This is a genomic window from Frateuria sp. Soil773 (assembly GCF_001428405.1).
Classification (GTDB): Bacteria; Pseudomonadota; Gammaproteobacteria; order Xanthomonadales; family Rhodanobacteraceae; genus LMSL01.
Genome location: NZ_LMSL01000039.1, coordinates 297,844 through 409,994, shown reverse-complemented (window position 1 = coordinate 409,994; position 112,151 = coordinate 297,844). Strand labels below are relative to the sequence as shown.

Genomic DNA, 112,151 nt, shown 5'->3' with positions numbered 1-112,151 from the left:
TCGTGCTCGGCGCCGGTTCGGCCGGGCTGACCGTGGCGCAGCGCGCGGCGCGGCACGGCGCCCGGGTGGCCCTGATCGACCCGGGCCTGATGGGCGGTACCTGCGTCAATCTCGGATGCGTGCCGAAGAAGGCGATGTGGTTCGCCGCGCAACTGGCGCAGGCCCAGGTGCTGGCGGTGGACTACGGCTTCGACCTGGCGCCGGGCCGGCTCGACTGGCAGCGGTTCCGGCAATTGCGCGATCGCTACATCGAAGGCATCCGGCAGCGCTACGACCGGCGCCTGCGGGAGGTCGGCGTGCAGGTGATCGGCGAGGCCGCGCGGTTCGTCGCCGCCGATACCGTGGAGACGGCACAGGGCACGTGCTGCCGCGCGCCGCAGGTGGTGATCGCCACGGGGGCCAGCCCGCGCCGGCTGGAACTGCCGGGCTTCGGGCTTGGCATGGTGTCCGACGACATGTTCTCGCTGGATGCGGCGCCGCGGCGGATCGCCATCGTCGGCGGCGGCTACATCGCCACCGAGTTCGCCTGCTTGCTGCGCTCGCTCGGCGCCGAGGTCGAGCTGCTGATCCGCGAGCGCCTGCTCGATACCTTCGACGCGGAGATGGCGCAGGCCCTGTGTGAGCGCATGCAGGCGCAGGGCATCCGCGTCGCGCGCGCCGACGTCCGCGGCGTGCGGGGCGCACCGGGGGCGCTCTTGCTGGACGACGCGACCGGCGCCGTGCACGGCCGCTACGACGCGCTGCTGTGGGCGGTGGGGCGCGTGCCGAATACCCGCAGCCTGGGGCTGGAGGAGATCGGTGTCGCGCTCGATCCGGGCGGGCACGTCCGGGTGGACGCATGGCAGAACACCACGGTACCGGGCATTGCCGCGCTCGGCGACGTGACCGCGCGCAAGGCGCTGACGCCGGTGGCGGTGGCCGCGGGCTACGCGCTGGCCGAGCGGCTGTTCGGTGGCAAGGCCGACGCGCGCTTCGACTACGAGCTGGTGCCCAGCGTGGTGTTCGCCGAGCCGCCGCTGGGCATGGTGGGCCTGGGCGAGGCCGAGGCGCGCGAGCGCCATGGCGATGCGGTGCGCGTCTACACCCGCCGCTTCACGCCGCTGCAGCTTGCCGTTGCCGGCCATGCGGCGCCCAGCCTGATGAAGCTGGTCTGCCATGGCGACGACGACCGCGTGCTGGGCATCCACGTGCTGGGGCCGGGAGCCGACGAGATGCTGCAGGGCTTCGCGGTGGCGTTGCGCAAGGGCCTGACCCGGCACGAACTGCGCGCGGCGGTGGCGATCCATCCCACCTCGGCGGAGGAACTGCTGTTGCCGCGTTGAGCATGGGCGGCGACACTTGGCGGATGGACGCCACCTATACCCTGGAGCAGGGCACCGCGCCGCTGCTGATCAGCCTGCCGCACGACGGCAGCCACATTCCTCCCGCCATCGCCGAGCGCATGCGGCCCGCCGCGCGGCGGTCGCCGGACACCGACTGGCACGTCGGGCGGCTGTACGCGCCGCTGGCGCAGGCGCTGGGCGCCAGCGTGCTGCGGCCGCTGGCCTCGCGCTACGTGGTCGATCTCAACCGCCCGGCGGACGGGCACGCGCTCTACCCGGGCCGGCGCGAGACCGGCCTGGTGTCCACCATCGGCTTCGACGGCGAACCGCTGTACCGCGATGCCGCCGCCGAGCCGGACGCGGACGAAATTCAACGGCGGGTAAACGCATTCTGGCGGCCTTACCACGAGGCGCTGCAGCAGGAACTTGCGAGGCTGCGCTCGTTGCACGGCCGGGTCGTGCTGTGGGAAGGCCATTCCATCCGCACCCGGGTGCCGATGCTGTTCGACGGCGAACTGCCGGAGTTCAACCTGGGCACCGCCGACGGCGCCAGTTGCGGCGCGGACCTGCAGCGAAAGCTGGCGTCGGTGCTGGAGTCGCAGCAGGGCTACAGTTTCGTGGTCAACGGCCGCTTCAAGGGCGGCTACATCACCCGCCACTACGGCCGGCCCGGCGAGGGCGTCGAGGCGATACAACTGGAGCTGGCGCAGCACAGCTACATGGACGAGGACAGTTTCGCCTATGCCCCGGACCGGGCGCCGGCGGTGCAGGCGGTGATCGAGCGGCTGCTGCGCGCCTGCCTGGGCTGAACGCAGGATATTGCGGAAATTTCCGGCGCGTCGATAAGTCAAGAGGCGGCGCCGCGGCGCGTACCGGGAAGGGCCGCGGCATTCAGTCGCCGTATCCGGGAACTGCCGCAATGTGCAGCCGCCGTGCCGCCCGCGTGGTCGGGTTCCGACCGGGTCCACGGCCCTACACATTCGAGGGCTTACCCATGCGTAAACTTGTGATCGCTTCACTGCTCGCGGCAGGCGTCGCCCTGTGCGGTTCCGTGATGGCCCAGGAGGCTGCCCCGCAGGCAGCGGCGACCAAGTCGACGACCGACCAGGCCGCCGCACCGAAGCCGGCCAAGCACCATCACCGCAAGCACCACAAGGCGGCCGCCAAGGCGGGCGACAGCATGGCGGCGCCGGCCGCCACGGGTTCGAGCGGCAAGTAACGAGCACGCCGCTGCATCCGGCTATACGGACCCCGGACGGCCTGGCCGCCGGGGTTTTTCATCTCACCCGCCGGCGGGCGGCAGCGCGGCCACGCACTTCAGCTCGATCGCGATGGGCGTGGGCAGGGCGGTGATGCCCAGCGTGGTGCGGCAGGCGTCCACGCCGGCGAAGCACTCGGCGTAGATGCGGTTGTAGGCGGCGAAATCGCGCGCCATGTCGGTGAGGAAGACGGTGACGTCGACCAGGTCTTCCCAGCGCGCGCCGCTGGCCTCCAGCACCGCCCGCACGTTGGCGAACACCTGGCGGCACTGCGCCTCGATGTCGTAGGCCACCAGCCTGCCGCCGGCGTCGTGCACGTTGCCGGGGATCGCGTTGCTGCCCGGCTGGCGCGGTCCCACGCCGGAGAGGAACAGCAGGTTGCCCACGCGCCGCGCGTGCGGGTAGGCGCCTACCGGCGCCGGCGCCGCGTCGGTGCGCACGATGTCGCTCACTGCGCTTTCCAGCGCTCGGCGAGGCTGGCCAGCACGTTTTCGTAGGTGGCGGGCAACTGCTCGTGGTTGCGCGCGTCCAGGCCGAGGTCGGTGATGAGGCCGTCCTCGAGGCCGTAGATCCACGCGTGCACGGCCAGCGGCTGGCCGCGCTCCCAGGCTTCGCGCACCACCGTGCTGTGGCACACGTTCATCGCCTGCTCGACCGCGTTGAGCTCGCACAGGCGCGCGTGGCGCACCGCGAATGCGACGGCCGGGTCGAGCTTGTCCGGATGCTTGAGCGCGACGTCGCCGATGTGGCGCAGCCAGTTGTCGATCAGGCCCAGCCGCGACTGGTTCAGCACCGCGCCGACGCCGCCGCAGCCGTAGTGGCCGACCACCAGGATGTGCTTCACCTTGAGCACGTCCACCGCGAACTGGATGGTGCTGAGCGCGTTGAGGTCGGTATGCACCACCACGTTGGCGACGTTGCGGTGGACGAAGATCTCGCCCGGCGGCAGGTCGACGATCTGGGTGGCCGGCACGCGCGAATCGGAGCAGCCGATCCACAGGTACTTCGGCGCCTGCTGCTGGGCGAGCTTTTCGAAGAAGTCCGGTTCCCTGGCGGTGACGTCGGCGGCCCAGCGCCGGTTGTTGGCCAGCAGGTCTTTCAGCGAGTTCATCGGAGTTCCTTCAGTAGCGGATGCAGACGTTTTTCGGTTCGGTGAAGAAGCGCAACGCCTCGGTGCCGCCCTCGCGGCCGACGCCTGACTGCTTCACGCCGCCGAACGGCGTGCGCAGGTCGCGCAGCATCCAGCAGTTGACCCACACGATGCCGAATTCCAGTTGCGCGGACAGCCGGTGCGCGCGTGCGAGATCGCGCGTCCACAGCGAGGCGGCCAGGCCGTAGCCGGTGCCGTTGGCGATGGCGAGCGCCTCGGCTTCGTCCTCGAACGGGATCAGGGTCACCACCGGGCCGAAGATTTCCTGCTGGTTGGTGGCCGCCTCGTTCGGCAGGCCCTCGATCACCGTGGGCGCCACGAACCAGCCGCCGGCGCAGCGGCCCGGCCCGGCGACGGCCTCGCCGCCGCACAGCACGAGGCCGCCTTCGGCGCGCGCCTGGGCGATGCAGGCCATCACCTTGTCGAAGTGCGGCTTCGAAACCAGCGCGCCGAGGTCGCTGGACGCGTCGCGCGGATCGCCCACGCGCAGCGCGCGCACGCGTTCCAGGTAGCGTGCGCGGAAGCTCTCGTAGATCGGTCGCTGCACCAGCAGCCGCGAGCCGCACAGGCAGATCTCGCCCTGGTTGGCGAAGCCCGAGCGCACGAGGGTGTCCATGTCGGCGTCGGAAAGGCCCGCATCGGCGAACACGATCGCCGGGTTCTTGCCGCCCAGTTCCAGCGACACCTTCTTGAAGTGCGGCGCGGCCGCCGCGGCGATCCGGGCGCCGGTGGCGGTACTGCCGGTGAAGGAGACCGCCTTTACCGCGGGATGCTCGACGATGGCCTGGCCCACGGCTGGCCCGCGGCCCTGCACGATGTTCAGCACGCCGGGCGGAAGGCCGGCCTCGATGCTCAGTTCGCCGAGCAGGGCGGCGGTGCAGGGCGTGACCTCGGAAGGCTTGGCTACCACCGCGTTGCCGGCCGCCAGCGCGGGCGCGATCTTCCAGGTGAACAGGTACAGCGGCAGGTTCCAGGGGCTGATGCAGCCGACCACGCCGAGCGGCTGGCGCAAGGTGTAGTTGATCGCGCCGCCGTCGGGCGCGCCGGTTTCGGTGGCGTGCGATTCGCTGCCCCAGGTCGTCGCCGCGGCGGCGAAATAGCGCAGGTTGCTGACCGCGCGGGGGATGTCCAGGCCGCGCGCAAGGGCGAGCGGCTTGCCGCTGTCGCGCGATTCCAGCTCGGCGAAGGCTTGCAGCCGCGCCTCGATCAGGTCGGCCAGCCGCTGCAGCAGCCGTGCGCGCTGCTCCGGCGGCGTATGGCCCCAGCCGGGCGCCGCGCGCCGGGCGGCCTCGACGGCGGCGGCGACGTCGGCGGCCTGGCTGTCGGGACAATGCGCGAAGACCTCGCCGGTGGCCGGCTCGTGGATCTCCAGCCAGTGGCCGTCGATCGGGGCCTGCAGGCGACCGTCGATCAGGTTGGCGAGACGCAGGCTTGTCATCCGCGCAAGCTTAAGGCCTGGGCCGGGCAAATGCACCGGACGCCGGCGTATGCGCCCGCCTGCGCGCTCAACTCAGGGCGCGCGTGCGGCCGCCGTCCACCGCGATGCTAACGCCGTTGACGTAGGCGGCGGCCGGGGTGCAGAGAAAGGCGATCACCGCCGCCACTTCCTCCGGCTGGCCGAAGCGCCGCGCCGGCACGCCGGCCAGCAGGCCCTGCGCGATGTCGTCGGCGCTGCGGCCGGTGTTTGCCGACTGCGCGGCCAGCAGACCGTCCAGCCGGCTGGTGCGGGTGTAGCCGGGCAGCACGTTGTTGACCGTGATGCCGTCGGTGGCCAGCTCGCTGGCCAGCGTCTTGGACCAGCCGGCGACCGCGGCGCGCACGGTGTTGGAGACGCCCAGGCCGGCGATCGGTTCCTTCACCGAGGTGGAGATCACGTTGACGATGCGTCCGTAGCCGCCGGCGCGCATGCCGGGCAGCAGTGCCTGCACCAGCGCCTGGCCGGCCAACAGGTGCTGGCGGAACGCGGCCTCGAAGGCGGTCGGCTCGGCGGTGTGGGCCGGGCCGCCGGGCGGGCCGCCGGTGTTGTTGATCAGGATCTGCGCCGGATGGGCGATCGCCAGGTCGGTGGCGACCGCCAGCAGCGCGCCGGTGTCGAGCATGTCCACCGCGTGCCAGCGGTGCTCCTGCTCCGCATGCGACCGCGGCAACTGCCCGGCGAGTTCGGCCAGTGCGTCGGCCGAACGGGCCAGCAGGGTGACGCTGGCGCCCAGTCCGGCCAGTTCGATCGCGGTGGCGCGACCGATGCCCTGGGAGGCGCCGCAGACCAGGGCGTGACGACCAGTCAGATCCAATTGCATCGCTTGCTCCCTCGACGGATGGAGTTCAGCGCGCGCGCCATTGCAGGAACAGCGCGGCGAACCAGCACAGCCAGGCCAGCCACAGGCCCACGCGCCAGACGCGGTACCAGCGCGTGATCGCCGCGTCCTGCAGCAGTTCGGGCAGGCGCGGCTGCGCCGTGCGCAGCACTTGTTGCAACCGCACCCAGGTGCGCAGGGCGCTGGCCTGCCCCTGCTCGGGCTCGGCGATGATCTTCCACTGCTGCGGGTGACGATCGCGCAACAGCCGGGCGATCCGGTACTGGGCCAGGTAATACAGCACGAAACAGGCGACGCCGCCGAGCAGCAGGGCCAGATACAGGGCTACAAGGGTCAACTTCCGCTCCCGCTCCAGTGGGTCGGCAGGGCGGTGCGCAGGGTATTGAGCACGCCGTCGCCTTGGGGGGCCTTGTCGCAGATGCCGTTGTCCACGGCCTTGGCGTAGGTCTTGTTCATCAACCCGACCCACACGTTGCCGTCGGGGCCGTGCGGGATGCGGAAGCTGCCGTTGGAGGCCATCTTCACCGGCGCCTCGGCGGAGAACGCGGCGGGGGACTGCTCCCAGTAGGTGTTGCCGGCCTGCTGGTCGGCCGAGCTGTAGACCACCAGGTAGCGCGCCTTGTCGGTGGTCACGCTGACGCTGCCGAACGCGCCGGTGCTCTCGCTGCTCCAGCCCATGTATTCGCACAGGCGCACGTCCTTGGACTCGATCGGCTGGAAAGCCTCGTCGAGCAGCACGGTGGTGGGCGCGAACAGGTAGCTCGAATGCAGCCAGCGGCCGTTCAACTCCGACTTCAGCGCCACGCGGTAGGGCAGCTTCACGTCCGACGGCAGCCGGAACGCGAGGAAGTAGCTGCGCACCCCGTTGAGGTTGGCCACCGCGCTGCCGCTGCCCAGCTCGAACTTCTTCGGGCGCCAGGGCAGCGGGGTGCTGTAGGAGAAGTCGGCGAAGCTGCCGCAGCAGGGCGTGGCCTCCTGCAGGTGCTGCCGGGCCAGGTCGAGCGAGTTGCCGGTCGCGGTCGGTGCCCTGAAGTTCGGCGGCACCAGCACCTTCACGCTATGGCACGCGCCGAGCAGCAGGGTCAGCGCGAGGGTTGTGGCGAGCGTTGGCAGATGGTGGCGCATGGTCGTCGGTCGGTCAGAATTCGGCCGTCCCCGCCGCACGCGGGTAGGGGATGGCATCGCGGATGTTGGACAGGCCGCACACGTACACCAGCAGGCGCTCGAAGCCCAGGCCGAAGCCGGCGTGCGGCACGGTGCCGTAGCGGCGCAGGTCACGATACCAGCCGTAGCTGGCCGGATCGAGGCCGAACTGCGCCATGCGGCGGTCGAGGTAGTCCAGCCGTTCCTCGCGCTGGCTGCCGCCGATGATCTCGCCGATGCCCGGCGCCAGCACGTCCATCGCCGCCACGGTCTTCTCGTCGTCGTTGAGGCGCATGTAGAACGCCTTGATCGCCTCGGGGTAGTTCATGACGACCACCGGGCGGCCGATATGTTTCTCGGCAAGGTAGCGCTCGTGCTCGGTCTGCAGGTCGATGCCCCAGGCCACCGGGTATTCGAACTTCTGCCCGGACTTCTGCAGGATCGACACCGCCTCGGTGTAGTCGATCCGCTCGAACGGCTGCGCGATGAAGGCCTCCAGCCGGCTGACCGCGTCCGGCTGCACGCGCTCGGCGAAGAACGCCATGTCGTCCGCGCGTTCCTCCAGCACCGCCTTGAAGATCGCCTTGAGGAAGCTCTCGGCGCAGTCGGCGTCGGCGGCCAGGTCGGCGAAGGCGATCTCCGGCTCCACCATCCAGAACTCGGCGAGGTGGCGCGGGGTGTTGGAGTTCTCCGCGCGGAAGGTCGGGCCGAAGGTGTAGACCTTGCTCATCGCGAGGCAGTAGGCCTCCACGTTGAGCTGGCCGGACACGGTGAGGAACGCCTCGCGGCCGAAGAAGTCCTTGCGGAAGTCGATCCTGCCCTCGGGCGTGCGCGGCAGGTTGGCCAGGTCCAGCGTGGACAGCCGGAACATGTCGCCGGCGCCCTCGGCGTCCGAGGTGGTGATGATCGGCGTGTTGATCCAGAAGAAGCCCTGCTCGGTGAGGTGGCGGTGGATCGCCGTCATCATCGTGTGGCGCACGCGGGTCACCGCGCCGAACAGGTTGGTGCGCGGGCGCAGGTGGGCGACCTCGCGCAGGAATTCCATCGAATGCTGCTTGGGCTGGATCGGATAGGTTTCCGGGTCGTCGACCAGGCCGGTGACGACCACCTCGTCCGCCTGCAGCTCGAAGCTCTGGCCCTTGCCCTGCGAAGCCACCAGGGTGCCGCTGACGATCACGCCGGCGCCGGCGGTGAGGTGCTTCACCTCGCTGTCGTAGTTGCCCAGCGTGGACGGCACCACCGCCTGGATCGGGTCGAAGCAGGAGCCGTCGGTGACGTTCACGAAGGACAGGCCGGCCTTGGAGTCGCGCCGGGTGCGCACCCAGCCACGCACGGTCACCCTGCTGCCGGCCTCGAGCCTGCCGGAAAGAGCCTGCTTCACGCTGTATACCGTCGGGCTGACCGCCGCCATGGGTTGAAACTCCTGCTGTTGCGCCGCATGTCGGGCGCCGGGGACAAACCGGCATGATAATGTAGTGTCCTTCGCGGCCGCGACCTTTTCCGCGATCCCCGGCCACCGGAACCCACCCTTCGTCGAATCCGCCATGACCATCACCATCACGCCCTCCGCCAGCCAGCGCATGCGCCAGTTCCTCGCGCAGACGCCGCAGGCCGCCGGCGTGCGTTTCGGCGTCAAGCGCACCGGCTGCTCCGGCTTCGCCTACGTGGTCGACCTGGCCGAGACGGTGGGCGAGGAGGACGAGGTGGTCGAACTCGACGGCGTGCCGGTGGTGGTCGACCGCAAGAGCCTGCCGCTGGTCGATGGCACGGTGATCGACTTCCGCCGCCAGGGCCTCAACGCCAGCTTCGTGTTCCATAACCCGAACGCCACCGGCGAGTGCGGCTGCGGGGAGAGCTTCACCGTCGGCTGAGCCGGGATGGCGCCGGCGTTGCCTCTGTCGCCGCCGTCCTGCCGTTGCCGTCGCCATTGCCGCCATCCCCCTGTTCGATCCGCCGTCATCCCAGCGAAAGCTGGGATCCAGCGACGTTGCTCCGGTGTGCATCCCAATGGCACTGGATCCCAGCTTTCGCTGGGATGACGTTCCTTGGGGTGATTCCTTGCGGTTTGCCGGGATATGAGCTCCTTCTGCCGGATGGCGGCCTTGCCAGGCCGCATCCGGCCGGAATGGCGGCGCCCCCGAACGCAGCCGCCCATTCCCGCCGCTTGCCCCAATTGCCTGAATTCCCTTACACTTCCGCTTCTGTCCGGCGCCCGAGGGCCCGGACGGAACCTTGCCTCACCGCACCGGGCGGGAGGCTGCGAGGCCGAATTGGCCGCATCCACAAGGAGTTAACCCACGATGACCCTGCGTCATTACGAAGTCGTGTTTCTGGTCCACCCTGACCAGAGCGAGCAGGTTCCGGCGATGATCGAGCGCTACAAGGCGTTGATCGAGGCCGACGGCGGCAAGATCCACCGCCTGGAAGACTGGGGTCGCCGCCAGTTGGCCTATCCGATCGTGAACCTGGCCAAGGCTCACTACGTGATGCTCAACATCGAGGTCGGCCAGAACGCGCTGGACGAACTGGAGTCGGGCTTCCGCTTCAACGACGCCGTGCTGCGCCACCTTGTGATCCGCCGCGACGCCGCCGACACCGAGCCGTCCTTCATCCTGAAGTCGAAGGAAAAGGATGATGCCAAGTCCTCGCGCCGCCGCGATGACGACAGCGACGACGGCGACGAGCGCCCGCGCCGCGACCGCGGTGACAGCGACAACAGCCGCGACAGCGACGACTGATCAGGAGCCCAGCCATGTCCAAGTTTTTCCGCCGCCGCAAGTTCTGCCGCTTCACTGCCGAGGGCGTGAAGGAGATCGACTACAAGGATCTCAACACCCTGCGCCAGTACGTCACCGAGAACGGCAAGATCGTGCCCAGCCGCATCACCGGCACCAAGGCGCGCTACCAGCGCCAGTTGGCCACCGCGATCAAGCGCGCGCGCTTCCTCGCCCTGCTGCCGTACACCGACAACCACGACGTCTGATGACGACGTCCGGGATTCGGGATTGGGGATTCGGGATTCGATAAAAGCCGCAGGCTCGACGCGCTGCGCTTTTCCGAATCCCCAATCCCGTCTCCCGAATCCCAGCCCTTCGGACAACCGTCCACGGCTGCGCCGGCCACCCCGGCGCTAACGAAAAGGAATGAAACCATGCAACTGATTCTTCTCGAGAAAGTCCGCAACCTCGGCAACCTGGGCGACAAGGTCAACGTGAAGCCGGGCTACGGCCGCAACTACCTGCTGCCGCAGGGCAAGGCCGTGCCGATCACCGCCGCCAACCTCGAAGCCTTCGAGAAGCGCCGCGCCGAGTACGAGGCCAAGGCCAACACCCTGCTTTCCGACGCCCAGGCCCGCCAGGCCAAGCTCGAGGGCGCCACGGTGACCATCGCCGCGCACGCCAGCCCGGAAGGCAAGCTGTACGGCTCGGTCGGCCCGCGCGAGATCGCCGAGGCGCTGGAAGCCGCCGGCCAGAAGGTCGGCAAGGGCGAAGTGATCCAGGGCGAAGGCCCGATCCGCAATACCGGCGAGTTCGACGTGACGATCAGCCTGCACGCCGACGTGCAGGCCCAGGTCAAGGTGATCGTGGTCAGCGACAAGTAAGCCGACCGGCACCCGCCACTGCTGTCCCAGACGGGCACCCTCGGGTGCCCGTTTGCTTTGGCGGGCCGCGCCGTTTCCGCACGTTGCTCCCGGTTCGCTGCTCCCGGGCCGCCGGGGCCGGCGTTCCGGACGCTTGGCGCCGGCGGGCTATCCACAGCAACGCACAGCTTATCCACAGGGTTGTTGTCTCGCGGTGCGAGATGCCCCCGCGTATCCTGATCCCGCGACATCGGCCGTTCGCGTCGTCGGCCATGCTCCCGTCCTTCTGCGAGGTAATGCCATGTCCTTTGTCCCCGAGCGCAAGAGCGGCAACGCCTCGGCCGTCGAGGCGCTGCGCGTGCCGCCGCATTCGATCGACGCCGAGCAGGCCGTGCTGGGCGGGCTGATGCTGGCGCCCGACGCGCTGGACAAGGTGGCCGACAAGCTCGGCGAGCAGGATTTCTACCGCAAGGACCACCGCCTGATCTGGCGCGCGATCAACGAGCTGGCGGTGAAGGGCATGCCGTGCGACGCGGTGACCCTGGGCGACTGGTTCGAGGCCAACGGCCTGGCCGAGATGGTCGGCGGCGCCAGCTATCTCATCGAGCTGGCCAACGCCACGCCGAGCGCGGCGAACATCGCCGCCTACGCCGACATCGTGCGCGAGAAATCCGTGCTGCGACAGCTCATCGACGCCGGCACCTCGATCACCGAGGACGGCTACCGGCCCGAGGGCAAGAGCGTGCAGGAGGTGCTGGAAAGCGCCGAGCAGCGCGTGTTCCACATCGCCGAGTCGGGCGCGCGCGGCAAGAAGGATTCGGTCTCCATGCGCGAGGCGGTGAAGGACGCCTTCCGCATGCTCACCGAGCGCTACGAGAACCGCGGCCAGCTCACTGGCATCTCCACCGGCTTCACCGACCTGGACGAGCTTACCTCCGGCCTGCAGCCGTCGGACCTGATCATCGTCGCGGCGCGCCCCTCGATGGGCAAGACCGCGTTCTCGGTGAACATCGCCGAGGCCGCCGCGCTGCGCGCGAAGAAGGCGGTGGTGATCTTTTCGATGGAAATGTCGGCCTCGCAGCTTGCCTTCCGCCTGATCTCCTCGATCGGCCGCATCCACGCGCAGCATCTGCGCAACGGCGACCTCAGCGAGGAGGACTGGCCGCGCGTCACCAACGCGATCGCGATCCTTTCCGAGGCCAAGATCTTCATCGACGATTCCCCCGGCCTGTCGCCGGTGGAGCTGCGCGCGCGCGCGCGCCGGCTGCACCGCGAGCACGGCGGGCTGGGCCTGATCGTGATCGACTACCTGCAGTTGATGCAGGTGCCAGGCAACAAGGAGAACCGCGCCACCGAGATCTCGGAGATCTCGCGCTCGCTCAAGGGCCTCGCCAAGGAGCTGAACGTGCCGGTGATCGCCCTGTCGCAGCTCAACCGCTCGCTGGAGCAGCGCGCCGACAAGCGGCCGATGATGTCCGACCTGCGCGAATCGGGCGCCATCGAGCAGGACGCGGACGTGATCATGTTCATCTACCGCGACGAGTACTACAACAAGGAATCGCCGGACAAGGGACTGGCCGAGATCATCATCGGCAAGCAGCGCAACGGCCCCACCGAGACGGTGAAGCTGGCCTTCCTGGGCCACTACACCAAGTTCGAGAACTACGCGCCGGATTCGTTCGTCGGCGCCTTCGAGTAGCGCGGCAGGGCATTCGCTCCGGCGGGCGTCGCGCTGATCGTCGGCGGGGTGGCGGCACCGCACGCGGCGTCGGCCCCGCCGCATGCGTTGCCCGCGGATTTCCCTGGCAAGGCCATGGCGGAACCCGAAGCGCGCGCCATGCTTCGGCATGGGCGGTGGCGGGCCGGGCTGATAAGCTTCCGCCGCCTCGCCGGCCGGCTTCCGTCCGGTCCTTCCTCGAATGACGCACTTGCCGGGATCGTGCATCGCGGCGATATCTTCAGCCATGAGCCGCACCACCGTCGCCACCATCCATCTCGGCGCCCTGCGCCACAACCTCGCCCGCATCAAGTCGCTGGCCGCGCCGGCCAGGGTGATGGCGGTGGTCAAGGCCGATGCCTACGGGCACGGACTGGAGCGAGTGGCGCGCGCGCTCGACCACGAGGCCGACGCGTTCGCGGTGGCGGCGCTGGGCGACGGCCTGCGCCTGCGCGCGGCGGGCCATCGCCAGCGCATCGTGGTGCTGTCCGGCCCGGACCAGCCCGGCGACATCGCCGAGATGCAGCGGCTGCGGCTGGACGCGGCGATCCACCACGAGGCACAACTGGCGTGGCTGGCCGAGGCGAGTGCGTCGCGCGGCCGCCTGCGCGCATGGCTGAAGGTGGACAGCGGGATGCACCGGCTCGGCTTCGCGCCCGAGCATGTCGCCGAAGTGCATGCGCGCCTCGCGGCGCTTCCCGGCATCGACCCGGAGATCGGCCTGCTTACCCACTTCGCCGAGTCGGAAGTGTTCGGTGGCGACGCGACGCAGGCGCAGATCGCCCGCTTCGCCGAGCACACCCGAGGGCTGGCGGGGCCGCGCTCGCTGTCCAATTCGGCCGCCGTGCTGGGCTGGCCCGAGGCGCGCGGCGACTGGGTGCGCAGCGGGGGCCTGCTCTACGGCCTGTCGGTGGTGGACGGCAAGACTGGCGCGGATTTCGGTTTCCGTCCCGCGATGACCCTGTCCACGCGGCTGATCGCGGTCAACCGCATCGGCAAGGGCGAGCGCATCGGCTACAACGGCACCTGGACCTGCCCGGAAGACATGCCGGTCGGCGTCGCGGCGGTCGGCTACGGCGACGGCTATCCGCGCAGCGCGGCCTCCGGCACGCCGGTGCTGGTGGGCGGGCGCAGCGTGCCCTTGGTCGGCCGCGTCTCGATGGACCTGGTCACGCTCGACCTGCGCGAGGCGCCGCAGGCGAAGGTGGGCGACCGCGTCACCCTGTGGGGGCCGGAACTGCCGGTCGAGCGGATCGCCGCGCGCGCGGGCACCATCGGCTACGACCTTACCTGCGGCATGACGCGGCGGGTGCTGTTCGTGGAAGACGAACACTGACGCCGGTCCGCGGCGCCGGCGTCTCGCGGTTTGCGATGGCGGCAGGCTAAGCTCGCCGGCAATCTCCACGCTTCGCCGGAAACCCCGCATGGCCAAAGCCAAGACCGCCTACGTCTGCACCGACTGCGGCGCCGAGCATTCGAAATGGCAGGGCCAGTGCGTGGAGTGCGGCGCCTGGAACACGCTGAGCGAGATCGTGCTGGCGCCGGCGTCCGCCGCGAAATCCTCGGTGGGCGCGCAGCGTTCCAGCTATGCGGGCAATGCGGCCGGCGCGGCCAAGGTGACGCCGCTGACGGCGGTGGCGCTGACCGGCGAGGCGCGCACCCATACCGGCATCGGCGAGCTGGACCGCGTGCTTGGCGGCGGCCTGGTGCAGGGCTCGGTGGTGCTGATCGGCGGCGACCCGGGCATCGGCAAGTCGACCCTGCTGCTGCAGATGCTGGGCGCGCTGGGCGCGCACCTGGCGAGCGTCTACGTCACCGGCGAGGAGTCGCTGTCGCAGGTGGCCGCCCGCGCGCAGCGCCTGGGCCTGCCGCTGGAGCCGTTGCAGGCGCTGGCCGAGACCTGCATCGAGCGCATCCTCGAACAGGCGGTGGCGGCCCGCCCGCGCGTGCTGGTGATCGACTCGATCCAGACCATCTGGACCGAGCTGCTCACCGCGGCGCCGGGGGCGGTGAGCCAGGTGCGCGAGTCGGCCGCCAAGCTCACCCGCTTCGCCAAGGAGACCGGCACCAGCGTGTTCCTGGTCGGCCACGTCACCAAGGAGGGCGGCATCGCCGGCCCGCGCGTGCTCGAGCACATGGTGGACGCGGTGCTGTACTTCGAGGGCGAATCCGGCTCGCGCTTCCGCGTGCTGCGCGCGTTCAAGAACCGCTTCGGCGCGGTCAACGAACTGGGCGTGTTCGCGATGGGCGAGAAGGGCCTGCGCGAAGTACCCAACCCGTCGGCGATCTTCCTGTCCGCGCACAGCGGGCCGACCCCGGGCAGCGCGGTGATGGTCACCCGCGAAGGCACCCGCCCGCTGCTGGTGGAGGTGCAGGCGCTGGTGGACCAGTCCTCGCTGGGCAACCCGCGGCGCGTGGCGCTGGGCCTGGAGCAGAACCGCCTCGCCATGCTGCTGGCCGTGCTGCATCGGCACGGCGGGGTGGCGGCCTACGACCAGGACGTGTTCGTCAATGTGGTCGGCGGCATCCGCGTGCAGGAAACCGCGGCCGACCTGCCGGTGCTGCTGGCGGTGCTTTCCTCGCTGCGCGACCGCCCGCTGCCGGACAAGACCATCGCCTTCGGCGAGGTTGGCCTTTCCGGCGAGATCCGCCCGGTGCCCAACGGCGAGGAGCGCCTGAAGGAAGCGGCCACGCATGGCTTCCGCCGCGCCATCGTGCCCAAGGCCAACGCGCCGAAGAAGGGCAAGGTGGGCGAAATGGAGGTGATCGGCGTGGAGCGCCTGTCCCAGGCCATCGACGCCTGCCGGGATGCCTGACGCGCCGCGGTCGCCGGTGGGCTTCGGCCCGCCGTCTCGCATGCGAAGGAGGCTGGCCGTGGCGCGTCGGCCTGTTGCTCCTAGTGTACGAGGGCGTCACTCCGCCACCGTGCTGCCTTGTCCCGGTTCGGCGCTTCCGCGCCGGATAGCTGCGACGAAAGCGCCGATTTCGCTCACCAGCAGTTCCGGCCGCTCGAAGTGGATGTAGTGCCCGCTGCCCCGGGCGACGATCCGCCGGCCGCGGGTGGACAGGTGCGCCAGCGTTTCCTGTGCGGCGTCGTGCGCGGCGTTTGCCTGCTGCCAGTCCGAGGTGGGCAGGGCGGGCGGACGGGGTTGCCCGGGATCGCGCGAGAACACCAGCAGCGGCAGGTCGCCCAGGCCGCCGGCGCGGCTGGCCTCGACCAGCGACTGTGCCCTGCCGTCCTGTTCGCGGCTGACGGCGGTGACGTAGCCCGGCTTGCAGGCATCCGCGCGCCAGAGGTCGGCGGCGGCGTCGAAGCCCGGCGGCGGCGTCGGAGCAGGCGCCCATGAAACGTGGGATGCCCAGCGCGATGGCTGCCTTGAACAGTGCCATCTGCAACGCCCCGTGGCGGTCCAGCGCGGCGACGCTTGCCGGCAGCCGTTCCGGCGTGGTGGCATCGACGAACACCAGCCCCGCGACCTGCTCCGGAAAGCGGGCGGCATAGGCGCGGATGTACAGGCCGCCGGCCGAGTGGCCACCAGCACCAGCGGCCTTCGATGCCGGCTTTTGCGAGCAGCGCGTGCAACTGCGCCGCGATGTGGCCGCCGTCGCACGCTCCCTCCACCGGCTCGCTCCAGCCCGGGCCGGCGCGGTCGTAGGAACGCACGCGCGTGGTTCGCGACAGGCCCGGCTGCAGCTAGCCCCAGACGAGGAAGCTCTCGGCCCCGCCGGATTCGAGCACCACGGTGGGAGCGCCCGCGCCGGTGCAGTACAGGTGCATGGCATGCCCGTCCACCGCATGGATCCTTCCCGGCGGCGGATGGGCCTGGCGCAGCCGGCGCAGCGCCAGCGCGTTGTAGAGCGCGCCGGCTGCGGCCAGCATCAAGGCGAGCATCGCCAGGCCGAGTAAGGTCCGGCGGACGATGCGGCGTATCCGTCCGGTGGCTGCCCGATCTTCCCGCATGCCGTTCCCCTGCCTTGTCCTGGCTGGAACGACTATAGGCAGACCCGCCCGATCTCCCGGGCGGGCTGCGGCGAAGCGGTGGATGGATGCGGCGAGTCGATGCTCGTCGTGCCGCGGGCAAAGCGTGGGGCCGGGCCAGAATCCGCCCGCGATGGCCCTGCGTTATGTCATCGGGCGATGCAGGATCAGCTCCAGCACGAACTTCGAGCCGAAGAACGCCAGCACCAGCACGGCCATGCCGATCAGGGTGAGGTTGACCGCGCTGCGGCCGCGCCAGCCGTGCCGCCAGCGGCCGTAGAGCAGGGTGCCGAACACCAGCCAGGCGACGATCGACAGCACCGTCTTGTGCACCAGGTGCTGGCCGAACAGGTTGCCGACGAACAGCACGCCGGTGATCAGGGTAAGGGTCAGCAGCGCGAAGCCGGCGGCGATCAGGCGGAACAGCAGGGTTTCGGACAACGTCAGCGGCGGCAGGGCGCGCATCCACGGACTGAACCGGCGGTGGCGCAGCGCACGTTCCTGGATCGCCAGCCCGATCGCCAGCACCGCGGCGATCGACAGCACGCTGAAGGCGACCAGGGCCACGGTGACGTGCAGCTTGATCTGCCAGTCCATCGGCTGCGGCGCGGTCGCCGGCGCGACGAAGCCGTCCAGCGCCACCAGCAGCGCGGTCAGCGGGAACACGATCACACCCACCGCGGCGACCGGGCGGCTCAGGTTCACCAGCAGGGTCAGCGCGGACACCACGCAGGCCACCAGCGACAGCGCCGCGAAGAAGTGCAGGTCCAGCGCACCGCGGTGCATGCCCAGCAGCACGCCGGCATGGGCGAGCACGGCGACGACGGCCACGGACAACGCCGTGCGCTGCAGCGGCGCAGGCGTTGCCGGCAGCGCGCGGCCGAACAGCGGCCGCGCCAGCAGGCCGGAGGCGAGCAGGTAGCAGGCGATGGCGAGGAGCGATAGCGCGGGGAGCATGGCCCGGAAGTTTGGCACAGCGGCCTGCGGGCGTGAATGCGGCCAGGGCGAGGCATGACGTTCGTCACTGGTCTTATTTAGATATTTGTCTAAATATCTAGGCATCGAATCGCCAGGCCGAGCCATGAAACAGCAAGCCGCCTTCCGGGCACTCGCCGACCCCACCCGCCGCGCCATCCTCAAGCGGCTGCAGGGCGGCGCGATGAGCGCGGGGGAGATCGGCGAGGCGTTCGACATCACGCCGGCCTCGCTGTCGCACCACTTCGCCGTGCTGAAGCAGGCCGACCTGGTGCGCACCGAGCGGCGTGGCCAGTTCATCGTCTACTCGCTCAACAGCACCGTCGTGGAGGACTTCGCGCGCATGGTGCTGGACCTTTTCCCCGCCAAAGGCAAAACCGGAGCCAAGGGATGACTTCCTCGCGCAACCTCATCGTATCGGCGGCCTTCGTGCTGATCGCCGCCGCCGTGGGCCTGTGGGTCTATCCGCAGTTGCCGGCGCAGGTGCCCACGCACTGGGACCTGCATGGACAGCCCACCCAATGGACGCCGCGCTTCTGGTCGGCCGCGCTGCCGGCGATCGTGCTGGCGGCGCTCGCTGCGCTGACCGAGGCGTTGCCGCGCCTTTCGCCGCGCCGGTTCGAGATACGGCCGTTCGCGCGCAGCTACGGGATCATCATGCTCGCGGTGCAGGGGGCGATCCTGGTGATCGACCTGTCCATCCTGCTCGGCAGCGCGGGCTACGCCTTGCCACGGCTGACCATCGGCATGCTGTCGATCGGCGTGCTGCTGATGGTGATCGGCAACTACATGGGCAAGCTGCGGCGCAATTTCTTCGTCGGCATACGCACGCCGTGGACGCTGACCAACGACGCGGTGTGGGAGCGCACGCACCGCCTGGGCGGACGGGTGTCGGTGCTGGCCGGGCTGCTGATCGTGGCGGCGGCCCTGGCCGGGGCGCCCAAGGCCGTCCCGGTCGCGCTGCTGGCCGCCGCCTGCCTGGTTCCCGTCGTGTATTCGTACTTCGCCTATCGCCGCCTGGAAGGGCGCCACACCGATCCGAAGGGAGACTGATCCGATGAACAGGAAGACCGTCGTCGCGCTTGCCGCCGCCATGGGCCTCGCGCTGGCCGGCATCATGCCGGCCAGGGCCGCGGACGCCCGTTCCGAAGTCTGCCTGGCGAATGCCGGGGCCATGGTGGATGCCCTGGCGCGCGCCGACTATGCGAATGCGGCCGGCCGCTTCGCCCCCGGCGGCAAGGCGCCGGGAGCCGCCGGGCTGGAGCAGTTGTGGCGCGCGGCCGGGCAGCAGATGGGCGCTTATCGCAGGCACGGCGCGCCGCGCACGGCTTCCCTGGACGGCAAGCCGGTGGCCGTGGTGGAAATGCAGTACGCCCGCCTGACGCAGGACCTGGTCATGTGGTGCGACGGGCAGGGGCGATTGTCGGCGCAGCGGTTCATGGACCCGGCCATGGTCGCCATGGCGAAGTACGCGACCTCTCCGCATCCGCAGGCGCCGCACGTCGAGGCCGATGGGGTGCGGGTGACTCCGCTCGACGTGCCGTCCCCGGCCGGCCCGCTCTACGGCGCGCTGACCTTGCCGCCCGGCCATGGCCCCTTTCCGGCCGTGGTGATGGTGGCCGGTTCCGGCGCGCAGGACAGGGACGAGAGCATCGGGCCGAACCAGCCGTTCCGCGAGCTTGCCGAAGGGCTGGCCAAGCAGGGCGTGGCGTCGCTGCGCTACGACAAGCGCAACTTCGACCACAAGGCGTGGAAGGGCGAGTACGTGATCGACGCCGAGGTGACCGACGATGCGGTGGCCGCGCTCCGCCTGCTGTCGGCGCAGAAGGGGATCGACCCGCGCCGCGTCTTCGTGCTCGGCCACAGCCTGGGCGCCATGATGGCGCCGCGCATCGCCATGCGCAGCGGCCAGGCGGCGGGGCTGGTGCTGCTGGCGGCGCCGGCGCGGCCGATCTTCGAGGTGCTGAAGCAGCAGGGGCGCGACCAGGCGCAGAAGCACAACCTGCCGCCCGAGGTCGCGCGCAAGTCGCAGGCCGTCATCGAGGGCGAGGAGAAACTGCTGGCGGGGATCGCGCCCGGGCAACCGGCGCCGGCCGGCACGTTCATGGGCCAGGGGTCGCATGCCTATTGGCTGAGCTGGTCGCGCGTCGATCCCGTCGCCGACGCCAGGGCCGCGGCGCTGCCCGTGCTGTTCCTGCAGGGAGGCGGCGATTTCCAGGTATCGCCCGAACTGGATTTCGGCCGCTGGAAGCAGGCCATGCAGGGCCGGGCGGACACGGCGTTCCATCTCTATCCCGGCCTGAGCCACCTGTTCATGCCGGCCGGCAAGACCGGGACGGTGGCCGACTATCTCGCGCCGGGCCACGTCCAGCCGCAGGTGATCGAGGACATCGCCGCATGGGTCAAGGCGGCGCGGCCGCGGCCCGGCGGCGCCCGCGCGCGATAGCCGGCCGAACTTCGGTATCATTGAGCATTTCCCGTCCCCAGCCGATCAATCATGTTCGAGTCGCTCAGCCAACGCCTGTCAGCCACCGTCAACCGCCTGCGCGGCCGCGGCAGGCTGACCGAGGAAAACATCCGCGAATCGCTGCGCGAGGTGCGCATCGCGCTGCTCGAGGCCGACGTGGCGCTGCCGGTGGTGCAGGCGCTGGTCGAGCGGGTGAAGGTGCGCGCGGTCGGGCAGGAGGTGCTCAAGAGCCTGTCGCCGGGCCAGGCGCTGGTGAAGGTGGTCAGCGACGAGCTGACCACGGTGATGGGCACCACCAACACCGAGCTGAACCTGGCCCAGCAGCCGCCGGCGGTGGTGCTGATGGCCGGCCTGCAGGGCGCCGGCAAGACCACCACCGTGGCCAAGCTGGCGCGCTTCCTCACCGAGCGCAAAAAGAAGAAGGTGATGGTGGTGAGCTGCGACGTCTACCGTCCGGCCGCCATCGAGCAGTTGCGCACGCTGGCCGGGCAGGTCGGCGTGGCGTTCTTCCCGTCCGAGGCCGGCCAGAACCCGGTGGACATCGCGAAGAACGCGATCGCCGCGGCGAGGCGCGAGGTGGTCGACGTGCTGCTGGTCGATACCGCCGGCCGCCTGCACGTGGACGAGGCGATGATGGCCGAGATCAAGGCGCTGCACGCCGCGATCACCCCGGTCGAGACGCTGTTCGTGGTCGATTCGATGACCGGCCAGGATGCCGCCGTCACCGCCAAGGCGTTCAGCGAGGCGCTGCCGCTCACCGGCGTGGTGCTGACCAAGACCGACGGCGACGCCCGCGGCGGCGCGGCGCTGTCGGTGCGCTACGTCACCGGCCGGCCGATCAAGTTCCTCGGCGCGGGCGAGAAGACCGACGCGCTGGAGCCGTTCCACCCGGACCGCGTGGCGCAGCGCATCCTGGGCATGGGCGACGTGCTGAGCCTGGTCGAGGAGGTCGAGCGCAAGGTCGACCAGGAAAAGGCGCAGAAGCTCGCCACCAAGGTGATGAAGGGCAAGCGCTTCGACCTGAACGACATGAAGGACCAGCTCGAGCAGATGAACAACATGGGCGGCCTGGCCGGCCTGATGGACAAGCTGCCCGGCGTGTCCAGCCTGCCCGACAGCGTGAAGTCGAAGGTCAACGACGGCGAGATCAAGCGCATGGTCGCGATCATCCAGTCGATGACCAAGAAGGAGCGCCGCCATCCCGACCTGCTGAACGGCTCGCGTCGCGCCCGCGTGGCGCGCGGCTCCGGCACCCAGCCGGCCGACGTCAACCGCCTGCTGAAGCAGTACATGCAGATGGAAAAGATGATGTCCAAGCTGTCCAAGGGCGGCAGCAAGGGCCTGCTGCGCCAGATGCGCGGCGCCATGAAGGGCATGGGCGGGATGGGCGGACTGCCGCCCATGCGCTGAGGGGCTTGGAGGAGCGAGAGGAGAGGAGCGAGAAGCGAGAGAAAGCTTCCGGCTCCGGCGGTATCCGCGCTTGCGGGGAGCCCACTCACTTCTCACTCATCTTCCCTCGCTCCTGCTCCAAGCTCTTCCCTTTTACCGATTTCCTCACTAAAATGCCGCGTTTACCGCGCACGGCTTCGTGCGTGCGGCCGGCGATTCCGGCAACTCTGGAGCTTTTACTTATGGTCAAGATTCGTCTTTCGCGCGGCGGCGCCAAGGGCCGTCCGTTCTACCATGTCGTCGTGACCGATCAGCGCAGCAAGCGCGACGGCCGCAACATCGAGAACGTCGGTTATTACAATCCGGTGGCTTCGGGCAAGGACAAGCGCCTTGAGCTGAACGTCGCCCGCGTGCAGGAGTGGGTGGGCAAGGGCGCGCAGTTGACCGACAAGGTCGCGGCCCTGCTCAAGGAAGCCGGCAAGCAGCAGGCTGCCTGAACGTGACGGCAGCCGGTCGGCGCGTCCTGGTCGGACGCATCGTCGGGCTGTACGGCGTGCAGGGCTGGCTCAAGATCGAATCCTGGACCGAGCCCCGCACGCGCATCTTCGATTACCAGCCCTGGCTGCTCGCTGCGGCGCCGGGCGCGGAAACGGAGGTCGCCGGGGTCAAGGGGCGTCCGCAGGGCAAGGGGCTGATCTGCTACCTGCCCGGAGTGGACGACCGGGACAAGGCGGCGGCGCTGGTGGGGCAGGACATCCATGTCGCCCGCGAGCTGCTGCCGCCGCCTGGCAAGGGCGAGTTTTACTGGGTCGACCTCGAGGGTCTGGAGGTCGTCACCACGGAAGGCGTGGCACTGGGGCGGGTCAGTCACCTGTTCGCCACCGGCGCCAACGATGTCGTGGTGGTGAGGGACGGCGAGCGCGAGCGGCTGGTTCCCTTCGTCCAGGGTTCTTACGTGCGGTCGGTGGATCTTTCCGGCGGACGCATGGTGGTGGACTGGGATCCCGAATTCTGACGGCGGTAGGCGCTGCGGTGGGAGTTTGAGGGTTCATGCGCATCGACGTCGTCACGCTGTTTCCCGACTTCATGCGCCAGTGCGCCGCGGTCGGTGTGGTGGGACGCGCGCAGCAGCGCGAGCTGCTGCAGGTGGAAACCTGGAACCCGCGCGACTACGCCACCGACAACTACCGTACCGTGGACGGCCGCACCTGCGGCGGCGGGCCCGGCATGGTGATGCTGATCGAGCCCTTGCGCGCGGCCCTGAAGGCGATGCGCGGGGCGGCACCGGAGCCGGTGCGGGTGATTTACCTCAGTCCGCAGGGAGCGCGGCTGACGCAGGGCAGGGTGGAGGCGCTGGCGAAGCTGCCGCGCATCGCACTGCTCTGCGGGCGTTACGAAGGTGTGGACGAGCGCCTGCTGGCGCACGAGGTCGACGAGGAGCTTTCCATCGGCGATTATGTGCTGTCCGGCGGCGAGCTTGGCGCCGCGGTGGTCATCGACGCGGTGGGACGCTTGCAGGACGGCGCGTTGAACGACGCGCAGTCGGCGCAGCAGGATTCGTTCTCGGACGGCCTGCTGGATTGTCCGCACTACACGAAGCCGGTGCGCGATGCGCTCGGCGACGTGCCGGAGGTGCTGCTCTCCGGCGACCACGCGGCGATCCGCCGCTGGCGCCTGAAGCAGTCGCTGGGGCGAACCTGGCTGCGCCGTCCGGATCTGTTGGCGCAACGCGCGCTGGATGCCGAATCCCGCGCGTTGCTGGACGAATTTCGCCGCGAACATGCCTCGCAAGGGCAGGCGCTGCAAAACAAGGCGGCCACCGAGTGACCGCCGCTACTGAATCGACACAGGTGTTGCCATGAACAAGATCATCGAACAGTTCGAAGCCGAGCAGATCACCCGCCAACTGCCGGAATTCGGCCCTGGCGATACCGTGGTGGTCAACGTCAAGGTGAAGGAAGGCAATCGCGAGCGCGTGCAGGCGTTCGAGGGCGTCGTCATCGCCAAGCGCAGCCGCGGCCTGCATTCGGCCTTCACCGTGCGCAAGATCTCGCACGGCACCGGCGTGGAGCGCGTGTTCCAGGCGCACAGCCCGACCATCGATTCGGTGCAGGTGAAGCGCAAGGGCAAGGTGCGCGGCGCCAAGCTGTACTACCTGCGCGGCCTGGAAGGCAAGGCCGCCCGCATCAAGGAAGACATCGCCGCCGTGTCGGCCGCCAAGGCCGCCTCGAAGGCCGCCGCTGCCGCCGCCGAGTAAATCGCCGGCAGGCCAGCGAAGAAAACCCCGCGGAGCGATCCGCGGGGTTTTTTGCGTCGTGGCGGCCGGAGGCCGCCTTCGCCGCAGGCTCAGGCCAGCCGCTGCGGCTCCTGCAGGAAGTTGCCCTGCACGAAATCCACGCCGCAAGCGAACAGCAGCGAGGTGCTGGTGGCGTCCTCCACCCACTCGGCCACGGTCTGGCGCTTCAGCTCGCGCGCCTGGTGGCAGATTTCCGCGACCTTCTTCTGGTTCTCGGGGTGCTGCGGCAACTGCGCCATGTAGGTGCGGTCGATCTTCAGGTAGTCCGCGTCGATGTGGTTGAGCAACTGGAACGAGTTCAGGCCGGAGCCGAACTGCTCCAGCGCGAAGCGCCCGCCGATCTTCTTCCAGCCGTTGATGAACTCCTGCGCCGGGCGCAGCAGGGTGACCACCTTGCTCTCGGTCATCTCCAGCACGAGATGGCCGTAGCGCAGCGCAGCCTGCTTCAGGCGCTCCTCCAGCCACGGCAGCAGGCCCGGGTCCTGCAGCGAATCGGCGGTGAGCTTGACGAAGAAGGTGGTCTGCATGCCCTGGCCGTCGCGTGCCTTGAGCACCTCGATCGCGCGGTTGAGCACCCAGCGGTCGATCGCCACGGTTAGGCCGTGGCTCTCGGCGATCGGCATGAAGAAACCCGGCAGCACCTCGCCCTGCGGGCCGTTCATGCGCAGCAGGATTTCCGAGTACTCGCCCTCGGCGTCCTGCAGGCTGACCGTGTGCTGGTGGTACAGCACGAAGCCGTCCTGCGCCAGCGCCTGCTGCAGCAGTTGCAGCCAGTAGCGCTCGCGCTCCTCCTCGGCCTTCTCGCGGGCGGCCGGGTCGTGCAGGTCGACGCGGCTGCCGCCCTGGCTCTGTGCGTTGCGCAGGGCCTGGCTGGCCTGGTTGAGCAGCAGCTCGGCATTGGCGTTCTTCTCGCCGAGCAGGCTGCCGCCGATGCTCGCGGTGACGGTGATGGAATGCGTGCCGACGTCGAAGATCTCGTTGGCGACGGCTTGCTGCAGCCGTTCGATCCACTGGCGGATCTCCTGGTCACTGCGCGTGTCGAGCATGATGCCGATGGTGTGCTCGGCGAGCAGGCCGGCCATGTCCCCGCTGCCCAGCAGCGCGTTGATCCGGGTGGCGAAGGCGGCCAGCAGCTCGTCGGCCTGGCCCAGGCCGATGCCGGCCACGATGGTCTGCCAGTTGTCCGGTTCGACCAGCAGCAGGGTCTGTCCCTTGCGTCCCTTCGCGGCGTCGGCCACGGCCTCGTCGATCAGCTCCAGCGACCGCGCGCGGTTGAACAGGCCGGTGACCGGGTCGCGCTGCAACTGCGCGAGCAGGGCCGGATCGACCTGCTGGCGGCGGAACACGATCTGCAGGCACGGCTCGCCCTCGAACGTGGCGTGGGCGAACTCGGCGGTGGCCTTGAACGTGCTGGCGTCGGCGCGGCGCGCCTGCAACTCCAGGCTGTGCTCGGCCTTTTCCTTGCGCGAGTGCGCGCGCAGCAGGTTCTTGAACTCGTCGGCATGGGCCGGGCTGACCAGGTCGAGCACGGGCAGGCCGAGCAGGTCGTCGAAGCTGTCGTAGCCGAAGGTTTCCAGGTAGGCCTGGTTGGCGCGCACGTGCATGCCCTCGTGCACGTAGGCGATGGCGTCGTTCGACGAATCCAGCAGGGCGTCGCAGCGGCGCTCGGACTCGCGCAGCGCGGCCTCGAGCAGGCGCACCTGGCGGCGCGTCTGCAGGGCGTCGAACTCGCGCTGCAGCACGGCGATCAGCTGCTTGGGCTGGCTGCGCAGGACCACCCCGCGCACGCCGCCGGTCATCAGGTCGGTGGTCACGGTGTTGTCGATCTGCGACAGCATGGCGACCAGCGACAGGTCGCGGCCGTGCGAATCCAGCTCGTGCACCACCTCGCGCAGGTCGATCGTGCCGACGGCCGGGTCGAACAGCACGATGTCCGGCTCCAGCTCGTTCAGGGCGTCGCGCAACTGGTCGGCCTGGGTGGCGCGGGCGGGGCGTATGGCGATTCCGGCGTTGCGCAGCAGGCTGATGATCTGTTCCGCCTCCTCGACCGATTTCTCGATGAAGAGCACCTTGATGACGAAATCTTTTTTCATGGGCCGCCGGGCTTCCGTGGGATCGGCGCAGCGGGCGTCGGGCGCCGCTGCGCTTCAGCGTTGTAGCCTTGGTTTGTAGCGGATAACGCCGTGGGCCGCCAGTAGAAGCGGGCCGGGAAGTGATGGACGACAAGCCGCGGCGTGGCGCGGGCGCTCACAGCGGGCGCTTGGACCCGTCGCCGGCCACCTCGCGGACCAGCTTCGGCACCAGGTAGCCGGGCAGCCGGGTGCGCAGCGCCTCCACCAGCGCGCGCGCGCGCTCGTCGTCCACCTCGAAGTGGGCGGCGCCCTGCACGCGGTCGAGCTGGTGCAGGTAGTACGGCAGCACGCCGGCCGCGAACAGGCGCTCGGACAGGTCCGCCAGCGCGCCGGCGTCGTCGTTCACGCCGCGCAACAGCACCGACTGGTTGAGCACGGTGGCGCCGGCCTCGCGCAGGCGGGCGCAGGCGGCGTCCACGCCGGCGTCGAACTCGTTGGCGTGGTTTGCGTGCAGCACCACCACCTTCTGCAGCGGCAGGGCCGCCAGCCAGGCCACGAAGGCGTCGTCCACGCGCTCGGGCAGCACCACCGGCAGGCGCGTGTGGATGCGCAGGCGTATCACGTGGGGCAGGCCGGCCAGGCCGCGGGTCAGTTCGTCGAGCTTGTGCGTGGCCAGCGCCAGGGGGTCGCCGCCGGACAGGATCAGCTCGCGGATCGACGGGTCGGCCTCCACGTGGGCCAGCGCCTCGCGCCACTGCGCCGCCGCGGCGATCTCCTCGCCGTAGGGGAAGTGCCGGCGGAAGCAGTAGCGGCAGTTGACGGCGCAACTGCCGCTGGCGACCAGCAGGGCGCGCCCGTCGTACTTGTGCAGGACGCCGCGCCCGGCCTTAGCGGCCATGTCGCCCACGGCGTCGGCGGCGAAACCTTCGACCCGGGCGTGCTCCGCCGCCTGCGGCAGCACCTGCAGCAGCAGCGGGTCGGACGGGTCGCCCTGGCGCATCCGCGCGACGAAGCCGCGGGGAACCCGCAACGCGAAGCCCGCGTCGTCGGGGGGCAGCAGGTCGGTCCGGCCGGCCAGGCCGGCGGCTTCCAGCAGCTCTGCCGCATCGGTGATGGCGTCCCGCCACAGCTCGCGCCAGCCGGGGGCGGGCGACGATAGGCGTGGATGGGGGCTTGCGGTTATCATGTCGGGCCTTGGAGCGGGCGGCGAAGCCCGTGACAGATACGCATTTTAGCCGCCCACCGGGCGAAATCGACTTCGGAGCAGATAGCGCATGGCGACCCTTGGCCTCAATGATGTCAAAACGGGCAAGAAGATCCTTCACAACGGCGATCCCTGGATCATCACCGAGGCGGACTTCATCAAGCCGGGCAAGGGCCAGGCGTTCACCCGCATCCGCATCCGCAACCTGAAGGACGGCCGCACCACCGAGCAGACGCTGAAGTCCAGCGACTCCTTCGAAGAGGCCGATGCGTCCGATACCGACATGCAGTTGTCGTTCATCGACGGCATCGGCAAGGACCGGGTCTGGAACTTCATGAACATGGAGACCTTCGAGACCATGCCCGCCTCCCTGGCCGCCATGGGCGATGCCTGGAAATGGCTCAAGGGCGAGGAAGAGTGCGTGGTCACGATCTTCAACGGCGCGATCATCGCCGTGCAGCCGCCGAAGTTCGTCGAGCTGAAGATCACCGAGACCGATCCGGGCGTGCGCGGCGACACCTCCGGCGGTGGCGGCAAGCCGGCCACGCTGGAGACGGGCGCGGTGGTGCGCGTGCCGCTGTTCGTCAACCAGGATGAAATCATCAAGGTCGATACCCGCACCGGCGAGTACGACAGCCGCGTCGGCAAGTGACGAACCGGCGCGCGGGCATCCGCCCGCGCCTTTGCCGGTTCGCCATCCCGGCGCAGGCCGGGATCCAGTGAGGCACTCGTGCGAAGCACTCATTCTCGATTCGTGTGCTTCGCACAAGTATTCAACTGGATTCCGGCCTGCGCCGGAATGACGAGCAAGGGGCGGCGCCGCAAGGTGGGCCGCCCTTCGCTTATCCGCACCCTGGAACCTGACCGTCATGAGTGAAGCCAAGCCCCAGCCCGTCGACCTCCTGATCGAAGCCCGCTGGGTCGTCCCGGTGGAGCCGCACGGCGTCGTGCTGGACGACCACGCCGTGGCGGTGGACGGCGACCGCATCGTGGCACTGCTGCCGGTCGCCGAGGCGCGCGCCGCCTACGCGCCGCGCGAGACCGTGCGCCTGCCGGAGCACGCGCTGGTCCCCGGCCTGGTCAACACCCATACGCACAACCCGATGACCCTGCTGCGCGGCCTCGCCGATGACCTGCCGCTGATGGTGTGGCTGCAGCAACACATCTGGCCGGCCGAGGCCAAGGTGATCGGGCCGGAGTTCGTGCGCGACGGCGTGGAACTGGCGGTGGCGGAGATGCTGCGCGGCGGCACCACCTGCGCCAACGAGAACTATTTCTTTCCGGACGCGATCGGCGCCACCTACCGCAAGCTCGGCTTCCGTGCCGTGGTCGGCTTGCCGGTGATCGAGTTCCCCACGGCGTGGGCGAAGACGCAGGACGAGTATTTCGAGCGCGCCGGCGAAGTGCACGACAGCTTCCTCGGCGACGCGCTGGTCAGCACCGCGTTCGCGCCGCACGCGCCGTACACCGTGTCGGATGAGAGCTTCGAGCGCATCCGCGTGCTGTCCGACCAGCTCGACATCCCGGTGCACCTGCATACCCACGAGACCGCGCACGAGGTCGAGGAAGAAAAGAAGAAGAGCGGGCTGCGCCCGTTCCAGCGCCTGCAGCGGCTGGGCCTGGTCAACGACCGCCTGATCGCGGTGCACATGACCCAGCTCACCGACGGCGAGATCGCGGCCTGCGCCGAGGCCGGCGTGTCGGTGGTGCACTGCCCGGAATCCAACCTCAAGCTCGCCTCGGGCTTCTGCCCGGCGGAAAAGCTGCGCAGGGCCGGCGTCAACGTCGCCATCGGCACCGACGGCTGCGCTTCCAACAACGACCTGGACATGTTCGGCGAGATGCGCACGGCGGCGCTGCTGGCCAAGGCGGTGGCCGGCGACGCGGCGGCATTCGACGCGGCGTATGCGCTGCGCGCGGCCACCCTCAACGGCGCCAGGGCGATGGGGCTGGACGCGAAGATCGGCTCGATCGAGCCGGGCAAGCAGGCCGACCTCGCCGCCGTGCGCCTGAGCGACCTGGAAACCCAGCCGCTGTTCCACGTCGCCTCGCAACTGGTCTACGCCACCGGCCGCCACCAGGTCAGCGACGTGTGGATCGCCGGCCAGCGCAGGTTGGCCGCGCGCGAGCTGGTCGGCATCGACACCGCGGCGATCCTGGCCAAGGCGCGCGGCTGGCGCGAGCGCATCGTGGCGCACGCGTGACGACCTTTCAGACGACAACCAGGATTCCGCCATGCTTCGTTACCTCGTCCTGCTGATCCGCCGCCCGGCCTACGACCCGGCGGTGGTGCCGCTGCACCAGCAATTCCTGGAGGACTTGCGCGCGCAGGGGCGCAACGAGATGTCCGGCCCGTTCGGCGACAAGAGCGGCGGCGCCTACCTGCTGCGCGCGCCATCGCTGGAAGAGGCGATGGCCATCGTCCGGCGCGATCCCGCCCATACCAGCGGCGGCTGGGACATCACGGTGCACGAATGGCTGACGCGCTAGCCTCCTGCCGGCGATGCCCGCGAAGCGCCTTCGGCGGCCGAAAGGCTAGCCGGGCAGGGGCCCGGCACCTTCGCGCCGGTTGCAATGAAGCCGCGCGATCCCAACTTTTGCCCGGATAGCGCCGGTTTCCAGGCTCCCTTGTCCCTCCCGAGCAAAGCGAAGTCGAAGGACCCGCAACCATGATCGAGCACACCGCCAACGTCAGCCCCGAGGAAATCGCCCGTTTCGACAAGCTGGCCGCGCGCTGGTGGGACCCGGACGGCGAATCGCGCCCGCTGCATGACCTCAATCCGGTGCGCGCCGCCTACGTGGCCGCGCGGGTGGAACTGCGCGGCGCCAGGGTCGCCGACGTCGGCTGCGGCGGCGGCCTGCTCAGCGAGGCGCTGGCGCGCGCCGGCGCCGAGGTCACCGGGATCGACCTGGGCGAAAAGGTGATCGACATCGCGCGGCTGCACCTGCACGAGTCCGGCCTGGCGGTGGACTACCGCGTGCAGTCCTCCGCCGAGCTCGCGGCCAGCGCGCCGGAGAGCTTCGACGCGGTGTGCTGCATGGAGCTGATCGAGCATGTGCCGGACCCGGCGGCGCTGGTCGCCGACCTCGCCGCCATGCTCAAGCCCGGCGGCCGGCTGTTCATGTCCACCATCAACCGCACGCCGGCCGCGTTCGGCGCGGCCATCGTCGGCGCGGAGTACGTGATGCGCATGCTGCCGCGCGGGACGCACCACTACGCGCAGTTCCTCAAGCCGTCCGAGCTGGGGCGCCTGCTGCGCCATGCCGGGCTGGAGCTGGAGGACGTCGCCGGGCTCGGCTACAACCCGCTCAGCCGCAAGGCATGGCTGAGCCGGATCACCGCGGTGAACTACGTGCTCTGCGCACGCAAGCCGGCATGAAGACCTTGCCCGAAAACGTCCAGGGCGTGCTGTTCGACCTCGACGGCACCTTGCTCGACAGCGCCACCGACCTCTACGCCGCGCTGCAGACGCTGTGTGCCGAGGAGGACGCCGTCGTGCCGCCCTACGCGCCCGTGCGCGAAGTGGTTTCCCGCGGCGGCCGCGCGATCCTGCGCTGCGCCTTCGCCGACCGCGGCGAGCCGGCGCTGGAGGCGTTGCTGCCGAGATACCTGGCGATCTACGAGCGGATCATGGCGCGGCAGACGCGGCCTTTCGACGGCATCGAGCCGCTGCTGGCGATGCTCGAGGCGCAGGACGTGCGCTGGGGCATCGTCACCAACAAGCCCGCGTTCCTCACCGACGAACTGGTCCGCCGCATCGGCTGGGCCGAACGCGCATGCGCGGTGGTGTCCGGCGACACCTTGCCGGTGAAGAAGCCCGACCCCGCCCCGGTGCTGCTGGCCTGCACCCGGGCCGGCCTCGATCCGGCGCGCTGCCTGTTCGTGGGCGACGACCGGCGCGACGTGCTGGCCGGCCAGGCTGCCGGGCTGCATACCGTGGCGGTGACCTGGGGCTACCTCGACGGCGGCGATCCGCGCCAGTGGGATGCAGACACGGTGATCGACGCGCCGGCGGAGCTGGCCGCCCTGCTGCAGGCGAGTGGCGTGTCGGCATGACGGATGCGGCCGTGCCGAGCGGGGCTTTGCAGAGCTACGTCGACAAATGGCTGGCGGTGCAGCCGCAGCAGCGCGTGGCGCTGGCCTTCGTCGATCCGCGGCATTGCCCGGGCCATATCGCGCTGGCCGCGCTGGAGCAGGAACTGCTGGCTGCGGCCTACGGCATCCGCGAGCCCCAGGTCGCGGCNNNGGCCGAGGAGCTTTCGGGCGCGGCCGCCAGCGGCGGCCGCCATCCGCTGACCCAGGTGCTGTTCGACGACGAGCGTGCGCACGCCCTGCCTGGCGAACGCTGGCTGGCGCCGGTGCTCGCCGCGATGGCGCAACTGGAGGAGGGCACCGCCGCCGATTTCTCCGCGCAGCTGGCGGCCGCTACCGAATTGCACGGCGCGCTGGCCGCGCTGGAGACCGCGTGGTGGTACGGCGAGCAGGCGTCGCCGGAGCGCGCCGCGAGGGTCGCCACGCTGGCCCACCTGCTGCATGCCCTGCGTCGCCTGCAGGACGATGCCGAGCGCGACCGCCTGCCGCTGCCGATGGCGCGGCTGGCCCGCTTCGGACTCAACCGCGGCGACCTGCGCCAGCCCGGCGAGGCGCGCGACGCGGCGATCCATGCCCAGCTCGCCGACCTGCTGGCGGCCTGGCGCGACGCGGCTCGCCTGCCGGGGCCGCTCAGCGTGTTCCGCGCGCTGGAATCGCGCCACGACCTGGCGCTGGCCCGCCGTGCCGCCGGCACGCGCGAGCCGCTGCCGATGTTGCAGCGGGAGTCGCAGCGTGGCGGCCTGCGTGAAGTCTTCGCCGCCTGGCGTGCGGCGCGCGCATGGCGGCGCGGCGCCGGTTGACGCGCCGGCCGAACGGCCCCGGGACGCAGCGTTTCCGCCATCCGCCTATTGCGACGGGTGCGTTCTGCCCCAAGATTGACGGTCTCGCGGCGCGACCATCCGCCGGCGACCGCTAGCGAAAACAGGAAAGCTCCATGCACAGCCACGAAAACACCGCCCGCCTGATGCCCGATGTCGCCACCCAGGCGCAGCCCCATCTGGCCGGCGCGCTGGACTGGGTGGGCATGGACGGCATCGAGGTGCCGGTGCGTTTCGACGCCGGCGACGGCGAGGCGCAGCGCGCCAGCGCGCAGGTCGGCGCCTTCGTCAACCTGGGCCGGTCGGACAAGCGCGGCATCCACATGTCGAGGCTGTACCTGCTGGTCGACCGCTACCTGAGCGCGCAGACGCTCGGCGCGGACATGCTGCGCGCGTTGCTGGGCGAATTCCTGTCCTCGCACGAAGGGCTGGCCGACCGCGCGCGCATCAGCATCCGTTTCGAGCACCTGGTCCGGCGTGCGGCGCTGCGCAGCGCCAACAGCGGCTGGCGCGCCTATCCGGTGTCGATCGAGGCGAGCCTGGGCGCCGACGGCTTCCGCCTCGAACTGGGCACCGAGGTGGTCTATTCCTCCACTTGCCCGGCTTCCGCGGCGCTGTCGCGGCAGTTGATCCAGGAACAGTTCGCGAAGGACTTCAGCGCCGATGGGCCGGTCGATCACGCCGCGGTGCTGGCCTGGCTCGGCAGCGAGCAGGGTATCGTCGCCACGCCGCACGCGCAGCGCAGCGTGGCGCGCCTGCTGGTGCGCCTGGCCGACGGCGCCGCGTTCGACCTGATCGGCACGCTGGACCGCGTCGAGCAGGCGCTCGGCACGCCGGTGCAGACCGCGGTGAAACGCGAGGACGAGCAGGCCTTCGCGCTGGCCAACGGCGGCAACCTGATGTTCTGCGAGGACGCCGCCCGGCGCATCCAGAAGGCGCTGGACGCCGATCCGCGCATCGCCGATTTCCACGTGCGCCTGGAACACCAGGAAAGCCTGCATCCGCACGACGCCGTGGCCTACGCCAGCAAGGGCGTGCCCGGGGGCTATGGGGTTCCCGTATAGTCCCGACCGCCTGGGAGCGGCTTGGGGGGAGTCGGCATGCGCCAGCAAGGCAGGGTCGTCGAATGGAACGACTCGCGTGGGTTCGGTTTCGTCGTCATGCACGGCACCGAGCGACGCATCTTCCTGCATGTCAGGCACTTTACCGATGGCCGCGTGCGGCGGCCGAAATCGGGTGACATCCTCACGTACGAAGTGAAGCAAGATGAGCGCGGGAGGCCAATGGCGGATGCGGTCGCTTTCGCTATCACGAGCAAGGCCCGCAACCGGCGAGCTGTTTCACCCGTACGTCCGGGCCTGGCCGAGGTGGTCGTGGCGCTCTTCGGCGCAGCACTGGTATTGCTGGCGTCAAGAGGACAACTGCCTTGGTCGCTGTTGGCAGCTTATGCGGTGATAAGTGGTGCGGCTTTCCTGGCCTATCGGCACGACAAACGGGCCGCCATCGCCGGCCGCTGGCGTATGTCGGAAAGCTCCCTGCAGGCATTGGCCTTGTTCTGTGGCTGGCCAGGTGCCTGGCTGGCGCAGAAGTGGCTGCGTCACAAATCCAGCAAACCCGCTTTCCTGGTGGTGTTCTGGATCATGGTCGCCCTCAATCTGGCCGGGCTGCAATGGTTCTATCGCCAGGGTATCGATCTGATGCCCTGATCGAGAGTCGAGTCTTCAGGGCGCCTCGATCCCCGGCAGCAACAGCGGGTCCAGCCGCGTGCCGAACCAGTTGAAGCCCCAGTGCAGGTGCGGCCCGGTGGCGCGGCCGGTCATGCCCGAGAGCGCGATGACCTGGCCCCGGGCGACGCGCTGGCCGGCCCTCACCTGCAGTTTCGACAGGTGCAGGAAGTTGGAGCTGAGGCCGAAGCCATGGTCCAGCACGACGGTGCCGCCGGTGAGATACAGGTCGGGGTTGGCGAAGGTGACGATGCCGGCGGTGGGCGCCCGCACGGGCGTGCCTTGCGGTATGGCGATGTCCATGCCCGAATGCGGCGCCTTCGGTTCGCCGTTGTAGACGCGCTGGTTGCCGAAGCGGCCGCTGATGCGGCCCTGTACCGGCCAGGCGAAGCCGCCGCGGAAATCCTCGCGCCCGTCGTCGCGTTCTCGCGCGGTGGCGACCGCGGCCTGCTCGCGCTGGATCCGCGCGGCGATCGCCGGCGGCGGGTTGACGGTCTTCGGCGGCACGCCGTCGACGCGTTCGATCGGCCAGTCACGCGGGATGACGGCGATGCGCAAGGCGCGCTGCCGGCCGTCCGGCGCGGTCAGGCCGACCTGCAGCGGCCCCTTCTCGTCGCGGCCGGCACCGAACACCACCGTGCCATCGGCGCCGACCCGCACCGGCCTGCCGCCGACGCTGACGCGGCTGCCGGCAGGGACGCGGGCGATCACCAGGCCGCCCTGGGAGACGGTGGCCGGGATGCGCCCGGCAAGGACGCCGGCATCGGCGGCACGCGCGTCGCCGGCCGGGCCGGACAGGCACGCGGCCGCCAGGCAAGCTGCAAGCAGCGGCACCCATGGCAGGCCGCGGCGGCTGGCGTGGCCGCCGGCCGGGAGCCTCATCGGGCGAAGGCCAGGCGCTGCCCGCGCACGCTGTCGTCCAGCTTCGAGCCGTCCCACACCCGCCGCCCGTTGACGAAGGTGCCGGCGATGGAGCTGGCGAAGGTCTGCCCCTCGAACGGCGACCAGCCGCACTTGGACAGCACCTCCTCGCGGCGCACGAGGTGCGGCTTGCGGGGATCGACCAGGACCAGGTCGGCGGCGTAGCCCTCGCGCAGGAAGCCGCGCTCCTTCACGTCGAACAGCGTGGCGGGCGCGTGGGTGACGGCCTCCACCACCCGCTCCAGCGACAGCTTGCCCTCGAACACCCGCTGCAGCGCGGCCTGCAGCGCGAACTGCACCAGCGGCAGGCCGGACGGCGCCTTGTCGTACTTCATGGCCTTCTCGTCCAGCAGGTGCGGCGCGTGGTCGGTGGCCAGCACGTCGATGCGGCCCTCGGCCAGCGCCCGGGTGATCGCCTCGCGGTCGGCCGCGGTCTTGATCGCCGGGTTGCACTTGATCAGGAAGCCGAGGCGCTCGTAGTCGGCGTCGTCGAAGTGCAGGAAGTGCACGCAGGTCTCGGCGGTGATCTTCTTGCGCGTGCCGTCCTGCCCCACCAGCGGACCGGGCTGGAACAGCGCCAGCTCGTCGGCGGTGGAGATGTGCAGCACGTGCAGGCGGGTGCCGTGCCTCTGCGCCAGCGAGATGGCGAGCCGGGTCGACTTGATGCAGGCCTCGCGCGAGCGGATCAGCGGGTGTTCGCGGGCGGGGATGTCCTCGCCGTATTTCTCGCGCGCCTTGGCGTGCAGCGCGTCGATCATCGGGGTGTCTTCGCAGTGGGTGATGATCGGGGTGGGACAGTGGGCGAAGATGCCGTCCAGGGTCTCGGGATTGTCCACCAGCATGTTGCCGGTGGAGGCGCCCATGAATACCTTCACGCCCGGGGCGGCGAGCGGGTCCAGCGCCTTGATCGCCTCCAGGTTGTCGTTGCTGGCGCCCATGTAGTACGCGTAGTTCACCGCCGAGGTCTCGGCGGCGCGGGCGTACTTGGCCTCCAGCGTGTCGCGGTCCAGCGCGGGGGGCCTGGTATTGGGCATTTCCATGAAGCTGGTGATGCCGCCGGCGGCGCAGGCGCGCGACTCGTGCCAGGTATCGGCCTTGTGGGTGAGCCCGGGTTCGCGGAAGTGCACCTGGTCGTCGATCATGCCGGGCAGCAGCCACAGGCCGGCCGCGTCGATCACCTGCTCGCCGGGGCGGGCGTCGAGGTCGCCGGCGATGGCGTCGATGCGGCCGTCCTTCACGCGCAGGTCGGCGTGGAAGCGGCGGCCCTCGTTGACCAGTTCGGCGTTCTTGATCAGCCAGTCAGTGGACATGCTTGGAATCTCCTGGAGTACGGCAGGCCGGGGGTCGGCAGCGCCGGAAATGGAAATGCTCGGGCACCGGATCCTCGCCGCCTTCGCACAGGGGCTGGCAGCGCAGCAGGCGCCAGCCGGTCAGCAGGCTGCCGCGCAGCGGTCCGAAGCGCGCAATGGCAATCCGTGCATAATCGGAGCAACTGGGGTAAAAGCGGCAACGCTGCCCCAGCAAGGGGCTGAGCCAACGCTTGTAGAAGCCGAGCAGTACAAGTAGAAATCGGGTCACGACAATTCACGCTGCCAAAACAGCTTGCGGCATGTAGTGTCGCAAGTATTCCAGAAGCACGGTTGCTGGTGCACGGTACATGGGCTATAACACCCGGCCGCCACGGCCATAAACGGTGAAGGGAAATGGCGAAAACGACGCGTAGTTCGACCGCCGCGAAGGCGCAGAAAGGGAAGGCCGCAGGCAAGGCGAAGCCGGCCAAGGCCGCCAGGAAAGCGGCTGTCCCGGCGGCACGCGCGAGCAAACCGGTGAAGAAGGCCGCGCCGGCGAAGAAGGTCGTGGCAAAGAAGGCGGCGGTCAAGAAGGTCGTCGTCAAGAAGGTCCCGGCCAAGCCGGCAGCCAAGAAGAAAGCCCCGGCCAAGGCGGCGCCCGCGAAGAAGGTCCCGGTGAAGAAGGCCGCGGCCAAGAAGGCTCCCGTCAAAGCCGTCGCCAAGAAAACCGCCAAGCCCGCCGCCCCGAAGGCGGCGGCCAAGCCCGTGAAGAAGACCGCTGCCACCGTCAAGCAGCCTGCATCGAACAAGGCCGCGCCGAAGCCGGCAGCGAAACCGGCCAGCGCGCCTAAGCCGGCCAAGCCGGCGGCTGCGCCGGTCGCCAAGGCCGCCGCGCCGACGAACCGGCACGCATCCCAGCCGGCTGCCGCCCCGCCAGTACAGGGCAAGGTGGCCACGGCCACCGCACGCCATACCTCTCCCAAGAAACAGAAGACCCCGCAGTCCTCAATGAACAATCTCGCCACGACACTCGACAATGGCATCACCCGTGAAGACGGGCGCTATGCCCTGCCGTCCACCAGCAACATCGACCTGCCCAAGGGGTACCGTCCCTCGAACGACGAGGAGTACATGAACCCCAAGCACCTGGCCTACTTCCGCAACAAGCTGCGCGAATGGCGCGACCAGCTGGTGGAGGAGTCCCGCCAGACCATGGAGAACCTGCGCGACGAAGTGCGCGACGTCGGCGACGAGGCCGAGCGGGCCACCCGCGAAACCGAGAACTCGCTGGAACTGCGTACCCGCGACCGCTACCGCAAGCTGATCTCCAAGATCGACAAGGCGCTGCGCCGGATCGAGGAAGGCCGCTACGGCTACTGCGAGGAAACCGACGAGGAGATCGGCCTGGACCGCCTCGACGCCCGCCCGATCGCCACGCTGTCGCTCGATGCGCAGGAGCGCCGCGAGCACCTGCAGAAGCAGATGGGCGACTGAGCGCGGAAGCCTCCGTTCCGGCCAGCGAAAAGCCCCGCGATGCGGGGCTTTTTCGTTGCGGCTGCCGTTCGCTGTTGCTCCGGCCCGTCAGCCGAGCGTTTCCGCCGCATGGCGCTTCAGCTTGGCCAGCATCGCCGCCAGCCCATTCGAGCGGGTGGGCGAGAGATGCTTGGCCAGGCCGATCGCCTGGATGAATTCGGGCTCGGTGGCCACGATCTCCGCCGCGCTGCGGTCGGAGTACACGCGCAGCACCAGGGCGATCAGCCCCGACACGATCGCCGAATCGCTGGCCGCGTCGAAATGCAGCTTCGCCGCATCGCCGCTGGGCACCAGCCACACCATCGACTGGCAGCCGTGCACGCGGTGCTCCTCGGTCTTCCACGCCTCGGGGAAGGGCGGGAGCCGTTTGCCCAGGTCGATCAAGTACTGGTAGCGCTCGGTCCAGTCGCCGAAGAACGCGAACTCCTCGGCGATGTCCTGCTGCGCCTGCGCGGCGCTGGGTGTGGCGATGTCGTTCATGGGCACATTATCGCGCGTGGCGCTTGAAGCCGCCGGGAACGGCAGGGCGCGCCGCCGTGCCGTCCCGGAAACGCGAAGGCCCGCAGGGTTGCGGGCCTTCGCGTCGAAGCTGGTGCCGGAAATAGGAATCGAACCTACGACCTACGCATTACGAATGCGCCGCTCTACCAACTGAGCTATTCCGGCAAAGAGCCAAGGATTTTACGGCCGGCTGGGCTTGTGCGCAAGCTGCATGGGGAGGGCCGATTTCTTGGTCACGGGGTGCCGCGTGGTTCCCGCCGGCGGGCGATCCGGCGTTGCCGCCGCGCCGCGCATGGCCGGAGTCGGTGGGTCACGGCGATGGGCGGCGAAGTTGGCCGGCATCACGATCGCGACGTGATGCCGCGCAATTTTCCCCTGGCCGGGTGGCCGCTTGTCGGCCCAAAGCCACCGCTTGTCGGAACCCCGCTGGCCGAGGCCCGGGGCGCGACTACACTTCGGATCAGGGGTATCAGGGAGAATTTCCATGCAAGTCTTGTCGCGTCAGCGAGGTATCTCGCTGATCGAAGTGATGATGGCCGTGCTGATCTTCAGCATCGGCCTGATCGGGCTGGCCGGTCTGCTGGTGATGGCCACGCGCTCGAACCATGCGGCGTACCTGCGTACCCAGGTGACTTTTCTGGCCAGCGGCATGGCTGACCGCATGCGGGCCAATCCGGTTGGTGTGTGGAACAACAACTACAACTCCGACAAATACCCCGTCAGCGGAAGCACGGCAGCCAATGCCGATTGCAGTGCCGGGTGTAATCCGGCTGAACTGGCAGTGGCCGACCAGCGCCAGTGGAGCAGCCAGCTATCCAGCTTCCTGCCTGGCGCCGTCGCCTCGATCAGTTGCGATGCCAGCGCGGCCGGCTATACACCGGGGCCGTGGTCGCTGGGCACGCCCGCTTCGGGAGCCACGGCGGCGACTCCCGCCGCTCCCGGGCAGGTCGGCATGCGCCCGCCCTACGGCGGCAACTGCAAGATGCAGATCAAGTGGAGCGAGCGCAAGGAAGGCGACAAGAGCAACCGCGATGCCGAGCTGCAGACTTTCGCGTGGGAGTTCCAGCCATGACGACACCCGCGATGTCACGTTACTTTGCGCAACGCCAGCGCGGCGTGACCCTGATCGAGCTGATGGTGGCGATGGTGCTGGGATTGCTGGTATCCGCCGGCATCATCACGGTCTTCCTGTCCACCTCCAGCAGCAATCGTGCACAGACGCAGATGGCGCGGTTGCAGGAAGAGGGGCGCTACGCGGTCACCCGGCTCAAGGACGACCTGCGGATGGCCAACGGCCAGTACTGCACCAACAGTGGCGGCGTGGCGCACCCCAGCGCGGCGCAGACCTTCATGGACGGCCTGCGCGCGCCGACCGTGTATGCCAGGAACGTCACTGCCGCCATGGCTGACGTGACCACGACCATGGGAAGCGGGAGCTATCCGGCGGTACCCACGGGTTCCTATTACATGCCGTCGTTCCTGTCGATGCGCGGTTACGACTGCGACAAGAGCGGTTGCAAGCCTGTCGATCCCAACAGCGCGGTCAGCGCCATTCCCAAGATGGGCAAGACGGCCGGTTCGCGTGTCATCGGCGCCGACGTGCTCACCGTGCGCTACATGAACTCGACGGGAGGCTGGCCGATTGGCGGCAGCAACACGATCACCGCCAAGGCCGACGGTACCATTGCCAGCATCCATATCGTCCCGGCGACGGGCGAGCCCGCACTGTCCACGCTCAAGGGAAAACTGGCGATGCTGGCCGATTGCTCCAACGCGGAGATCTTCGCGGTCAGCGATCCGAACAGTTCCGGCGACTTCTCCCCGGCCTCGTCCTCCTCGTCGTCCGACCTGAACCTCGCGCAGCCGATCGTGCAGCAGCCCCAGTCGGCACCGCGCCTGTTCAATTTCAACGACGATTACCAGACTGTCACCTACTACCTTCAGGTAGTGGACAACGGCAACGGCAGCGGCCAGACCACGGGAGCCCTGATGCGCAGGGTCAACGGTACGTCCAGCGAGCTGGTACGTGGTGTCGAGCGCCTGGATTTCCGTTACGGCGTGGAAGGTGCCGATGGCAAGCTCAAATACCTTGCGGCAGACAAGGTAGATGCCAGCAGCAGTGCCGACTGCCCGCCATCAGTCCCCACGCCGCTGGGCACCGATCCCGGCTGCCTGTGGCGAGCGGTCAAGAGCATCGAGATCAACCTGGTGATGGACGGCCAGTTGCCGTTGGCCTCGCTTGCCAGCACGGATCTCTATTACACCTACGGCATCGACAAGATAACCACGCCCAAAGCGCCCGCCGACCACCCGATCAAGCCCAGCGATCAGGGATTCCCCGATGGAATGATCCGGCGCGAATTCACCTACCTGGTTTCGGTACGCAACTACAACCCGTGATACCTCGGGCGGTACCGGTGCCGCCGGCGAGTCGAAGATGGAGTCGAACATGGCATTGCCCATTCCGCGGAATCTTGGAGGCCGGGGCTTCCCTCGCAGGCAGCGCGGCGTCGTGCTGGTGGTCGCGCTTATCTTCCTGTTGCTGCTGACCATTCTCGCCATCAGCGCTTCGGGACGCTCGCTGCTGCAGGAGCGCATGGCCGGCGGCCTGCGCAACGCCCAGCTCGCCGAAATGAGCGCCGAGACCGCCTTGCGCGGCGCGGAATGGAAGCTGTGGACCAGTACCAGCAGCATCGGTACGGCCCTCAACTGCGGCACGGGCATCTTTACCGCCTGCTATACCTACGATCCGCTCCATCCCATCGCAAACGTCGTCAGCTTCCGGACCAGCGCCGGTTGGGTGACGGATACCGTGGCCCAGGCCGCGGTGGCCTACAAGGGACCTGGCGGCGGGGTCGATTACACATCGACCGAGCGTGGAACGGCCAGGTTGGCCAAGAACCCGTTGTACATGATCGAGGATCTTGGCCAGGAGCTTCCGCCCGGAGTCGGCACCCAGCACGAGTCGGGTGCGACCGGCAGCTACGGCACGGGCTACAGCAGCACCAGCCGCCATATCTATCGGATCACCGCCCGTTCCACAGGCGGCAATGCAGACACCGTGCGCGTGCTGGAAAGCACGTTCGCCGCCAAGAGCAACTGAGCCGGAGCGTCGAGTCATGGGCAAGTCAACGTCAATCGTTCATCGGGTACGCCCGCTGGCCTTGGGATTCTTGCTGGCGCTGATGGGAGGCATCGGCGCGCCGGTGCAGGCGGATACGCAGAACCCGGGGGCGACCGATATCAGTACCACGCCGCCCGACATCACGGTCGGCGTGGCGCCGAATGTGGCGTTGACCTTCGATGACTCGGGAAGCATGGCTTCGGGCTTTTTGCCGGATTCATTCAACAGTTGTAGCGACTGGGGTAATTATTCAAAAAACAAGATTTATTATAATCCCTTCATTACCTACGATCCGCCCTTGGACAAGGCTGGCGTCGCATTCCAGGGGGTTGCGTGGCCAAGCGTGCCGGTTGACGGTTTTAGCGCCGCCCTGGGCTTCGGATCTGCGAAGGTCAACCTGTCTTCTGGATATGTTCCCACATACACATGGAATGCGGATCACGATAAAACCAATACCACCATTAACGATGTGGGGTGCAATGTTAATTCAAACGGTCATGCCTATTACAATAAGCCAGACGGCACGAAAGTCGATCTGACCCGTGCCAACATCGGTGCGACCGTAAATGGCGTTACCCGGACTGATGCGGCTGAGCGCCAGAATTTCGCTAACTGGTATTCATACTACAGAACACGAAACCTGATGGCCAAGACCGCAATCAGCCGGGCCTTTGCTCAGGTCAGTACGGATGTTCGCGTTGTCTGGCAGACGATCTGGCCAAACAAGCACGATAGTTGTAATAGGTGGGGCTGTACCACTATTACCCGCGCTTGGAGCGTCGCTCTGGGCGATGACTCTGTTATCGATGCGCTGAGCAGTACCACGACCAATGGTACGGTTAAGAGCGACTTTTATACCTGGCTGCAGAAGATCGAGAGCAGTGACGGAACCCCTGATCGTGCGGCTGCAGTGCGCGTGGGAGAATTTTTTAAGCGTGATGTCAGTGGTGCGATAGCATTTACGAAGAAGAATCCTTATTGGAATGGTCGGATAAGCGGTCAGGGCGGTGGCAATCTGGCATGCCGTAAGAATTTCCATATCCTTGTCACGGACGGCTACTGGAATGAAAGCGATAGCGACGTGACCGTCGATCCTGGCACCTTCACTTCAGAGGCCGGCCAGACGCTACCGGAGGCACCGAACTACCTGACTGGAGGGAAGGCGAGTATCTATTCCAATGTCGACAATGGCCGTGGCGGTAAAACGTTCAGCAAGTCGTTGGCAAATATTGCCTTCTATTATTGGGGCAAGGATTTGCAGCCAAGTATCGCCAACAAGGTCAAGCCCAGATGGTCCGATTTGACGGCCACACCCCCTTTGGCGAAGGGCGACAGCGAGCGCTTGAATACCGATATTTTTTACAATTACAAGAACGATCCCGCGACATGGCAGCACCTGAGTCAGTACATCGTGACGCTCGGTATCGATGGGACTCTTGGTCAAGCCGATCTGCCGAATTTGATCGACGGTACGACTCCTTGGCCGAGGGCTGTCTCAAATCAGGCCGAGGCCATCGATGACATGTGGCATGCGGCGATCAACAGCCGCGGTGGGTATTTCAGTGCCTCCGATCCCCAGAAGCTGGTGGAGTCGTTGAAGGCAATTCTCCAGGACGTGAGCGCGCCGTCGGGGTCCTCCGCACCTGCGAGCCTGAATACGGCGGTGCTGGTTCCGGGTGCGTTGAACTATCCCACCACGTATCAGCCTTCGGATTGGACGGGCACGGTCACCGCCAACGATGTGGACTTGGCTGGCAATCTAGGAACCGAGCGGTGGAACGCGGCCAAGATCCTCGATGCCTTGGATAGCCCTGCTACCACGCGCGTGATTCTCACCGGCAAATACGACGGCACCACGAAGAAAGTGAGCGGCATCAACTTCGACTGGGCGGCGTTGGGCGCCGGGGTCCAGCAGGACTGGTTGAATACGGTTCCATACAGCGATCCGGCCACCAAGGATGCCAACGGACAGGATCGGCTCAAGTGGATTCGTGGCGACGACAGCAAGGAAGGAGGTTCCTTCCGCACGCGCAATAGTCTTCTCGGGGCCATCATCAATTCGCAGACCAAATACGTGGCTTACCCCGTCGATGGCTACAGGAACAACTTTCCCCAGATAACCGGTGGCCCTGCGGCGCCCGAAACTACTGCGATGGCCTCGGACAAAAGCGACTGCTTCAAGGATGACACCTGCAGTAGCTACGAACAGTTCGTAAAGAAGCACGCGGACCGCAAGCCAGTGGTCTATGTCGGAGCGAACGACGGCATGCTGCATGCCTTTGACGCCTCGCAGAACAGCGACGGTACGTCCACGACGAGCGCAGGCAAGGAGTTGTGGGCCTACGTGCCCTATGCCGTATATCCCAACCTGAGCAAATTGAGCTCTCCCAAGTTCAACACCGCCTACATGCCGACGGTGGACGCAACTCCGGTGACTCGCGATGTGTTCTTCAGCGAGAAGGATGCGTCGGGCGGCGCACATTCGGAGTGGCATACGATTCTGGTGGGAGGGCTTCGCTATGGCGGGCGTGGCGTCTATGCCCTGGATATCACCGATCCGACGGCTACCGTTTCCGACGCCAGCAGCAAGGTTTTGTGGGAGTTCACCGCGGATTCTGTCGGAGCCGACAGTTCCGACCTGACCAAAGCCAACAACCCGGCCAATCTCGGCTACACGTTCGGGCAGCCCAATGTGGGGCGGCTTGCCAACGGCAAGTGGGTCGTGCTGATTCCAAGCGGCTACTTTCCGGACTGCACCAAGCTGAGCGCCCCGGCGCCGTGCGATAAGCCACCGGCCGCGGCAAATACGACGAGCTCGCTGTTCGTGGTTGACGCGCAAACTGGCGCATTGATCCGGGAGCTGAGGACGCCAGGTACGGTAACCAGCTATGGCCTTACCTCGCCCGTACTGGGCGACTACACGAACGACCAGATCGACGACGTGGCTTTTGCCGGCGACCTGGTGGGAAATCTGTGGAAATTCGACCTGAGCGACCCGGATTCGTCCAAATGGACGATAAGTCTTGCGTTCAAGCCGGCAGTGAACGGAAATCAGCCGATCACCGTGATGCCGCGCCTGTTCCCCGATCCGATGACATCGCGTTTTATCGTGGTGTTCGGTACCGGCAAGTTCCTCAGCTCGGACGACAATGTGAGTACGAACGCCATCACCCAATCGGTATACGGAATTCGCGACATCGGTAGCACGGTGCAGAAGGTTCAAGCCAAGGGAGGATTGACCAAGCAGACACTGATCGAATCCACCGATACGAACTTGCCGCGTGGATTGACGAACCTGTCGGTACCTTCCTCGGGCGTCGGGAGTGGCGGCTGGTATTTCGATCTGGACATCACTTCGGCTAAGGGTGAGCGCGTAGTGGTGACGCCGGGTGCGCTGTTCGATACGAACCGTGCCGTCATATCCACGTTCATTCCCGGTGGCGACGATCCTTGCGATCCTGGGCACGACGGAGCGTTGATGGTGGTCGATGCGGCGACCGGAGGAGCGGGAAGCGGGCTGTCCTCTCCTTCCTCCCCGGCAGGTTGGGGATCTGGCAAGACCTATCAGGTGGTCGGCGCCCGTGTGAAGAATTCGCCGACGGGAGGCGCCTTGCCCATTGCGGCGGCCGTCGGCGGCGGGCAATTGCTGGTGCCGGGGTTGACATTGCAGAGCGGCAAGACGCTTACCATTGACGATGCCATCTGGCGTCGCCGGTCCTGGCGAGAATTGAACAATGACCAGTAACAGGGGGTTGCGCATGGACCAGACACGCGGGTTCACCTTGCTCGAGCTGATGATAGTGGTGGCGATCATCGCGATCCTTGCCGCCATTGCGGTGCCGGCGTACGGCCGGTATGCGTTCCGGTCGCGACGTGCGGACGGGCAGGAACTGCTGTTGCGGCTTGCTACCGCGCAAGAACGCCATTACGCGACGTTCAACAAGTACGGCAGCCTGAGCGACCTGGGATTTGCCAGCCTGTCGTCCGACAAGGGGTACTACACCGCGTCCATACCCGCGTCGAGTTCGTCCGCGTTCACGGCAACGGCTACGCCGGCCGGCGATCAGGTCGGCGACAAGTGTGGAAACCTCTCGATCAACAACGTCGGAAACAAGACGTTCAGTGGCAACGAGACGAACGGCAAGTGCTGGTGACGGCCATGAGCAGATCCTCACAACGGGCCCGCGGGTTCACCATGATCGAGTTGATGGTGACGATCGCCGTACTGGCCATCCTGATGACCATCGCGGTACCGAGCTTCAACAATTCGATTCGCCGCAACGACGTCAGCACGGCGAGCAATGCGCTGCTCGCCGATCTGTCCTATGCCAGGACGGAGGCGGTTACACGGCACAGCACGGTGTCGATGTGCCCGAGTACGGACGGTACGAGTTGTGCCAGCAGTACGGCCTACGACACGGGCTGGATCATCTACACCTATGCGGCGGGCAAGGCCAAGGCCAATACGGCTTATGACGGCAGCGACGCGGGCAATATCCTGCTGCGCTATACCCAGGCTCGCAGTGGCGTTTCGATCCAGATCAAGGGAGCGTCCGTGATCAGCTATGGCCAGCAAGGGCAGCTCAAGCCCGATAGCGCCCTGAATTTTCAGGTGTGCTACCGGCCCAAGGGCACCACGGGCACGGGGTTCAGCACGACCGCCGTGCCGGGAGCGCTTCTGCAGGTCAGTGGCTCCGGGAGTGTGAACACCACCCAGTTGGGCGTCCAGACGGGCTGTACACCTGCATAGCCTCTCAGACAGCAAAAAGCCCGGCATGGCCGGGCTTTTTGCTTCGATTCGGTGGTGGGCGGTACAAGGATCGAACTTGTGACACCTGCCGTGTGAAGGCAGTGCTCTACCGCTGAGCTAACCGCCCGCCGAGAGCGCGCAAATATACGGGGAGTCGCGGGTCAGGTCAATGCCTGGGAAACGGGTTGCCGGACTGGGGCGGGCGCGGCGCTAGGGCGACGGAAAGGAAGGCATTGCTAGAATCGCCCTCCCTGCGCTCACCGGCCATGCCCATGCTTCTCCAGCCGCACGATTTACAGCACGTCATCGACGCCCTGCAGCGGTTCGAGGTGACGCCGTGGAAGATGGTCGGTTTCCTGGGGTCGATCATGTTCACCAGCCGCTGGTTCGTGCAGTTGTACTACACGCGCAAGCTCAAGCGGGTGGTGATGCCGCTGGCGTTCTGGTGGCTGTCGGTGTGCGGCAGCGTGCTGCTTCTGGCCTATTTCATCGTGGGCAAGAACGACTCGGTGGGCATCCTGTCCAATTTCTTCCCGGCCTTCGTCTCGATCTACAACCTGATCGTGCACATGCGCCATCACAAGGACAGTGTCACCGGCGACGCGACCTGACCACAGGGTGCCTTTCATCGGCGGGAACGGTTCCGGCCGCGATCGACCGTCGCTTCAGCCTGGCCGCCGCGTAAGCCATGGCGAGCGAGCGGCCCACTTGGCCGGGGCACAGGAATGCCTGTCGATGCAGGTGCGCTGATACCGGGCCCTGACCCCAAGCCGCCGCCACAAAGCGGCCCGGGGACGGCAATGGTTATTCCGGGTCGTAGTCCAGGTTGGAGGCCAGCCAGCGCTCGGCCTGCTCCAGGGACCAGCCCTTGCGCCCCGCGTAGTCGGCAACCTGCTCCTTGGTGAGCCGGCCGACCACAAAGTACTGGCTGTCCGGGTGCGAGAAGTACCAGCCGGAGACGGCCGCCGCGGGGTACATAGCGAAGCCCTCGGTCAGCTCGATGCCGGCATTGGCGGTGGCGTCGAGCAGCCTGAACAGCGTGGCTTTCTCGGTGTGGTCGGGGCAGGCGGGGTAGCCGGGGGCGGGGCGGATGCCCTTGTACCGCTCGGCGATCAATGCCTCGTTGTCCAGCGACTCGTCCGGCGCATAACCCCAGAACTCGCGGCGCACGCGCTCGTGCATGCGCTCGGCGAAGGCCTCGGCGAGGCGGTCGGCGAGCGCCTTGAGGGTGATCGAGGAGTAGTCATCGTACTCGGCGCGAAAGCGCTCCAGGTGCTCCTCGATGCCCAGCCCGGCGGTGACGGCGAAGCCGCCGATCCAGTCGGGCTTGCCGTATGCCTTGGGCGCGATGAAGTCGGACAGGCAGAGGTTGGGTCGTTCGACCGGCTTGTCGGCCTGCTGGCGCAGGTGGTGCAGCACGACGGTGTCTTCCACAGGGGAGGTCGCGCTCGCCTCGTCCGGAACCTCACCCCCGGGCCCTCTCCCGGAGGGAGGGGGGGGCGCGACGATCTCGATGTCGTCGCCTACGTTGGCCGCGGGCCAGAAGCCGATCACCGCGCGTGCGGTCAACCATTTCTCGGCGACGATCCTGTCGAGCATCTTCTGCGCGTCGTTGAACAGCTCGCTGGCCTGCTTGCCGACGACTTCGTCGGTGAGGATCGCCGGGTAGTGGCCGGCCAGTTCCCAGGCCTGGAAGAACGGCGTCCAGTCGATGTAGTCGCGCAGCTCGGCCAGGTCGTAGTCGTCGAACACGGTGAGGCCGGGCTTGGCCGGTTGCGGCGGTTCGTAGGCGGCCCAGTCGCAGCCGAAGCGCTGGGCGCGGGCCTTTTCCAGCGACACCAACTGCTTGCCGGGGCCGCGGTTGCGGTGGCGCTCGCGGATCTCGGCGTACTCGGCGCGGATCTTCGCCATGAAGGCGTCGACCAGTTCCTTGCTGACCAGCGACTGCGCCACGCCGACGGCGCGCGAGGCGTCCTTCACCCATACGCAGGGCGACTTGTAGTGCGGCTCGATCTTCAGCGCCGTGTGCGCGCGCGAGGTGGTGGCGCCGCCGATCAGCAGGGGCATGGTGAAACCCTGGCGCTGCATCTCGCGGGCGACCTGGCCCATCTCCTCCAGCGACGGCGTGATCAGGCCGGACAGGCCGATCATGTCGGCGTTCTCGGCGACCGCGGTGTCGAGGATCTTCTGCGCCGGCACCATCACGCCGAGGTCGATCACATCGAAGTTGTTGCAGCGGAGCACCACGCCGACGATGTTCTTGCCGATGTCGTGCACGTCGCCCTTGACCGTGGCCATCACGATCTTGCCGTTGCTCTTGCCGACGTCGCCGGTGCGCGCCTTCTCCTCCTCGATGAAGGGCAGCAGGTAGGCCACCGCCTTCTTCATCACGCGGGCGGACTTGACCACCTGCGGCAGGAACATCTTGCCGGCGCCGAACAGGTCGCCGACCACGTTCATGCCGTCCATCAGCGGGCCTTCGATCACGTCGAGCGGGCGCGTGACCTGTTGGCGCGCTTCCTCGGTGTCCTCGACCACGTACTGGTCGATGCCGTGCACCAGCGCGTGGCTGAGGCGCGCGCGCACGTCTTTTTCGCGCCAGGCCAGGGTCTCGGTGGCGACCTCGCCCTTCTTTTTCTTGTAGTTGTCGGCGATCTCCAGCAGGCGCTCGGTGGCGTCCTCGCGGCGGTTCAGCACCACGTCCTCGACGCGCTCGCGCAGCACGGGGTCGAGGTCGTCGTAGATCGCCAGCGCGCCGGCGTTGACGATGCCCATGTCCATGCCGGCCTTGATCGCGTGGTACAGGAATACCGAGTGGATCGCCTCGCGCACGGTGTCGTTGCCGCGGAACGAGAACGACACGTTGGAGACGCCGCCGGAGACGTGGCAGTCGGGGAAGCGCCGCTTCAGCTCGCGGGTGGCCTCGATGAAGTCCACCGCGTAGTTGTTGTGCTCCTCGATGCCGGTGGCGATGGCGAAGATGTTGGGATCGAAGATGATGTCCTCGGGCGCGAAGTCGAGCTGCCCGGTCAGCAGCTCGTAGGCGCGCGAGCAGATCTCGATCTTGCGCTGGGCGGTGTCGGCCTGGCCCTGTTCGTCGAAGGCCATCACCACGACGGCGGCGCCGTACTGCTGCACTTTCCGGGCATGCTCCAGGAAGGCCTGCTCGCCTTCCTTCATCGAGATCGAGTTGACGATGCCCTTGCCCTGCAGGCAGCGCAGGCCGGCCTCGATCACGCTCCATTTGGACGAATCCACCATCACCGGCACGCGGGCGATGTCCGGCTCGGCGGCGATCAGGTTGAGGAAGCGCACCATGGCCGCTTCCGAGTCGATCAGGCCTTCGTCCATGTTGACGTCGATGATCTGCGCGCCGTTGGCGACCTGCTGGCGCGCGACCTCCACCGCCTCGTCGTAGCGGTCTTCCTTGATCAGCTTCTTGAACTGCGCCGATCCGGTGACGTTGGTGCGTTCGCCCACGTTGACGAACAGCAGGTCGGGCGTGATGACCAGCGGTTCGAGGCCGGACAGGCGGGTGTGGCGGGTGGTGGTCATTTCTCGTTCGGCTTCTTGCTTGTCTTCGTTCGTCGTTCCCGCGCGGGGCGGGAATCCATCCTTGTTTCGGGGGCGGTGCGCGATGGGCCTATCCGCTTCGCATGCCCCGTCGAAACAGGCGCGTGGCCGTTCCGCGCACCTCGTGCCCGCCCGGCTTTCGCTGGAGTGGCAGCGGATTCACGCGGCTTCCCGCGCGAGGCCGGGCAACTGGCGCGGCGCACAGTCGCGCACCGCCACGGCGATCGCCGCGATGTGCGCGGGCGTGGTGCCGCAGCAGCCGCCGACGAGGTTGAGCAGGCCGTCGCGGGCGAAGCCGCCGATCACGCTGGCCATCTGCTCGGGCGTCTCGTCGTATTCGGCGAAGGCGTTGGGCAGGCCCGCGTTGGGATGGGTGCTGACGTGGCACTCGGCGATGCCGGCCAGGGTCTGGATGTGCGGGCGCAGGTCGGCCGCGCCCAGCGCGCAGTTGAGCCCGACCGACAGCGGCCGCGCGTGGCGCACGGAGTACCAGAACGCTTCGGCGGTCTGGCCGGACAGGGTGCGGCCGGAGCGGTCGGTGATGGTGCCGGAGATCATCACCGGCACGCGCGCGCCGCGCTCGCGGAACAGCTCGGAGAGCGCGTACAGCGCGGCCTTGGCGTTCAGCGTGTCGAAGATGGTCTCGACCATGACCGCGTCGGCGCCGCCGTCGACCAGGCCGGCGGCGGATTCGCGGTAGTTGCCCGCCAGTTCCTCGAACGTAACGTTGCGGAAGCCGGGGTCGTTGACGTCGGGCGACAGCGAGGCGGTGCGGCTGGTGGGGCCGAGCACGCCGATCACGAAGCGCGGCCGGTCCGGCGTCTTCGCGGTCCAGGCGTCGGCGGCGGCGCGGGCCAGCTTCGCGCCTTCGAGGTTCAGTTCGTGCGCGAGATGCTCCAGGCGGTAGTCGGCCTGGCTGATGCGGGTGGAGTTGAAGGTATTGGTTTCCACCAGGTCCGCGCCGGCTTCGAGGTAGGCCTCGTGCACGCCGCGGATGATCGCCGGCTGGGTCAGCGTGAGCAGGTCGTTGTTGCCCTTGAGGTCGCAGCCGCCGGGATGGGCGTGTTCGTCGTGGCGGTGAGCGTGCGCGCCGTCGTGGCCGTGCTCGAAGCGCTCGCCGCGGAAGCCGGCCTCGTCCAGCCGGTGGCCTTGCAGCATGGTGCCCATGCCGCCGTCGAGGACCATGATGCGGCGTTCCAGCGCCGTTTCCAGCAGCGCGACGCGGTCGGGGTGGAGCCAGGGCAGGGTACTCATGGAAGGATCCTGGGCGATGGAGGGGGACAGGTGTCGAGCGGCTTGCGCCAGATCCGGTCGTCGTCGATGCGCGCGCCCATGCGGAACGTGCAGCGTCCCGACTCGCCGAAGCCGTAGCGGGCGTAGAAGCGCTTCGCCCGGTGGTTGTGGTCGAACACGGTGAGGTAGAGCTCCGGCGCGCCGCGGGCCCTTGCGCGGGCCAGGGCCCATTCCATGAGCGCGGGGGCGACACCGGCGCCTTGCCATGGGGCCAGCACGTAGAGCTGGCGCAGCTCCAGTGCGCCGGATCGCGGGTTTTCCGCGGGGGCGCGCAAGGGCGACAGCTTGGCGTAGCCGATCACCGCGCCGTCGAGGCAGGCGATGCGGAATTCGGTCTGCGGGTCGTCCATCTCCGCCGGCAGTCCCTGCGGTCCGTAGGCTTCGTCGAGGAACGGTTGGAGGTCGGCGTCGTCGTAGAGGTGGCCGAAGGTCTCCGCGAAGCACTGCCGCGCCATCGCGGCCAGCGCGGGTCCTTCCGCATGCGCGGGAGCGCGGTAGTCGAAATCGCCCGGGCGCGCGGGGCTGTTCATGGCTTGCGCGCCAGCAGGCTGATGACTTCGAAATGCGGCGCCTTGCGTTCGCGGCTGAGGCGGGTGCAACTGATTTCCTCCAGGCCTGCGGCGCGCGCGAAGCCGCCCAGGTCGTTGAAGGAGAAGCCCAGGTTGCGGTGGTCGAACGGTTGCACCACGGCCCGGTGGTCGTGCCGGCCCAGGGTGATGGCGAGCAGCCGGCCGCCGCTGCGCAGCAGGTGCGAAGCCTCGGCCACGGCCTTGGCCGGGGGCTCGGCGTAGGTCAGCGCGTGTAGCATCAGCACCAGGTCGAAGCGGCGCTCGCCGAGGTCGAGCGCGTGCATGTCGCCCTGGCGCACCTCGACGTTGCCGAAGGGCTTGAGCCGTCTGGCGGCGGCCTCGACCACGCGTTCGCTGGAATCGACGCAGACGATCGAGCGAGCGTGCGGCGCGAGCAGCTCGGCGGTGATGCCGTCGCCGGAGGCGATGTCGAGCACGTCGCCGGTTTCCAGCAGTTGCAGCAGCGCGCGCGCCAGCGTTTCCCAGGTGCGGCCGGGCGAATAGTGCCGCTCCATGTCGCCGGCCACGGTATCGGCCCAGCCTTCCTCGTCGGCGCGCTGGGCGAGCACGCCGGGCAGGCGCGCGGCATCCTCGCGCAGCAGCGCATCGTCGATGCTCTCGCGCAGGGATTTCAGCAACTCGTGCTGGCGGGCGTCGCCTTCGTTGTTGGCGCGGTAATACGCCGAGACGCCGGCGCGGCGGTCGCGCACCAGCTCGGCTTCCTTGAGCTTGGCCAAGTGGGTGGACACGCGCGGCTGCGCCAGGCGCAGCACGGCGGCCAGCTCGGCCACGGTAAGCTCCTCGTGTTCGAGCAGGGCGAGCAGGCGCACGCGGGTAGGGTCCGCCAGCAGGCGCAACACGCTGGAGGCGGTCGCCAGATCCATGTGTTATCCATCTATCGCGATAGAGAGATTAACAAGGCTAGACGCCGGTTGGCGTTACGTCAAGAGCGGGAGGAGAGAGAGGGGAGGAGTGAGAAGTGAGAGGAGAGCAGCGAGTACCCAGGCTTTCTCTCACTTCTCACTCCTCTCCACTCACTCTTGGCCTTTTCACTCGCTCCTCGCCTTTCTGCTGCATCCGCACATGGCCGGCCCCGGCGCTGGCGCTAAAATGGCGGGCTTTACTCCCCCTTTGGAGCCGCCCATGGATTTCCGTTTCACCGAAGACCAGTTGTCGATCCAGTCGATCGCCCGCGATTTCGCGCAGAAGCGCATCGCGCCGGTGGCTGCCGAGCTGGACGCCAAGGGCGAGTTCCCGCTGGACAACATCCGCGAGATGGGCCAGCTCGGCCTGATGGGCATCGAGGTGCCCGAGCAGTACGGCGGCGCCGGCATGGACCCGATCGCCTACGTGCTGGCTATGATCGAGATCGCCGCGGCCGACGCGGCCACCGCCACCGTGATGAGCGTGAACAATTCGCTGTTCTGCAACGGCATCCTCAAGCACGGCAGCGAGGAGCAGAAGCAGAAGTTCGTGCGCGCCATCGCGCAAGGCGAGGCGATCGGCGCCTATGCGCTGACCGAGCCGCAGTCCGGTTCCGACGCCTCGGCCATGCATACGCGGGCCACCAAGAACGCCAACGGCGACTGGGTCATCAACGGCAAGAAGAGCTGGATCACCTCCGGCCCGGTGGCGCGCTACATCGTGCTGTTCGCGATCTCCACGCCGGGCATCGGCGCCAAGGGCGTGTCGGCCTTCATCATCGACACCCAATTGCCGGGCTTCCACGCCGGCAAGACCGAGCCGAAGCTGGGCATCCGGGCTTCGGCCACCTGCGAGATCGAGTTCACCGACTACGTCTGCCCGAAGGAGAACCTGCTGGGCGATGAGGGCAAGGGCTTCTCGATCGCGATGGGCGTGCTCGACGCCGGCCGCATCGGCATCGCCTCGCAGGCGGTGGGCATCGCACGCGCCGCGTACGAGGCGACGCTGCAGTGGTCGCGCGACCGCAAGGCGTTCGGCCAGCCGATCGGCAGCTTCCAGATGACCCAGTCGAAGATCGCCGACATGAAGTGCCGGCTCGACGCGGCCACGCTGCTGACCCTGCGCGCCGCCTGGACCAAGGGCGAGGCCGAGAAGAACGGCGGCCGCTTCGGCACCGAGGCGGCGGTGGCCAAGCTCACCGCGTCGGAAGCGGCGATGTGGATCAGCCACCAGGCCGTGCAGATCCACGGCGGCATGGGCTATTCCAAGGAGATGCCGCTGGAGCGCTACTTCCGCGACGCCAAGATCACCGAGATCTACGAGGGAACCAGCGAGATCCAGCGCATCGTGATCGCGCGCAACGAGACGGGGTTGAGGTGACAAGGCGAGGAGTGAGTGGGGAGGAGTAAGGAGCGAGAGAAAGCTCGCGATTTCCTTACTTGCCCGCCAGCATGGAATGAACGGCAAAAGGCCCCGGTGTGAACCGGGGCCTTTTTTGTTTGTGCGGGCTTCGTGGAAGTGGCTACTGGCTGTGACAGGCAACGAAGGGTCGAGCCCGGGGCCAGTCCAGCCAGCCAGAAGGCGCGGGAAGGGCTTTCTCTCACTCCTCCCCGCTCACTCCCGCCTTTTCAATGTCCGCGAGGGGCCGGAGTCGAACGCCTGTGTCCGCAAGGCGCAAATACAAAAAGGCCCAACCTTGCACCCGGGTCTTTCTTGCTACCCGCGGCAAAGGCGCGGGACAAAGGCTTTCTCTCACTCCTCACCACTCACTCCTGCCTTTCAATGTCCACGAAGCAGTCGGAGTCGCGCGCCTCCATGCCTGCAAGACGCGGATACAAAAAGGCCCCGGCTTGCGCCAGGGCCTTTCTTTCCACTCGCGTTGAAGGAACAGGAGGCGGCTTTCTCTCGCCCTTCGCTCCTCTTCGCTTACTCCTGCCTCAATGCCCGCGCTGCGGATCGGAGTCGAACGACTGCCGGCCGTGCGGATCGTCGCCCGGATGGTCGTGCGTCGGCGGCAGCTTGTGCGACGCCTCGTCGAGCTTGTCGCCCAGCAGGCGGCGCACCACCACGTAGAACACCGGGATCAGCAGCACGCCGAGGAAGGTGGCGAACAGCATGCCGCCGATCACGCCGGTACCGATGGCGTGGCGGGCGTTGGCGCCGGCGCCGGTGGAGACGAACAGCGGGAACACGCCGAGGATGAAGGCCAGCGAGGTCATCAGGATCGGGCGCAACCGCAGCCGCGCCGCGGTGATCGTGGCCTCGCGCAGGGTCTGTCCGTGCAACTGCTGCTCCACCGCGAACTCCACGATCAGGATCGCGTTCTTCGCGGCCAGGCCGATCACCGTGATCATGCCGATCTTGAAGTAGATGTCGTCGGGCAGGCCGCGCAGCAGGGTGAACACCACCGTGCCGAGCAGGCCCAGCGGCAGCACCAGCAGCACCGACACCGGGATCGACCAACTCTCGTAGAGTGCGGCCAGCGCCAGGAACACGATCACGATCGACAGCACCATCAGCAGCGTGGCGGCGTTGCCGGACAGGATCTCCTGGTACGACTGGCCGGTCCAGTCGAAACCGTAGCCCTTGGGCAGGTCGTTGGTGACGATCTTCTCCATCTCGCTCATGGCTTCGCCCGAGGCGTGCCCCAGCGTGGGCGAGCCGACGATTTCCACCGCCGAGTAGCCGTTGTAGCGGGTCAGCGCGGGCGAGGAGACCTCCCACTTGGAGCGCACCACAGTGGACAGCGGGATCATCGCCGGCGTGCCGTTGGCGGTGGTCTGCGTGCTGGGCGTGAAGATGTGCTGCAGCGCCTCCGGCCCCATGCGGTAGGGCGCGTCCGCCTGCATGATCACGCGCTTGACGCGGCCGCCGTAGGTGAAGTCGTTGACGTAGACGGGCGCCAGCATCAGGCCGATGGCGTTGTAGATGTCGCCCACCGACAGGCCCATCGACTGGGCCTGGACGCGGTCCACGTCCAGGCGCAACTGCGGCGAATCCTCCAGCGTGTTCGGACGCACGCCGGTCAGCACCGGGTTCTGGGCCGCCTTGCCGAGCAGGGTGTTGCGCGCCTGGGTGAGCGCGTCGCGGCCTGCGCCGCTGCGATCCTGCAAGTACATGTCGAAGCCGCCGAACTGGCCCAGGCCCTGCACCGTCGGGATGTTGGCGACGAAGATGCGCGCATCGCGGATCTGCTGCATCGCGCCGTTGGCACGCTGGATGAACTCGGCGGCGGTGACGTCGCGCTTGGACCAGTCGGTGAGCTTGATGAAGCCCATGCCGGCGTTTTCGCTGGAGCCGATGAAGCTGAAGCCGGTGACCTGCAGCACGCCTTCCACCGCCTTGTCCTTGCCGAGCACGTCGCGCATCTGCTTCATCACCGCCGCCGTGCGCTGCTTGCTGGCGCCCGGGGGGAGCTGGATGATGGCCAGCGCGTAGCCCTGGTCTTCCTCGGGGAGGAAGCTGCCGGGCAGGCGGGTGAACAGGAAGCCGCCGAGCACCGCGATCAGCACGAACACCACCATCCAGCGCGGCGCATGCCGCACCGCCCCGCCGATGTGGCCGGTGTAGGTGTGGGTGACCCAGTCGAAGAACTGGTTGAACTTGCGGAAGACGATGTTCTTCTTCTTGTGGTGCTCCGGCTGCAGGAAGCTGGCGCAGAGCGCCGGCGTGAACGACAGCGCGAGGAACGCGGAGAAGCCCATCGACACCGCGATGGTCAGCGCGAACTGCTTGTAGATGACGCCCGAGGCGCCCGGCTGCAGCGCCGACGGAATGAACACCGCCGCCAGCACCACGGTGATCGCCACCACCGCGCCGGTGATCTGGCCCATCGCCTTGCGCGTGGCGTCCTTCGGCGAGAGCCCTTCCTCGGTCATGATGCGTTCGACGTTTTCGATCACCACGATCGCATCGTCCACCACGATGCCGATCGCCAGCACCATGCCGAACAGGGTCAACTGGTTGATGGTGAAGCCGAGCGGCAGCATGCCCAGGAAGGTGCCGAGCAGGGCGACCGGGATCACCAGGGTCGGGATGATGGTGGCGCGGATGTTCTGCAGGAACAGCAGCATCACCAGGAACACCAGCACGATCGCCTCGACCAGGGTGTGCACCACCTCGTCGATGGAGATGCGCACGAAGGTGGTGCTGTCGTACGGGCTGAACCAGCTCACGCCCTGCGGGAAGCTGGGCGCCAGCTCGTCCATCTTGCCGCGCACCGCGGTGGCCACGTCCAGCGCGTTCGCGCCGGGCAGCAACTGGATCGCGAAGGCGCCGATCGGCTTGCCGTCCCAGGTGGTGTCGAAGCCGTAGTTGCCGGGGCCGAAGGTGATCTTCGCCACGTCGCCGAGCTTGACCGTGGTGCCGTCCGGGTTGGCGCGCAGGATGATTCCGGCGAACTGCTCGGGCGTGGTGAAGCGCCCTTCGGTCGACACGGCGGCGGTGAAGCCCTGGCCCGGCATGGCCGGGTCGGCGCCGACCGAGCCGGCCGCGAACTGCACGTTCTGCGTCTTCACCGCAGCCTGCACCTGGGTGGCCGAGAGGCCGTAGCCCTGCAGCTTGTCCGGGTCCAGCCAGATGCGCATGGCGTATTCGGAACCGAACTGCTGGGTGCTGCCCACGCCGGGCACGCGCGAGATCTGGTCGAGCACCTGCGAGCCGACAATGTCGTTGAGGCGGTCGCGGTCGATGCTCGGGTTGTCCGACTTCAGCGCCACCACCATCAGGAAGCCGGCGTTGGCCTTGGCCACCACCACGCCCTGCTGGGTCACTTCCGAGGGCAGGCGCGGGGTGGCCAGCGCCACCTTGTTCTGCACCTGCACCTGGGCGATGTCCGGATCGGTGCCGGTCTCGAAGGTCAGCGTGATCTGGGCGCGGCCGTTGGCCGACGAGGAGGAGTTGAAGTACAGCAGGTGGTCGATGCCGGTGAGCTGCTGCTCGATCACCTGGGTAACGGTCTTCTCGGTGGTCTCCGCGCTGGCGCCGGGGTAGGTGGCCGATACCGTCACCGAGGGGGGGGCGATCGTGGGATACGACTCCACGCCCAGGTTGAGGATCGCCAGGACGCCGCCCAGCGAGATCAGGATCGCCACCACCCAGGCGAAGATCGGGCGGTCGATGAAGAAACTCGGCATGATCGGGGCTCCGTTACTTGCCGCCGGCCGGAGCCGGAGTCTTGGTGGAGGCGGCACCGGCGGGTGCCGGCTGCCACGGCGTGGCCTTGGCAGGCGCGCCTTCCTTCACCATCTGCAGGCCCGACACGATCACCTTGTCGCCGGCCTTGACGCCGTCGTTGACGATCCAGTCGCCGCCGTGGGTCCCGGTGGTGGCGATGTTGCTGCGCGCCACCTTGCCGTCGGAGCCGACGGTCATCACGTAGGGGCCGGCGGGGTCGCGCTGCACCGCGGCCTGGGGCACCAGGAACACCTTGTTCTGCTCGCCCAGGTTCGCCTTCAGGGTGACGTACATGCCCGGCAGCAGGGTGCGCTTCGGGTTGGGCACCTGGGCGCGCAGGTTCACCGCGCCGGTGGCCGGGTTCACCGAGGTGTCGGAGAAGTCCAGCGTGCCGGTTTCCGCATACGGGCGGCCGTCGGGCAGGGTGATCTGCACGCTGGCCTTGTCCGGATCGGAGAGGGTGACGTTGCCGGTGCTCTGCGCCGCGCGCATCTGGCCCAGCTCGTCCACGCTCAGGGTGAAGTTGACGTACAGCGGGTCGATCTGGTCCACCGTGGTCAGCAGGGTCGCTTCGCCCTGGCCCACCAGGGCGCCCTCGGTGACCTGCTGCTGGCCGGCGCGGCCGTCGATCGGCGAGGCGACGTTGGCGTAGCCCAGGTTGATCCGGGCGGTCTGCACGTTGGCGCGCGCGGCCTGCACAGCGGCGGCGGCGGTGCGCTCGGCGGCCTCGGCGTTGTCCAGGTCGGACTTGGAGATGTAGCCCTTGGGCGCCAGCTCTCGCGCGCGCTTGGCCGCCACCTTGTTGTTGGTGTAGGTAGCCTCGGCCTGCGCCAGGGCGCCCTGGCTGGCGTCGAGGGCGGCCTTGAGCGGGGCCGGGTCGATCTGGAACAGCACCTGGCCCTGCTTGACGTCGGTGCCCTCGGCGTAGGTCCGCTTGATCAGCACGCCCGGCACGCGCGCACGCACGTCGGCGCTGCGGAACGGCGACAGCCGGCCGACCAGGTCCTTGGTCAACGGAGCGCTCTGCGGCTGCATGGTCAGTACTCCGACTTCCGGCGGCGGCATCTGCGGTGGACCCTGCTCCTTGCCTTTGCCGCAGGCGGCCAGGGCGAGCAGGCCAAGGCACAGTGCGGGGGTGCGCAGTGTCGAGGGCTTCATGAGTGCTCCATTCATGCTTGATTGGGAAACGGGGGACGCCGGCACCGGCCGGCGGCCAAGCTCGCCATGATCGTGGGCCGCCCGATCCCGCGCCTAGTGCCGTTGGTCCGGGAGGATCGACGGCGGAACGGTATCGGCGGCTTGGTGCAGGGCGGGGGTTTCGAGCCTGACTATACTGGGCAGTTTACATTTTGCCCGGCGCCCGGGTCCAGCCCTGCAACGCCTGCTGCGGCGGTTTGCCGGCCGCCGCGATGGCCAGGCGGGCCGATTATGCCGTGCCCCCGCGTCTTTGGTGCACGTATCCGGTAGGCGAGGCGCGCTGGTGACGGCGCGGCCGGATGGGGCGTCGTTCCCGCCCGCCCGCCGGGCTCGCGACCGAGCACTTGCGCGCTGGCCGCGGGCGTCGCGGCGGGCAGGCAAACTGCCGCGGCGGTGGAATCGCCGTAACGCGGGGCGTATCCTTCCGGCGCTCTGAGTCTCACTCCGTTTCCACTGACCAGTAGATGCCATGAATGCGATCCGCGCGACCGACGACAGCCCGCTTCCCGCTGTCGTTTTCGATGAACTGAAGAAATCCGGCTTTCCGACCAAGCGCCTTGATGAGGCGCAATTTTTTATCGACGCCTTCTTCGCGCGTATCGCGCACAGCGACCTGGATCTGCATACCCCGGCCGAGTGGGCGGCGCTGGTCGCCGGCCTGCTCGACTTCATGCAGCAGCGCGAGCCGGGGCACGCCTCGGTGCGCGTGATCAACCCGCCGTCCGGGCATGCCGGGCGCAGCCTGATCGAGGTCGTCACCGACGACATGCCGTTCCTGGTCGACACCGTCACCATGGTCGCCACGGCGAACCTGCAGATCCATGCGGTGATCCACCCGGTGGTCAAGGCGGTGCGCGACGCCGCCGGGCGCCTGCAGCGCCTGGGCGACGAGGCCGGCCTGCCCGAATCGGTGATGCACTTCGAGGTGGACCGGCTGGCGAGCGAGGCGGAGCAGGAGCAACTGCGCGCCCAGGTCGAGGCCGCGCTGGAGGACGTGCGCGCCGCGGTGCGCGACTGGTCCCCCATGCGCGACAAGATGCTGGCGGTGGCAGACGACCTGCCGCACCGCAAGCTGCCGCTGGACGCGAAGGCGGTGCAGGAGGCCGGCGAGTTCCTGCGCTGGGTGGCCGACGAAAACTTCACCTTCCTGGGCTACCGCGAATACGAGGTGACCGGGGCCGACGGCGAGCAGGTGCTGCGCTCGCTGGAGGGCTCCGGCCTGGGCATCCTGCACAAGAGCGAGCGTTCGGTGGCACCGCGTTCGCTGCGCACGCTGGTGGCCAGCGAGCTGCCGCAGTCCGGCTCTACCGACGCGATCATCCTGACCAAGACGAATGCGCGCTCGCACGTGCACCGCCCGGGCTACATGGATTACATCGGCGTGCTGAAGTTCGACGCCGCCGGCAAGCCGGTGGCCGAGCAGCGATTCCTGGGCCTGTTCTCCTCCAATGCCTACATGGCGCGCCCGCAGGACGTGCCGCTGGTGCGCCAGAAGGTCGAGGCGGTGATGTGCCGCTCGGGCCTGAAGCGCGACTCGTACTCCGGCAAGTCGCTGCGCCACATCCTGGAAACGCTGCCGCGCGACGAGCTGTTCCAGAGCAGCGAGGAAGAGCTGTTCGCCACCAGCACCGGCATCCTCGAACTGCGCCAGCGCGCCCGCACGCGCCTGTTCGTGCGCGGCGACCGCTACGGCCGCTTCTACACCTGCCTGGTGTTCGTGCCGCGCGAGCGCTTCAACACCACGGTGCGCGAGCGCATCGAGCACCTGCTGCGCGACGCGCTGCACGGCGAGCACGTCGACTCGGCGGTGCTGATGGGCGAGGCCGCGCTGGCCCGCCTGCATGTGGTGGTGCGGCCGAAGATCGGCGACCGCCCCAGCTACGACGCCGCCGCGCTCGAGCAGGGCGTGGCCACCATCGTGCGCAACTGGTACGACGACGTCCGCGACGCGCTGGTGCGCTCGCGCGGCAGCCAGGACGGCGTGGTGCTGGCGAACCGCTACGCCAAGTCCCTGCCGGCCGGCTACGTCGAGGAAGTGACGCCGGAAGTGGCGGCCGAGGACGTGCACCAGCTGTCGCTGCTGCAGGGCGACGATGCGGTGCGGATGTCCTTCTACCATCCGCCGCAGCAGCCGGACCAGTTGCGCTTCAAGGTCTACCGCAGCGGCAGCGACATCGCCCTGTCCGAGGTGCTGCCGCAGCTCGAGAACCTGGGCCTGCGCGTGCTCACCGAGCACGTCTACGACGTGCGCACCGGCGGCACGCCGCTGTTCATCCAGGATTTCGAGGTGCAGCCGGTCGGCGACCTCGCCTTCACGGTGGAGCAGGTCGGCTCGCTGTTCGAGGACGCGTTCGAGCAGATCTGGCGCGGCAACGCCGAGAACGACGGCTTCAACCGCCTGGTGCTGGGCGCCAAGCTCAACTGGCGCCAGGTTGCCATGCTGCGCGGCTACTGCAAGTACCTGCTGCAGGCGGGCGTGTCGTTCTCGCAGAGCTACATGGAGGACGCGCTCAACCGCTACCCGGCGATCGCCGGCCTGCTGGTGGAGCTGTTCCTGGCGAAGTTCGACCCGCGCCGCGAAAGCCTGTCCGCCGACGAACTGAAGGCGGCGGGCGCCCAGCTCGGCGCCGAGATGCGCACCCTGATCCCCGCTCACGTGCAGACGGCGCAGCCGGGGCTGATCGATGACCTGGTGAGCGCGCTGGCGAAGCCGCGCGGCGAGCAGATCGCGCAGTTCGAGCAGGCGATCGGCGTGCTGCTGGAGAACGTCTCCAGCCTCGACGAGGACCGCATCCTGCGCAGCTTCAAGGGCGTGATCCGCGCCACCCTGCGCACCAGCTTCTTCCAGCAGTGGGACGGCGCGTACCGGCCGTACATCAGCTACAAGTTCGATTCGCACCTGGTGCCCGAGCTGCCCAAGCCGGTGCCGTACCGCGAGATCTTCGTCTCCGCGGCGCGGGTCGAGGGCATCCACCTGCGCTTCGGCGCGGTGGCGCGCGGCGGCCTGCGCTGGTCCGACCGGCGCGAGGATTTCCGCACCGAGGTGCTGGGCCTGGTCAAGGCGCAGATGGTGAAGAACACCGTGATCGTGCCGGTGGGCTCCAAGGGCGGCTTCTTCGTGAAGCGTCCGCCGGTCGGCGGCGACCGCGACGCGCAGCTGGCCGAGGGCATCGCCTGCTACCGCATGTTCATCGCCGGCCTGCTCGACATCACCGACAACCTGGTCGACGGCAAGGTGGTGCCGCCGCACGACGTGGTGCGCCACGACCAGGACGACCCGTACCTGGTCGTCGCCGCCGACAAGGGCACCGCGACGTTCTCCGACATCGCCAACGCGATCTCGATCGAGCACGGCTTCTGGCTGGGCGACGCGTTCGCCTCGGGCGGTTCCAACGGCTACGACCACAAGGGCATGGGCATCACCGCGCGCGGCGCCTGGGAGTCGGTCAAGCGCCACTTCCGCGCGCTCGGCCGCGACAGCCAGAGCGAGGACTTCACCTGCGTCGGCGTCGGCGACATGTCCGGCGACGTGTTCGGCAACGGCATGCTGCTGTCGAAGCACATCCGCCTGGTGGCCGCGTTCGACCACCGCCACGTGTTCATCGACCCGAACCCGGACGCGGCGGGTTCGTTCGCCGAGCGCGAGCGCCTGTTCAAGCTGCCGCGTTCGAGCTGGGACGACTACGACAAGTCGCTGATCTCGGCCGGCGGCGGCGTCTGGCCGCGCAGCGCCAAGTCGATCCCGATCTCCAGCGAGGTGCGCGTGGCGCTCGGGCTGAAGCCCGACGTGGCGCAACTGGCGCCGACCGAACTGCTCAGCGCGATCCTTCGCGCCCCGGTCGACCTGCTGTGGAACGGCGGCATCGGCACCTACGTCAAGTCCAGCAGCGAGACCCATGCCGACGTCGGCGACCGCGCCAACAACGGCCTGCGCATCAACGGCAGCGAGCTGCGCTGCAAGGTCGTGGGCGAGGGCGGCAACCTCGGCATGACCCAGAAGGGACGCATCGAGGCGGCCCAGCACGGCGTGCTGCTCAACACCGACTTCATCGACAACTCCGCCGGCGTGGACACCTCCGACCACGAGGTGAACATCAAGATCCTGCTCAACGACGCCGTGCAGCGCGGCGAGCTGAGCGAGGAGGCGCGCAACGCGCAACTGGCGGCGATGACCGACGAGGTCGGCCAGCTGGTGCTGTGGGACAACTACCGGCAGAACCAGGCCATCACCCTGATGGAGCACCAGTCGGTCAAGCGGCTCGGCTCGATGGCCCACTTCATCCGCATCCTGGAAGGCGAGGGCCTGCTCGACCGCCAGGTGGAGAACCTGCCGAGCGAGGCCGAGCTGACCGAGCGCAAGGCGCGCCACCAGGGCATGACCCGGCCGGAGCTGGCCGTGCTGCTGTCGTACGACAAGATCAAGCTGTTCCAGCAACTGCTCGACTCGGACGTGCCGGAAGACCCGTACCTCTCCAAGGAGCTGGTGCGCTACTTCCCCGAGCCGCTGCACGAGAAGTATGCCGAGCACATGCAGCGCCACCGGCTGAAGCGCGAGATCATCGCCACCGCGGTGACCAACTCCACGATCAACCGCATGGGCGCCACCTTCATGATGCGCATGCAGGAGGACACCGGGCAGGGCCCGGCCGCGATCGCCAAGGCCTACACGGCGGCGCGCGAGATCCTCGACGCGCGCGAGCTGTGGGCGAGCATCGAGGCGCTGGACAGCAAGGTGGCGGAGGACACCCAGATCGACGCGATCATGCAGATCTGGTCGCTGCTGCGGCACCTGACGCGCTGGCTGCTCAACCGCCCCGGCGGCACGCTCGACATCGCCGCCAACGTGGAGCGCTACCAGGCCAGCGTGAGCACGCTGCGCCAGGCGCTGCCTGACGCGCTGACCCCGACCGGCAAGGCCGACTTCGGCTCCAGCCAGGAGAAGTGGGAAGGCCTCGGCATGCCGGCCGAGCTGGCGGTGCGGCTCGCCCGCATGCCGGAGCTGCGCGCGGTGCTCGACATGGTCGAGGTGGCCCAGCAGAGCGGGCAGCCGATCGAACGGGTGGCCAGCGTGTTCTACGAGCTGGGCGAAGCGCTCGACCTCGAATGGCTGCGCGACCAGATCGAGGCGCTGCCGGTGGAAGGCCACTGGCATGCGCAGGCGCGCGGTTCGTTGCTGGACGAGCTGAACCACCAGCATCGCGCGCTGGCCCTGCAGGTGCTGACGCTGGCCGGCGACCGCAAGGACGTCTCGCCGGTGCAGGCATGGCTCGAACGCGACGACCCCGCGCTGAAGTACACCCGCGGCATGCTGGCCGAGATCCTCACCCAGAACGCGGACTACCCGATCGCCTCGGTCGCGGTCCGTCGCCTGGCGCAACTGGCGCAAGTGCCGGTCTGAGGTCTTTCCGGGGCTTCGCCGCGGCGCGGCCCCGGTTCTCCCTTCCCCGTGCATGCGGGGAAGGGCCGCGGTCCGCTTCCGCCCCGCGGCAGGGCGCCGGGCCGTTCCGGCAGGGAGCGGAAAGGGTCCCGGGTTCCTGCTGGCGAACAAGGGCGGATTCGCGCCGGGGATGCAGTAGGGCGAAGCGGCGGGTCTGTCGTACTCTTGCGGCATCTCCCCCAGCCAGGGCCTTCGATGCGTTTCGCCTTCGTCGCCAGTGAAACCTCCGTCGCCCAGCAGGCGCGGCGCAAGCTCGTGGAACGCTACGGCGACGTGCCGGCGGTCGAGGCCGAGGCGATCGTGGCCCTGGGCGGCGACGGCTTCATGCTGCGCACGCTGCACGCGCACCGCGCGCTGGACCTGCCGGTGTACGGCATGAAGCTGGGCCGCGTCGGCTTCCTGATGAACAAGCACCGGCTCGACGACCTGCCCGGGCGCATCGAGCGCGCGCACGTGGCCTCGCTGTACCCGCTGGAGATGCGCACCGTCGACGCGCAGGGCAACGAGCGGCTCGCGCTGGCCTTCAACGAGGTGTCGCTGCTGCGCCAGAGCAACCAGGCGGCGCACCTGGAAGTGAAGCTCAACGACACGGTGAAGCTGTCCACCCTGGTCTGCGACGGCATCATGGTCGCCACCCCGGCCGGTTCCACCGCCTACAACCTGTCGGCGCACGGGCCGATCCTGCCGCTGGACGCGAACGTGCTGGCGCTGACCCCGATCAGCCCGTTCCGGCCGCGGCGCTGGCGCGGCGCGATCCTGCCGCACCGTACCCAGGTGGCGTTGCGCGTGCTCGACCCGGGCAAGCGCCCGGTCAGCGCCACCGCCGATTTCCACGAGGTGCGCGACGTGCATGCCGTGGAGGTGCGCCAGGCCGAGGGGCAGGGCGTACGGCTGCTGTTCGATCCGGAGCACAACCTGGAGCAGCGCATCCTCGACGAGCAGTTCGCGGCGGAATAATTTTAGGAGTGAGAGAAGAGAAGTGAGAGAAAAGCAGGGGTCTGCCTTCTCTCACTTCTCACTTCTCACTCCTCTCCACTCACTCCTCGCTCTTCGCTCCTCGCTCCAATACGCTAGATTTCACCCATGAACCCGCCCAGCGCCCACGACCCTTCCTCGCCCACCGACAACCGCCTCGTCGTGGCGATTTCCTCGCGTGCCCTGTTCGACCTCGGCGACAGCCACGCGCTGTTCGAGCGCGACGGGCTGGATGCCTACCGGGCGTTCCAGATCGACCACGAGAACGAGATCCTGGAGCCCGGCGTGGCGTTTCCGCTGGTGCAGAAGCTGCTGGGCCTCAACCGGCTCGCCGGCGACGTGCCGCCGGTGGAAGTGATCCTGCTGTCGCGCAATTCCGGCGACACCGGCCTACGCATCTTCAACGCGATCCAGCACTACGGGCTGGAGATCAGCCGCGCCGCCTTCACCAGCGGCGCGCCCACTTCCGACTACATCGCGCCGTTCAAGGCCGACCTGTTCCTCTCCGCCAACGCCGAGGACGTCGGCCGCGCGCTCGCCGCCGGCGTCGCAGCGGCGACGATCCTGCCGTCCGTCGCGCCGCCGCGCGCCACCGAGCAACTGCGCATCGCCTTCGACGGCGACGCGGTGATCTTCGGCGACGAGGGCGAGCGGGTATCGCGCGAGGAAGGGCTGGAGGCGTTCCACCGCAGCGAGACCGAGCGCGCGGCCGAGCCGCTGTCGGTGGGTCCGTTCCGCGGTTTCCTCACCGCCTTGCACCGCCTGCAGACGGCGTTCCCGGCCGAGGATTCGCCGATCCGCACCGCCCTGGTCACCGCGCGCTCGGCGCCCGCGCACAAGCGCGTGATCCTCACCCTGCGCCGCTGGGGCGTGCGCATCGACGAGGCGCTGTTCCTCGGCGGGCGCGACAAGGGGCCGTTCCTCGACGCCTTCGGCGCCGACATCTTCTTCGACGATTCGCCGGCCAACGTGGAATCCGCGCGCAGGCACGTGGCGACCGGCCACGTGCCGCATGGCGTGAGCAACCGCTGAGGACCTGTCCGCGATCCATCCGTCGTTCCAGCCGCCTCCTCGTCATTCGACCGTTGCCTCGTCATTCCTGCGAAAGCAGGAAGCGCTTTTCAACAGCCGAAGGGCCGGTCATCCAGCGGCTCGATGCTCCAGGGCCCGAGGGCGCTGGATGACTCGCTGCGCTCGCCCCTGCGGGGCCAGCCTTCGCCGGCCCTGCGGCCGTTGAAACCCGCTGGAAGGACGTGCGGGGGTGCCTGGAGATTGTGAACAGCTCCGGGAACCTGCCCAGGGCCTCTGGATACCCGGCGCTGGAAGCCGTCTGCGCGCGGGGCAGGAAAGCGAAGGAAGGAACGTCCGTCCACGAACGACGACGCTGGCCGGTGCGCGAACAGGTCCAATCCCGGAATTCACCCGGATGCAGGACGACGCGGGGCATCCGTAGACCTTGAGGGCCCTTGGGAACTGCTGCTTTTCGGGATGACGGTTGTCACTGGAACGGCGGCTGGCCGCGGCCTATCGTGGCCCCGTGCTTTCAATGGAGGGACGGACATGGGCTCTCGCGACGAAAGGCAGGCACGCCTGCATGGGTACAACGTGATCCCGGCGCTGGTGGTGATTGCCATCGGCCTGCTGTTCCTGTTGAACAACTTCGACATACGGCTGCCTTTCCTGCACCTGGAGAACTGGTGGGCGTACTTCATCCTGATCGGCGCAGCCGCTCCGGTATCGACTGCCGTGCGGCGCTATCGCCGCGTGGGCGGAATCGACGCCGCGGTGCTGCATTCCCTGCTGGCCGCTGCGGCGATTGTCATCGTCGCCCTGATGTTCATCCTGCAGCTCTCATGGGCGCGGTGGTGGCCGCTGTTCGTGATCTACGGCGGCCTGTGCATGCTGGTGCGCGACCGGCGCGGCCCGGCCGGCACATGATCCGGTGAGGCGGGGCGGGGTCGTCACCGGCCCCGCCAGCCCTCGAATCCGGTGATCATGGCGGCGGCCATCAGCACGACGCCCACGCAGCGCGTCGCCACCATCGCCGCGGCCGGCTTGTTCTGCAGCCACGCGCGGGCGCGGTCGGCCATCAGGGCCACGCCGCCGTACACGCAAAGCTGGTTGAGCGCGATGATCGTCCACAGCACCAGCGCCTGGAGCCAGGTCGGGCCGTATTCCGGGCGCAGGAACTGCGGAAAGATCGCCAGCATGAACAGGTAGGCCTTCGGGTTGAGCAGGCTGGTGAACATGCCCTGGCGGAACGCGATGCGGGCCGGGCCCGGATCGTTTCCGGGCGGCAGGCCGAACGCGGCATCGCTGCGCAGCAGCGAGAGGCCGATCCAGGCGATGTACAGGGCGCCGGCCAGCAGCAGGGCATTGAACGCGCCGGGAACCAGCTTCAGCAGCATGCTGATGCCCAGCGCCGTCATCGCCACGTGGCAGATGCCGCCGGCGATGATGCCGGCCAGCGCGGCGAACCCCTTGCTGCGGCCGCCGGTGAGCGTGCTGCCGAGCACGAAGGCCATGTCGAGGCCGGGCAGCACGATGATGCCGAAGGCCAGGGCGAAGAACAGCCACAGGTGGGCGGCGTGGGTCATGGCGACAGCCAGCGCAGGCGCGAGCGCGCGGTCGGGTCCATCACCACCCGTTCCGGTGCGCCGCGCAGCAGGCCGCCGCCGGCCAGCGCCTGCTCGGCGGCCTGCAGGAGCGGGTCAAGCCGGGTGGCCAGCGTCGCCTCGTCCCTGACCACGCCGAGCCAGACCAGGAACGGGCCGTCGGTGCGGATCGGCAACTGCGGGAAATTGTTCGGCACGTCCAGCGTGACCAGCACGCCCGCCGGGTGCACGCCGTCGATGCGGTAGCGGGCGAAAGCCGCCTCCGCCTGCCGTGCGAACGCCTCCTCGCTGCCTTTCCTCACCGCGAAGATCTGCGCGACCACGATGCCCTGCGCGCCGGACGGCTCGGCCACCGGGTCCACCGCGGGCAGCACCGTGACGCCCTGGTCCGGATGCAGCGGGCGCATCAGCATCACGTTGTCGCTGTCCGGCAGGATCGCGTTCACCTTGAGCCGGTGCTCCTTCCACAGCGGCCCGTAGTAGAAGGCCGCATTGACGACCGGGCGCGCGTCGAGGTCCTTGAAGCCGCGCAGCCAGGTGAAGCGGTTCGGGTTGCCGCGCTCGGTGAATTGCCCGAACACCATCGCGCCCAGTTGCTCGAAGGCCTCGGGGAAGTACGTGTCGAAGTATTTGACGAAGCGCGCCCGCTCGCCGTCCTTGGTGACGTAGCGGCGGAACTCGATCACCCGGTAGTCCCGCAGGTGCTGCACGGTCTGCATGTCGGTGCCTCCATGGGCAGAGGGCGCCTGCGTCCAGGCGGCCGCCAGGCCGGCGGCGAACAGGATCGCGATGGCGCACAGGCCTCGTTCGAAATGTTTCATCTCGGGTTCCCCGGCGCCTGCCGGCTGCAGGCGTGGAATCAGGCTACAGGCCAAACAGGACAGTTCCCGCCCTGATTTGCGGCTACCATCGCCGCCATGGCCTTGCCCACCACGCGCGTGCTGGCGGTACTGGACCTGCTGCAGAGCCACGGGCGGATGAGCGGCCCGGAACTGGCGCGGCGGGTCGGCGTCGACGTGCGCACGCTGCGCCGCTACATCGTGATGCTGGAGGACCTGGGCATCCCGCTCACTACCGAGCGCGGGCGCCACGGTGCCTACATGCTGGTGGCCGGCTTCCGGCTGCCGCCGATGATGTTCACCAACGACGAGGCGGTGGCGCTGTCGGTGGGCATGGTGGCGGCCCGCGGCCTGGGCCTGGCCGAGGCCGCCCCGGCGGTGGAGAGCGCGCAGGCCAAGCTGGCCCGCGTGATGCCGGACGGGCTCAAGCGCCACGTGCGCGCGATCGCCGGCACGGTGAAGGTGGACCTGCGCCACGCACCGAACACCCCGGGCAGCAATGCCGCCCTGATCGCGCTGACCGCGGCGGCGCAGGCGCAGCAGCGCGTGCGCATGGACTACGTCTCGTCCCAGGGTGCGCCCAGCGAGCGGTCGTTCGATCCCTATGGGCTGGCCTACTGGGCGGGCGGCTGGTACGCCGTCGGCTGGTGCCACCTGCGCGGCGACCTGCGCTCGTTCCGGCTCGACCGGGTCGGCGAGGTGGTTGCGCTCGGCCTGCCGTTCCGGCGGCCGGCCGGCTTCGATGCGCTGGACCATCTGCTGCGCAGCATTGCCGCCGTGCCGCGCGCCCATGCGATCGAGGTGCGGCTGCGCACGGACCTGCGCAGCGCGCGCGAAGCCTTCCCGCTCGTCTTCGGCCTGCTCGAACCGGTGGACGGGGGCGTGCTGTTGCGCAGCAGCGCCGACGACCTGGGCTGGTTCGCGCGTCAACTGGCCGGCCTGCGCTTCGATTTCGAGATCCGCGCGCCGGACCTGTTGCGCACCGAACTGGCCCGCTGCGCGGCGCGCCTGCATGCACTGGCCGCGGCCGGCTCCTAGCGCCCGTCGCGCGGTCTCGGCGGGGCGCTCAGACGATGCGCGTGCGCCGCCACCAGCCGGTGACCTTCTCCTCGCGCACGAAGGTGAACAGGCCGGCGCCGAGGATGATCGCGATGCCCAGCGCCATCGGCCAGTCCAGCCGGTCGTGGAACAGCGCGTAGCCCAGCAGCACCGCCCACACCATCTGGCTGTACTGGGTGGGCGCGACGCGGTTGGCCGGCGCCTTCTGCGTGGCGAGCATGAGCAGCACGGCGGCCAGCGCCGCCAGCAGGCCGTAGCCGAGCAGCAGGCCCGCCTGGCCGGGATCGGGCCAGCGGAAATCCGGCAGCATCAGCAGGCCGGCCAGCAGCATCGGGCCGACCACGCCGGCGCCGTACAGGGTGACGCGCTTTTCGTGCGGGCCGGCCTGGCGCAGCGCGATCATCGAGACCGCGCCGGCCAGTCCGCAGACGATCGCGGCCAGATGGCCCGCGCCCAGCACGCGGAAACCCGGTCGCAGCACCACCAGCACCCCGGCGAACCCGGCCACCACTGCGGCCCAGCGCCGCCAGCCCACGTGCTCGCGCAGCACCAGCACCGACAGCAGGGTCACGAACACCGGCAGCAGGAAGATCAACGCGAAGGCCTCGGCCATCGGCAGGGCGGTAAAGGCGATCACGGCCGCCGTGTTGCCGACCGCGCCGGCCGCCGCGCGCACCAGCCACAGGCCCTGGCGCCTCGCCACCAGCACCTCGCGCCAGCGATCGTCCCGGCGCTTGATGAAGGGCAGCGCCGTCAGTCCCAGCAGGGCGCCGAAGAACACCGCCTCGTAGGCGGGCAGCGAACCCTCCAGCCGCTTCACGAACGCATCGCTGAGCGCGTAGGCGGCGAAAGCCAGGAAGCCGAGCAGGACGCCCTGGGAGGTGGATGCCGGCCGGGACGGATGGGGAGATGCTGCGGTCGGTTGCATGGAGCCGAGACGGATGACGACAGGCGCCATGGTCCCATAGCGGGCTGGTGGCGCCTATCGGGAGGTGGCGGTCAGAAGGCCTGCCTGGTCGAGTCGGCAGCCTCGCATCCGTCGGGAGGAGCGGTGACGTCACCCGTTTTCCGTCATCCGTCATCCGTCATCCGTCATCCGTCATTCCAGCGAAAGTTGGAATCCAGCGCCTTCGAACCATCACGTCGCCAAGGCACTGGATCCCAGCTTTCGCTGGGATGACGGGGAGGGGCTGGAATGGCGGGTGGAAGGGCTGGGATGACGGGAAGAGCTGGGATGACGGGAAGAGCTGGGATGACGGGAAGAGCTGGGGTGACGGGTGGAAGGCTGGGGTGTTCGGGGCGCTACAGACAATCGACCAGCCCGTCGTAGAGCGAGCGGCCGGTGCCGGGCAGCGGCGCATGCAGCGGCCGTGGGCCGGACAGGGCGGCCAGCAGGTCCTGGATGCGGGTCGGCCGGGCCAGCGGGCTGCGGCAGCGCCAGTGGCGGGCATCGACCAGCACGCGTCCGCGCTCGGGGTCGATCTCTTCGACGCTGCCCGCGAAGACCCAGACGCAGCGGCCGATCACGCCGCTGTGCTTCTCCACCGAGCAACGGTAGCTGAGCGACTGGATGTTGGCGTAATCGCCTTCGCAGAAGGTATCGCCGCAGACGTCGTCGAAGTTCCGCCGCAGGCGGTCCACCAGGGTGTACCAGGCTTCGATGTCGGCGTCGCCGGTCAGGTAGCTGGCGGCGTCGACGTATTCCGCGCGCAGCGGAGGCCTGGCGGCCGGGGCCGTGCTGACGCCGGTGGCGAGGGCGCCGGCGGTGGCGAGGAGGAGCGGCAGGCCGTGCAGGCCGGCGGGAACGAGGCGCATGGGGATCTCCTTGAGGGCGTCGTGGGGCTTCCGTGCCGCTGCCGCCGGGGCGGCGCGCGGTCCCCGGGATTCTCGGGGAGGTTCCGCTGCCGGCGGCAGCAGGCTTTGCCGATACCGCGCGTCGGCGCTGTCGGTGACCGTCGTCGTCGTCCCGGCTACAATCGATGGCTCGCCCGACTACCACGGAATCCCGCATGGCCGCTCGCCTCGATCCGCTCGATCTCTACGATGTCCGCTCGCTGCTCACCGACGAGGAGCGCATGGTGCAGGACACCGTCGGCCGCTTCGTCGACGAGAAGGTGCTGCCGATCATCGGCGACTGCTTCGACCAGGGCCGCTTCCCGAAGGAGCTGATCCCGGAGATCGCCAGCCTCGGCCTGCTCGGCGCGACGATTCCCGAGCAGTACGGCTGCGCCGGCATGAACGGAGTCAGCTACGGCCTGATCTGCCAGGAGTTGGAGCGCGGCGATTCGGGCCTGCGCAGCTTCGCCTCGGTGCAGAGCTCGCTGTGCATGTACCCGATCTACGCCTACGGCTCGGAAGAGCAGAAGCAGCAGTACCTGCCGAAGATGGCCGCCGGCGAGATCATCGGCTGCTTCGGCCTGACCGAACCGCACGGCGGTTCCGACCCGGCCAACATGAAGACCAACGCCAAAAAGGACGGCGGCGACTGGGTCATCAACGGCGCCAAGATGTGGATCACCAACGGCAACCTGGCGAACATCGCGATCGTGTGGGCGCAGACCGAGGACGGCATCCAGGGCTTCATCGTGCCGACCGACGCGAAGGGCTTCGCCGCGCAGGAAGTGCACAAGAAGATGAGCCTGCGCGCCTCGGTCACCAGCGCGCTGTTCTTCGACAACGTGCGCGTGCCGGAGGCCAGCCGCCTGCCCAACGTGAAGGGCCTCAAGGGTCCGCTGGGCTGCCTCACCCAGGCGCGCTACGGCATCACCTGGGGCCCGATCGGCGCAGCGCAGGCCTGCCTCAAGGAAGTGCTCGACTACACCCAGGAGCGCATCCTGTTCGGCCGCCCGCTGGCGTCCAACCAGGCGATCCAGCTGAAGCTGGCCGACATGGCCCGCCGCATCACCACCGCGCAGCTGCTGTCGCTGCAGCTGGGCCGCCTGAAGGACGCCGGCAAGATGCAGCCCACCCAGGTCTCGCTGGCGAAGTGGAACAACTGCCGCATGGCGATCGATATCGCGCGCCAGTGCCGCGACATCCTCGGCGGCGCCGGCATCACCACCGAGCACGGCGCGATCCGCCATGCGCTGAACCTGGAGTCGGTCATCACCTACGAAGGCACCGAGACGGTGCACGAGCTGGTGGTGGGGCGCGAGCTGACCGGCATCAACGCGTTCTGAAAACCGGCCTCGCGGCATCCCGCATGCCCGTCATTCCGGCGAAGGCCGGAATCCAGCGCCCCAAGGCCGGATCGACGCCGCTGGATCCCGGCCTTCGCCGGGATGACGTCGAGGTTGCCCAAACACTTTCGGTTGGAATCGCATGAGCTGGCAAGACATCCGTATCGAAACCGATCGCCTGATCCTGCGCCCGACCCGGGCGGAGGATTTCGAGGGCTGGGCCGCGTTGATGGGCGACGCGGAGAACTCGCGCCACATCGGCGGCCCGCAGCCGCGCCCGATGGCCTGGCGCGGGTTCCTCTCCATGGTGGGCGCCTGGGAGATCCAGGGCTATGCCATGTTCTCGGTGATCGAGAAGGCCAGCGGCCGCTGGATCGGCCGCCTCGGTCCCTGGCAGCCGGTGGGCTGGCCCGGCACCGAGGTGGGCTGGGGCATCCTGCGCGACGCCTGGGGCAAAGGCTATGCGACCGAGGGCGCGGCCGCCGCCATCGACTGGGCGTTCGACACGCTGGGCTGGACCGAGGTGATCCACACCATCGCGCCGGACAATCTTGCCTCGCAGCAGGTCGCCCGGCGGCTCGGTTCGAGCCTGCAGGGACCGGGCCGGCTGCCCGAGCCATTCCAGGACGAGGCCGTCGACGTGTGGGGCCAGAGCCGCGAAGCCTGGATGCGCCGCCGCGCATGAGCCACGTCCCGCCCGCGCTGTTCGTCGCGCTCGCCGAGCTGGTGCCCGAACTGCACGTGAACTGCGTCGAGCCGTGGTGCCTGATCGGCAGCGCCGCGGCGCGGCTGCTCGGCGCCGAGGTGAGCGTGGCGGACGTCGACGTGCTGGTCTCGCGCGCCGATGCCGACGCGCTGTCGGCGCAGTGGGCCGGCCGCCGCGACGACGCCCACGTACCCGCCGACGGCGACCGCTTCCGCTCGCGCTTCGCCCGCTTCCGCTTTCCCGGCATGCCGGTGGAGCTGATGGGCGGGCTGGAGCACGACGCGGGCGACGGCTGGCAGGCGGTGTCGCCCGGGCGGCTGGTGCTGGTCGGGCTGGAGGGCCTGGCGGTGCCGGTGCCTTCGCTGGACGACCAGGTCCGCATCTTCGAATCCTTCGGCCGCGACAAGGACCGCGTGCGTGCCGCCGCCCTGCGGCGGCTGCGCCGGCCGGCGTCCGTGCTGCCCATCGTTTCCTCTTCCTGACGGCCGCGCCGCGGCCGCTCCCCCGTACCGGTACGAATCCATCATGACCACCACCGCGCTTCCCATCGCCGCCCGCCACAAGGGCTTCAACCGCGCCGAGATCGTCGATCAGAACTTCACCGAGTTCGTGCAGATGTGGCAGGGCGACGCGCGCGCGAAGCCGCGCGACGACGCGCCGGTGCTGCCGGGCAGCGGGCTGGACGCGCGCGGCTTCCGCGAGCTGCTGGAATCGCAGTTGATCTCGCGCCACCTCGACCTGATGGCGCGCGTGCTGCGCGTGCAGAACAAGGTGTTCTACACCATCGGCTCGTCCGGCCACGAAGGCAACGCGATGATCGCGCGGCTCACCCGCCATACCGATCCGGCCTTCCTGCACTACCGCTCCGGCGGCTTCATGGCCGAGCGCTTCCGCAAGCTGCCCGGCATGGACCCGGTGATGGATTCGGCGCTGTCCTTCGCCGCCAGCGCGGAAGACCCGGCCTCCGGCGGCCGCCACAAGGTGTGGGGCTCCAGGCCGCTCTGGGTGCTGCCGCAGACCTCGACCATCGCCTCGCACCTGCCCAAGGCGCTGGGCACGGCGGTCGCCATCGACCACGCGCGGCGCATCGGCCATGCGCTGCCGATTCCCGACGACTCCATCGCGATCTGCTCGTTCGGCGACGCCTCCAGCAACCACGCCACCGCGCAGACCGCCTTCAACGCGGCCGCGTGGACGGCCTACCAGAAGCTGCCCGCGCCGGTGCTGTTCGTGTGCGAGGACAACGGCATCGGCATCTCGGTGAAGACGCCGACCGGCTGGGTGGCGAGCAATTTCCAGTCGCGCTCCAACCTCGACTACTTCTACGCCGACGGCCTCGACCTCGCCGAAGGCTACGCCCAGGTGCAGCGCGCGGTGGAGCATTGCCGCGCGACGCGCCGGCCGACCTTCCTGCACCTGCGCACCACCCGCATCATGGGCCACGCCGGCACCGACTTCGAGATCGAGTGGCGCAGCATCGAGGAACTGGTGGCGCTGGAGGCGACCGACCCGCTGCTGCGCTCGGCGGAAATCGCGCTGGAGTCGGGCCTGTATTCGAAGGACGAACTGCTCGCGCTGTACGAGTCCACCCGCAAGCGCTGCTTCGCCGCCGCCGAGGAAGCCGACCGCCGGCCCAAGCTCGAACGCCTGGACGACGTGATGGCGCCGCTGGCGCCGTACACGCCGGCCAAGGTGAAGGCCGAGGCCGAGCGCGCCGACTACGCCGACGCGCGGCTCAAGGCCTTCGGCGGCGAGGACAGGCTGCCCGAGAACCAGCCGCCGCGCCATCTCGCCATCCAGATCGGCCAGGCGCTGCACGACGTCATGGCGAAGTACCCCGAGTCGCTGCTGTTCGGCGAAGACGTGGCGCAGAAGGGCGGCGTCTACACGGTGACCAAGGGCCTGCACAAGGCGTTCCGGAACACCCGCGTGTTCAACACCCTGCTGGACGAGACGATCATCCTCGGCCTGGCCCAGGGCTACGCCAACATGGGCATGCTGCCGATCCCGGAGATCCAGTACCTGGCCTACTTCCACAACGCCTGCGACCAGATCCGCGGCGAGGCGGCCAGCCTGCAGTTCTTCTCCAACGACCAGTACCGCAACCCGCTGGTGATGCGCGTGGCCTCGCTGGGCTACCAGCGCGGCTTCGGCGGGCACTTCCACAACGACAACTCGATCGCCGCGCTGCGCGACATCCCGGGCCTCGTGGTCGGCTGCCCCAGCCGCGGCGACGACGCGGCCACCATGCTGCGCACGCTCACCGCCATGGCGAAGGTGGACGGGCGCGTGTGCGCCTTCCTCGAACCGATCGCGCTGTACATGGCCAAGGACCTGTACGAGGCCGGCGACGGCCAGTGGCAGTTCGCCTATCCCGCACCGGGCGAGGCGATGACGCTGGGCGAGGGCCGCGTCTACGACGAGAAGGCGGACGACCTGGTGGTGTTCACCTTCGGCAACGGCGTGCCGATGGCGCTGCGCGCCGCGCGCACCATCGAAGCGGAATTGAAGTGGAAGGTGCGCGTGGTCGACCTGCGCTGGCTGGCGCCGCTCAACGATGCCTTCATCGCGGCGCAGGCGAAGGACGCCAGGCGCATCATCGTGCTGGACGAGGGCCGCAAGAGCGCCGGCGTGGGCGAGGGCGTGATCGCCGCCATCGTCGAGGCGGGCTTCGGCGCCACGCCGCTGGAGCGCGTGGTGGGCGCCGACACCTTCACCCCGCTGGCCGGCGCCGCCTTCCTGGTGCTGCCGGGCGAGTCGGACGTGGTGGCAGCGGCGCGGCGGCTGGCCGGGGGGTGATCGCGCAAGCCGAGCGGGGTTCTCGGAGCCTGTTCACACCCTATCCGTCGTTCCAACCGCCCNCGTCGTCATTCCTGCGAACCCCGAAAAGGGGGCAAGAGCAGGAATCCAGTGACTTGATGCTCCAAAGCTCAAGGCACTGGATCCCAACTTGACCGGCCCTGCGACCGTTGAAAGCCGCTGGGATAGCGTTTCGTTCCACACAAGTCGGACGATGGTTTTCAGAGCCTATTCGCGGTCCATCCATCGCTCCCACCGCCTCGCCGTCATTCCTGCGAACCCCGAAAAGGGGGCAAGAGCAGGAATCCAGTGACTTGATATTCCAAAGCTCAAGGCACTGGATCCCAGCTTTCGCTGGGATGACGTTTCGTCCCGCGCCAATTGGACGGGGTTCTCAGGGCTTATTCGCTATCCACCCATCGATCCACCCGCCTCGTCGTCATTCCTGCGAAATCGGGAGGCGCTTTTCAACAGCCGAAGGGCTGGTCATCCAGTGACTTGATGCCCCAAAGCCCAACGATGCTGGATCCCGGCGCTTGCCCCTTTTCGGGGTTCGCTGGAATGACGTTTCGTCGAGAGATGCCCGGAGATCGTGAACAGGCGCTCAGGCTTCGGTGTCACCCTTGGCGGTGCGGCTGGTCCAGCGCTGGCGCGCCTCGTCGGCCGCCGGCCGGTGGTACGGCCGGGCGTGGTTGCGGCCGCCCAGCTTGGCCTGGTACATCGCCTGGTCGGCGCGTTCCACCAGGGCGTCCAGGCGGTCGTCCGGAAAGCGCATCGCCACGCCCACGCTCGCGCTGAGCATCAGGCCGAGGCCGTCCACCGGGATTTCCAGGCGGTGGATCCGCCGGCACAGCCGCGTGGCCACCTGCATCGCCTGTTCCAGCGTCGCGCGGCCGAGCATGGCGACGAATTCCTCGCCGCCGTAACGGCCGAGCAGGTCGTCCGGGCGCAGCTCGGTGCGCAGCGCGTCGGCCACCGCCACCAGCGCGCGGTCGCCGGCCGCGTGGCCCTGCTGGTCGTTGAGCTGCTTGAAGTGGTCGAGGTCGAGGAACAGCAGCGCCACGGGGCGCCCGTTGGCCCCGGCCAGCAGGTTCCCGGCGGCCTCGCTCCAGGCGCGCCGGTTGAACACGCCGGTGAGCGCATCGTTGTCCGCCAGACCGCGCACGGCGTCGCGGTCGCGCTGGCTGGTCAGGGCGCGGTCGGCCAGGCCCAGCGACAGCACGAGCGCCTCGAACGCCCCGGCCGCCACGCTGGCGTCGTTGAGCCAGGTCAGGCCGGGCAGGGCGCCGCTGACCTGGGCGCTGGACATCGCCGTCAGCGCCAGCAGCGGCGTCCAGCCGGCCAGGAAGAAACATGCCGGCCGCGAGCCGCGCGCGGCCGCGACGACGGCCGCCAGCAACAGCAGCAGGGTGCCGAGCATCAGCAACGGATTGACCAGGGTCTGCGCCGCCTCCACCAGCAGCGGAACCTGGCTGGCGCGCAGCGCCACCACCAGCGGCATGCCGATGCCGAGGGCCAGCACCGGCATCCGCAGCAGCGGCGCATGCCGGCGCAGGTCGCAGAAGCCGGCCATGAACAGCGAGGCGAACGCCACCGACAGGGCCACCGCGGCCGAGCCCACCAGCAGCCCGGACCCGGCCAGCCATTCGAGCTGCAGCGGATGGAACAGGTAGCCGGTCTGGATGCCCTGGACGACGACGTAGGAGGCGATGTAGCCGGCGTACCAGACGAAGGCGGCGTCGCGCAGGATCAGCGCAAAGCACAGCGCCATCAGCGCCATCGCCAGCATCACCGCGAAGCAGGCCGTGGCGAACACCAGCCAGCGCGCGTCCTCCCGTTGGAAGTCGTCGGCGGACAGCAGGCGAAAGCTGACCGGGGCGGCGATGGTCGGGCCGGGTTCGAACTTCAGCAGGATCGGAGCGGATGCCGACGCCTGCGCGCCGAGGGCGAAGGCCAGCCGCCCGTGTCCGTGCAGGTGGGCGCCGAAATCGTCCAGCGCGAGCGTCGCCGGCGGGCCGTCGCCGCCGTAGACGGTGACCCGGCCCAGCAGGGGCGGGTAGATCGTCAGCACGCGCTCCTCGCCCACCCACGGCGGCTGCGGCGCGATGACCGCCCAACTGCCCTGGCCCTCGTGCGGGAAACGATGCAGCAGGGCGGGGTCGAAGGGGGGCAGGCGGTCGTCGCGGAACTCCGCCAGCAGCCGGGCCGGCGTGTCGCCCGGCCGCGCCTCGCGCCAGCCGCCGGCCAGCGCGGTGCCCGGCGACGGCGCGGCCAGGGCCGGCCCGAGCGACAGCACGCACAGCAGCAGCGGTCCCAGGATGCGGACGATCCTGCGGCAAGCCCCTTCGTAGCGTGCAGCGAACGAAGCCATCCCCTGTACTCCCGCTGTCCGGCCGGGACGACGTGGGTTGCGCCGCGGCCGGGCTCCTTCCAGCCCAAGCCCCGCGCGATGGCGGGCCCTGGCTGCCATTCTGGCCGAATAATGTGATCGGGTGCACATTTTTTGACCGGTACCGATGGCGCAGGCCCGCCGGGTGCCGGCCGCCGCGACGGCGGTTCCATACGCGGAATTGCCGCCGCCGCGAGTAAGCTCGGCCAGCCGGTGGCAGCGGGTCGCACCGGGCCTGTCTTCACTTCTCAGGGAGCATCGAACATGGGCAAGTTCAAGGTGGCGGTATTGGTGGGCAGTCTGCGCAAGGAGTCGATCAACCGCCGGCTGGCGCGCGCGGTGGAGCGGCTGGCGCCGGACACGCTGGCGTTCGAGCACGTGCGCATCGACGACCTGCCGCTGTACGACCAGGATTTCGACGGCGACTACCCGGCCCAGGGCAAGCGGCTCAAGGCGCAGATCGAGGCCGCCGACGCGCTGCTGTTCGTCACGCCGGAGTACAACCGCTCGATCCCCGGCGTGCTGAAGAACGCGATCGACATCGCTTCGCGGCCCTGGGGCACCAATTCGTTCGCCGGCAAGCCGGGCGCGGTGATCGGCGCCTCGATCGGCGCCACCGGCAGCGCGCTGGCGCAGCAGCACCTGCGCAACGTGCTGGCCTATCTCGACGTGGCGGTGCTGGGGCAGCCGGAGGTCTTCATCAAGTTCAGCGACGGGCTGATCGAGGACGACGGCCGGATCGGCAACGAGGGCACGCAGAAATTCCTGCAGGGTTTCGTCGACCGCTACGTCGCCTGGATCGAAACGCACCGCAAGGCCGGCTGAGCCCCGGCAGGCAGGCTCAGGCCGCCGCGGCGCCCGTGCCGCAGAGTTTTTCCAGCAACTGCGCCTGGGCGCTGCGCGGAGCCTGCGAGCCCGTCGGATGCAGGCGCAGGTACTGGCCGTCCGGCTGCAGCAGCGAGGCATTGGTGTTGTCGGACAGGTACAGGTCCAGCTCCTTGCGGATGCGCTGCTGCAGCTTCTTGCCCTCGATGGGGAAGCCGGTCTCCACGCGGCGGTCCAGGTTGCGCTCCATCAGGTCGGCGCTGGCCAGGTAGACCTGCGGCTCGCCGTCGTTGGCGAACCAGTACACGCGGCTGTGCTCGAGGAAGCGCCCGATGATCGAGCGCACCCGGATGTTGTGCGAGACGCCCGGCACGCCGGGCCGCAGGCAGCACATGCCGCGCACGATCAGGTCGATCTTCGCGCCGGCCATGCTGGCCTTGTACAGCGCGCGGATCATCTTGGCGTCGGTGAGCGCGTTGATCTTCATGACGATCTGCGCCGGGCGGCCGGCCGCCGCGTGCGCCGCCTCGCGGGCGATCAGCTCAAGCAGGGACTTCTTCAGGGTGAAGGGGGCGTGCAGCAGCTTCTTCATCGGCAGCACCTTGCCCATGCCGGTGAGCTGGCTGAACAGCCGGTGCACGTCCTCGCACAGCACCTGGTCGGAGGTGAGCAGGCTGTAGTCGGTGTACAGGCGCGCGTTGCCGGTGTGGTAGTTGCCGGTGCCCAGGTGGGCATAGCGCACCAGCTCGCTGCCTTCGCGGCGCTGGATCAGCATCAGCTTGGCATGCGTCTTCACGCCGACCACGCCGTAGATCACCACCGCGCCGGCCGCCTGCAGGCGCGAGGCGAGGCTGAGGTTGGACTCCTCGTCGAAGCGCGCGCGCAGCTCGACCACCACGGTCACTTCCTTGCCGGCGCGCGCGGCGTCGACCAGGGCATCGACGATCTCCGAGTTGGCGCCGCTGCGGTACAGCGTCTGCTTGATCGTCACCACGCCGGCGTCCTTCGCCGCCTGGCGCAGCAGGTCGACCACCGGCGCGAACGATTCGTACGGGTGCAGCAGCAGGATGTCCTGCCGGCCGATCACCTGGAACAGGTCCTCGGACTTCTTCAGCGCCTTGGGCAGGGCGGGGGTGAACGGCTGGTACTGCAACTGCGGGAAGTTCGCCTGCCCGGCGATCGAGAACAGCCGCGCCAGGTTGACCGGGCCGTTCACCTCGTAGAGCTCGGCGGCGGTGAGGCCGAAGCGCGCGAGCAGGTAGTCGATCAGGTCCTTCGGGCAGTTGTCCGCCACCTCCAGCCGCACCGCGTCGCCGAAGCGCCGCGAGGACAGCTCGCCGCGCAGGGCCAGCGCGAGGTCCTCGACGTCTTCCGGGTCGATCGTGAGGTCGGCGTTGCGGGTCAGACGGAACTGGTAGCAGCCGAGCACCTTCATGCCCGGGAACAGCTCCTCGGCGTGCGCGTGGATGATCGAGGTGAGCAGCACGTAGTTGTCGCCGCCGTCGCAGATCTCCGCCGGCAGCGGGATCAGCCGCGGCAGCACGCGCGGCGCCGGCACGATCGCCAGGCCCGAGTCGCGGCCGAACGCGTCCACGCCTTCCAGCCGCACGATGAAGTTGAGGCTCTTGTTGACCAGCAGCGGGAACGGGTGGGTGGGATCGAGCCCGATCGGGGTGATCAGCGGCGCGACCTCGTGGCGAAAGTGGCGGCGCACCCACAGTTTCTGCTTCTGCGTCCACTCGCCGCGGCGCACGATGCGGATGCCGTGCGCGTGCAGCTCCGGCAGGATGCGCTCGTTGAGGATCGCGTACTGCCGCTCGATCTGCCGGTGCGCGATCTCGCTGATCTCGGCCAGCACGCGCTTGGGCGCCAGCCCATCCTGGCCGAGCAGCTCGTGGTCGAACGCGATCTGGCTCTTCAGCCCGGCCACGCGGATCTCGAAGTACTCGTCCATGTTGCGCGAGAAGATCAGCAGGAACTTCAGCCGTTCCAGCAGCGGCGTGCGCTCGTCCAGAGCCTGGTCGAGCACGCGGATGTTGAACTGCAACTGCGACAGCTCGCGGTTGATGTACAGCGCGCTGTCGCCCAGGTCGGGCGCGGCGACGGCCGGGACGCCGTCGCCGGCGGCCGGGGCCGCTGCCGGGGCGGGATCGTTGAGAGCGGAGGTGGCGTCGTCGCGGTTGCTCATCGATGCGCGGTCCTGGTGTGGACGGATTGATCTGGACGGATTGGCGTGGATGGATTGGCGTGGATGGATTGGCGTGGACGGGCAAGGCAGCGCCGGCGGCGGCCGCGGTGCCCGTCATCGTTCCGACATCTTGCTGCATGGCCTTGACAGGCGCATGACAGGAGTGGGCTACGGCGCCGGCGGCGGCAGGCGCCGTTCGCGCGGCGTCAGGTAATGGCTGGGCGCCGCGCCGAGCACGCGGCGGAACGCCGCGGTGAACGCGCTGGCGCTGCTGTAGCCCAGCTCCACCGCCACCTGGGTGACCGGCTCGCCGCGGCCCAGCCGGTTCAGCGCCGCCAGCAGGCAGGCCTGCTGGCGCCAGGCGCTGAAGCTCATCCCGGTCTCCTGGCGGAACAGCCGGGTGAAGCTGCGCCGGCTCATGCCGGCCTTGTGCGCCATGGTGTCGATGTCGATCTCCAGCGCGGGCGCGTCCATCAGCGCGCGGCACAGCCGGGTCAGGCGCGGGTCGCGCGGCAGCGGCGTGTTCAGCGCGAGCGCGGGCATCGTGGCGATCTCGTCCAGCAGCAGCGCCATCACCCGGCCGTCGCGGCCGTCCAGCGCGTATTCCGCCGGCAGGTCGACCGCCTCCAGCAGCAGTGCGTGCAGCAGCAGGGAGACGCCGATGACGCGACAACCCTGGGGCAGGCGCGCCATGGCGGCGGCCTCGCGGCGCACGTAGGCACTGCGGGTGGAGACCGCCCCGCTCATGTGCACCTCGTGCGCGACGCCCGGCGGGATCCACAGCGCGCGCCGCGGCGGCACCACCCAACTGCCGGCGTCGGTGATCACCGTGACCACGCCGGTGGCGGCGTACAGCAACTGGCCGCGCTTGTGCGCATGGCGCGGCAGCACGTAGTGCGGCGGGTAGTCGTTGCCGGTGAGGACGACGTCGCGCGGCGTGTCTTCGTAGTGGGTGACGCGGGTATTGCGCATGGGCGTTGGCCCGGATTCGACGGAATTTGACCCGCTGGTGCATGCGGGCCGACAGCGACCACTCTAGAGTGACGCTCCCGGCGGCGCAATGCGGCCGTCGTCCCCATTCCCCACAAGCTTAAGAGAGTGCTGCATGAATACCCGCGTCGACGAGGCGAGCCTGGCCCACCTGGCGGCCGACGAGCCCGCGGCTGCGCCGGCCGCGCACCGCGAAGGCACGGCCTACGGCGTGCTGGGTGCGATCAGCTTTTCGCACCTGCTCAACGACATGATCCAGTCGCTGATCCTGGCGATCTACCCGATCCTCAAGGGCGACTTCCACCTCAGCTTCGGCCAGGTCGGCCTGATCACGCTGACCTACCAGCTCACCGCCTCGCTGCTGCAGCCGCTGGTGGGCATGGTCACCGACCGCAAGCCGATGCCGTACTCGCTGCCGGTCGGCATGGGCTTCACCCTGGCCGGCCTGCTGCTGCTCGCCGTCGCCCCGAACTTCCCGGTCCTGCTGCTGGCGGCGGCGCTGGTGGGCACCGGCTCGTCGGTGTTCCATCCGGAGTCCTCGCGGGTGGCGCGGCTGGCCTCCGGCGGGCGGCACGGGCTGGCGCAGTCGCTGTTCCAGGTGGGCGGCAACACCGGCTCCTCGCTGGGGCCGCTGCTGGCGGCGTGGATCATCGTGCCGCACGGCCGCGGCAGCGTGGCGTGGTTCTCGCTGGCCGCCCTGGTGGCGATCGTGGTGCTGCTGCAGGTGGGCCGCTGGTACCGCGTGCATCGCGTCAGCCGCGCCGGCGCGCGCGCCGGGCACGCGGCCATCGCGCTGTCGCGCAACCAGGTCGTGGGCTCGCTGCTGATCCTGGGCCTGCTGATCTTCTCCAAGTACTTCTACCTGGCCAGCCTGAGCAGCTACTTCACCTTCTACCTGATCCACAAGTTCGGCGTGAGCGTACAGAGCGCGCAGACGCATCTGTTCGTGTTCCTTTTCGCGGTGGCCGCCGGCTCGCTGATCGGCGGCCCGGTAGGCGACCGGATCGGGCGCAAGTGGGTGATCTGGGTGTCGATCCTCGGCGTGGCGCCGTTCACCCTGCTGCTGCCGCACGCCAACCTGTTCTGGACCGGCGTGCTCACCGTGGTGATCGGGCTGGTGCTGTCCTCGGCGTTCTCGGCGATCCTGGTCTATGCGCAGGAGCTGATCCCGGGCCGGGTCGGCATGATCTCCGGGCTGTTCTTCGGCTTCGCCTTCGGCATGGGCGGCATCGGCGCGGCGGTGCTTGGCCACGTCGCCGACCTGTACGGCATCGACTACGTCTACCGCCTGTGCGCCTATCTGCCGCTGATCGGCGTGATCACGGTGTTCCTGCCGAATTTGGAGCGGCCGCGGCGCGCCACGGCCTGACGCAGCGGCGCATGCCGGGTTAGCATGGCGCCAGGCTGGCCGCGCAGGCGCTGCGCGCAGCGATTCCAGGGAGCATTCCATGCGTTCAGGCAATCCGGTGCTGCAGGGCAAGACTTTCCAGGGGCCGTTCGCCGTGGGCGAGCGCATGACGATGAACGGCACCGTCGCCAAGACCGGCCTGCTGCTGTTGCTGGCGGTGGTGACCGGCGGCTGGACCTGGCACCGGTTCGGCGCGGCCGCTGCCGCAGGCGACCTCGCCGCCGCGCTGGCGGCGGTGACGCCGTTCCTGTGGGGCGGCCTGATCGCCGGCTTCGTGCTGGCGCTCGCCACCTCGTTCATGCCGCGCTGGGCCGGCATCACCGCGCCGCTGTATGCGATCGCCGAGGGCTTCGCCCTGGGCGGCCTCTCGGCGGTGATGGAGCTGCGCTATCCGGGCATCGTGTTGCAGGCGGTGATGCTGACCGTCGGCGTGCTGGCGGTGATGCTGCTGCTCTACCGCAGCGGCGCGATCAAGGTGACCGACAGGTTCCGCATGGGCGTGGTCGCCGCCACCGGCGCGATCGCCTTGCTGTACCTGGTCGACATCGGCCTGCGCGCCTTCACCAGCATCCGGCTTCCCTTCATCCACGAGTCCGGCGCGCTGGGCATTGGGTTCAGCCTGCTGGTGGTGGGGCTGGCCGCGCTCAACCTGGTGCTGGACTTCGACCTGATCGACCGCGGCACGCAGCAGGGCGCACCGAAGTACATGGAATGGTATGGCGCGTTCGCGCTGATGGTGACCCTGGTGTGGCTGTACCTGGAGCTGCTGCGGCTGTTGTCCAAGGCACGGCGCTGACCCGTAGCCGCCGCAGGTGCGAAAAGGCCGGCGCGATGCCGGCCTTTTCATCGGGGCGGCATGGGCGCAGTCAGTCCGTGCCGATCACCACGGGTTCCGGTTCCAGCCGCACGCCGAACATGGCGATGACGCCATCGATCACCCGCCGCGCCAGCGCCCACAACTGCGGGCCGCTGGCGTGGCCGTGGTTGACCAGCACCAGCGCGTGGCGGTTGGAGATGCCGGCGTCGCCTTCGCGCAGGCCCTTGAAGCCGGCGGCTTCGATCAGCCAGGCGGCGGAGAGTTTCCAGCGGCCGTCGGCGCCGGGCCAGGCGACCAGTTCCGGATGCGCGCGCCTGAGCGCCTCGCCGGTGGCGGCATCGACCAGCGGGTTCTTGAAGAAGCTGCCGGCGTTGCCGATCACCGCGGGGTCGGGCAGCTTGCGCGTGCGCAGGTGCACCACTGCCTCGGCGACGTGGAACGGCGCCGGCCTGTCCACGCCCATGCGCGCCAGTTCCTCGCGGATGCCGGCGTAATCGAGCTTCAGCTCGTGCGTGCGGGGCAGGGCGAAGCGCACGGCGGTGACGATGTAGCGGCCCGGCTCGCGCTTGAACACGGAGTCGCGGTAGCCGAACGCGCAGGCGGCGCGGCCAAGGGTCGCCACGCGGCCCTCGCGGGTGTCCCACGCTTCCACGCTCTCGATGAATTCGGCGACCTCGGTGCCGTAGGCGCCGATGTTCTGGATCGGCGCGGCGCCCACCGTGCCGGGGATCAGGATCAGGTTCTCCAGGCCGGCGTAGCCCTGGCCCAGGGTCCAGCGCACGAAGTCGTCCCAGCGTTCGCCGGCGGCGACCGCGATGCGTGCGACATCGCCGTCCTGCTCCACATGGACGCCGCGCGTATGCATCGCCAGCACGGTGCCGTCGAAGTCGCCGGTGAACAGCAGGTTGCTGCCTTCGCCCAGCACCAGCAGCCGGCCCTCGCGCACGGCGGGGAAGTCGAGCAGTTCGGGCAGCCTGGCCGCGTCGCGGATCTCGGCCAGCAGCTTCGCGCGCGCATCGACGCGCAGCGTGTTGCGCGAAACCAGCGAGGCGTTCTCGATCAGCGTGTAGCCGCCCATGTCGATGCGCTCAGCGTGCATCGGCGGCCCCGCGCTGGCGGCGGATCTCGTTGACGCATTCGGCGACCAGTTGCGGGCCGCGGTAGACCAGGCCCGAATAGAGTTGCACCAGCGCGGCGCCGGCGTCGAGCTTCTCCGCCGCGTCGCTGCCCTCCAGGATGCCGCCCACGCCGACGATGGCGACGCGGCCCTGCAGCCGCGCGCGCATGCCGCGGACTACCGCGGTGGAGCGCTCGCACAGCGGCTTGCCGGACAGGCCGCCGGCCTCGCCGCCGTGCGGGTCGCCGGCGACGGCCGTGCGGTCGATGGTGGTGTTGGTGCAGATCACGCCGTCGACGCCGGCGGCCAGCAGCACCTCGGCGATGGCGTCCAGCTCGGCCTCGGCGAGGTCGGGTGCGATCTTCAGCAGCATCGGCTTGCGCGCGCCCGCCTGCGAGCCCAGCCGCTCCTGCGCCTCGCGCAGGGTCTCGATGAAGCGGCGCAGGGTGGCTTCCTGCTGCAGGTCGCGCAGGCCCTGGGTGTTGGGCGAGGAGATGTTCACCGTGACGTAGCCGGCGTGCGGGTAGACCCGTTCCAGGCAGAACAGGTAATCGTCCACCGCCTTCTCGTTCGGGGTGTCCTTGTTCTTGCCGATGTTGATGCCGAGCACGCCGCGGTAGCCGGAACGCTGCACGTTGCGCACCAGCGCATCGACGCCGGCGTTGTTGAAGCCCATGCGGTTGATGACCGCCTCGTGCGCGGGCAGGCGGAACATGCGCGGCCGGTCGTTGCCGGGCTGCGGCCGCGGCGTCACGGTGCCGACCTCGACGAAGCCGAAGCCGAGCGCGCCCAGTGCGTCGAGGTGGTCGGCGTTCTTGTCCAGGCCGGCGGCGAGGCCGACCGGGTTGGGGAAGCGAATGCCGAACGCGGTGACCGGGACGTCGTCCGGCGGCACGGCGACGAACCGGCCGAGGCCGCTGCGGTGGGCCACGCCCAGCCCGTACAGCGTCAGGCGGTGCGCGGTTTCGGCGTCGAGCGCGAACAGCAGGGGGCGCAGGAGTTCGTACATGGATCAGTCCATCGTGCCCACGAAGATGCGGGTGTCGTAGTCGAAGCTTATCGTGCCGTCCGCCGCGCATGCCTCGAACAGTTCGCGCAGCGCCTGCATCATCGGCTCGTGGTTGGGGTGGCCTTCCCTGGGCGCGTACGAGGAGGACAGCAGGCGGCCGCCCAGCGCATCGAAATCCAGCCGCTGCGCGTGCGGGAAGCTGGCCGCGGCGCGGAAGCCGGCGCCGAACCATGCGCGCATCATCGCGTCGTCGGCGTAGCGTTCGGCGACGCTGCTGTAGTCGGTGCCGTAGCGCAGCAGCAGGGCCTCGTAGCCTTGCAGGAACGGCGTGCCGACCAGGCGCCGGCTGTTCCAGTAGATCGCGGCGAGCCTGCCGGGGCGCAGGATGCGCCGGAACTCGCGCCGCGCGGCCGCCGGGTCGAACCAGTGGAACGCCTGCGCCACCGAGACCAGGTCCACGCTGGCGTCGGCCAGGCCGGTGGCGTCGGCGCGACCGTCGACGGCGCGGAAGCGCTCGTTGCCGCCCAGCCACTGCACGGCCGCCGCGCGCATCGGCGCGTTCGGTTCCACCGCGGTCACCCGGTGGCCGGCGTCGAGGAACATCTTGCTGGAGATGCCGGTGCCGGCGCCGACGTCGGCGACTTCCCAACCGGCGACGACGCCGTGTTCGTCGCGCAGCCAGGCCGGCAGCGCGGGCGGGTAGTCGGGCCGGTAGCGCACGTAGTCGGCGACGCGGTCGCTGAAGCGTTCGGTGGAGTCGGTCTTGTTCATGGCATCAACCTGTCAGGCCCTGGCCGCCGTCGACGCACAGCGTCTGCCCGGTGATCCAGCCGGCCCATGGGGAGGCGAGGAAAAGCGCGGCGTGGGCGATCTCTTCCGGCGCGCCGAAGCGGCCGAACGGGATCTTCGCCAGCGTGGCGCGGTAAAGCTCGGGCTCGTCGCGCCGGCGGCGGTCCCACAGGCCGTCGGCGAACTCGATCGAGCCGGGCGCGATGGCGTTCACGCGGATGCGCCGGTCCGCCAGCGCGAGCGCCTGCGAGGTCGCGTACTGGCTCAGCGCGGCCTTCACCGCGGCGTACGGCGCGCCGTGGCGGCGCGGGTGGAAGGCGGCGATCGAACTGGTGTGCAGGATGCTGGCGTGCGGCGAGGCGGCCAGCCAGGGCAGGGCCGCGCGCGAGGCGCGCACCGCGGCCATCAGGTCGACGTTGAAGCCGTCGAGCCAGCCCTCGTCGTCGTCGCCGAAGCCGTAGCCGCTGGCGTTGTTGACGAGCACGTCGATGCCGCCGAGCGCGTCGGCGGCATCTTCCACGTAGCGGCGGATCGCGGCCGGATCGGCCAGGTCGCAGCGCATCGCGTGGGTAGTGACGCCGAGCGCGGCGATCTCGCGGCGGGTCTGTTCCAGCGGGCCTTCGCCGCGTGCGCAGACCGACACCGCGGCGCCGGCCGCGCCGAACGCCAGCGCCATGCCGCGGCCGATGCCGCGGCTGCCGCCGGCGACCAGCACGCGATAGCCGCGGAAGTCGAAAGGCGGTTGGTCTGGCACGGCGGTCATGGATGCTCCTGCGAGGAGGCGGGCATGCGGCCGTGGCGCAAGGCATGCGCCCACTCCGGCCGGCCGCGCGCGTCGGCGGCGCGGGCGGCCGCTTCCCAGTCGTAGGCCAGCGCGATCGATTCCACCGACCAGCCCCGCGCGCCACGCTCGACGATGGCGTAGCGCGCATGCGGCGTGCCGGTTTCCACCGCATGCGGCCGCGGCCGGTCCCAGGCGTACGCCTGCAGGCCGACGCTGCCCGGATTGACCACCAGGCGGCCGTCGTCGAGCCGCACGGCGCGCGGCGTATGCGTGTGGCCGCACAGGATCAGCTCCGCATCGACGGCGCCCGCGCGTGCGTGCACGCGCTCCGCCGCGGCGGGGCGGCAGCCGCCGGCATCGACGTCTTCCAGGAAGTAGTCGAGGTCGCTGCCCGGCGTGCCGTGGCAAAGATGGACGGCCTCGTTCAGACGCAGCTCCGCCGGCAGGGCGCGCAGCCAGTCGAGCTGGACTTCGTCCAGGCAGGCGCGGGCGTAGGCGTCGGACGCGCCCATGCGTTCGGGCGGCTGCTCCAGCAACTGGCGCTCGTGGTTGCCGCGGATCGTCGGCAGGTCCAGCGCCATCAGGCGCTCGGCGGTTTCGGCCGGGAACAGCGGGCCGGAGAGGAGGTCGCCGAGGTTGACGGCAAGGTCGCAGCCGCGCCGCGCGAGATCCGCCAGCACGGCGTCGAGCGCCGCCAGGTTGCCGTGGATGTCGGACAGGACGGCGATGCGCATGCCGGCTACCCGTGCCAGGCGAGGAACAGGATGCCGTAGAGCAGCGCGCCCGGCAGCAGCGCGACGGCGAACTGCAGGTAGCCCAGGACCAGCCCGGCGACGGCCATGCCGCGGCCTTCCAGCATGCCTTCCGGCGCGCGCCGGATCTCGCCGCGGGCCAGGTGGCCGCAGACGACCGCGGCCAGCGCGCCGACCAGCGGCAGGACGGTCCAGGCGAGGATGCCGGACACCAGGCTGGCCACGGCCAGCATGCAGGTGGAGCGGGGCGGCGTGGAGTTCATCGTGGCGTCCCGGCGCGATGGCGGGTCAGGCGCGGCCGTCGCGGGCAGGCGGCTGCCCGCGACGGCCTTGCGGTCCTACAGGTCGAACTTGATGCCCTGGGCCAGCGGCAGCGCGTCCGAGTAGTTGATGGTGTTGGTCTGGCGGCGCATGTAGACCTTCCACGCGTCCGAGCCGGACTCGCGGCCGCCGCCGGTCTCCTTCTCGCCGCCGAAGGCGCCGCCGATCTCCGCGCCGCTGGTGCCGATGTTGACGTTGGCGATGCCGCAGTCGGAACCGGCCGCCGACAGGAACTGCTCGGCCGCGCGCAGGTTGTTGGTGAAGATCGACGAGGACAGGCCCTGCGGCACGTCGTTCTGCATGTCGATGGCCTCGTCCAGCGTTTTGAACGGCATCACGTAGAGGATCGGCGCGAAGGTCTCGGTCTGCACCACCTCGTCGGAGTTCTTCACGCCGGTGACGATGGTCGGCAGCACGAAGTTGCCCTTGCGGTCGGCCAGCGCGGCGCCGCCGGTGCGCACGGTGCCGCCGGCGGCCTTGGCCTTCTCCACCGCGGCGAGGTAGGCGCTCACCGCCTCCTGGCTGTTCAGCGGGCCCATCAGCGTGGTGGACAGGGTCGGGTCGCCGATCTTGCCCTCCACCTGCTTGTACGCCTTGACCAGGGTGTCGAGCACGCCGTCGAAGATCGACTCGTGCACGAACAGCCGGCGCGTGGTGGTGCAGCGCTGGCCGGCGGTGCCGACCGCGCCGAACACGATGCCCGGGATCGCCAGCTTCAGGTCGGCGCTCTCGTCCAGGATGATCGCGTTGTTGCCGCCCAGCTCCAGCAGCGAGCGGCCCATGCGCCGGGCCACGCGCTCGCCGACCATGCGGCCGACCTTGGTGGAGCCGGTGAAGCTGACCAGCGGGATGCGCCTGTCGTCCACGAACGCCTGCGACAGGTCGGTGCCGGCGTCGTTGAAGAGGAAGAACAGGTCGGGGAAGCCGCCGGCCTGCAGCGCCTCGTTGCAGATCTTCATCGTGGCGATGGCCGACAGCGGGGTCTTCGGCGATGGCTTCCAGATGCAGATGTCGCCGGCGATGGTGGCCAGGAACGCGTTCCAGCTCCACACCGCGACGGGGAAGTTGAACGCGCTGATGATGCCGACCAGGCCGAGCGGGTGGTACTGCTCGTACATGCGGTGGCCGGGGCGCTCGGAGTGCATGGTGTAGCCGTAGAGCATGCGGCTCTGGCCCACCGCGAAGTCGGCGATGTCGATCATCTCCTGCACTTCGCCGTCGCCCTCGGGCTTGATCTTGCCCATCTCCAGCGCGACCAGCGAGCCCAGCGCGTCCTTGTGCCTGCGCAGCGCCTCGCCGCACAGGCGCACCGCCTCGCCGCGCTGCGGCGCCGGCGTGGTGCGCCAGACCTTGAACGCCTCCTGCGCGCGCTCGACGATGATCTCGTAGTCGGCGGCACTGGAGGCATGCACGGTGGCGATCACTTCGCCGGTGGCCGGGTTCACCGGCTGCAGCGCGCCGGCATCGGTGGTCCGTGACCACTCGCCCTGGCCCAGGTACGTGCCGGACTGCTCGCCGGAAAGGCCGAGCGCGTTGAGGATTGCGTGGGACATGCGTGACTCCTGATGCCGTGGCGCAGGCGCGCCGTGATTCAAACGGCCATTCTAGCAGGCGCCCCGTTGCGGCGTCCCCGAGCGCGGCCGCGGTCGTGCTTGCGCGTGCCCGGCGCATATGCTGCACTCAGCCATCGTCGCTGCTGCGTTGGGGTGGGCAAGGGCCGGCATGCGTTTGCGCCATATCGAACTGTTCCATGCCGTGCTGACCACCGGCAGCCTGACCGGCGCGGCGCGCCTGCTGAACATCTCGCAGCCGGCTGCGAGCAAGGTGCTGCAGCATGCCGAGCACCAGCTCGGCTTCGCCCTGTTCAGCCGGGTACGCGGGCGCTTGCAGCCCACGCAGGAGGCGCTGTTGCTGCGCCACCGCGTGGACCGGATCATCCAGGAGCTGCACGGGTTGCAGCGGCTCACCGCGAACATCGGGCGCCCGGAGAACTACCCCCTGCGGGTGACCTGCACGCCGACCCTGGCGCAGGTGCTGGTGCCCGACGCGACCACCCTGCTGCGCAAGGATTTTCCCGACACCACCGCCGAGCTGTTCACCCAGCACTCGGCGCAGATGTGCGAGTCGCTGATGCTGCACGAGGCCGACATCGGGCTCACCCTGCAGGATGCCGGGCGCCAGGGGCTATGCCAGGAGCCGCTGTGCCAGGGGCACGTCATGGTGATCGCGCCACCGGGCTGGTGGCCGGAGGCGGAGCTGGGGCGGCCGCTGCCGATCACCGCGCTGGCCGACCAGCCGATGATCGGCATCACCGTGCAGGACGCCTTGGGCCGCATGCTGCAGAGCCACCTCAAGCAGCTCGAGCCGCCGCCGCGCACTTCGGTCTGGGTGCAGACCTACCAGTTGGCGTACTCGCTGGTGGCGCAGGGCGCGGGGCTGGCCCTGGTCGATCCCTTCACCGCGTGGCGCTGCGGCATGGGCGGCGTGCAGATGCGGCCGCTGAAGCTGGAGCTGGACGTGGTGCTCTACGCCGTGCGCCGGGCGGACAGCCCGCTGAACCCGGTGCAGAAGCGCTTCCTCGACCTCGTCCGCCAACTCGCGCAGAAGATGCTGGCGTCGGGTTGAGGGCGGGCTCGAAATCTGTCCGGCTGGACCGCGATCCCGGGTTGCATGCAAGCCCGTCATCCCTGCGGAAGCAGGAGGCACTTTCAACAGCCGAAGGGCTGGTCATCCAGCGTCTTGAGCTTTGGAATACCAAGTCACTGGATTCCTGCTTTTGCAGGAATGACGAGGGGGCGATGGGACTGGGCGGTAGATCGTGTGCCAGCTCGCGCACGAAGATGCTGGCGCCGGGTTGGGGGCCTGTCCGCGACCTCCAGGGCTCCCGAAACGTCATCCCAGCGGCTCTCAACGGCCGCAGGGCCGGTCAAGCTGGGATCCAGCGCCTTTGAAGCTTTTGGAATATCCAGTCACTGGATGACCAGCCCTTCGGCTGTTGAAAGCGCCTCCTGCTTGACCGGCCCTTCGGCCGTTGAGAGCCGCAGGAATGACGAGAGGGCGATTGGACCGACCGATACCGATAGATTGTGGACAGGTTTCTGACGGCATCCACTATTCCTGCGCGGTGGCAACCGTTTCGGCGCCGCAGCACCCACAACCTTTAGTTATGCAAAGTGGCCGTCTTTTCATTGGTGGCCTGCGCGCGCCTGTGACTATGCTCGACCCGCGTTGTGAAGGGTGAGGGGAGAGCGAATGTCCGACCGAAGCACGCCACGACCACGTCGTCCCGCCATGCCGTACGCCGCCGCCGGCCCGTTGCGTTGCCGGCCGCGTCCGCACCGCCCGGCCGTGCCGGAGCGCTGATCGCTCCGCGCTGACGCACCCCGGTCCCGAAACCGACCCGCATGGACCCGTCCGCCGGCCGGCACGGCCATGCGGCCGTTCCAGCCTGCCGCGCGCCGTCGCGGCGACCCTTGGGGAACCCACATGAACAAACGTTCCAGTCGATCCATCCCGACTTCGCTGGCCGTCGCGGTCCTGCTCGCGCTCGGCGGCAACGCCGCGGCGCAGGATGCGACGACGGCGCCACCCGCCGGGTCGCCGCAGGAGGGGGCGGCCAAGGCGAAGCGGCTGGATGCGGTGGTGGTGACCGGCACGCGCGCCGGCAACCGCACGGTCAGCTCGTCGCTGACGCCGATCGACGTGATCTCCGACGACATGCTCAAGCAGACCGGCACGATCGACCTGAGCCAGGCGCTGGCGCGGGCGATCCCGTCGCTGAACTTCCCGTTCGCATCCGCCTCGGACACGTTCGCGTTCCAGCGCCCGTTCCAGTTGCGCGGCCTGTCGCCGGACCAGGTACTGGTGCTGGTGAACGGCAAGCGCTGGCACTCCGGCGCGCTGTTGCTGAGCCTGGGCCAGATCGGCCAGGGCTCGCAGGGCATCGACCTCAACACGATCCCGATGTCGGCCATCGACCACATCGAGGTGCTGCGCGACGGCGCCTCGGCGCAGTACGGCTCGGACGCGCTGTCCGGCGTGATCAACATCATCCTGAAGAAGGGCGCGCAAGGCGGCGACGTGCAGTTTTCCGGCGGCCAGTACTCGGCAGGCGACGGCCGGCAATGGCAGGGCTCGGCCAACTTCGGCGTCCCGCTCGGCGGCGACCGCGGCTGGCTGCGCCTGACCGCGGAGAAGAGCAACCAGAGTCCCAGCAACCGCGCCGGGGTGGACCGCCGGCCGGGGTTCACCCAGCTCGGCCAGAAGTTCCACTTCGGCGCGGTGTCGTTCCAGAACCAGAACCTGCTGCTCAACACGCAGTACGACGTCACCCCCGGCGTGCAGTTCTACGCGTTCGGGCACTACGGCCGCCGCGTCGGCGAGCCGCGCGGGTTCTTCCGCTACGGCATCGACACGCCGAGCCCGAACAACCCGCTGATCGGGCAGGTCTACCCGGACGGCTTCCTGCCGAAGGAGCACGGCGTCTCGATCGACCGCTCGCTGGTGGCCGGGCTGCGCGGCACGGCGAACGGCTGGCATTGGGACGTCAGCGCCAACTACGGCGGCAACCGGGTTTTCTACAGCACCCTCAACACCACCAACTACGCGCTGCTGAACGACTTCGGCAGCAGTCCCACCGGCTTCCACGACGGCACCCTGACGGCGACCCAGCAGACCCTCGACGTCGACATCTCCAAGGAACTGCATGTCGGCTGGCTGCCCAACCCGGTGACCCTCTCCTTCGGCGCGCAGTGGCTGCGCCAGGCATACAAGGTCGAGGCCGGCGAGCTGGGCTCCTACTACGTCGGCACCTCCGGCGTGCGCGGCGGCGCCCAGGGCTTCGCCGGCTGGGGGCCGCAGGACGCGATGTCGGTGGCCCGGCACGACCTCGCCGAGTACGTGCAACTGGAGACCAACCTGACCGACCGCCTGAGCACTTCGGTGGCCGCGCGCCACGAGGACTACTCGGACTTCGGCACCACCACCTCCGGCGCGCTGTCGGCGCGCTTCGACTTCAGCGACACGTTCGCGCTGCGCGGCAGCGTCTCGACCGGATTCCGCGCGCCCACGCTGGGCCAGCAGCACTATTCGGAAACCACCTCGGCCTACTCCGGCCCGGGCAACTCGCTCGGCCTGCCGCCGGGCATCTACCTGCGCGGCCTGGTGCCGGTGGACAACCCGATGGCCGTGCTGCTCGGCAGCGAGCCGCTGAAGCCGGAGAAATCGCGCAACTACACCCTCGGCGCGGTGTGGAATCCCACCGACGCGCTCAACCTCAGCCTCGACGTCTACCAGATCACCGTCAGCGACCGCATCGCGCTGTCGAGCACGCTGTCCACCTCGACGCCGGCGGTGAAGGACTACCTGGCGGCCCACGGCGTCGCCAACCTGCAGTACAGCGGCATCGCCTATTTCACCAATGCCGGCGACGTGCGCAGCCAAGGCGTCGACTGGGTCTCCAGCTACCGCAGCGACTTCGCCGGCGGCGGCACGCTGACCTCGACGCTGTCGGCGACCTACAACAAGAACAAGGTCACCGGCGTGCGCCCGAACCCCGCCGTGCTCGATTCGCTCGGCGCGCTGTTCCAGCGCCTCAACCGCAGCGCCACGAAGGGTCTGCTGGCCGACAGCGCGCCGCGCAGCAAGGTGATCCTCACCGAGACCTACACCGCCGGCCGCTGGGCATTCACCGGCAGCGCCACACGCTACGGGCGCATCACCGAATACGGCTCGACCAGCTACCTGGACGATCAGGTGTATCCGCACAAGTGGCTGGTCGATCTGGCGGTGAGCTACAACCTGGACGACTGGACGTTCACCCTGGGCGGCGACAACGTGTTCAACACCTACCCGGCGCGGACCCGGGAAGACAGCGACAACGACGGCGTGTTCCCCTATTCGTCGAGTTCCCCGTTCGGCTTCCAGGGCGCCTTCGTGTACGGCAAGGTCATGTACCACTGGTAGGTCGGCTCCCCCACGGAGCGGAAGGCCCCGGCACGTGCCGGGGCCTTTTTTTCGCGCGGCGCGCGCATCCACAACCTCCAGTTATGCCACGTGGCGGTCTTTTCATTGGTGGCGCCGCGCCGTCTGTGACTATGCTCGACGCCATCGTAGGGAGGTGAATCCATGTCCGAACGAAACGTGCCGCGGCCGCATGCCGGGCCAGCCGTTCTCCACGCCGCAGGCGCGCCCCGTTCCGCTCGCGCACAGTGGTGGTGCCGTTCCGTCCTGGTGGTGGCGATCGCCTTGTACGGCGTGCTGGCCCAGGCGCAGGGCGACGCGGCGCAGCGCACGGCCGCGATCGCCAGCGCCAATGCGCTGGCGACCCAGGCCGGCTTCGAGGTGCTCGCCAAGGGCGGCAACGCGGTGGATGCCTCCATCGCGGTGGCCGCCGCGCTGTCGGTGGTGCAGCCCGAGGCATCCGGCATGGGCGGGGGCTTCCTCGCCCTGGTCCACGACGCGGCCACCGGCAAGGACACCTTCATCGACTCGCGCGAGATGGCGCCGCAGGCGGTGCGCGAGGCCGACTACCTCAAGGCCGACGGCACGCCCAACCGCGACACCTCGCTCAACGGCCCGCTGGCCGCCGGCATTCCCGGCTTCCCCGCGGGCGTGGCCTACATGTCGGCCAGGTACGGCAAGGTGCCGCTCTCGGTGTCGCTGCAGCCGGCGATCCGGCTGGCCGAGCAGGGTTTCCATCCGAGCGGGTCGCTGGTGCGTTCCATCGCGCACAAGGCCGAGGTGCTGCGCCGCTATCCGGCCTCGTCGGGCAAGTTCATGCCTGGCGGCAAGGCGCCGCAGGAAGCGGACCTCTTCCGCGACCCCGACCAGGCCCGCACGCTGAGGGCGCTGGCCGAGAAGGGCGCGGACGGCTTCTACAAGGGCACGGTGGCGAAGGAACTGGTGCGCGCGGTCAAGGCCGCCGGCGGCACCTGGACGCTGGCCGACCTGGCGGCCTACCGCACGAAGGAGCGCGCGCCGATCACGCTTGACTACGCCGGCTACCGGGTGGTCACCGCGCCGCCGCCGTCGTCCGGTGGCGTCGCCATCGCCGAGATGCTCAACATCCTCGCGCCGATCGACCTCAAGCGCATGGACGAGGCGCACCGCATCCACTACCTGGTCGAGGCGATGCGCCGCGCCTTCCGCGACCACAACGAATACCTGGGCGATCCGGACTTCGTGAAGATGCCGCTGGACATGCTGCTGTCGCCGTACTACGCCGACGGCCTGCGCCAGAGCATCCTGCCGGAGCAGGCGACCAAGTCGGCCTGGCTGCCGTCGGTGCACGCAAAGCAGCCGGGCATGCACACCACGCACTACTCGATCATCGACGGGGACGGCAACATGGTGTCGATGACCGCCACGGTGAACACCACCCTGGGCTCCGGCTTCGTCGCCGGCAAGACCGGCATCCTGCTCAACAACGAGATGGACGACTTCGCCCTGGTGTCCGGCCAGCCCAACGCCTTCGGCTTGATCGGCGGCTCGGCCAACGCGCCGGTCGGCGGCAAGCGGATGCTGTCGTCGATGTCGCCCAGCTTCGTGATCGGCAAGGACCGCCTCGCGGTGATCGGCTCGCCCGGCGGCTCCACCATCATCACCCAGGTGTTCGAGGCGATCCTGGCCTTCGTCGACGGCAAGAGCGCCGGCCAGATCACCGCGCAGAAGCGCATCCACCACCAGTTCATGCCCGACCGCATCGACATCGAGAAGGGCAGCGACATCCCCGCCGACGTGCTCGCGAAGCTCAAGGCGATGGGCTACGAGATCAACGACAGCGAGACCTGGGGCAACATGAACGTGGTGGTCTGGGACCGCAAGGCCGACGTCAAGACGGCCGCCAGCGATCCGCGCAATCCCAACGGGCTGGGCAAGGTCGAAGCCATCCACTGAAGCCACGCCGGCCACGAACGCATGACGCGGACAGCATGCCAGGGAGCGGATCGCCGGACGCGCCACGCGGTGCGCGGCGGATGCCTCCGGGCGGCACGCGCGCCCCGGCGCGGGCCGCGGCGGGGAAACGTCGGGACAGCCAGTTGCCGGCCGCCGCGCGGTGCGCGTGCGCGGTGGCCCTTCATTGAGCGGCGGCGCAGCCGCCGAGCGGAGTAATCACATGTCGATCCATGGCGATGCCGTGCCGGACGGTTCCTGGCGCCCGCCTTACCTGCTGTACCTGGGCAATGCGCCCGACGACCTGGCCATCAAGACGGCCAGGGGGCTGGCCTACTGGCGGCCGGACTGGTGCGTCGGGCAGTACCGCAACGCCCATTGCAAGCCGACCCTGGGCCTGCGCGACCTGGGCATGGCCCAGGCCAGGGCCGAGGGCGCGGACACCATGGTGATCGGCACCGCGAACGCCGGCGGCACGATGGGACCGGACATCGTGGCCGACGCCATCGCGGCGCTCGATGCCGGGCTCAACGTGGTGGCCGGCCTGCACCAGAAGCTGCGCGAGAATCCCGACATCGTCGCCGCGGCCCGGCGCAACGGCCGCAGCCTGTTCGACGCGCGCGACCCGGCGCCGGGCATACCGGTGGGCAACGGGCGCCCGCGTGCCGGCCGGCGCCTGCTCACGGTGGGCACGGACTGCTCGGTCGGCAAGATGTACACCACGCTGGCGATCGAGCGCGCCATGCGCCAGCGCGGCTGCAGGGCGGACTTCCGCGCCACCGGCCAGACCGGCATCTTCATCGCCGGCGCCGGCGTGCCGGTGGATGCGGTGGTGGCCGACTTCATCTCCGGCGCGGTGGAGTGGATCTCGCCGGCGCGCCTCGACGACGGCTGGGACCTCATCGAGGGCCAGGGCTCGCTGTTCCATCCGTCGTACGCCGGCGTGTCGCTCGGCCTGCTGCACGGCGCCCAGCCCGACGCGCTGGTGCTCTGCCACGAGCCGGGCCGGCCGCACATGCGCGGGCTGTCCGGCTACCCGCTGCCGGAACTGCGCCGGTGCCTGGAAGCGAACCTGACCGCCGCGCGGCTGACCAATCCCGCGGTGAAGGCGGTCGGCGTCGCGCTCAACACCTCCGGCCTGCCGGCGGAGCAGGCGCAGTCGATCTGCCAGGCGACCAGCGACCAGCTCGGCCTGCCTTGCCAGGACCCGGTCACCATGGGTGTCGATGCCATCGTGGACAACCTGCTCGCATGCTTCGCGAACTGAGCATCAGGCACTGCCGCTTTCCGCTGGTCGCACCGTTCCGCATCTCGCGCGGAGTGAAGCACGCCGCCGACGTGGTGATGGTCGAGCTGCGCCAGGGAGGCAAGTGCGGACGCGGCGAATCCGTGCCTTATGGCCGCTACGGCGAATCGGTGGCCTCGGTGATCGACCAGCTCGAGGCGCTGCGCGCCGAGGTGATGGCCGGGATGGGCCGCGACGAGCTGCAGGCGCGGCTGCCGCCGGGCGCCGCGCGCAACGCGCTCGATGCGGCGCTGTGGGACCTGGAGGCGAGCGTCGGCTCGGTGCCGGTATGGGCGCAACTGGCGCGGCCGGCGCCATCGCCGCTGACCAGCGCGCTCACCGTCGGCATCGACACGCCGGAGCGGATGGCCGCGGCAGCGGCCGAGATCGCCGACGCGGGGCTGATCAAGATCAAGCTGGACACGCACGATTCCGCCGCACGGATCGAGGCGGTGCGGCGCGCGGCGCCGACGGCGCGGCTGATCGTCGATCCCAACGAGAGCTGGGACATCGATTTGCTGCGCGCGCTGCAGCCGGTACTGGAGCGCAGCGCGGTCGACCTGGTGGAACAGCCGCTGCCGGCGGAGAACGATGACGACCTGCTGGGTTTCAGCAGCCGCATCCCGATCTGCGCCGACGAATCCTGCCACGTGGCCGCGGACCTGCCGCGCCTGCGCGGCCGCTACCAGGCGGTGAACATCAAGCTGGACAAGACCGGCGGCCTGACCGAGGCGTGGCGGCTGTTGCGCTCGGCGCGCGCGGAGGGATTCAGGATCATGGTCGGCTGCATGGTCGGCTCCTCGTTCGGCATCGCGCCGGCGCTGGAGCTGGCGCGCGAAGCGGAGTTCGTCGACCTGGACGGGCCGCTGTGGCTGAAGGACGACTACCCCCACGGAGTGAGCCTGCGCGGAGGCATGCTGGTGCCGCCTTCGCCGGGGTTCTGGGGTGGATAGGCGCGCCGTCGGCGGGCCCGTCGTGGACGGGCGTGTGCCCGGCTCCCGCCTGTGCAAGCATCGGCCGTCGGTGCCGCGCATGGCGCGAGCCGGCAACGGGAGAAACGCATGCTGACGCTGGACCCGATACAGACCCTGGCCTGCGGCGGCCTGTGCCTGGTCGCCGGCTACGCCATCCGCCGGCGGCTGCCGCTGCTGTCGCGCTTCAACATCCCGGCGCCGGTGATCGGCGGGCTGCTGGTGGCGCTGGGCCTGCTGGCCTGCCGCCACTGGAACGTGCGGCCGCTGCAGTTCGACACCGGGCTGGAGCGGCCGCTGATGATCGCCTTCTTCACCGCCATCGGCTTCAACGCCAGCGTGTCCCTGCTCAAGGCCAGCGGCCGCCAGGTCGCGCTGTTCCTGGGCCTGGCCACGGTGCTGGCGGTGGTGCAGAACGTGGTCGGCATCGGCGTGGCCAAGGCGTTCGGCCTGCCGCCGCTGTTCGGCGTGGTCACCGGCTCGGCGACGCTGGCCGGCGGCCCCGCCACCGGGCTGGCGTTCGCGCCGCTGTTCGAGCAGGCCGGCGTGCACGGCGCGCAGAGCGTGGCATTGGCGTCGGCGATGGCCGGCATCGTCTGCGGCTCGGTGATCGGCGCGCCGGTGGCGACCATGCTGATCGAGCGGCTGGGCCTGCGCCGCGCGCCGTCGGCGGCCGTCGCCGTCGCGCCGCCGGCAGCGGTTTGCGTGGAGGAGCCGGTCGGCGAGGTCGACCGCGCCTACCAGGCGCTGAAGAGCTTCGTGCTGATCCTGCTGGCGATGGGCGTCGGCGGCTGGATCAGCGACGGCCTGGGCGCGCTGGGCCTGACCCTGCCCAGCTACATCGGCGCGATGCTGATGGGCGCGCTGCTGCGCAACGTCGACGACCGGCTGGGCTGGTTCGGTCTGTCGCTGCCGGGCATCGACCTGGTCGGCGGCATCTGCCTTTCGCTGTTCCTCGCCGTGGCCCTGATGGACCTGCACCTGTGGGAGCTGGCCGGGCTGGCGCTGCCGCTGCTGGTCAACCTGGGCGTGCAGGCGCTGGTGGTCGTGCTGTTCTGCTGCTGGCCGCTGCTGCGGCTGATGGGGCGCGACTACGACGCGGCGGTGATGGCCGGCGGCTTCACCGGCTTCATGCTCGGCACCACCGCCAACGCGATGGCCGTGATGGGCTCGCTGACCGAACGCTACGGCCCGGCGCCGCGTGCCTTCCTGGTGGCGCCCTTGGTCGGCGCGTTCTTCATCGACTTCACCAACGCCATCGTCATCACGGTCTTCATCAACGGCTGGAAATGACCTGGGTTTCCATGCCGTACCGGCCGAATGGCCGGAGCGCCTGCTTCATGCAGGATGGCGATGAAGCACCGGCAGGGGCGTTGATGCGGCAGAGCCGGCGGGAATGGTGCCCCCGAGACGATTCGAACGTCCGACCTGCCCCTTAGGAGGGGGCCGCTCTATCCAACTGAGCTACGGGGGCGCGAAGCAAGCGTACGACGGCTGCCTGCCGTCGCAGGCGCGCAGTATAGGCGATTCTCCCGATCGGGGAGACCCTTCGCGCTTCGCGGTGGCGGGCGCCGCCCTGGTTCTAGCCGACACCGTATCCGGTCGATTGGGACGAACGGTGGCAAGGGTGGCCGGCAGGTCGCCGTTGCGGGCGTGGCGTGCCGGACCGGGCCGCGCGCGGATGCTTGCGGGAGTTGGCCCGCTTCAACCCAGCCGCACCCAGTCGGCCGCCTCGACCACGTAGGGCGTGAACAGGAAATCGCGGATCGCGGCGATGCGCTCTTCGCGCCAGTCGAGCAGGACGAAATGCGCCGGCTTCTCCATGGCGCCGTCGCCGTCGAACACCAGCATCGCCGGGCGCCCTTCGACCGCGCCGAAGGCATAGCGCCATTTCGTTTCCCCGGCGTAGCGGGTGAAGTAGCGGCCGATGCCCTCGCGGCCTTCGAGCCGCAGCCGGTTCACCAGGTCGAGCCTGACGTCGTCCGCCAGCATGGCGCGGATCGCGTCGAAGTCGCCGTCCTGGAACAGGCGGACGTAGGCGGCCATCTTCCGCCGGCCGGCGTCCGGCAGCAGGGGCAGCCGCGCGTCGTCGGGCGACGGGGCCAGCCGGCGCAGCGCCGCCCGCCCGCGCTGGAGCGCCGACTTGGCCGCGGCCGCCGTGCAGCCGGCGATGGCTGCGATCTCCTCGACCGAATGGCCGAGGACGTCCTTGAGGATCACCGCGCAACGCTGCAGCTCGGGCAATCGCCCGAACGCGTGGAAGGCGACCGCGACGATGTCCGCCTCCGGCAGCGGCGCTTCCTCCAGGTCGCCGGTGAGCGGGACGACCCGGCTGCGCGACCGCTGGCGCAGGAAGTCCAGGCTCGTGTTGTGGGCGATGCGCAGCAGCCAGGCTTCGAGGTTTTCCGCCACCGTGCCTTCCCCGCGCGCGCGCAGGGCCTTGAGCAGGGCGTCCTGCAGCACGTCCTCGCCGTCCACGGCCGAACCGACCATGCGTGCGCAGTAGCGGTGCAGGCGCGGGCGGAGCTGCTGCAGGCGATCGTCGAAGTCGTCGTCGGTCATGTGCCGGCCCCTGCGGCGACGGCGCGCGCCGTGTCGCCCGGGGACCGGGCGCGGATGCTGGCGAGCTTCCCCGACCGGGCGGCGCAGCCGCCGGTTTCGTACACGGGCGCAACCCTGTCCCGCGCCGGTCGGTTGCGCCGACCGCCGTGGACCAGGATGAAAACAGTGCTAGCGGATGACATTGGCGATCTCCCTTCGCTTGATTCTACGGTCCATGCCGTGTCGCGCCGCTCTTCGGCGTCGGACGAGCCGTCCTGCGCGCTCGCGCTCACCGGGCTTCGCTCAGCACGGTCGAGCCCGTCATCGAGTCCAGGCTCGCCAGCTCGACGATCCTGGGGAAGCATGCCCGCATGCGCGGATCGTTGCGCATCGCCTCGACGTCCGCGGCGCTCTCCCATTCGGAGTAGATGACCACGCAGGTGCCGTCATGCGCGGCGATCAGCCGGGTCGCCTTCCAGCCATGGAGGGTGCGGATCACGGTGTCGGTGTTCTGCTTCAGGAGCGCGAGCAGCACCTCCTGCCTGGCGGGTTCGACTTTCAGCAGGTTGACCAGAACGACGGGTTGGGCGCTCATCGGGTGTCTCCTTTTCGTGTGGACAAGGCCAAGACGAAGCGGAAGGCGGAAACGGATCGCGGAGGCAGGATTTTTTTCGCCGCGGGCCTGCGCCGGCCCCGCAACCGGCCATGCCGGTGCGCCCTGGCCGTCCTTGCGGCGGCGCGGCGGTCAGGCCAACGGCGTCACGGCATGCCGACGAAACGCCGACAATCATGGCAAGGTGTGCCGGCCCGGGACGGGCGGCGTCGGTTGGCGAGGGTGTCATGGCAGGCATGTCGCGTTGCGGTCCGTTGCTGTGGGTCACGGGCATCGTTTTCCTGTTGCTGGGCCTGGCGCTGGCTGCCGGCGGCGGCTGGCTGCTCGCCCTGGGCGGCTCGGCGTACTACCTGCTGGCCGGCCTGGGCGTCGCGGCGACGGGCGGGCTGCTGCTCGCGGCGCGGCGCGAGGCGCTGTGGCTGTACGCGCTGGTCGTGCTGGGCAGCACGCTGTGGGCGCTGGCCGAGGTGCGGCTCGACGGGTGGCAATTGCTGTGCCGGCTGGACGCCTGGTTCGCGCTCGGCCTGTGGCTGCTGCTGCCGTTCGTGCATCGTCGCCTGGGCGGGGAGGGCGGGCCGGCGGCGCAACTGCGCGGCGGCCGCTGGGTGCTGGGCGGCGCCTTGCTGCTCAGCCTGGTCGTGGGCGCCGTCGGGTTGTCCCGGCACCCGCACGACCGGCCGGGCGAAGTGGCGGCGGCGAGCATGGCGGCCGCCGGTACCGCGGTTTCGCCGCTGACCGCCGCGGACGACTGGACCGCCTACGGCCATACCGGCTACGGCGACCGCTATGCGCCGGCGAAGCAGATCACCCCGGACAACGTCGGCCGGCTGCAACTGGCGTGGACCTTCCACACCGGCGATCTCAAGGGGCCGGGCGATCCGCAGGAGATCGCCAACGAGGTCACGCCGCTGAAGGCGAACGGCATGCTCTACCTGTGCACGCCGCACAGCGTGGTGATCGCGCTGGATCCGGACACCGGCAAGGAGCGCTGGCGCTTCGACCCGAAGATCAACCGCGACGCCAGGCACTACCAGCACATGATCTGCCGCGGCGTCGCCTACCACGACTCCGGCGCCTACGCCGCGGCGGCCGCGGCCGGGCAGTTGCCGGCCGCGCCGGCGTCGTCCGTCCCGGCGGCGACGCCGAAGGGCGCGGTGGCCGCCGAGTCGATCCGTTTCGACAGTTGCCCGCGGCGCATCTTCGCGCCCACCGCGGACGCCACCATCGTCGCGCTCAATGCGGACAACGGCCAGCCGTGCGCCGACTTCGGCGATCGCGGGGTGATCGGCCTCAACCAGAACCAGCCGATGACCCGGCGCGGCTTCCTCAATCCCACCTCGCCGCCGCTGGCGACGCAGCACGTGCTGATCGTGTCGGCCAGCGTGATCGACAACGATTCCACCCGCGAGCCGTCCGGCGTGATCCGCGGCTACGACATCGAATCGGGCAGGCTGCTGTGGAACTGGGACGCCTCCAACCCCGACGACACCGCGCCCCTGCCGGCGGGGCAGACCTACGTGCACAACTCGCCGAATTCGTGGAGCGTTTCCAGCGCCGACGAAAAGCTCGGCCTGGCCTACATCCCGATGGGCAACGAGACGCCGGACATGTGGGGCGGCCGGCGCAACCCGCAGGGCGAGCGCTTCAACAGCGCGATCGTGGCGCTGGAGATCGCCACCGGCCGGCCGCGCTGGGTCTACCAGACCGTGCACCACGACCTGTGGGACATGGACATCGGCGGCCAGCCCAGCCTGGTCGACCTGGATACGGCGCACGGCAAGGTGCCGGCCCTGATCGCCTCGACCAAGCGCGGCGACGTCTACGTGCTCGACCGGCGCAACGGCTCGCTGATCGTGCCGGCGCCGGAGCGGCCAGTGCCGCAGGGCGCCGCGGCGGGCGACCGCACCTCGCCCACGCAGCCGTTCTCCGCGCTGTCGTTCGAGCCGGCGGCGCTGCGCGAGCGCGACATGTGGGGCACCAACCCGTTCGACCAACTGGCCTGCCGGATCATGTTCAGGCGGCTGCGCTACGATGGCCCGTTCACGCCGCCGTCGGAGCAGGGCTCGCTGATCTATCCCGGCAACATGGGCGTGTTCGACTGGGGCGGGCTGGCGATCGACCCGGTGCGCCAGGTCGCGGTGCTCAATCCCAGCTACATGGCCTTCGTGTCCAGGCTTTACCCGCGCGGCAAGGCCGAGGCCAAAGGCGGCACGGGCGGCGAGCAGGGCCTGCAGCCGATGACCGGCACGCCGTTCGCGGTGGACCTGCATCCCCTGCTGTCGCCGCTGGGCATTCCCTGCCAGGCGCCGCCGTGGGGCTACCTGGCGGCGCTCGACCTGAAGACCATGCGGCGCGCATGGATGCATCCCAACGGCACCATCCGCGACCAGGCGCCGCTCGGCATCCCGCTGCCGCTGGGCGTGCCCAGCATGGGCGGGCCGGTGGTCACCGGCGGCGGCGTGGTGTTCCTCGGCGGCACGCTGGACAGTTACCTGCGCGCCTACGACCTGCGCAACGGGAAGAAGCTGTGGCAGGCGCGCCTGCCTGCCGGCGGCCAGGCGACGCCGATGAGCTACGTCTCCGGCCGCAGCGGGCGCCAGTACGTGGTGGTGATGGCCGGCGGCCACGGCTCGCTCGGCACGAAGATGGGCGACTCGCTGGTGGCCTACGCTTTGCCGGCGCCGCCGCCGGCAAGGCCGGGGCAGGCACCGGCGCAAGCGGCGCCGCTCAACGCAGCAGCGCCGCGATGACCAGGCAGAGCAGCGCGCACGGCGTGCCGATGCGCGCCAGCCAGGCCATGGCGCGCACGCGGTAGGTGCCGAACAGCACCACCACGAGCGCGCCCAGCGCGAGCACGCCGGCGATCGCCACCGAGCCGCGCGCCCAGCCAAGCGCACCGACGCAGGCCAGGTAGGCGGCGGCCAGCCCGGTCCAGCCGAGCAGGCGCAGGCGGCGGTTGACGCGCTCGTCGAGTCGGCGCCCGAGCGCCTCGGGCTGGTGCCGCGACATCGCCAGGTACAGCGCGGCGAAGCCGGCGCAGGCGAGCAGGAGGGCGGCCAGCAGCATCATGCCTCGGCTCCCGCGGCATGCCGCGCGGGGCGCGGCCTGGGCCGGTGCCGCGCGGCGCGCCAGGCGGCGGTGGCGAACACCGCGGCGAGCAGCAGCATCACGCCGTCGAAGCCGGCGAACACCCAGTCGCGTTCGAGCAGGCTGGCGACCAGGTTGCGCGGCGTGGTCAGCGCGTTGACCACCGGCACGCAGGCGAACAGCGTGGCGGCGGCGGTCAGCGTTTCCACCCAGGCGCGCTTCGGCGGCCGGCAGACCGCCCACAGCAGGGCCGCTCCCCAGGTCAGGAAGATCGTGTGGATCTCCCAGTCGGCGCGGTGCGCCATCGCCAGCGGCAGCAGCCGGTTGGCGAGGAAGTAGCCGGCGATGCCGGCGGGCAGGCCGGCGACGGTGGCGATGTTGAGCCGCTCGACCAGCCGGAAGCCCAGGTGCGGACGGGTCGGGTCGGGCAATTGCTGGCGGCGCTTCACCGTCCACAGCACCAGCCCGGTCGCCACCATCGCGCTGCCGCCGAGGCCGCAGAAGAAGTACAGCCAGCGCAGCGGCATCGAGGCATAGCGGCCCGCGTGCAGGCCGATCATCGCGCTCTCGGTGAGCATCGCGCCGCCGCGCGGCGGGTTGTCGGCCAGCCATGCGCCGGTGGCGCCGTCGAAGGTCATCGTCTCGCCGCGCGAGGGGATGCCGTCGGCAGCGGCGCGGGTGAGCGTGACGGTGGCGGCGCGGTCGCCGGGCAGGGTCACGCCGATCAGCTCGGCCTGCGCGCCGTTCCACCGGGCCGATGCGCGCCGCAGCAGCGGGGCCAGGTCGGTCAGCGGCGCGTCGGCGCTGCGCTCGGTGCTCGCCACTGGCGTGTACAGCGTGTCGTAGAAGGTCTGCGGGTTCTTGTAGTTCGCCGCGATGCCCCACGGCATGTACAGCGTGGCGAGGGTGACCAGGCCGGTATAGGTGATCATCAGGTGGAACGGCAGCCCCAGCACCGCGCTGACGTTGTGTGCATCCAGCCAGGAGCGCTGGCCCTTCTGCAGGCGCAGGGTGAAGAAGTCGGTGAAGATCTTCTTGTGCGTGACGATGCCGCTGAGGATCGCCACCAGCATCAGCATCGCGCAGAAGCCGACGATCCAGCGCGCCCAGATCACCGGGATGTAGTGCAGGTCGAAATGGAAGCGGTAGAGGAAGTAGCCGCCCTGGGTGTCGCGCAGGTCGACCCGCTCGCCGCGGCCGTCCAGCACCGCCGAGGTGTCCTCGTCGTCGCCCGCGCCGGGGTACCAGAACAACTGGGTGGTGTTGCCGCGCGCGCCCGGCAGGGTGATGTACCAGCTCTGCGCCTTGGGCGCGACCTTTTCCAGGTAGCGCACGGCGCCGTGGACGGCTTCCTCCGGCGTGGCCTGGCCGCGCGCCTCCGGCTGCATCCAGCGGGTGATCTCCTGCTGGAAGTAGGCGCTGGTGCCGGTGACGAAGATGCCGAACAGCAGCCAGCCCACCAGCAGGCCGCTCCAGGTATGCAGCCACGCCATCGATTGCCGCAGGCCGCCCTTCACAGCCGCGCTCCGGCGAGCCCGGAAAGCCAGGCGGCAGCGCCCAGCACGGCGAGGATGCCGAGCACCCAGCCGCACAGCCGCCACGCGCTGGCCGTGGCGAACGCCCACAGCACGACGGTGGCGTAGATCGCGAACGACAGCAGGGTGGCTGCCACCACCGCTTCGTTGCGCGGCAGCGGCAGCAGGCGCGGCAGCAGGGCGGTGCACAGCGCCGCGATCGCATAGCCGCCGAAGGTCGCCGCCAGCGTGCGCAGGGCGACGTCGAGGGCGGCCGTGGCGCGCGCGCGCGGCGTGCGCGATTTGCTTGCGGTGGCCATCTTCAGAAGTGCCGCTGCACGGTCAGCATGGTCGAGCGCGGCTGCCCGGGGGTGATGCGGTCGGAGAAGCCGTCGGTGAAGTAGCGCCGGTCGAACAGGTTGCGCACGTTGAGCTGGGTGTCCCAGGCGCCGAAGCTGTAGTACAGCGCGGCATCCACCAGCGCATAGCTCTTGAACACGATCGGCCGGTGGTAGATCGGGTCGAGCGGCTCGTAGGCGCTGGCCGGGCGGCGGCTCTGGTAGTTGAAGCCGAGCCCCGCGCCGAGCCCGGCCAGCGCGCCGTGCGTCACGGTGTAGCGGCCCCACAGGTTGAGGTTGTGGCGCGGGATGCCGTCCAGCCGGCTGCCCACCGGCAGCACGTTGTCGCGGGTGACTTCGGCCTGCGTATAGGCGTAGGCGCCGGTGAACCGGAACGCCGCGCTGGGGCGCCAGCTCGCCTCCAGCTCCACGCCGCGGCTGCGCTGCTGGCCGGTGGTGAGGTAGAAGTTCGGGTGGGCGGGATCGTCGGTGGCGACATTCTCGCGGGTGAGCTGGAACACGCTGGCCATCGCGCTGAGGCTGCCGTCGCTGCGCGAGGCCTTCAGGCCCAGCTCGTAGTTGACGCCGCGTTCCGGCGGCAGGTTGGTGCCGTTGAAGAACTGGTAGCCGCCCTGCGGGTTGAACGACTTGGCGTAGTTGGCGTACAGCGCCAGGGCGTCGTCGAGCGCGACGGTGACGCCCGCGTGCGGGCTGAACGCGGTGTCGGTGCCGCTGCCGCTGCTGGCGTGGTCCCAGCGGCCGCCCACGGTCAGCGTCACCCGCTCGCCCAGCCTGGCGTGGTCCTGCAGGTAGATGCCGTGCTGGCTGCTGTGCAGGCGGGTGTACTGCGGATCGAGCAGGTTCGGACCGGGCACGTCGCCGTAGACCGGGTTGAAGATGTCCAGCGGATACGGGCCCGGGTCGAAGTTGTTGACCGAGCGCGCGGTGCGCGTGCCGTAGTCCACGCCGAGCAGGGCGTAGTGCCCGACCCGGCCGGTGTCGAACGAGGCCGACAGGTTGGTGTCCACGCGCAGGTCGTGGCCGCGCTCGTCGAACGGTCCGTAGTAGAAGCGGTCGACCGTGCGCAGGTCCGGATGGATGCCGTTGACGAACAGCCAGTGGTCCCAGGTGTTGTGGAAATCCTCGTAGCGCAGGCCCTGGTGCAGGCTGAAGGTCTCGTTGAAGCGGTGGTCGAACTGGTAGCCGGCGGTCTTGTAGGTGCGGTGCTGCACGGCGGGGTTCTTGCGGTCGTTGACCGAGAAGTCGACCGGCAGCTCGCCGTGGGGGTTGGGCAGCACGGTGCCGTAGGCGGTGGTCGGCGACCAGGGGTGGATCAGGTCCCGCTGGTAGTTGCCGAGCAGGGTCAGGGTAGTGTCGCCGTCGATCTTCCAGGTCAGCGACGGCGCGACGTAGGTGCGGCTGGCGCCCGAGCTTTTGACGAAGAAATCCTGGTCGCGGTAGAGCAGGTTGATCCGGCCGAGCACGTTGCCGCTGGCGTCGAGCGGGCTGTTGGCGTCGATGCGGCCCTCGCGGAAGCGGTCGCTGCCCACGCTCAGGCCGACGTCGGCGAAGCGTTCGTCCTGCGGCCGCTTGCTGACCATGTTGACCAGGCCGGACAGCGGCCCGGCGCCGTACAGGCCCGAAGCCGGGCCCTTGACCACTTCCAGCCGCTCCAGGCCGGACAGCTCGTAGGTCGCCTGGTCGTTGCTGGCGAGCAGGCCGTCGAGATAGGTGGCGCCGGCCGAGGCGTTGAAGCCGCGGATGTTGAAGCCGTCGAAGAAGCCGTAGACCGACGACTGCGACACGCCGGCGACGTTGCGCAAGGCTTCGCCCAGGCGCAGCGCGCCCTGTTCGTCGAGCAGTTCGTGCGGCACCACCGAGACCGCCTGCGCGGTCTCCAGCACCGGCAGGTCCAGCTTGGCCGCCGTGCTTGCCTGCTCGGTGAGCTGCCCGGTGACCGAGATGCGGTCCAGCGTGGTCGCCTTTCTGCGCGCCGCCGACGTCTGCGCGTCGGCACCGGCTTCGGCGGCAGCGGCCGGCGCCGGATGTGCGCGGGCGATCGACAGCGACAGCAGCAGCCCGGCCGCGAGCGGCGAGAGCAGGATCGGCCGCCAGGCGCGCAAAAGGCGCGCACGGCGTTTCGTCATGGGCATGGAACGGAGCATGGGAGCGTCTCTGGGGAGGTGAAGAATCCGCGGCGCGCGCGGGCGCCGAGCCCGCGTGGCGGCAACGGGGGCGATCCTAATTTAATTGATAATGATTCTCAATCGCTGAAGGGCCTGTTCAAAGCCTGCCTGTCGGATTGGCCCCCTCGCGCTCCCCCCGCCCGTCATTCCTGCGCAAGCAGGAATCCAGCGACTTTCGCTCTTTCCCAAAAACCTAGAGGCACTGGATCCCAGCCTTCGCTGGGATGACGCTTCGTAGGAGATGCTTGGGAGACTTTGAACAGTTCTAGGACGGGTCGGCCATGGAAGCGGCCAGATGGCACGGCCGTCTAGAATGGAAGGCCCACCGCCAGTCCAAGCCGGGCCATCGCGACCTGTCGGAAGTCCATGAGCGCATTGCTGCTGCTGTTTGCCTGTCTCGTTCTCGGCGCCCTCGTGGCGCGCTACGCCAAGCCGCCCGCCGGCATCGTGCCGGGCATCAACTGGTGGGTGATCAACGTGGCGCTGCCGGCGCTGGTGCTGGAGCTGATCCCGCGGGTGAAATTCGACCCGCAGCTCTGGTTCCCGGTGGCGGCGATGTGGCTGGTCTTCGGCGGGGCGTGGCTGCTGTTCGGCCTGCTCGGGCCGCGGCTGGGCTGGTCGCGGCAGCGCACCGGCGCGCTGATCCTGGTCTGCGGCCTGGGCAACACCTCGTTCATGGGCTACCCGATGATGCAGGCCCTGCATGGCGAACCGGGGCTGGCGCTGGCGGTGGTGGCCGACCAGCTCGGCTGCTTTCCGCTGCTGGCCTCGGCCGGCATCGTGGTGGCTTCGCTGTACGCGGGGCGCAAGCCGGAGCCGGCGGCGATCCTCCGGCGCATCGCCACGTTCCCCGCCTTCATCGCGCTGGTCGTCGGGATCGCGGCCGGGTTGTCGGGCGGCTGGCCGCGGGCGCTGGACGGCGTGTTCGCGCCGCTGGGCGCCACGCTGACGCCGCTGGCGCTGTTCTCGGTCGGCCTGCAGTTCAGGTTCCATCCGGGCAACCGGCAACTGGCCGCGGCCGGCGTCGGGCTGGGCTGGAAGCTGCTGCTGGCGCCGCTGCTGGCATGGGCGCTGGGAACCGCGGCCGGGATCGACGGGCTGGTGCTCACCGTGGGCGTGCTGCAGGCGGCGATGGCGCCGATGGTGTCGGCCGCGATCCTCGCCGACGAATACGGACTGGAACCGACCCTGGCGAACACCGTGCTGGGCGCCGGCATCGTGCTGTCGCTGGCCACGGTGCCGCTGGGCAACCTGCTGCTCGGGGCGCACACATGAGCGAATCGCAGGCGGTGCGGGTGGACGTGTGGCTGTGGGCGGCGCGCTTCTTCAAGACGCGCAGCCTGGCCAAGCAGGCGATCGACGGCGGCCGGATCGACGTCAACGGCGGCGGCTGCAAGCCGGCCAAGGCGCTGCGCGTGGGCGACCGGCTGGAGATCGGCCGGGGCGAGGAGCGATGGCAGGTCGAGGTGCTGGCCCTGTCCGACAAGCGCGGCCCGGCCAGCGCGGCGCAGGCGCTCTACCGCGAGACCGAGGCCAGCCGGATCGCACGGGAGGCGGCGCGCGAACAGCGCCGGCTGGTCGGCGCGGGCGCGCCGCCGAAACGCCCGGACAAGCAGGCGCGCCGCGAATTGCGACGCCTGAAGGACTCCGGTTGAGCGGCGCATCGCAGATTGCGCGCGCGATCTGCGGGAGCATCGACGCCAGGGGATCGCGCGCGGACGCGATCGCGTTGGCGGTTTTCGCGGGGGAGCGTGGATCATGGCCGGAATCGGATTCTTCAAGCGCTTGCTGGGCAACGCCCAGGGCATGGACGACCCGGAAGCGGGGCTGCTGCAGGCGCAGGCCGCCACGCCGATGCTGGTGGTGGACGACTCGCCGACCATCCGCACCGTGCTAGGCCGGATCCTGGCGCAGGACGGCTACGCGGTGCAGGCGGCGGAAAACGGCGAAGACGCGCTCGAGCTGATCCGCGCCGCGCCGCCGGCGCTGGTCTTCCTCGACATCGTGCTGCCCGGCATTAACGGCTTCGCGGTGCTGCGCGCGTTGCGCCACGATCCGCGCACCCGGCACGTGCCGATCGTGATGATCAGCGGCAACCCGCAGGCGACCGAGCAGTTCTACGCGCAGCGCTTCGGCGCCGACGACTTCATCCGCAAGCCGTTCGCGCGGGCCGACATCTGCGCCAGCATCGATACCCTGGTGCGGGCGCAGCGCCTGCCGGCCCGGGCGGCGCTTCCGGCGCAGCAGGTCGTCGCCGAACCGCCCAACGGCCTGCTGGCCTGAGCGGAAGTGGCCCGCGCGGAAGTCCGCGCAGGCTGCCAGGAACCAGAATCTGTCCACGATCCACCGCCGATCCGACACCTCTTCGTCATT

99 protein-coding genes, 3 tRNA genes and 1 pseudogene (1 of these 103 running past the window's edge) are annotated in these 112,151 nt (G+C 69.2%); 58 read left to right on the top strand and 45 right to left on the bottom strand.

Features of this window, described 5'->3' with window-relative positions; all coding sequences use genetic code 11:
• The 3 genes from gorA to ASG87_RS13750 form a co-directional block, all read left to right on the top strand.
• On the top strand, positions 1 to 1,322 hold the 3' portion of the coding sequence (gene gorA / locus ASG87_RS13760) for a glutathione-disulfide reductase (protein WP_056006146.1). The gene continues 22 nt to the left of window position 1, outside the view; the window shows 1,322 of its 1,344 coding nt (coding positions 23–1,344); its start codon lies off the left edge, out of view; it ends in the stop codon at positions 1,320 to 1,322.
• A gap of 23 nt (positions 1,323 to 1,345) precedes the next feature.
• Positions 1,346 to 2,131: an N-formylglutamate deformylase gene (hutG, locus tag ASG87_RS13755; protein ID WP_056006523.1), complete on the top strand. Its 786-nt coding sequence runs from the start codon at positions 1,346 to 1,348 to the stop codon at positions 2,129 to 2,131.
• Positions 2,132 to 2,316: 185 nt separating this feature from the next.
• Positions 2,317 to 2,541 (top strand): hypothetical protein, encoded by a 225-nt coding sequence (locus tag ASG87_RS13750; protein ID WP_157511095.1) that lies wholly within the window; start codon positions 2,317 to 2,319, stop codon positions 2,539 to 2,541.
• 63 nt (positions 2,542 to 2,604) lie between these two features.
• Here ASG87_RS13750 and ASG87_RS13745 read toward each other — a convergent pair whose 3' ends face one another.
• From ASG87_RS13745 to asnS, 7 genes are all read right to left on the bottom strand, one after another.
• The gene (locus ASG87_RS13745) at positions 2,605 to 3,033 is read right to left on the bottom strand and encodes a Rid family hydrolase (RefSeq protein ID WP_056006140.1); all 429 of its coding nucleotides are present in this window, start codon (positions 3,031 to 3,033) and stop codon (positions 2,605 to 2,607) included.
• Complete coding sequence (gene can, locus ASG87_RS13740; protein WP_056006137.1) at positions 3,030 to 3,692, bottom strand: carbonate dehydratase; 663 nt, start codon at positions 3,690 to 3,692, stop codon at positions 3,030 to 3,032. The genes ASG87_RS13745 and can overlap by 4 nt, the downstream gene beginning before the upstream one ends.
• 10 nt (positions 3,693 to 3,702) lie before the next feature.
• Entirely contained in the window at positions 3,703 to 5,169 is a 1,467-nt protein-coding gene (locus ASG87_RS13735; protein WP_056006134.1) for an aldehyde dehydrogenase, read from the bottom strand.
• Between the two features lie 67 nt (positions 5,170 to 5,236).
• Positions 5,237 to 6,028 carry an SDR family oxidoreductase gene (locus ASG87_RS13730; protein WP_056006131.1) on the bottom strand — a complete coding sequence of 264 codons (792 nt, stop codon included), beginning with the start codon at positions 6,026 to 6,028 and terminating at the stop codon, positions 5,237 to 5,239.
• A 25-nt stretch (positions 6,029 to 6,053) separates the two neighbouring features.
• Positions 6,054 to 6,383, bottom strand: coding sequence for a hypothetical protein (locus tag ASG87_RS13725; protein WP_056006128.1), 330 nt, complete (start codon positions 6,381 to 6,383; stop codon positions 6,054 to 6,056).
• Complete coding sequence (locus tag ASG87_RS13720) at positions 6,380 to 7,171, bottom strand: MalM family protein (protein WP_056006125.1); 792 nt, start codon at positions 7,169 to 7,171, stop codon at positions 6,380 to 6,382. The genes ASG87_RS13725 and ASG87_RS13720 overlap by 4 nt, the downstream gene beginning before the upstream one ends.
• A 13-nt stretch (positions 7,172 to 7,184) precedes the next feature.
• Positions 7,185 to 8,600: an asparagine--tRNA ligase gene (gene asnS, locus ASG87_RS13715; RefSeq protein WP_056006122.1), complete on the bottom strand. Its 1,416-nt coding sequence runs from the start codon at positions 8,598 to 8,600 to the stop codon at positions 7,185 to 7,187.
• Positions 8,601 to 8,733: 133 nt separating this feature from the next.
• Between asnS and ASG87_RS13710 the strand changes: the two genes are divergently transcribed.
• From ASG87_RS13710 to radA, 7 genes are all read left to right on the top strand, one after another.
• Entirely contained in the window at positions 8,734 to 9,060 is a 327-nt protein-coding gene (locus tag ASG87_RS13710) for an iron-sulfur cluster assembly accessory protein (protein WP_056006119.1), read from the top strand.
• A gap of 429 nt (positions 9,061 to 9,489) precedes the next feature.
• Positions 9,490 to 9,927 (top strand): 30S ribosomal protein S6, encoded by a 438-nt coding sequence (gene rpsF, locus ASG87_RS13705; protein WP_056006116.1) that lies wholly within the window; start codon positions 9,490 to 9,492, stop codon positions 9,925 to 9,927.
• 14 nt (positions 9,928 to 9,941) lie between these two features.
• On the top strand, positions 9,942 to 10,172 hold the full coding sequence (rpsR, locus tag ASG87_RS13700) for a 30S ribosomal protein S18 (RefSeq protein ID WP_056006113.1): 231 nt from the start codon (positions 9,942 to 9,944) through the stop codon (positions 10,170 to 10,172).
• A gap of 168 nt (positions 10,173 to 10,340) precedes the next feature.
• Positions 10,341 to 10,790, top strand: coding sequence for a 50S ribosomal protein L9 (gene rplI / locus ASG87_RS13695; protein WP_056006110.1), 450 nt, complete (start codon positions 10,341 to 10,343; stop codon positions 10,788 to 10,790).
• Between the two features lie 280 nt (positions 10,791 to 11,070).
• Positions 11,071 to 12,468 carry a replicative DNA helicase gene (locus ASG87_RS13690; RefSeq protein ID WP_056006107.1) on the top strand — a complete coding sequence of 466 codons (1,398 nt, stop codon included), beginning with the start codon at positions 11,071 to 11,073 and terminating at the stop codon, positions 12,466 to 12,468.
• Between the two features lie 265 nt (positions 12,469 to 12,733).
• Positions 12,734 to 13,822, top strand: coding sequence for an alanine racemase (gene alr, locus ASG87_RS13685; protein WP_056006104.1), 1,089 nt, complete (start codon positions 12,734 to 12,736; stop codon positions 13,820 to 13,822).
• 88 nt (positions 13,823 to 13,910) lie between these two features.
• Positions 13,911 to 15,302 (top strand): DNA repair protein RadA, encoded by a 1,392-nt coding sequence (gene radA, locus ASG87_RS13680; protein ID WP_056006102.1) that lies wholly within the window; start codon positions 13,911 to 13,913, stop codon positions 15,300 to 15,302.
• Positions 15,303 to 15,398: 96 nt separating this feature from the next.
• On the opposite strand, the gene ASG87_RS13675 is transcribed toward radA, so the two are convergent.
• The 3 genes from ASG87_RS13675 to ccsA all read right to left on the bottom strand — a co-directional run bounded on the left by ASG87_RS13675 (position 15,399) and on the right by ccsA (position 17,422).
• Positions 15,399 to 15,941, bottom strand: coding sequence for a hypothetical protein (locus ASG87_RS13675; RefSeq protein ID WP_056006099.1), 543 nt, complete (start codon positions 15,939 to 15,941; stop codon positions 15,399 to 15,401).
• A 239-nt stretch (positions 15,942 to 16,180) separates the two neighbouring features.
• Entirely contained in the window at positions 16,181 to 16,366 is a 186-nt protein-coding gene (locus ASG87_RS13670) for a hypothetical protein (RefSeq protein WP_200949104.1), read from the bottom strand.
• A 243-nt stretch (positions 16,367 to 16,609) separates the two neighbouring features.
• Positions 16,610 to 17,422, bottom strand: coding sequence for a cytochrome c biogenesis protein CcsA (gene ccsA / locus ASG87_RS13665; protein WP_056006093.1), 813 nt, complete (start codon positions 17,420 to 17,422; stop codon positions 16,610 to 16,612).
• 124 nt (positions 17,423 to 17,546) lie between these two features.
• Between ccsA and ASG87_RS13660 the strand changes: the two genes are divergently transcribed.
• The 8 genes from ASG87_RS13660 to rplS all read left to right on the top strand — a co-directional run bounded on the left by ASG87_RS13660 (position 17,547) and on the right by rplS (position 23,553).
• Entirely contained in the window at positions 17,547 to 17,834 is a 288-nt protein-coding gene (locus ASG87_RS13660) for an autorepressor SdpR family transcription factor (protein WP_056006090.1), read from the top strand.
• Entirely contained in the window at positions 17,831 to 18,493 is a 663-nt protein-coding gene (locus ASG87_RS13655) for an SdpI family protein (RefSeq protein ID WP_056006086.1), read from the top strand. Before ASG87_RS13660 ends, ASG87_RS13655 begins: the two co-directional genes overlap by 4 nt.
• 4 nt (positions 18,494 to 18,497) lie before the next feature.
• Positions 18,498 to 19,886 carry an alpha/beta fold hydrolase gene (locus tag ASG87_RS13650; protein WP_056006083.1) on the top strand — a complete coding sequence of 463 codons (1,389 nt, stop codon included), beginning with the start codon at positions 18,498 to 18,500 and terminating at the stop codon, positions 19,884 to 19,886.
• A 51-nt stretch (positions 19,887 to 19,937) separates the two neighbouring features.
• Positions 19,938 to 21,317 (top strand): signal recognition particle protein, encoded by a 1,380-nt coding sequence (gene ffh, locus ASG87_RS13645; RefSeq protein WP_056006080.1) that lies wholly within the window; start codon positions 19,938 to 19,940, stop codon positions 21,315 to 21,317.
• 221 nt (positions 21,318 to 21,538) lie between these two features.
• On the top strand, positions 21,539 to 21,793 hold the full coding sequence (gene rpsP / locus ASG87_RS13640) for a 30S ribosomal protein S16 (protein WP_056006077.1): 255 nt from the start codon (positions 21,539 to 21,541) through the stop codon (positions 21,791 to 21,793).
• Between the two features lie 2 nt (positions 21,794 to 21,795).
• Positions 21,796 to 22,311, top strand: a complete 516-nt coding sequence (gene rimM, locus ASG87_RS13635; RefSeq protein WP_056006074.1) for a ribosome maturation factor RimM — start codon at positions 21,796 to 21,798, stop codon at positions 22,309 to 22,311.
• A 35-nt stretch (positions 22,312 to 22,346) separates the two neighbouring features.
• On the top strand, positions 22,347 to 23,123 hold the full coding sequence (gene trmD, locus ASG87_RS13630; protein ID WP_056006071.1) for a tRNA (guanosine(37)-N1)-methyltransferase TrmD: 777 nt from the start codon (positions 22,347 to 22,349) through the stop codon (positions 23,121 to 23,123).
• A 31-nt stretch (positions 23,124 to 23,154) separates the two neighbouring features.
• Complete coding sequence (gene rplS, locus ASG87_RS13625) at positions 23,155 to 23,553, top strand: 50S ribosomal protein L19 (RefSeq protein ID WP_056006068.1); 399 nt, start codon at positions 23,155 to 23,157, stop codon at positions 23,551 to 23,553.
• An 89-nt stretch (positions 23,554 to 23,642) separates the two neighbouring features.
• Here rplS and ASG87_RS13620 read toward each other — a convergent pair whose 3' ends face one another.
• Together ASG87_RS13620 and epmB are read right to left on the bottom strand one after the other, a co-directional pair.
• Complete coding sequence (locus ASG87_RS13620) at positions 23,643 to 25,685, bottom strand: EAL domain-containing protein (RefSeq protein WP_056006065.1); 2,043 nt, start codon at positions 25,683 to 25,685, stop codon at positions 23,643 to 23,645.
• A gap of 154 nt (positions 25,686 to 25,839) precedes the next feature.
• On the bottom strand, positions 25,840 to 26,850 hold the full coding sequence (gene epmB / locus ASG87_RS13615; RefSeq protein ID WP_056006062.1) for an EF-P beta-lysylation protein EpmB: 1,011 nt from the start codon (positions 26,848 to 26,850) through the stop codon (positions 25,840 to 25,842).
• Positions 26,851 to 26,938: 88 nt separating this feature from the next.
• Between epmB and efp the strand changes: the two genes are divergently transcribed.
• The 9 genes and pseudogenes from efp (at position 26,939) to ASG87_RS13575 (ending at position 33,485) form a co-directional block, all read left to right on the top strand.
• The gene (gene efp, locus ASG87_RS13610; protein ID WP_056006059.1) at positions 26,939 to 27,520 is read left to right on the top strand and encodes an elongation factor P; all 582 of its coding nucleotides are present in this window, start codon (positions 26,939 to 26,941) and stop codon (positions 27,518 to 27,520) included.
• A 217-nt stretch (positions 27,521 to 27,737) separates the two neighbouring features.
• Positions 27,738 to 29,072, top strand: coding sequence for a TRZ/ATZ family hydrolase (locus ASG87_RS13605; protein WP_056006056.1), 1,335 nt, complete (start codon positions 27,738 to 27,740; stop codon positions 29,070 to 29,072).
• A gap of 31 nt (positions 29,073 to 29,103) precedes the next feature.
• Positions 29,104 to 29,358 carry a YciI family protein gene (locus ASG87_RS13600; protein ID WP_056006053.1) on the top strand — a complete coding sequence of 85 codons (255 nt, stop codon included), beginning with the start codon at positions 29,104 to 29,106 and terminating at the stop codon, positions 29,356 to 29,358.
• A gap of 179 nt (positions 29,359 to 29,537) precedes the next feature.
• Positions 29,538 to 30,248 carry a bifunctional 2-polyprenyl-6-hydroxyphenol methylase/3-demethylubiquinol 3-O-methyltransferase UbiG gene (gene ubiG, locus ASG87_RS13595; protein ID WP_056006050.1) on the top strand — a complete coding sequence of 237 codons (711 nt, stop codon included), beginning with the start codon at positions 29,538 to 29,540 and terminating at the stop codon, positions 30,246 to 30,248.
• Positions 30,245 to 30,925 (top strand): HAD-IA family hydrolase, encoded by a 681-nt coding sequence (locus ASG87_RS13590; protein ID WP_056006047.1) that lies wholly within the window; start codon positions 30,245 to 30,247, stop codon positions 30,923 to 30,925. Before ubiG ends, ASG87_RS13590 begins: the two co-directional genes overlap by 4 nt.
• Positions 30,922 to 31,112: pseudogene (locus ASG87_RS21245) on the top strand (phytoene synthase); the annotation flags it as partial. The gene ASG87_RS13590 and the pseudogene ASG87_RS21245, both read left to right, overlap by 4 nt.
• 3 nt (positions 31,113 to 31,115) lie before the next feature.
• Positions 31,116 to 31,761 (top strand): phytoene synthase (locus ASG87_RS13585; RefSeq protein ID WP_235499649.1); only part of this gene is annotated, 646 nt, incomplete at its 5' end.
• Between the two features lie 134 nt (positions 31,762 to 31,895).
• Complete coding sequence (gene folE2 / locus ASG87_RS13580) at positions 31,896 to 32,843, top strand: GTP cyclohydrolase FolE2 (RefSeq protein WP_056006041.1); 948 nt, start codon at positions 31,896 to 31,898, stop codon at positions 32,841 to 32,843.
• Positions 32,844 to 32,879: 36 nt separating this feature from the next.
• Positions 32,880 to 33,485 carry a DUF1294 domain-containing protein gene (locus tag ASG87_RS13575; protein ID WP_056006038.1) on the top strand — a complete coding sequence of 202 codons (606 nt, stop codon included), beginning with the start codon at positions 32,880 to 32,882 and terminating at the stop codon, positions 33,483 to 33,485.
• Positions 33,486 to 33,500: 15 nt separating this feature from the next.
• On the opposite strand, the gene ASG87_RS13570 is transcribed toward ASG87_RS13575, so the two are convergent.
• The 3 genes from ASG87_RS13570 to yidD are packed head-to-tail and all read right to left on the bottom strand — an operon-like array spanning position 33,501 to position 36,002.
• Entirely contained in the window at positions 33,501 to 34,385 is an 885-nt protein-coding gene (locus ASG87_RS13570; protein ID WP_056006035.1) for a M23 family metallopeptidase, read from the bottom strand.
• Positions 34,382 to 35,734, bottom strand: a complete 1,353-nt coding sequence (locus ASG87_RS13565) for a dihydroorotase (protein WP_056006032.1) — start codon at positions 35,732 to 35,734, stop codon at positions 34,382 to 34,384. The genes ASG87_RS13570 and ASG87_RS13565 overlap by 4 nt, the downstream gene beginning before the upstream one ends.
• Complete coding sequence (yidD, locus tag ASG87_RS19570) at positions 35,724 to 36,002, bottom strand: membrane protein insertion efficiency factor YidD (protein ID WP_082582973.1); 279 nt, start codon at positions 36,000 to 36,002, stop codon at positions 35,724 to 35,726. The genes ASG87_RS13565 and yidD overlap by 11 nt, the downstream gene beginning before the upstream one ends.
• Before the next feature lie 125 nt (positions 36,003 to 36,127).
• Between yidD and dksA the strand changes: the two genes are divergently transcribed.
• Positions 36,128 to 37,207 (top strand): RNA polymerase-binding protein DksA, encoded by a 1,080-nt coding sequence (gene dksA, locus ASG87_RS21000; protein WP_235499648.1) that lies wholly within the window; start codon positions 36,128 to 36,130, stop codon positions 37,205 to 37,207.
• Positions 37,208 to 37,294: 87 nt separating this feature from the next.
• Here the strand turns inward: dksA and ASG87_RS13555 are convergent, their stop codons facing one another.
• Together ASG87_RS13555 and ASG87_RS13550 are read right to left on the bottom strand one after the other, a co-directional pair.
• On the bottom strand, positions 37,295 to 37,726 hold the full coding sequence (locus ASG87_RS13555; protein WP_056006027.1) for a SufE family protein: 432 nt from the start codon (positions 37,724 to 37,726) through the stop codon (positions 37,295 to 37,297).
• 110 nt (positions 37,727 to 37,836) lie between these two features.
• Positions 37,837 to 37,912 (bottom strand) — tRNA-Thr (locus tag ASG87_RS13550).
• A gap of 319 nt (positions 37,913 to 38,231) precedes the next feature.
• Between ASG87_RS13550 and pilV the strand changes: the two genes are divergently transcribed.
• Genes pilV through ASG87_RS13520 form a run of 6 tightly spaced genes read left to right on the top strand, consistent with a single transcriptional unit; the run spans position 38,232 to position 45,621 of the window.
• Positions 38,232 to 38,819 carry a type IV pilus modification protein PilV gene (gene pilV / locus ASG87_RS13545; RefSeq protein ID WP_082582972.1) on the top strand — a complete coding sequence of 196 codons (588 nt, stop codon included), beginning with the start codon at positions 38,232 to 38,234 and terminating at the stop codon, positions 38,817 to 38,819.
• A complete protein-coding gene (locus ASG87_RS13540) occupies positions 38,816 to 40,147 on the top strand; it encodes a PilW family protein (RefSeq protein ID WP_082582971.1) in 1,332 nt (443 codons plus the stop codon). The genes pilV and ASG87_RS13540 overlap by 4 nt, the downstream gene beginning before the upstream one ends.
• Positions 40,148 to 40,196: 49 nt before the next feature.
• Positions 40,197 to 40,850: a PilX N-terminal domain-containing pilus assembly protein gene (locus ASG87_RS13535; protein ID WP_162258369.1), complete on the top strand. Its 654-nt coding sequence runs from the start codon at positions 40,197 to 40,199 to the stop codon at positions 40,848 to 40,850.
• Between the two features lie 16 nt (positions 40,851 to 40,866).
• Positions 40,867 to 44,616 carry a PilC/PilY family type IV pilus protein gene (locus tag ASG87_RS19555; protein WP_162258368.1) on the top strand — a complete coding sequence of 1,250 codons (3,750 nt, stop codon included), beginning with the start codon at positions 40,867 to 40,869 and terminating at the stop codon, positions 44,614 to 44,616.
• A 13-nt stretch (positions 44,617 to 44,629) separates the two neighbouring features.
• Positions 44,630 to 45,025: a type IV pilin protein gene (locus ASG87_RS13525; protein ID WP_056006012.1), complete on the top strand. Its 396-nt coding sequence runs from the start codon at positions 44,630 to 44,632 to the stop codon at positions 45,023 to 45,025.
• Positions 45,026 to 45,030: 5 nt separating this feature from the next.
• Entirely contained in the window at positions 45,031 to 45,621 is a 591-nt protein-coding gene (locus ASG87_RS13520; RefSeq protein ID WP_157511094.1) for a GspH/FimT family pseudopilin, read from the top strand.
• A 52-nt stretch (positions 45,622 to 45,673) separates the two neighbouring features.
• On the opposite strand, the gene ASG87_RS13515 is transcribed toward ASG87_RS13520, so the two are convergent.
• Positions 45,674 to 45,748, bottom strand: a tRNA-Val gene (locus tag ASG87_RS13515).
• A 145-nt stretch (positions 45,749 to 45,893) separates the two neighbouring features.
• Here ASG87_RS13515 and ASG87_RS13510 point away from each other — a divergent pair.
• Positions 45,894 to 46,232 (top strand): lipid-A-disaccharide synthase N-terminal domain-containing protein, encoded by a 339-nt coding sequence (locus ASG87_RS13510; protein ID WP_056006006.1) that lies wholly within the window; start codon positions 45,894 to 45,896, stop codon positions 46,230 to 46,232.
• Between the two features lie 193 nt (positions 46,233 to 46,425).
• Here the strand turns inward: ASG87_RS13510 and metH are convergent, their stop codons facing one another.
• The 4 genes from metH to ASG87_RS13490 all read right to left on the bottom strand — a co-directional run bounded on the left by metH (position 46,426) and on the right by ASG87_RS13490 (position 51,940).
• Positions 46,426 to 49,176: a methionine synthase gene (metH, locus tag ASG87_RS13505; protein WP_056006004.1), complete on the bottom strand. Its 2,751-nt coding sequence runs from the start codon at positions 49,174 to 49,176 to the stop codon at positions 46,426 to 46,428.
• Between the two features lie 177 nt (positions 49,177 to 49,353).
• Positions 49,354 to 50,448, bottom strand: coding sequence for a homocysteine S-methyltransferase family protein (locus tag ASG87_RS13500; protein WP_056006001.1), 1,095 nt, complete (start codon positions 50,446 to 50,448; stop codon positions 49,354 to 49,356).
• Complete coding sequence (locus ASG87_RS13495) at positions 50,445 to 51,017, bottom strand: GNAT family N-acetyltransferase (protein WP_056005998.1); 573 nt, start codon at positions 51,015 to 51,017, stop codon at positions 50,445 to 50,447. The genes ASG87_RS13500 and ASG87_RS13495 overlap by 4 nt, the downstream gene beginning before the upstream one ends.
• Positions 51,014 to 51,940 (bottom strand): metalloregulator ArsR/SmtB family transcription factor, encoded by a 927-nt coding sequence (locus ASG87_RS13490; RefSeq protein ID WP_056005995.1) that lies wholly within the window; start codon positions 51,938 to 51,940, stop codon positions 51,014 to 51,016. Before ASG87_RS13490 ends, ASG87_RS13495 begins: the two co-directional genes overlap by 4 nt.
• Positions 51,941 to 52,199: 259 nt before the next feature.
• Between ASG87_RS13490 and ASG87_RS13485 the strand changes: the two genes are divergently transcribed.
• The gene (locus tag ASG87_RS13485) at positions 52,200 to 53,360 is read left to right on the top strand and encodes an acyl-CoA dehydrogenase family protein (protein WP_056005991.1); all 1,161 of its coding nucleotides are present in this window, start codon (positions 52,200 to 52,202) and stop codon (positions 53,358 to 53,360) included.
• Positions 53,361 to 53,917: 557 nt separating this feature from the next.
• Here ASG87_RS13485 and ASG87_RS13480 read toward each other — a convergent pair.
• A complete protein-coding gene (locus ASG87_RS13480; protein WP_056005988.1) occupies positions 53,918 to 57,115 on the bottom strand; it encodes a multidrug efflux RND transporter permease subunit in 3,198 nt (1,065 codons plus the stop codon).
• Positions 57,116 to 57,128: 13 nt separating this feature from the next.
• Positions 57,129 to 58,313 carry an efflux RND transporter periplasmic adaptor subunit gene (locus ASG87_RS13475; protein ID WP_056005984.1) on the bottom strand — a complete coding sequence of 395 codons (1,185 nt, stop codon included), beginning with the start codon at positions 58,311 to 58,313 and terminating at the stop codon, positions 57,129 to 57,131.
• Positions 58,314 to 58,821: 508 nt separating this feature from the next.
• Between ASG87_RS13475 and ASG87_RS13470 the strand changes: the two genes are divergently transcribed.
• The 4 genes from ASG87_RS13470 (at position 58,822) to ASG87_RS13455 (ending at position 66,702) form a co-directional block, all read left to right on the top strand.
• Complete coding sequence (locus ASG87_RS13470; protein WP_056005981.1) at positions 58,822 to 63,750, top strand: NAD-glutamate dehydrogenase domain-containing protein; 4,929 nt, start codon at positions 58,822 to 58,824, stop codon at positions 63,748 to 63,750.
• Positions 63,751 to 63,984: 234 nt separating this feature from the next.
• The gene (locus ASG87_RS13465) at positions 63,985 to 64,746 is read left to right on the top strand and encodes an NAD kinase (RefSeq protein ID WP_056005978.1); all 762 of its coding nucleotides are present in this window, start codon (positions 63,985 to 63,987) and stop codon (positions 64,744 to 64,746) included.
• Positions 64,747 to 64,872: 126 nt separating this feature from the next.
• A complete protein-coding gene (locus ASG87_RS13460) occupies positions 64,873 to 65,796 on the top strand; it encodes a 5'-nucleotidase (protein WP_056005975.1) in 924 nt (307 codons plus the stop codon).
• A gap of 528 nt (positions 65,797 to 66,324) precedes the next feature.
• Positions 66,325 to 66,702: a hypothetical protein gene (locus ASG87_RS13455; RefSeq protein WP_056005972.1), complete on the top strand. Its 378-nt coding sequence runs from the start codon at positions 66,325 to 66,327 to the stop codon at positions 66,700 to 66,702.
• Between the two features lie 23 nt (positions 66,703 to 66,725).
• On the opposite strand, the gene ASG87_RS13450 is transcribed toward ASG87_RS13455, so the two are convergent.
• Positions 66,726 to 67,361: a LysE family translocator gene (locus ASG87_RS13450; protein ID WP_056005969.1), complete on the bottom strand. Its 636-nt coding sequence runs from the start codon at positions 67,359 to 67,361 to the stop codon at positions 66,726 to 66,728.
• A complete protein-coding gene (locus tag ASG87_RS13445; protein ID WP_056005966.1) occupies positions 67,358 to 68,200 on the bottom strand; it encodes an NIPSNAP family protein in 843 nt (280 codons plus the stop codon). Before ASG87_RS13445 ends, ASG87_RS13450 begins: the two co-directional genes overlap by 4 nt.
• Positions 68,201 to 68,296: 96 nt before the next feature.
• On the opposite strand from ASG87_RS13445, the gene ASG87_RS13440 reads away from it, so the two are divergent.
• On the top strand, positions 68,297 to 69,256 hold the full coding sequence (locus ASG87_RS13440) for a YafY family protein (RefSeq protein WP_056005963.1): 960 nt from the start codon (positions 68,297 to 68,299) through the stop codon (positions 69,254 to 69,256).
• Between the two features lie 28 nt (positions 69,257 to 69,284).
• Here the strand turns inward: ASG87_RS13440 and ASG87_RS13435 are convergent, their stop codons facing one another.
• Both ASG87_RS13435 and ASG87_RS13430 read right to left on the bottom strand, forming a co-directional pair.
• On the bottom strand, positions 69,285 to 70,205 hold the full coding sequence (locus ASG87_RS13435) for a DMT family transporter (protein ID WP_056005960.1): 921 nt from the start codon (positions 70,203 to 70,205) through the stop codon (positions 69,285 to 69,287).
• 374 nt (positions 70,206 to 70,579) lie between these two features.
• Positions 70,580 to 71,092 (bottom strand): hypothetical protein, encoded by a 513-nt coding sequence (locus ASG87_RS13430; protein WP_157511092.1) that lies wholly within the window; start codon positions 71,090 to 71,092, stop codon positions 70,580 to 70,582.
• A gap of 194 nt (positions 71,093 to 71,286) precedes the next feature.
• Between ASG87_RS13430 and ASG87_RS13425 the strand changes: the two genes are divergently transcribed.
• The 4 genes from ASG87_RS13425 (at position 71,287) to ASG87_RS13410 (ending at position 75,961) form a co-directional block, all read left to right on the top strand.
• The gene (locus ASG87_RS13425) at positions 71,287 to 72,456 is read left to right on the top strand and encodes an acyl-CoA dehydrogenase family protein (protein WP_056005954.1); all 1,170 of its coding nucleotides are present in this window, start codon (positions 71,287 to 71,289) and stop codon (positions 72,454 to 72,456) included.
• A gap of 142 nt (positions 72,457 to 72,598) precedes the next feature.
• Positions 72,599 to 73,141: a GNAT family N-acetyltransferase gene (locus ASG87_RS13420; protein WP_056005951.1), complete on the top strand. Its 543-nt coding sequence runs from the start codon at positions 72,599 to 72,601 to the stop codon at positions 73,139 to 73,141.
• On the top strand, positions 73,138 to 73,644 hold the full coding sequence (locus ASG87_RS13415; protein WP_056005948.1) for a hypothetical protein: 507 nt from the start codon (positions 73,138 to 73,140) through the stop codon (positions 73,642 to 73,644). Before ASG87_RS13420 ends, ASG87_RS13415 begins: the two co-directional genes overlap by 4 nt.
• Before the next feature lie 43 nt (positions 73,645 to 73,687).
• The gene (locus tag ASG87_RS13410; RefSeq protein WP_056005945.1) at positions 73,688 to 75,961 is read left to right on the top strand and encodes a thiamine pyrophosphate-dependent enzyme; all 2,274 of its coding nucleotides are present in this window, start codon (positions 73,688 to 73,690) and stop codon (positions 75,959 to 75,961) included.
• 604 nt (positions 75,962 to 76,565) lie between these two features.
• Here the strand turns inward: ASG87_RS13410 and ASG87_RS13405 are convergent.
• Positions 76,566 to 78,332 carry a diguanylate cyclase gene (locus tag ASG87_RS13405; RefSeq protein ID WP_056005943.1) on the bottom strand — a complete coding sequence of 589 codons (1,767 nt, stop codon included), beginning with the start codon at positions 78,330 to 78,332 and terminating at the stop codon, positions 76,566 to 76,568.
• Positions 78,333 to 78,614: 282 nt separating this feature from the next.
• Here ASG87_RS13405 and ASG87_RS13400 point away from each other — a divergent pair, with 282 nt between their 5' ends.
• Complete coding sequence (locus tag ASG87_RS13400) at positions 78,615 to 79,175, top strand: NAD(P)H-dependent oxidoreductase (RefSeq protein WP_056005940.1); 561 nt, start codon at positions 78,615 to 78,617, stop codon at positions 79,173 to 79,175.
• Between the two features lie 16 nt (positions 79,176 to 79,191).
• On the opposite strand, the gene ppk1 is transcribed toward ASG87_RS13400, so the two are convergent.
• Positions 79,192 to 81,363, bottom strand: coding sequence for a polyphosphate kinase 1 (gene ppk1 / locus ASG87_RS13395; RefSeq protein ID WP_056005936.1), 2,172 nt, complete (start codon positions 81,361 to 81,363; stop codon positions 79,192 to 79,194).
• Between the two features lie 168 nt (positions 81,364 to 81,531).
• The gene (locus ASG87_RS13390) at positions 81,532 to 82,335 is read right to left on the bottom strand and encodes a helix-turn-helix transcriptional regulator (RefSeq protein WP_056005934.1); all 804 of its coding nucleotides are present in this window, start codon (positions 82,333 to 82,335) and stop codon (positions 81,532 to 81,534) included.
• A gap of 133 nt (positions 82,336 to 82,468) precedes the next feature.
• Between ASG87_RS13390 and ASG87_RS13385 the strand changes: the two genes are divergently transcribed.
• Positions 82,469 to 83,722 (top strand): MFS transporter, encoded by a 1,254-nt coding sequence (locus ASG87_RS13385; protein ID WP_056005931.1) that lies wholly within the window; start codon positions 82,469 to 82,471, stop codon positions 83,720 to 83,722.
• A 79-nt stretch (positions 83,723 to 83,801) separates the two neighbouring features.
• Positions 83,802 to 84,557 carry a Bax inhibitor-1/YccA family protein gene (locus tag ASG87_RS13380; protein WP_056005928.1) on the top strand — a complete coding sequence of 252 codons (756 nt, stop codon included), beginning with the start codon at positions 83,802 to 83,804 and terminating at the stop codon, positions 84,555 to 84,557.
• Between the two features lie 70 nt (positions 84,558 to 84,627).
• Here ASG87_RS13380 and murB read toward each other — a convergent pair whose 3' ends face one another.
• The 7 genes from murB to ASG87_RS13345 all read right to left on the bottom strand — a co-directional run bounded on the left by murB (position 84,628) and on the right by ASG87_RS13345 (position 90,903).
• A complete protein-coding gene (murB, locus tag ASG87_RS13375) occupies positions 84,628 to 85,656 on the bottom strand; it encodes a UDP-N-acetylmuramate dehydrogenase (protein ID WP_056006520.1) in 1,029 nt (342 codons plus the stop codon).
• A gap of 10 nt (positions 85,657 to 85,666) precedes the next feature.
• The gene (locus tag ASG87_RS13370; RefSeq protein WP_056005925.1) at positions 85,667 to 86,704 is read right to left on the bottom strand and encodes a quinone-dependent dihydroorotate dehydrogenase; all 1,038 of its coding nucleotides are present in this window, start codon (positions 86,702 to 86,704) and stop codon (positions 85,667 to 85,669) included.
• A gap of 3 nt (positions 86,705 to 86,707) precedes the next feature.
• Positions 86,708 to 87,475 carry a class I SAM-dependent methyltransferase gene (locus ASG87_RS13365; protein ID WP_056005923.1) on the bottom strand — a complete coding sequence of 256 codons (768 nt, stop codon included), beginning with the start codon at positions 87,473 to 87,475 and terminating at the stop codon, positions 86,708 to 86,710.
• Positions 87,476 to 87,479: 4 nt separating this feature from the next.
• A complete protein-coding gene (locus ASG87_RS13360) occupies positions 87,480 to 88,256 on the bottom strand; it encodes an SDR family NAD(P)-dependent oxidoreductase (RefSeq protein WP_056005920.1) in 777 nt (258 codons plus the stop codon).
• Positions 88,253 to 89,011: a metallophosphoesterase family protein gene (locus ASG87_RS13355; protein ID WP_056005917.1), complete on the bottom strand. Its 759-nt coding sequence runs from the start codon at positions 89,009 to 89,011 to the stop codon at positions 88,253 to 88,255. Before ASG87_RS13355 ends, ASG87_RS13360 begins: the two co-directional genes overlap by 4 nt.
• Positions 89,012 to 89,016: 5 nt before the next feature.
• On the bottom strand, positions 89,017 to 89,292 hold the full coding sequence (locus tag ASG87_RS13350; protein ID WP_056005914.1) for a DUF4190 domain-containing protein: 276 nt from the start codon (positions 89,290 to 89,292) through the stop codon (positions 89,017 to 89,019).
• A 75-nt stretch (positions 89,293 to 89,367) separates the two neighbouring features.
• Complete coding sequence (locus tag ASG87_RS13345; protein WP_056005911.1) at positions 89,368 to 90,903, bottom strand: aldehyde dehydrogenase family protein; 1,536 nt, start codon at positions 90,901 to 90,903, stop codon at positions 89,368 to 89,370.
• A 169-nt stretch (positions 90,904 to 91,072) separates the two neighbouring features.
• Between ASG87_RS13345 and ASG87_RS13340 the strand changes: the two genes are divergently transcribed.
• The 6 genes from ASG87_RS13340 (at position 91,073) to gltS (ending at position 100,792) form a co-directional block, all read left to right on the top strand.
• Complete coding sequence (locus ASG87_RS13340) at positions 91,073 to 91,975, top strand: LysR substrate-binding domain-containing protein (protein WP_056005908.1); 903 nt, start codon at positions 91,073 to 91,075, stop codon at positions 91,973 to 91,975.
• A gap of 861 nt (positions 91,976 to 92,836) precedes the next feature.
• Positions 92,837 to 95,314, top strand: coding sequence for a TonB-dependent receptor (locus tag ASG87_RS13335; protein ID WP_056005905.1), 2,478 nt, complete (start codon positions 92,837 to 92,839; stop codon positions 95,312 to 95,314).
• A gap of 162 nt (positions 95,315 to 95,476) precedes the next feature.
• Positions 95,477 to 97,246, top strand: coding sequence for a gamma-glutamyltransferase (gene ggt / locus ASG87_RS13330; protein WP_056005902.1), 1,770 nt, complete (start codon positions 95,477 to 95,479; stop codon positions 97,244 to 97,246).
• A gap of 220 nt (positions 97,247 to 97,466) precedes the next feature.
• Complete coding sequence (dgcN, locus tag ASG87_RS13325) at positions 97,467 to 98,510, top strand: N-acetyltransferase DgcN (protein ID WP_056005899.1); 1,044 nt, start codon at positions 97,467 to 97,469, stop codon at positions 98,508 to 98,510.
• Positions 98,495 to 99,481, top strand: coding sequence for an N-acetyl-D-Glu racemase DgcA (gene dgcA, locus ASG87_RS13320; protein ID WP_056005896.1), 987 nt, complete (start codon positions 98,495 to 98,497; stop codon positions 99,479 to 99,481). The genes dgcN and dgcA overlap by 16 nt, the downstream gene beginning before the upstream one ends.
• A gap of 108 nt (positions 99,482 to 99,589) precedes the next feature.
• Positions 99,590 to 100,792 carry a sodium/glutamate symporter gene (gene gltS / locus ASG87_RS13315; protein WP_056005893.1) on the top strand — a complete coding sequence of 401 codons (1,203 nt, stop codon included), beginning with the start codon at positions 99,590 to 99,592 and terminating at the stop codon, positions 100,790 to 100,792.
• Between the two features lie 104 nt (positions 100,793 to 100,896).
• On the opposite strand, the gene ASG87_RS13310 is transcribed toward gltS, so the two are convergent.
• The 3 genes from ASG87_RS13310 to ASG87_RS13300 all read right to left on the bottom strand — a co-directional run bounded on the left by ASG87_RS13310 (position 100,897) and on the right by ASG87_RS13300 (position 102,635).
• Positions 100,897 to 100,973 (bottom strand) — tRNA-Arg (locus tag ASG87_RS13310).
• 230 nt (positions 100,974 to 101,203) lie between these two features.
• Entirely contained in the window at positions 101,204 to 102,061 is an 858-nt protein-coding gene (locus tag ASG87_RS13305) for a sigma-70 family RNA polymerase sigma factor (protein WP_056005890.1), read from the bottom strand.
• 268 nt (positions 102,062 to 102,329) lie between these two features.
• Complete coding sequence (locus tag ASG87_RS13300) at positions 102,330 to 102,635, bottom strand: antibiotic biosynthesis monooxygenase (RefSeq protein WP_056005887.1); 306 nt, start codon at positions 102,633 to 102,635, stop codon at positions 102,330 to 102,332.
• Positions 102,636 to 102,880: 245 nt separating this feature from the next.
• On the opposite strand from ASG87_RS13300, the gene ASG87_RS13295 reads away from it, so the two are divergent.
• Entirely contained in the window at positions 102,881 to 105,403 is a 2,523-nt protein-coding gene (locus ASG87_RS13295; protein WP_082582966.1) for a membrane-bound PQQ-dependent dehydrogenase, glucose/quinate/shikimate family, read from the top strand.
• Here ASG87_RS13295 and ASG87_RS13290 read toward each other — a convergent pair.
• From ASG87_RS13290 to ASG87_RS13275, 4 genes are read right to left on the bottom strand one after another with little or no spacing between them, the layout of a single operon-like run.
• A complete protein-coding gene (locus ASG87_RS13290) occupies positions 105,381 to 105,722 on the bottom strand; it encodes a DUF3325 domain-containing protein (RefSeq protein ID WP_056005884.1) in 342 nt (113 codons plus the stop codon). The genes ASG87_RS13295 and ASG87_RS13290 overlap by 23 nt on opposite strands.
• Positions 105,719 to 107,257 (bottom strand): PepSY-associated TM helix domain-containing protein, encoded by a 1,539-nt coding sequence (locus ASG87_RS13285; protein WP_056005881.1) that lies wholly within the window; start codon positions 107,255 to 107,257, stop codon positions 105,719 to 105,721. The genes ASG87_RS13290 and ASG87_RS13285 overlap by 4 nt, the downstream gene beginning before the upstream one ends.
• Complete coding sequence (locus ASG87_RS13280) at positions 107,254 to 107,574, bottom strand: hypothetical protein (protein ID WP_056005878.1); 321 nt, start codon at positions 107,572 to 107,574, stop codon at positions 107,254 to 107,256. Before ASG87_RS13280 ends, ASG87_RS13285 begins: the two co-directional genes overlap by 4 nt.
• 2 nt (positions 107,575 to 107,576) lie before the next feature.
• On the bottom strand, positions 107,577 to 109,739 hold the full coding sequence (locus ASG87_RS13275) for a TonB-dependent siderophore receptor (protein WP_056005875.1): 2,163 nt from the start codon (positions 109,737 to 109,739) through the stop codon (positions 107,577 to 107,579).
• Between the two features lie 405 nt (positions 109,740 to 110,144).
• On the opposite strand from ASG87_RS13275, the gene ASG87_RS13270 reads away from it, so the two are divergent.
• The 3 genes from ASG87_RS13270 (at position 110,145) to ASG87_RS13260 (ending at position 112,061) form a co-directional block, all read left to right on the top strand.
• Positions 110,145 to 111,053 (top strand): AEC family transporter, encoded by a 909-nt coding sequence (locus ASG87_RS13270; protein ID WP_200949103.1) that lies wholly within the window; start codon positions 110,145 to 110,147, stop codon positions 111,051 to 111,053.
• Positions 111,050 to 111,433, top strand: coding sequence for an RNA-binding S4 domain-containing protein (locus tag ASG87_RS13265; RefSeq protein ID WP_056005872.1), 384 nt, complete (start codon positions 111,050 to 111,052; stop codon positions 111,431 to 111,433). Before ASG87_RS13270 ends, ASG87_RS13265 begins: the two co-directional genes overlap by 4 nt.
• 103 nt (positions 111,434 to 111,536) lie before the next feature.
• The gene (locus ASG87_RS13260) at positions 111,537 to 112,061 is read left to right on the top strand and encodes a response regulator (protein WP_056005869.1); all 525 of its coding nucleotides are present in this window, start codon (positions 111,537 to 111,539) and stop codon (positions 112,059 to 112,061) included.
• Positions 112,062 to 112,151: the final 90 nt, after the last annotated feature.

Coding starts and splice junctions, on each gene's coding strand:
- hutG (WP_056006523.1), top strand. CDS start 1,346: ATGGACGCCACCTATACCCTGGAGCAGGGCACCGCGCCGCTGCTGATC.
- ASG87_RS13750 (WP_157511095.1), top strand. CDS start 2,317: ATGCGTAAACTTGTGATCGCTTCACTGCTCGCGGCAGGCGTCGCCCTG.
- can (WP_056006137.1), bottom strand. CDS start 3,692: ATGAACTCGCTGAAAGACCTGCTGGCCAACAACCGGCGCTGGGCCGCC.
- ASG87_RS13735 (WP_056006134.1), bottom strand. CDS start 5,169: ATGACAAGCCTGCGTCTCGCCAACCTGATCGACGGTCGCCTGCAGGCC.
- ASG87_RS13730 (WP_056006131.1), bottom strand. CDS start 6,028: ATGCAATTGGATCTGACTGGTCGTCACGCCCTGGTCTGCGGCGCCTCC.
- ASG87_RS13720 (WP_056006125.1), bottom strand. CDS start 7,171: ATGCGCCACCATCTGCCAACGCTCGCCACAACCCTCGCGCTGACCCTG.
- asnS (WP_056006122.1), bottom strand. CDS start 8,600: ATGGCGGCGGTCAGCCCGACGGTATACAGCGTGAAGCAGGCTCTTTCC.
- ASG87_RS13710 (WP_056006119.1), top strand. CDS start 8,734: ATGACCATCACCATCACGCCCTCCGCCAGCCAGCGCATGCGCCAGTTC.
- rpsF (WP_056006116.1), top strand. CDS start 9,490: ATGACCCTGCGTCATTACGAAGTCGTGTTTCTGGTCCACCCTGACCAG.
- rpsR (WP_056006113.1), top strand. CDS start 9,942: ATGTCCAAGTTTTTCCGCCGCCGCAAGTTCTGCCGCTTCACTGCCGAG.
- rplI (WP_056006110.1), top strand. CDS start 10,341: ATGCAACTGATTCTTCTCGAGAAAGTCCGCAACCTCGGCAACCTGGGC.
- ASG87_RS13690 (WP_056006107.1), top strand. CDS start 11,071: ATGTCCTTTGTCCCCGAGCGCAAGAGCGGCAACGCCTCGGCCGTCGAG.
- alr (WP_056006104.1), top strand. CDS start 12,734: ATGAGCCGCACCACCGTCGCCACCATCCATCTCGGCGCCCTGCGCCAC.
- radA (WP_056006102.1), top strand. CDS start 13,911: ATGGCCAAAGCCAAGACCGCCTACGTCTGCACCGACTGCGGCGCCGAG.
- ASG87_RS13675 (WP_056006099.1), bottom strand. CDS start 15,941: ATGCCACCACGCCGGAACGGCTGCCGGCAAGCGTCGCCGCGCTGGACC.
- ASG87_RS13670 (WP_200949104.1), bottom strand. CDS start 16,366: ATGCTGGCCGCAGCCGGCGCGCTCTACAACGCGCTGGCGCTGCGCCGG.
- ccsA (WP_056006093.1), bottom strand. CDS start 17,422: ATGCTCCCCGCGCTATCGCTCCTCGCCATCGCCTGCTACCTGCTCGCC.
- ASG87_RS13660 (WP_056006090.1), top strand. CDS start 17,547: ATGAAACAGCAAGCCGCCTTCCGGGCACTCGCCGACCCCACCCGCCGC.
- ASG87_RS13655 (WP_056006086.1), top strand. CDS start 17,831: ATGACTTCCTCGCGCAACCTCATCGTATCGGCGGCCTTCGTGCTGATC.
- ASG87_RS13650 (WP_056006083.1), top strand. CDS start 18,498: ATGAACAGGAAGACCGTCGTCGCGCTTGCCGCCGCCATGGGCCTCGCG.
- ffh (WP_056006080.1), top strand. CDS start 19,938: ATGTTCGAGTCGCTCAGCCAACGCCTGTCAGCCACCGTCAACCGCCTG.
- rpsP (WP_056006077.1), top strand. CDS start 21,539: ATGGTCAAGATTCGTCTTTCGCGCGGCGGCGCCAAGGGCCGTCCGTTC.
- trmD (WP_056006071.1), top strand. CDS start 22,347: ATGCGCATCGACGTCGTCACGCTGTTTCCCGACTTCATGCGCCAGTGC.
- rplS (WP_056006068.1), top strand. CDS start 23,155: ATGAACAAGATCATCGAACAGTTCGAAGCCGAGCAGATCACCCGCCAA.
- ASG87_RS13620 (WP_056006065.1), bottom strand. CDS start 25,685: ATGAAAAAAGATTTCGTCATCAAGGTGCTCTTCATCGAGAAATCGGTC.
- epmB (WP_056006062.1), bottom strand. CDS start 26,850: ATGATAACCGCAAGCCCCCATCCACGCCTATCGTCGCCCGCCCCCGGC.
- efp (WP_056006059.1), top strand. CDS start 26,939: ATGGCGACCCTTGGCCTCAATGATGTCAAAACGGGCAAGAAGATCCTT.
- ASG87_RS13605 (WP_056006056.1), top strand. CDS start 27,738: ATGAGTGAAGCCAAGCCCCAGCCCGTCGACCTCCTGATCGAAGCCCGC.
- ASG87_RS13600 (WP_056006053.1), top strand. CDS start 29,104: ATGCTTCGTTACCTCGTCCTGCTGATCCGCCGCCCGGCCTACGACCCG.
- ubiG (WP_056006050.1), top strand. CDS start 29,538: ATGATCGAGCACACCGCCAACGTCAGCCCCGAGGAAATCGCCCGTTTC.
- ASG87_RS13590 (WP_056006047.1), top strand. CDS start 30,245: ATGAAGACCTTGCCCGAAAACGTCCAGGGCGTGCTGTTCGACCTCGAC.
- folE2 (WP_056006041.1), top strand. CDS start 31,896: ATGCACAGCCACGAAAACACCGCCCGCCTGATGCCCGATGTCGCCACC.
- ASG87_RS13575 (WP_056006038.1), top strand. CDS start 32,880: ATGCGCCAGCAAGGCAGGGTCGTCGAATGGAACGACTCGCGTGGGTTC.
- ASG87_RS13570 (WP_056006035.1), bottom strand. CDS start 34,385: ATGAGGCTCCCGGCCGGCGGCCACGCCAGCCGCCGCGGCCTGCCATGG.
- ASG87_RS13565 (WP_056006032.1), bottom strand. CDS start 35,734: ATGTCCACTGACTGGCTGATCAAGAACGCCGAACTGGTCAACGAGGGC.
- dksA (WP_235499648.1), top strand. CDS start 36,128: ATGGCGAAAACGACGCGTAGTTCGACCGCCGCGAAGGCGCAGAAAGGG.
- ASG87_RS13555 (WP_056006027.1), bottom strand. CDS start 37,726: ATGAACGACATCGCCACACCCAGCGCCGCGCAGGCGCAGCAGGACATC.
- pilV (WP_082582972.1), top strand. CDS start 38,232: ATGCAAGTCTTGTCGCGTCAGCGAGGTATCTCGCTGATCGAAGTGATG.
- ASG87_RS13540 (WP_082582971.1), top strand. CDS start 38,816: ATGACGACACCCGCGATGTCACGTTACTTTGCGCAACGCCAGCGCGGC.
- ASG87_RS13535 (WP_162258369.1), top strand. CDS start 40,197: ATGGCATTGCCCATTCCGCGGAATCTTGGAGGCCGGGGCTTCCCTCGC.
- ASG87_RS19555 (WP_162258368.1), top strand. CDS start 40,867: ATGGGCAAGTCAACGTCAATCGTTCATCGGGTACGCCCGCTGGCCTTG.
- ASG87_RS13525 (WP_056006012.1), top strand. CDS start 44,630: ATGGACCAGACACGCGGGTTCACCTTGCTCGAGCTGATGATAGTGGTG.
- ASG87_RS13520 (WP_157511094.1), top strand. CDS start 45,031: ATGAGCAGATCCTCACAACGGGCCCGCGGGTTCACCATGATCGAGTTG.
- ASG87_RS13510 (WP_056006006.1), top strand. CDS start 45,894: ATGCTTCTCCAGCCGCACGATTTACAGCACGTCATCGACGCCCTGCAG.
- metH (WP_056006004.1), bottom strand. CDS start 49,176: ATGACCACCACCCGCCACACCCGCCTGTCCGGCCTCGAACCGCTGGTC.
- ASG87_RS13500 (WP_056006001.1), bottom strand. CDS start 50,448: ATGAGTACCCTGCCCTGGCTCCACCCCGACCGCGTCGCGCTGCTGGAA.
- ASG87_RS13495 (WP_056005998.1), bottom strand. CDS start 51,017: ATGAACAGCCCCGCGCGCCCGGGCGATTTCGACTACCGCGCTCCCGCG.
- ASG87_RS13490 (WP_056005995.1), bottom strand. CDS start 51,940: ATGGATCTGGCGACCGCCTCCAGCGTGTTGCGCCTGCTGGCGGACCCT.
- ASG87_RS13485 (WP_056005991.1), top strand. CDS start 52,200: ATGGATTTCCGTTTCACCGAAGACCAGTTGTCGATCCAGTCGATCGCC.
- ASG87_RS13480 (WP_056005988.1), bottom strand. CDS start 57,115: ATGCCGAGTTTCTTCATCGACCGCCCGATCTTCGCCTGGGTGGTGGCG.
- ASG87_RS13475 (WP_056005984.1), bottom strand. CDS start 58,313: ATGAAGCCCTCGACACTGCGCACCCCCGCACTGTGCCTTGGCCTGCTC.
- ASG87_RS13470 (WP_056005981.1), top strand. CDS start 58,822: ATGAATGCGATCCGCGCGACCGACGACAGCCCGCTTCCCGCTGTCGTT.
- ASG87_RS13465 (WP_056005978.1), top strand. CDS start 63,985: ATGCGTTTCGCCTTCGTCGCCAGTGAAACCTCCGTCGCCCAGCAGGCG.
- ASG87_RS13460 (WP_056005975.1), top strand. CDS start 64,873: ATGAACCCGCCCAGCGCCCACGACCCTTCCTCGCCCACCGACAACCGC.
- ASG87_RS13455 (WP_056005972.1), top strand. CDS start 66,325: ATGGGCTCTCGCGACGAAAGGCAGGCACGCCTGCATGGGTACAACGTG.
- ASG87_RS13450 (WP_056005969.1), bottom strand. CDS start 67,361: ATGACCCACGCCGCCCACCTGTGGCTGTTCTTCGCCCTGGCCTTCGGC.
- ASG87_RS13445 (WP_056005966.1), bottom strand. CDS start 68,200: ATGAAACATTTCGAACGAGGCCTGTGCGCCATCGCGATCCTGTTCGCC.
- ASG87_RS13440 (WP_056005963.1), top strand. CDS start 68,297: ATGGCCTTGCCCACCACGCGCGTGCTGGCGGTACTGGACCTGCTGCAG.
- ASG87_RS13435 (WP_056005960.1), bottom strand. CDS start 70,205: ATGCAACCGACCGCAGCATCTCCCCATCCGTCCCGGCCGGCATCCACC.
- ASG87_RS13430 (WP_157511092.1), bottom strand. CDS start 71,092: ATGCGCCTCGTTCCCGCCGGCCTGCACGGCCTGCCGCTCCTCCTCGCC.
- ASG87_RS13425 (WP_056005954.1), top strand. CDS start 71,287: ATGGCCGCTCGCCTCGATCCGCTCGATCTCTACGATGTCCGCTCGCTG.
- ASG87_RS13420 (WP_056005951.1), top strand. CDS start 72,599: ATGAGCTGGCAAGACATCCGTATCGAAACCGATCGCCTGATCCTGCGC.
- ASG87_RS13415 (WP_056005948.1), top strand. CDS start 73,138: ATGAGCCACGTCCCGCCCGCGCTGTTCGTCGCGCTCGCCGAGCTGGTG.
- ASG87_RS13410 (WP_056005945.1), top strand. CDS start 73,688: ATGACCACCACCGCGCTTCCCATCGCCGCCCGCCACAAGGGCTTCAAC.
- ASG87_RS13405 (WP_056005943.1), bottom strand. CDS start 78,332: ATGGCTTCGTTCGCTGCACGCTACGAAGGGGCTTGCCGCAGGATCGTC.
- ASG87_RS13400 (WP_056005940.1), top strand. CDS start 78,615: ATGGGCAAGTTCAAGGTGGCGGTATTGGTGGGCAGTCTGCGCAAGGAG.
- ppk1 (WP_056005936.1), bottom strand. CDS start 81,363: ATGAGCAACCGCGACGACGCCACCTCCGCTCTCAACGATCCCGCCCCG.
- ASG87_RS13390 (WP_056005934.1), bottom strand. CDS start 82,335: ATGCGCAATACCCGCGTCACCCACTACGAAGACACGCCGCGCGACGTC.
- ASG87_RS13385 (WP_056005931.1), top strand. CDS start 82,469: ATGAATACCCGCGTCGACGAGGCGAGCCTGGCCCACCTGGCGGCCGAC.
- ASG87_RS13380 (WP_056005928.1), top strand. CDS start 83,802: ATGCGTTCAGGCAATCCGGTGCTGCAGGGCAAGACTTTCCAGGGGCCG.
- murB (WP_056006520.1), bottom strand. CDS start 85,656: ATGGGCGGCTACACGCTGATCGAGAACGCCTCGCTGGTTTCGCGCAAC.
- ASG87_RS13370 (WP_056005925.1), bottom strand. CDS start 86,704: ATGTACGAACTCCTGCGCCCCCTGCTGTTCGCGCTCGACGCCGAAACC.
- ASG87_RS13365 (WP_056005923.1), bottom strand. CDS start 87,475: ATGAACAAGACCGACTCCACCGAACGCTTCAGCGACCGCGTCGCCGAC.
- ASG87_RS13360 (WP_056005920.1), bottom strand. CDS start 88,256: ATGACCGCCGTGCCAGACCAACCGCCTTTCGACTTCCGCGGCTATCGC.
- ASG87_RS13355 (WP_056005917.1), bottom strand. CDS start 89,011: ATGCGCATCGCCGTCCTGTCCGACATCCACGGCAACCTGGCGGCGCTC.
- ASG87_RS13350 (WP_056005914.1), bottom strand. CDS start 89,292: ATGAACTCCACGCCGCCCCGCTCCACCTGCATGCTGGCCGTGGCCAGC.
- ASG87_RS13345 (WP_056005911.1), bottom strand. CDS start 90,903: ATGTCCCACGCAATCCTCAACGCGCTCGGCCTTTCCGGCGAGCAGTCC.
- ASG87_RS13340 (WP_056005908.1), top strand. CDS start 91,073: ATGCGTTTGCGCCATATCGAACTGTTCCATGCCGTGCTGACCACCGGC.
- ASG87_RS13335 (WP_056005905.1), top strand. CDS start 92,837: ATGAACAAACGTTCCAGTCGATCCATCCCGACTTCGCTGGCCGTCGCG.
- ggt (WP_056005902.1), top strand. CDS start 95,477: ATGTCCGAACGAAACGTGCCGCGGCCGCATGCCGGGCCAGCCGTTCTC.
- dgcN (WP_056005899.1), top strand. CDS start 97,467: ATGTCGATCCATGGCGATGCCGTGCCGGACGGTTCCTGGCGCCCGCCT.
- dgcA (WP_056005896.1), top strand. CDS start 98,495: ATGCTTCGCGAACTGAGCATCAGGCACTGCCGCTTTCCGCTGGTCGCA.
- gltS (WP_056005893.1), top strand. CDS start 99,590: ATGCTGACGCTGGACCCGATACAGACCCTGGCCTGCGGCGGCCTGTGC.
- ASG87_RS13305 (WP_056005890.1), bottom strand. CDS start 102,061: ATGACCGACGACGACTTCGACGATCGCCTGCAGCAGCTCCGCCCGCGC.
- ASG87_RS13300 (WP_056005887.1), bottom strand. CDS start 102,635: ATGAGCGCCCAACCCGTCGTTCTGGTCAACCTGCTGAAAGTCGAACCC.
- ASG87_RS13295 (WP_082582966.1), top strand. CDS start 102,881: ATGGCAGGCATGTCGCGTTGCGGTCCGTTGCTGTGGGTCACGGGCATC.
- ASG87_RS13290 (WP_056005884.1), bottom strand. CDS start 105,722: ATGATGCTGCTGGCCGCCCTCCTGCTCGCCTGCGCCGGCTTCGCCGCG.
- ASG87_RS13280 (WP_056005878.1), bottom strand. CDS start 107,574: ATGGCCACCGCAAGCAAATCGCGCACGCCGCGCGCGCGCGCCACGGCC.
- ASG87_RS13275 (WP_056005875.1), bottom strand. CDS start 109,739: ATGACGAAACGCCGTGCGCGCCTTTTGCGCGCCTGGCGGCCGATCCTG.
- ASG87_RS13270 (WP_200949103.1), top strand. CDS start 110,145: ATGAGCGCATTGCTGCTGCTGTTTGCCTGTCTCGTTCTCGGCGCCCTC.
- ASG87_RS13265 (WP_056005872.1), top strand. CDS start 111,050: ATGAGCGAATCGCAGGCGGTGCGGGTGGACGTGTGGCTGTGGGCGGCG.
- ASG87_RS13260 (WP_056005869.1), top strand. CDS start 111,537: ATGGCCGGAATCGGATTCTTCAAGCGCTTGCTGGGCAACGCCCAGGGC.